Origin of the sequence: Haloarcula taiwanensis (genome assembly GCA_002844335.1) — an archaeon.
Classification (GTDB): domain Archaea; phylum Halobacteriota; class Halobacteria; order Halobacteriales; family Haloarculaceae; genus Haloarcula; species Haloarcula taiwanensis.
In genome coordinates this window covers 1-115,343 of record CP019156.1, presented here as the reverse complement: position 1 = coordinate 115,343, position 115,343 = coordinate 1, and the positions used below count along the sequence as shown (strand labels likewise).

Below are 115,343 nucleotides of genomic sequence, written 5' to 3'. Positions count from 1 at the left end.
GATTGACCGTCAGCTCACCGGACGGGGAATACACCTTCACGCGCTCCTTTTCAGCGTCAACACCGACGACGGCGAGTGCAGACGTGTCCTCGGTCGTTTTCAGTCCATCACCGATATCCACGGCATCAGGGTCGATATCGAGGTCGTCGCACTGCTGTACAGCCGTCTCGTCCGTCTTGTTCTTACTCATGATCGGTATGCGGCACGCCCTCTGTGGGACGCCCCTCGTCCCGCTGGGGCACAGAAATCACACGATGGCTTGCTCCTCGGTATCCGATTCATCGCGACGGATCTCGCGTGCCCGCTCTCGAAGGCGAGACTGCACTGGCGTCCGGTTCTGGTGCTGGTTTTCGTAGGCGAGATACTGCTGGATCGTCTCGATTGAGTGCATACAGTTGATCCCAGCGACGATTGGCTGGAGGTGGTCGGCGTCCAACAGCCGCTCGGGAGGGAGTATATCAAGAATTGGGTCACGAGAGTCGCTCATGTGTCCCCTCCCCGAAAATCGTCAAGTGTCGTCCTGCGTTTGTACCGACAGTCGGGGTAGTGAGCCAGAAGCGTCTCGTCGACGGCGTCCCAGAAGCCGATTTTATGCGGCGCAACTGACTGCCAGAACCGGGCGCGTGCCAGTGCTGCTGTAACTCGCTGGCGTTCCTCGCGACGCCACTGCTCGCGCTCGATCATCGCCATGCCGACGCTCCCTCCGGTCGATCCGCCATGTACGAGCTGGCAAGCTCCAGCCCGGCGTCGAGTGACCGGCCCGTCCCGACCAGTTTGGTCGCCCGTTCGAGCGTCCAGCCAGCATCGCTTCGTTTCAGCAGGACTGTCGCTCCGGTGTCGGGAATGTGCCACCCGATCGTGTCGTTGCCAGCGGCGAGAAATTCCCACTCACCCACAGCGGCCTCCTGTGCCGCGCTCTGCGTGTCAATCAGCACATCCGAGCGTGGGCCACCAGCGCCGAAATCGCCCAACGTGGCCGTTCCTACTACGTTCATGCAGCGACCTCCCGGCGGTCCCAACCGGCGAGGTCGACTTCGATGGCGCTGATGATGGTTGTGACCTGTTCCTCTAGCGTATCTGCCTGCTCGCCGTCGACGTCCAGGAGCGAGCGAAGTTCGAGTACGTCCGGGAGGTCGATACTGTCTGATCGCCGGGCCACCATACGGAGGACAACCGCTTCAACATCAGCGCTGTCGGGCTGCCCCCGAACAGTCGTCGCGATGGACTCGACGAACTTTGGGACGGTTCGCTGCGACAGGTCTTCCGAACGACGGTAGGACATATTTCGAGACATCCTCTCACCCGCCAGAGGCACACAAAATGAGGGCTCGCTGCCGCTGTGAGTGAAGTTTTTATTTACTGTGCTGGCTGAAATACCTGCTCAATAAGACTGCATACATAGTGCTGGCGTCCAATTCCTTCGGATGACACTTGGTTTAATTTTGAATTAAAGATTATCTAGAATAACCAAACAGACAACCGGAACAAAATTTGCGGTGATGATAGCTAAATCACCCTTTCGAATGGTAAGTCCTTGGAAGGTGAATAACAAGTCCTTCCGTGCGTATTCTGTCGGAGTTTTTGACTCGAAGTATCTGCGCATCCAAACGCGGAGAACGACGATAGAACAGATCGAAACGACACCTGCAGAGACAACCAACCCAGTTATTTCTTCTGCTGTGTAAAGTTTGGTAAGGAAGATAACAAACGCTGCGATTGTAGCAATATCGAAGTATCTCATCGATTGTTCATAATGATAGCTTAGTAGCGCCGTATACTTGATATTCTCAGCACTAGCAGGTGAATCGCCAATCACGTCGAATTCTGGTTGTTTCTGGAATTCTCCTTCGAACTTTCCTTCTCCACCAGCGGTAGCCATCTCAACCACAATAGTAGACACGAATGGTGTTATTTCAAGAATTAGGCCGGGACTTGGGAAATTCATATAAATTTGATTTCAGAGTGCAATGTTGGTCCCTTCCTACTATCTTCAGCTGCCTGTTCCGTATCAACGGTCATCGACAACTGAATAAGCCCCATTGTTGAGGAGCCACCTGCCTCTCTCTTAGCAGGAACCTGAAACTGATACTCGGTTATGTTGTTCCCCTTTGACGGGGCAACATGTGCTTTTTCGACATATTCGTAGGATTCGCCGTCGCCCTCGTTCTTAGATATTAGAGTAATGTTCTCATTCAGACTACGAATCCGCACTTCGACAGTAGATACATGGCTCCGCCAATTTATTATCCCCGTTCGTTGAGTGCCTGTTTCTCCCTTCGAAAGACAACAAACTTGCTCCGTTTCGCCCATACATGTCCTCACTTCGATCATACCATATTTGCCCTTGTCACATTCGTAACAAGAGTTCCCCTCTAATTCCTGTATTTGCATTACTTTGATGAATTTAGCTTATTGCGAGCTTCGCGGTTTGGCGGAACGATTCGCTTATCAGATCATCGGTAGTGTCTATTCTGCTTATCGGGTCTATGTCCACATCTAATGCGGTTGCGGTAGCATACTGAACCAAGGCTGCCCGAAGCTGTCCATAATCAGCTTGACTTTCAGTCATATATATTGTGATCTCATCACCCCTGTCCCCACTACCAGCCTCCCAAGTGACGGTATATTGGCTATTATTGGCTTCCGTTCTGAAGAACAGGCACGTATCAGAGTTGGCTATTTCCAGTAATTCACTACACTTTCCCCGAATCCACTCATCCGATTCACGGGTTCGCATTTCACTCAATGCATCTTCTGGAACTGCTGTATCGCTCTGCACAACCTCTTTGAATGAGTCGAATGAAGGCGCTGACGACCTCCAGTATATAGATAGAGACTCACCACTAATTCTCTCAAGGACCGCACGAAATTTTGATCCAATCTCTAATGACTGTCTAGTAAAATCCTTCTCAATTCCTGCTACTTTGCCCTCCTCTTCACTTATCTTCTTAATCTGATCGAAGGGGCCTACTTGGGATTCATTCGGTTCAGCAAATTGTGAAGTGGTGGATTCGTCAAATATCCGTTCTATATCCAGAGTGGATTCGTCCGTATACTCTGGATAATTCCCATATACGTATCTAATTAGATCTGAAAGTGATTTGTCTCCGTGTTCCGAGGTGATTTCATCTGCTTCTTCGAATACCCTATTAAAACCCTCTTTGTTTAGAAGGGCTTTTGCAAGTTTGATTCCGTCTGGCGTAAGTGAATAATCGATTCTGTAATTTCCTACCCTATTTATTGTTCTACTTCTGCGGATACGGCCCTTATTAATCCAATTTTCAATATCCCGCTCCAACTGATATGAATATGGGCCAAATTTGTAGGGAACGAATTGATATTTCTCTGGGAGACCTGATTCTTGCTGACCAAGGAAAACCAATTTCTGGAATCTTATTGAACCGCTGATACCCCCCGATTCAGACGTGTATAGATACACGATCGGCAGGGGTGAAGACATAATCTGTAGTCTGAATCAATTCGGACCATACTAAAGTATTGCCAAAATATCGGAAACCTATTGCATAGTAGTTCACCTGTACTGCTCATTAGCAGATAAACAGATTCACCGATTTCGGGGGACTGTCGTCAGCTACCCAATCCACCCGCCGATCTCGACCTGTGTACTGTCTGCCGGAGCATCGCCTGCTGTCTTCGCAACTGAGTCAAACGGGGGCTCGACGAGACGCGGCACTTCATCGTCGTATCTCCGGTCAAGGCGTTTCACACAGTCGACCGGCAGGATAGGACTGCACTCACTGCAAGAGTGCGTTGCCCCGTCGAAGCCGTTGATACTCACTGACCAGGAGATAACGCTCGCGAGTCGATACGTCTCCGCTGCTGGACGACGAGAACTGGCAGACCGGCAGCCAACAGCCCCGCAGACATCGCAGGTAAGCAGATGGTCTCGATCTGCCTCGTGGAAGAGCGAAGCGGCCTGCTCGACGTTGTCGCGGCCCTGAAGCGCACACTCCCGACAAATGGTGAACCGGAACACGCCGTCTTCTCGGTCGACCTCGTCGGGCCACCGGACATAGGTGTACGCTTCGCCGGAGATATCAGCCTTGTCTCCACAGAACCGACAGCACTCAGCCGTTGCCTCGGGCTGGACGTCGGTCACTGAGACCACCGTGCAAGTGTTGACTGCTCGCGAGCAGTTTCGACAGGACAGAGAAAGCGCCACTTGTAGCGCTCACGAATCGGCTTGTCCTCGCGGTTGCTTGCCTGTCCCGGTTCTCGGTAGCCCGTACAGGTCCAGCCCTTGTCTTGCAGCGCCCGAACCATCGCGCCGTCGTAGTCCGAGCGCACCCACGTCAACAAGAAGCGAGTGTCACGGTCGTCAGCCTGCAAGAAGTGCTCTTGTGAGCGGGCTAGCGCTGCCGACGCGAGGTTTGGCATTCGAACGCCCATGCAAATCCGCGCGGCCTCGACGAGCGAATCGCCGGATACCACTTCGCTGTCAACGACTGGTGTGTCCGTCAACGGAAGCACCTGCCGGGCAGTCGCCCGAATCTCCGCTGGAAGACTGTCGATCTCGACGGGCTCGGGACAGAGCTGGCCGTCGACGCCGTACCGGATTCGCTTCTTTGAGATGAGCGGGTAGCGGTACGTGATGGCCCCGACTAGCGAGTCCTGAAAGTACAGCCCGTGATGAGCGAGATTGACCGACGGCAGCGACTCCATGTATGAGTGATGCGCCTCGTAGACAGCGGCTGCGGTCTCTCTGTCGATTGGCTCGACGGCGACATGATCGGCAAATCGAATCCCGAGGGGTGCCGTGAACGGGTCACCGTTGGCGTGAATCGGACAGGAACACTCCCCTGTGTCTGCTGGCGGGCGATGCTGGAACGACTGTGCTTGCGTCGACACTGAGTGTGTGGACATCCTCTCACCCGCCAGAGGACCACAAAACTGCTATCGAGTTACCAGGGGGTGATCACAATGCCGGCGTCTGGACCTTCGATATACACTGGTTCGCACCCTCGGTAGAAGATCGTGAACCGCTCAGGCTGGTACGCAGGATGCTTCGCAAGCGTTGCGATTGCACGGCTCACGTCGGCTGGTGGGAACTGTGGGTCGCCTGACCGGAGGGCAAGACGACCAGACTGGAGTACGTCCCACGACTGGAACTGATAGTCAGCTGGGGGAGTGAACGTTTCTCGGGCTGTTGCGACAAGATACTCCGCACCGTCGACGACCTTTGCAGCTATCGGATACCGGGCAGACTCTGGACACACAGTGAGAGACCCATCGAGCGCGGGGACCACTTCATCTTGCCAGACAAATGGCGATGGTGGCTTGGCGACTGGAATTGGTTGCTCGTCGACGGGCAATTCGCTGCTGTTCGTGGCTGATCCATCACGGGCTTTGGAGGTTGGTTCTGTCATCCTCGCACCCGCCAGAGGAACAGAAAATCGTCAGGCTCAGCGTGTTAACCAACAAAAGCGATGAGTGTTGGTTAACAAGGTCGATATCGTGTGTTTGCGTGCTACTCAACCCCGCCGTCGGTCGCAAGACTCGTTTGTCTCGTGGCAAGGAACCGTTCGGGGACGTTCTCGAATGCATCCAGCCCAACCTGCTCAGTCCCCTCGACGTCGACGCCACTGTGGCCTGTTTGCCACGTAGCAGAGTCGCGCTCGAGGCCCCCGTCAAAGGCCGAGAGTTCTGATCGTCGGGCTGGAGCCGCTGCTGACGAGAGTTCTTCGGCCCGGTCTGAAAGCCAGCCCATCTGGTCGAACATCCCGTCGAAGTCCCGCTCCTGGAAGGGGAAGCGAACTGTCGCTTTCGGGGGAAGAGCAGTGTAGGTCTCTCGCCCAGTCCGAATCGCAGTTGGTCGGCCGTCGAAGATGTCGCGCTCACGCAGCGCGTCGACGTAGTCGCTGCCGGCCAGAACGACCAACTCCCGGCAGGGGGACTCCTGCTGATCGGCAGCATAAGGCCGCCGGAGCCAATCACCGAGAGACGAGTGGACACGGAGCGCCCAGCGGTCAAGGCGGGTTTCGACCTGTTCCCCTGACGGCAGCCGATAATTGGCTTCTCCCTCGATGGGTTCGCCGCGCAGGTCCTCAATGGGCGTATCGTACGGAGCGACCGTCTGCCGGGGCATCAAGATCCCGTGTTCTGCAGAGAGAACCGCCCAGGTGTTCGCTCGTCGGTCAGCGGTTCGAGCCCACTGGACAGCCGCCTCAGCATATGATCGCTTGACCGCGAAGTACGACGAAGTGTAGAGGTCGCGAACTGCAACTGGCTGGTCGGTTTTCGCATCGCCGCATCCAATCAGTACGAAGCGGCCACGAGTCCGCTCAGTCTGTGTGGTCGTCATCTGTATCTCCCTCACCCAGAAAGGGAGTCACAAAACTCTCTGTGACGACACGTTCGGCTCTAGCCGTAGACCTCACTGGGAGTGAGTCCTGCCCGGTATTCCACTCTGTCTCGCTCGTGTTGGCTCCGGTACGCGAGCGTCTGTCCGTTCTCGTACTCGACGACAATCGCATCCTCAAGGCCACTCACAGTCGCTCTCGACCCGTCAGCAGCCCAGACAGGGTCCATCGGTTCCGCTGTTAGCGGGGACCGGTCTTTCTCCACGGTGGGCCACACCCCCCGCGATTTCCAGTATGACCGGATGTGTCGCAAGCTCTCTCGAACCGTCTCCCGGATCGAGAGGTGGTCCGCACTCCCGTAGCCGTGTGGTGAGAAATACTCGCCGTGAAGCGCCGCCAGATGAACCCCGTTCCAGTCGACACCAACGATATCGGCTGGTTCTTCACCGGTCACACGCGGCTGTGTTAGCTCCTCGATCACCGGATACTGCTTCGTCGGACTTGCCCCCAGCAGATGCACTCGCCGTCCCCGCCAGTCCACAATATTCGTGTACTCGTCGGCGGTCTGGTCGGAGTAGCCCATCGGATAGCCCAAGATGATGTCGTCGTCGATCACGTCGATCGCGTCGCGGCACTTCGGGACGATGATAGCCTCCATGCCCGGAAACTTCCGTTTCAGCTCCCGTGCGGCTTGGTTGTACCGACGCGCCTCCTGTCGGTCGTATGCGTCGCCAAGCATCCCGACCGATGGCTCGTACTGCTCGAAGCGCTCAATGTACCGGTCCAAATCTGGATTCCGAAAGTCGTTGTCTAGAATCTCAATCGGGACGTCGACGTTCCGCAGTTTGGATTGATACGAGTAGTCCTCGCGAACGCCGACGGCGAATCCAAGCCGGTAAGCATCGATTACGAACGGTTCTCGGTGAAGGAACCCGATGTACTCAGCCTGCTGTGCATCGCCGACAGCCGCCGCTGACCAAGAGTGTCGCGCCTCAGAAGACATGAATAACACCGAGCGCACCGACCGGCGTGCCCAGCTGGCAGGCGCGGCACAAAACGACCCGGCGGCTTAAATACGGAGACGGGAAGAAGTGTCGAGCAGAATGAAGGAAGGTATCGAATCGCAGTACGACGACCCTGACAGCTACCGGGGCGACTACCCACCAGACTGGGCGTACCGGATCGTCTTCCGGAAGCAGTTGGACAACAACACTTGCACCAACTGCGGGACGCGGTTCCCTGCGGAGGATTTGGAAGTCGTGCGACGAATCCCCGCCGAGAACGGCGGGACAAATAAAACCACGAATCTCCTGACAGTGTGTTCGGCCTGCGAAGAAGACATCACGCAGACGGGACGCCTGAACCTGCCAGAGTCAGCGAAACAAGAGCCAGCAAGCAGTCCCGAAACGGACTCCCACAGAGTGCTTGCATTGCAGAGCGAGGTCCCGATCACCGAGGAAGTCGAGGGCGAAACGGAGGGCAACGGGCAGTCTCGTGGTGTCTCCCGGCTGGAAGCCAGCCACGTCGAGACACAGTCGAGGAGCCCTCTTGCAGTCACCACGACGACCGAGGAAAGCGACGAGCAGTCCGTCCAGGACGACACCGACGAGCGTGCTGGATGGCGACGGCTATTCGTCGCGTCCATAGGAGGCACAGCGATGTTCCTGACATATCTCTGTGCGATTGCTGTCGCCATTCCCTTGCCCTCGCTTGCGGGTGATGTAGCGTTCTATGGCCTCCCACTGGCCGGGCTCGTGGCGGGAGTCCGATGGCGACTGTCGACAGCTGCTGCATCCGTTTACATGATTTTGATGTACGCTGGAATCTGGCAGGCCTCCTCGGTGGAGCCGTTCATCTCAGTACTGGCGTGGATTCCCGTGGTTGCGCCGCTGGCTGGGATTGCCTACGGACTCCTAGCCGAGCGTACTGAGTTCTCGCTGCGGAACCACCTGCCCTCAGATCCGCGACTGGTGGTCCAGCGCTTCCGTTGACGAAATATACTCTGATAACTGGTCCACGACCGACGGATCGAACGAGTCGGAGACGTGTCGCACGTTCCACAGTCCAGACTGATACACCTCAGACTTCGGCGAGTGGTATCCAAGCCAATCGAGGTCCGATGGCCCTGCGGATCGACGATACCTCGACACCATTGCGATGGTATTTGACTCAATCTCGGCTCTGTCACACTCGGGTCCGGGGTCGCCCGGAACGTCAACCCACAGAAACGGCAGATCCCGGATGTACTCCGACACGCGCTGTTCGAGTTCATGTTCCTGCTCGCGAACAGCGGTCGTCTCAGCGTCGGGATTCGGTTCGCCCCAGTGGGGAAACTCGTCGTGCCAGCCGTGCTTCTCGATCAGTGCCCGTCCGACGTGGAGACGGAAGATTGAGCCACGATGGTTGCCACCGCCGGCGTACTTCCCTCGAACATTGCCTCGGTGCTGCCGGAGTCGGTTCCAGAGCGTGTTCGACGAACCGGTACTGATGCCGACGGTGCCGATCCGCGAGAGTCGCCAGTCGACCGCTGTCGTTGCCCGAAGGTCGCTTGCTGGCGAGAAGAAAAAGTACACTCCTCGGTCGGGCCAGTCCAACCGGCCGTTGACATCCCCGAGGTAGTACGGCCCTCCGATCTGGTCACGCAAATCTCCTAAGACACTCAAGAACTGTCCGACAGGACTACCACCTGACGCTGCTGTGGAACGCATATTCGACTCCCTCGACCACCAGGGGAGTCACAAAACACTGCTCTCAAGCACGGCTGGAAAAGCACGACTGACTGCTCAGCTGTCGCCTTCGACGGCGTCGATCAAATCCGCAGCCGTCTTCGAGATTCGGTCCAGCCGGTCCCGTAACGTCTCTGGTGCGTCGCCGTCCCACGCCGCGAGATAGAACGCCGAGTTGTCGGGGTCCAGCCCGAAGTGACGACTGACCACGTAAGCAACTGCCTCGGCTTCGACCTCGCGTTTCGAGCGCTCTGTCTCATCCTCAACATCGAAGTGAAGATCCGCATGGGCAAACTCGTGAATAAGTGTACTCGCGAGGGCGGCCCGATTCTCCCGGTCAACCGCTTCGACCATCGGATTCGTGGTCGTTACACTTCGGCGCTGGCAGACGCCCCGTGCAGACCCATGCTCCCATTCCTCCGAGGCGACGATTCGCGCATCGACGCCGATTTCGTCGGTCGCGTCAATCAGGTCCTCGACAAGTCCATCCGGATCACCGTGAGCTTCTGTCTCTAACTCTGGAAGCGGCTCGCCCTCAGTCTGGGAGATATCGAACACCGATGTTGGCCGGAACCCGACTAGCCCTCGACGCCATTGTTCGGGGTCCGTTTCATCGTACTCACAGTCTGTGTTCTCGTGATACGACGGTGAGTTGCCGCATTCGGGGCACTTCTTCGTGATGATGGGAGCCCAGATCCAGATAGCGTCTTCGCCTTTCTGGACGTAACGGTCGAACTCGTCTTGCCACGTATTGTAGCCGGCGACTCGCGTTGCCTCGGGACACTGGAGCTTGATGAGTAGTGTGTTCCGAGCCGAGTAATCGTGGAACTTGCTCTGCACATCGAGCCACTGCTGGAACCTCTCACTGGCCTGCGCTTCATCGGTGAGGTCGGCAAGGTCCTCGACCCACGCATCGAGTTGGTCGCGCATCTCCTCGTCCCGGGAGTCCGAATCGTCGAAGGTGCAAGTGGTCTGCTGGCTGGACGACTGCTCTGGAGTCTCTGACTGTATCGTTGACATTGGTCTATCTTCGGGACGCGCTCCCGGGCACGCCCCCGCACCTCCACTGGGGGACAGAAAATCGACTTGCTGGCTGAGCAAGAGCGAAGTGAGCTGGCTATCTGTATCGCTCCGGCGGGTAGAAGATGACGTGGATAGCCGAGCCAAGGTTATACCACGACTTTGGGAGAATTGAGACCTCTAGTCCCCACTCGGCAGCGAACTCGAAGACGTCGAACCAGAGATTGTGGGGCGGCTCTGTAGAATCCAATCGCTCGATATTTCCCGGATAGACATGCATCGAGTACAACGCCGGCTCGCCATCATCAAGCCAGAGCGTCGAGTGGTCGTCTGCTGGCGGGCCGTGAGGCGGCCCCTTCGGGTCGCTGTCGGCGTCAAGCGGTGAGTGTGGGCACTCGTCGTCGCCCGTAATGAGACGCCGTATGCAGGCTGTCTCAGCAGGCTCATCGAGGTCGAAGGCTTGGGCAAACGCATCGCGCTGGTATTCCCCCATGATTGCTGCGAGCGCTCGCCAGATGTCATCCCATCTTGGGTCGTCCGGGTCGTGGTCAAGATAATCGTGGACGGCCTCGCGCAGCTGCCGGTACTCGTCCCATGCCGGGACAGGCTCGTTCGAGCCGGGTGTGGGCCAGTCAGTGCGGTCCATACGCTTGGGAAAATTCCGATGGGGTATCAACTCTCGGGACGCGCCCATACGCCGCGTCAGAGCAGGATCGTTGCCGCTAACCAACACTGAGTGGAATATAGGGCACTGTGTTGGTTAGCCTGTGAGCTGGCTACTCCTCGCCTCTAGCCTCCCAGCCTTTGTAGAAGTACACCAGCGCCATGTCGGAGTCAAAACACTGCCCGGACGGAACGTGCTGCAAGACGTTTTGTTCTGGAATCGGTTCAACTACACCCTCATTGAGTAGACTGGTGACCACCTCACGGCCTCGTGGCTCGTCGATCTCGACGGTATCGGGACGCTGCCGGTCACGGTCCTGGGCGATCTGTTCACGCTCGAAGCGCTCGTAGTCTGGAACTGTTTCAGTCGGGTCCATAGAGGAAATACCTCACCTGACCGGGAGACACAAAATTAGCGCTAACCAACAACTGCGAAGTATGGCGGTCGCTGTTGGTTAAGACACACCACCGTTTCCGCAAAACCACGGGGATCCGAGTCAGTTCGGGAGCTTCGGTGCGATCACGAATTGCATCGCTCCATTGGCGTCAGGGAACTCGGATTTCAGCACGAGCGGTACTGAGTCTCCGATATGGAGAACCCGACTCGTGCCGTCTGGAAGGCCAGCATTCGCCGATTTGACGAGCGACGAGTCAAGTTTTACTTCGATATCTGCAGGCTCGAAGGCGATGAGATCAGTGTCTTCCCACGTATAAACCATACTGTCAGTGTCACCGTCTGCGGCGAACTGCATTTCTCCGGCATCGGAGTCAACGGTAAGGTCAAACCGGTCGGAAAGCATATCTGCTGCGTCGAGACCGAGCGAGATGTCGTCTGGACTCAGATGGACGGTTGCCGGGATGTCGATATCCGGCATTTCGACAGGGTAGCGGAGCGATTCAAGCGGGTCAAGCTCGATGGTGCGCGTTATACCGTCGATATTGACTTCTAGTGTGCTATTCGCTGCATCAACTTTGAACTGTGCAAGGTCGCCTGCATCGCCGATCGAGAGTGCATCTCGAACTCGTCCGACGTCCACTCCCAACGTTCCCCTCCCTGCATCGAAGGTGCTGAAAGAACTCCCAGAGACACGCAAGTCGACCATCGCGTGTCCCTGCTGATCGGCTGCCCTGATGGCGATTCCTGACTCTGCAATCCCGAGTCGTGTCTTGTCTGTGACCGTGCCAGCCGCCGAGAAGATCCGCTCAAACAACTGGACCTCGCCGCTGATTCGGAGATACTGTGGAGCACCAAGCGTTAGCAAGTCTGCAGTGTCAGCTTCCGTTGGTGTCTCCCCATCCATCGGTGTCTCTGACGCGTTCTCCTCAGCGTCTGTGGTTGCTGTCTCGTTGCTACTGGCCGTTGTAGACTGTGACATCCTGATTTCCCTCCGCTTCCCGGAGGGCGCATAAAATGGGGCAGCATCGATGTCACATTTGCTGTGAATACGGTTTTTGTATCTATTGGGGAGGATGAAACACTGCTCTGTAAGTTTGCTTGTTAACCATCAGTAGTCTTGACAATTTCAATAGGTTCTCTAAGCACCGTGCAAGATGGAGGGCACATATCTTGCACAGAATTATCCCCCCGATTCAATCAGATTGGGCCGGTCAATACAGATACTATATTCGTAACCCACTTTATCAAAATTCAGATTATAGTTAAAATCAGAACACGTACCACAGGAGAGGTTTTTGATACTCGTATGCCATTTATTACTGTAGATTCGGCGAGTCATCATTGTCTAAATCATCCCCGTTGTCCTACGTATAGGGGCGGCTGATGGACAACTCACTGCCGGATAGGGGGTCACAACAGCACTCGGAGAGTGACGACAATACAGTCTCGGAGCGACTGATTGAGGGGCTTTCCTCGCATGCAGTCTTCATGCTCAATACTGAGGGAAACATCACGACGTGGCCCGATCCGGCCCAGTCGATGTACGGCTACGAAGCTGATGAGATACTCGGAAGCAGTGTCGATACGTTATTTGCCGACCCCGAAGAGATGGAGACGACCATCGACTCTTTACTGGCGGAAGCAGCGAACGGATCTGTTGAAACACAGCACTGGCATCGAAAAGCCGATGACTCAGTATTTTGGGCCACGCTGTCGATTTCACCACTCCGGAATGGGGAATTGAACGGGTTCGTTGCGGTCTGTCAGAACACGACCGAGAAACACCAGTACGAGAAGATGCTGGAACGCCAGAACGATCGGCTCAAGGAGTTCACTGATATCCTTGCTCACGACCTGCGGAGTCCGCTCAGCGTCATCTCCTCGCGAGTACATCTGGCCCGTGAGACTGGTGACGAAGAGCATCTCGACGCGATGGAAGAGACCACCGATAGAATGGCCCGGCTTGTTGACGACCTGCTCTCGGTTGCCAAGCAAGGAAACGTCGTCACTGACCCGGAAACGACCGATGTGGAAACAGTTGTTGACACTGCTTGGAAAGGAACAGGCGAGACTGTTGACCGGGCAGTGCTTCAGTACGAACACGTCGGGTCGGTGAGTTCTGACAGTGACCGCCTCATCCAACTATTCGAGAACCTGTTCCAGAACGCTATCAGACATAGCGATGGTGCCGTTATCGTTCGAGTCGGTCCGCTGGAGCACGGCTTCTACGTTGAAGACGATGGTCCTGGAATCCCATCTGACATTCAGGACGAAGTGTTTGACCACGGGTTCACCACGAATGAGGATGGAAGTGGCTACGGACTTTCAGTTGTTCGGACCATCGCTGGAGCACACGGCTGGGATATCATTGTCACTGACAGCAACACCGGTGGTGCACGCTTCGAAATCACTGGGGTAGAGTTTCTAGACTGATAGCCCGAATATATCTACCTCCTGAAACTACTAATGAAAGGCTCTCGATGCGGTAGAGAGGTTATCTGTAAGTTTTCTTGTCATCTAATATTTTCAGTGACTCCTGAACTTCGAGGTATCCATTCTTGTCGATAGTGACAACGGACTCGCTATATTGGAATGTGATTCGCCCACTACGGTCGGGTGCGTCCCTCTTAGTAACCGTGAACACCCTCTCAAGGGCTTCAGGATTAACCGCGTTATACAACGGTGGAAGCGAGGTTGAAGGACAGCCTTCAACTGTACTTACAGCCTTCACAACCGCTTCACTCACAGATTCAGAAGATTGCACTTGTCGGATCATTAGTTATCCCTAATAATTCAGGATATCTAATATGTAGGGGTTTTAATACTAATTGAAAAATTGATTATCTGAGTAACATTTCACTCTGTACAAATACTGCAAACAGCGCGCATATTTAACACACTCGTTCGGGTAGGTAGAGATAGCACAATCGGCCATTATAGTTCTTTTATCAAAACCCCATCATATACACACCATTTATTGATATGTCTCTCAGATACTCAAAAATAAATTCTGTGTGAAAATGTCTATCATTAAAAAAGATTCTAATCAAAAATTGCTCATGGATTATGAGCAATACCCGGCAAGAAGAAGTAAACGGAATCTTGAACGAGACGAGAATGACGATTCATAAACACGAGATGGGAGCAGAGGACTTCCAAACGTTGTGTGGGCTGACGTACCACCTCGAGCACGGACAACTCCGGATGATCCAAATCAAGCGGGCCATCGGAGAGTTAGACGCGAATAAATGTGGTCGGTGTTTCGAGGACGGTCGCGGGTATTAATTCTTGCAGGTGAAGTGTCAGCGTGTCGTTGATGTCGTCCTCGCACATCATGGACTAGCCGACGAACCCTGTATTCACACAACAACGTTGGACAGGGCCTATATGAGCACCTCTGTGCGGGCGTTCCCTGCGGTCTATATAAAAACAATGCGACTGGAATCCCCGCCGTGCTGAACTCACCCTCTAAGCTTGCACACCGATTGTAACAGAAATCGGATAGAAAGGTGGTCAGCGCGACATAATGTTCCTCTGTACTGACCGAAGTTACTCACCACAGCGAGGTCACATTAGCGGATTTGGAGTGAAACACCCGTTCAGTGGGCGTGCTTACTGAGTGTATGTAGTACATAAATGATGAATAATTGAGGTTACCCTTCTCAGTGAAAACTATGCACGTTTATTGAGGTCGTGGGAGTATATAAAGGATAATGCGAAAGAGTCCCACACCAGCAGTATCTGTCAGAGCAGATTTTCCTTCTGCCAACGAAGATGTGGCGAAACTTCGACTTGAGCTATCCCACCGCTCTCTCGGAGCTTTAGAAGAAGCAGGGTTAGTGAGAGTAGATAGCGAAGAAGAGACTATCAAGAAAGGGCTTAACTTCAATGACAAGAAAGCAAGAATTAGTCTCTCTTGAGCGTTCATCCTGATCGACAGTCTGGGGTGCTGACTATACGTACTGTACTGACCACTGCCCTGATGAATGGATTCGGGGTATTCACAACAACCGGTTAGGGGACGACCGACGCGAGGCGATGGGTGTGGTAGTCAACTGTCCACCGCGAGTAGCTCTGTGTTATCCGATACTCTCGTACCACCGCAACGTCTTCCAGCGACTCCTCGTGCTGTTCCCACGTAAACTCGTAGCCGGCGACTACATCACCCTCGTCGAGATATCCAACCGGATGATCCGGCCCGTCCCACTCAACCGAGATTGGATCGCCACCGTTGGGGGGTTGGACTCCACGGCTGACTGTCCCCTGGATGACGGATGGATCATTCGTCAACCCATGCAGTTGTGCCAAGTCGCTCGCCGCGATTTTGAATTCATCTTCTGCCCCGACGAACGAGTGATGTGTTTTCCCTCGCACTGTTGTGTACTCTACTCTCTCGATATCGACACCGAGAGCGTCGGATAGCAGGTGGGCAAACTCAGCGGCTCCCGTACGAACTGTTTGGTTTTGCTCCTCGATCTGCAGGGTCGTCTCTGGCGTCCGAAGCTCCCTCGTGTATGGGTTCTCCGGTCGTTCGACGGGCATACAGCTGCACAGGAGCGTCCCTTCTGGTCCCGTCAGAATCCACGGCTGTTTCCCACACGGAATCGCCGTGTATCTCGACGCATTATATCGTCCGCCGCCAGTGAGGACCCGCAATGCCTTTTCGAGAGCCTGGGCGTCAATGCCGTACCCGTAGCTGTCAGCGAGTCCGTCGATGAATGTGACCCGGGTGTCGACTGAACTGAACTCGCCGTACGTAGCTGGAATTTGTAGGACACCAGTCGCGTACTGCTCAACATATGCCCCGACATCTCCGTCCATGACCCAGCGCGTTTGCTGTTTGGTTGCTCGACCAGCCGACGTGTTGATCGACGACTCTGGCCGCTGCGTTGTCAGCCCCCAGTCCTCGTCCAGAGCTGCCCAACTGCTGTCGTCGCGGTCAGGAGCGCGACACGTCGTCGCGCATCGGGCGATGCTTGCAGCATCGGGACCGAGGTCGTTGTCGGCGCTGTCTCCGTCTCCGAACGTACCGAGTGTGAGGTCTGTCATCCTCTCACCCGCCAGAGGAACACAAAATTTTGGACTGGCTCACGGTCAATACAGAGGGAAATCCAGCTGATACTCCAACGTGTCGTAGAAGTGTTCGTAACCTCCGTTGCGGTTTTGATGTATGGTCGCCTTCGTTTTCAGCAAGAGGATAGACATCTTGGAATGTACAGGGGGCTTTCCCTCCATACACTCCTACCTGAACCCATCCGGTGAGGAGGCCACAAGCAAGGTGTTCACCGAGGCCGAACTCTATCCGAAGCGGAACTACAGCAATAGACTACGGTGCAACAGTACCAGTGTTCCCGTTCGACCCTGTGAATGGAATGTCGATTTCGAGACCGTCGTAGGCCAACATCGGCTTCTTTGCTTCGCCCGGTCCACCGCCCTGAAATTCGATAACGTCGATATCTGCAAGTTCAGAGAGGTTCCGGTGTACCTGCTTGTAGTCTCGGTCAACCAGTTCAGCAGCCTCGCGGATGCTCGCCGGTTCATGTTCGGAGATCGCCTCCAACAGTTCCAGATTCTTCGGACTGAGGAGACGACTGAGTTCGGCGTACGAGTCGAAGTTCAGTGTCGGTTGGGCGTCGTCAAGATCTTCGCCCTCCTGGGCGGCCTTGATTCGACTACGCGTGCGCTGGTCGAGATGGTCGCTATTTCCGACGGTGACTTTGAGTGTGGGCATTGTGTTCCTCCCGGCGGCGTCCTACGGTGACCAGTTCCACGAGACGGGCGATAGTTCGGTAGCCTCCTCCTTGAAGCGGTCGTAAAGCGTCAGCATCCCCGGAAACTCGATGTATTCAACATCGCCGTGAATGTGGCGCTCGTGCCCTTTCGTCCGTTCGTGGGCATTGTCGTATCGGAGGATCGTGTCTCCGCCGACCTCCCCAAGATGGAGACTGTAATCCCAACCACACGGGTACTTTTCATCGTCCGTCTGTCGGATGGTCACAGCAACGACGTAGCCATCTTTGACATCCCGCCAGTCTTCGATGGTAGTGTAGGACGCCATCCGCTATCCTATGTTATTGCCTCCATAGACATAAGCCTATGGAGATAACTCCATAAAAGGGTCAAAATACCACAGTCGAGACTTTGTGTGGCGCCGGTCAAGTATATAAACGACCAATCTTTTTGCGGGACCGTAGAAAGCACTACCTTTCTGCTTTTTTATTTTCTGGCCTGAGAGTTTACAAGATACAGTTGAGACGACCACACAAACGACTACAAGGCTTCCTCGACACAGAACGCGGCTGCCCACTAATGGCTCTCATTTTACATATACTCTCCAATCGTGTGTAGTTTTATGAGGCCCTAGTAAAAGATAATCCCATGGATACACTCCAGCAGATTACAGCGAAGGACATCGCTGGCTGGGATTCACTATCTGATGTCGCTTCTACCTTCGAAAAGCGGGGTTTGAAAGTCCGTGACAACTTTGGAGACGACAACGAGCTCGTCCTCCAGCTCACCGACCGTGAGTTCATCGTCCTTGTCGAAGCTGGCCCAGGAGAATCGGCCTCCGATTTCAAACCTGATGACCGACGACGACGAACTAACCTCGTCGCCACCAACGATTACGAGGAGTTCACCTTCCTCACCCGAATTCGGGCGCTCGATGGACAACAACACGGGCGTATCAAGCACCAGAAGCTCTCGTTCACGAAGGAGCAGATGACCAGCGAGACTGGTGAGAAGAATACCATCCTCCAGAAACTCAACAGCCTTGAGTTCGGCTCGGCAGCAGCGATCTACGACGACCTCTACGACACTAAGCAAGTCGTCAAAGAGTTCTACCAGCAGTTCGAGACCCTTCGAACCGATCTCGTGCAGGAAGTCGCCGGTATCCCCGACGACCGCGGGGATGCCAAGCAGCGCTACGTGCAAGTCACGCTTGACCGAATGATCTTCCTTTATTTCATCCAAGAGAAACGCCTGCTTGACCGCGACCCGAACTACCTCCACGACCACCACAAACAACGCGTAGACGAGGGCGAAAACGTCTACGAGGAGTTCTACGAGCCGCTATTCTTCGACTACCTCGCCGAGAACAAGAAAAGCACTGAGTTCGGCGCACTTCCGTACCTCAACGGCGGTTTGTTCTCGAAGAACCCAATTGAGGAGGAGTTTGAGGACGCTCGTCTCGGGGATACGACCAAGCGCACTAACGAACTGTTCGGTGATATCCTTGACTTCCTCTCGGATTGGAACTGGAACGTCGACGAGCGGCTCGACATCGTCGATCCAAAGAACCTTTCGCCAGCCATCCTCGGCCACATTTTCGAGCAGACAGTCAACCAGAAGGAGATGGGGGCGTACTACACTCCCGAGGAGATGACCGGGTTCATGTCTCGGCGGACGATTCATCCGTACCTCCTTGACCAGCTCAACGAGGAAGTTGGTGCCGGGTACGAGAAAATTGACGATATCTTTGGGTTCCCAGCTTTGGATGCTGATAGCGGCGTGGAGGCACTAGCCGATGGAGGAGCGGTCACGACGCAGGTTCCGACCGAAAACGTCGAGACACGGCACGTGGAGGCGCTATATCATGATTTCCTAAAAGAAGCTCGAGTCCTCGATCCAGCGGTTGGGAGTGGGGCCTTCCTCCTCGCCGCTCAGGAAGTACTTTTGGACATCTATATGCAGTGCATTGAGTTCTTCCAACAACTCAGAGACGAAGGCAAAGCTTGGGAACTGGAGGAACGTACGATAGAGGAACTAGAACGAATTGAAGGAGGTCAAGGAAATACCTCGCTGTACGCTAAGCAATCAATCATATTGAATAACCTGTACGGAGTGGATATCGACGAAGGGGCTGTTGAAATCTGCAAACTTCGGCTGTGGTTGTCGATGGTGGCAGACATAGAAGATGAGCCTAATGAGGTCGAACCCCTACCAAATATTGACTTCAATATTCGAGAAGGTAACACTTTGATGGGATTCACCGACCTCGTAGAAATCAATGATGATGGAGACGCTTCCCTCTCCAACTGGGGTGGTGGCGCTGGTGAAGGCGTCCGGGATATGTATGAAGATGTTATTGAGGCTGTGAACGCCCATCGTCGTGCGTCTTCATCCAGTGAAGCAGCAAATGCCCGGAGACGGGCAGAGAAGCTTATAGAAGAACATAAGCAAAAGCTGAACGAGAAAATCCTCGATAGGTTTCAGGACGCAGATATTAGTGAGATAAACTTGGACAATCTGGAACAATTCAAGCCATTCCATTGGGTACTTGAATTTGCGGTTGTGTATGAGTCTGGAGGATTTGACATTCTTATTGGAAATCCGCCATGGCGAGCTTTAACACCAGACCGGAATCGATACTTCACCCAGTTTGATCCAGGATTCCGGACACTCCCTGCAAATGAAAAAGAAACCCGGATAGAAGAGCTGTGCGAGGATGAGGAGATTGCTCAGGGATGGCAGGAACATGAGGAAGATATCGACCGTCTCAGAGCTTACTACAGTGAAAATCAGGATTATGTACTCCAAAGTCCGGAAGTTGGAGGACAAGGGACTACAGATCTCTCAATGCTCTTTTTGGAGAGGGCATTCCAATTGAACTCTGACGAAGGCTATACCACGTTTGTACTCCCTGGGAAGCTATTTACTGGAATGTCCTCTGGAGACATTCGAGAGCACTTGCTGTCAGAAACACGGCTGGATTATATTATAGGGTTCGAAAATAAAGGCATCTTTGACATAGACGATAGGTACAAGTTCGGTATTGTCTCATTCAAGAACTCGGGCACTACAGACCAACTGCGAGCAAAGTTCCTACAACGAGACTTGTCCGTTCTTGAAGATACAGATAGCCTGTTGAGTATCCCAGCAGAAGTTCTGAGAAACTACTCTCCCCGAGCGACGATTTTCCCCCAGATCTCGAGTAGCCGTGAACTATCGGTCATGAATACACTTGTAAACCATCCTCCTATCAGTCAAGAAATATCTAACAGGTGGGACATTGACATATATGGTGAGGAACTCCATAGAACGCGTGACTCGGAATACTTTGTAGAATCTCCTGAGGAAGGCGACTACCCAGTTTATGGCGGTGGGAATTTTTGGCTATTCGAATATGACAATACATTCTTAGACGATCTATCAGACATCGAATACTGGGGGGTTGATGAGACACGAAACGACACACCTAGTGCTAAATCCAGAGTTCGAGGAAAGAACGAAAAGCGGCTTAAGAAAGCTATCTATGAGGCCTTCGATGGAACTGGTTCCCAGATTGGGTTTGTAAATGATTTACTGGAGCGACACAGGGGTGAGGGACTTAAAGAAGATGATGTCCTCCTAGACTGTACTGCTCATCGAATAGCGTTCCGAGACGTTTCTAACAACACCAACGAGAGGAGCATGGTCGCCGCAATCCTTCCAAGGGGAGCTGTTTGCCACAACAAAGCACCTACTATCCGTCCATACAAGATAGACCCAGAAGAAGAGCATCTGTCCGAAGAAAACCTACATGATATGTATGTCCGGAAGTTCACAGATCAGGAACTCTTTGCTGTGCTGGGACTTCTGAATAGCATTCCATTTGACTACATTGTTCGGACAAAGCTGGATACGACCATGAGTGTCAATGCAATTGAAGAGTCCCAAGCCCCTCGATTGTCCGAGGAGGATAACTGGTTCAATTACATAGCAGAACGGTCGGCTAGACTGAATGCATATGGCGACGAGTTTGCCGATGTTAGAAAAGAGATGGGAGATATTGACCCAGCAACTCAAGAGAGCGCTCGAGATGAAATTCAAGCAGAAATTGATGCTGCTGCTTTCCACGCTTACGGTTTCGAAAGGCGAGATGTAGAATTCGTTCTTGAGAACTTCCACAGAGTGTCGAGTCCCCGAATCATGACCGAGGAGTACTTTGATATGGTCTTTGAGAAGTTTGACCTATTAGCGGAGGAAGGCCCCTTCAAGTAAGACTGGTAGCAACCGATCGACAACCTATGGTCTACCATGTTAACGGCAAGGGTATCACCGCACTCAATCCCACCAGTTTTGATGCTCTCGATCTAACCGAGTCAGACATTGAGGAGTGGATTATCGATACACCTTCGATACTCGGCGAAGACCTACTCGTAGTCGCGTCACAGTACGCTAAGTTCGACCGAACAGCTGAACGTCCCGACGTGTTGGCACTCGATCCCGACGGGAAGCTCGTGATAATCGAACTGAAGCGAGACAGCGCGGACAAGACGACAGATCTCCAGGCAATCAAATACGCGAGCTACTGCTCAACCATCAGTGCCGAAGAGCTTCAGCAGGATTACCGAGCATTTTGGAACAAGCGCCGTGACGAAGATAACCTTCTCACGCCTGAAGAGGTGGGCGGTCGGTTCGCTGAGTTCCTTGGCGAGGACATCGCCACTACAGAGGACGGGTACGCAGATTTCGTTCTGGATGACCGGCCACGGATTTTGCTCGCCGCGGGCAGTTTCGGCCCAGAGATCACAACCCCAGTCGTATGGCTCGAACGTGAGTACGGGATGGATATCACCTGCATCGAACTGGACGTCCACCAACGTGACAAGGAGGTGTTCGTGAGTGCTCGGCAAGTTCTCCCCATCCCGGAGGCCGAGGAGTACATGGCCAAGCGACGGCAGAAGGAACGTCAGCAGAGTCGGTCGTCGAGTCGCGCTGAAAGGGCGATCACTGTTCTACTTGAGGCAGGGCTCGTCAAAGAGGGGGACATCGTCCTGTTCGACGAGGAAAGCCTACCAGACGATGCTGAGCGTGAGTACGACCCAGAGGACGACTTCTGGCGAGGTCGGATTACTGGGAAGACGGGACGGAGTGACAACGTGGAGTGGCTGGAAAACGGCGCAGAGTACTCGTTCACTGCTCTGGCTCAGGAGGTACTCGAACAAGCGACCGGTCGTGAGTTCAACGTCAATGGATACCCGTACTGGCTACACCCAGAACACGACATAAGCCTTTCCGAGCTCCGGCGATCGAAAGTTGGCGATATTGACTGGTAAATTTTGGTATTCAGATTGTTGATCTAGAAGATTAGCTCTAATCGCCTTCCTGCTCAGAGGGTAGTTTCTGCCTTGAGTTGTGGTTCGCCAGTCTCCGAAGGGTCGGGAACTGACAGCAGCTCGTTGATGACGGAGGGTCGATATTGACTCATTAACTGATAGGTTTCTTCGATTGATCGTCGTCTGACTGTCGGCCGCTCATTGGAAGTTTGAAGTTCTTCGTCGGTACGTGCATGAGATCCGAAATACCAGAGATCGAAGCCATCTCGATTACTCTCTTCAGCATATGTGCGGAGATCATCAACTTTGGATGTTGACCCGTTCCGGAAAGTAATTTGAGATAGTATCGGCGTCTCTGTTCCAGCATCACGTGCAATAATATCAACCGCGATTTGTGATCCGCCCATCGGTTGGAGATGAAAGTAATCTTGATACGCAGATTCTTTTGCGTCCTCTTGATCAATGTGTTTATCAAGACCGTTTCGGAGGTATTCATCGCACAGAATCTCTAATTGACCATCCGACAATAACTCAATTTCTTCTGCATTCTCTATTTTGTTTTTTGCGTTGTCCCACAGCCGTTCCGTGAACTCTGGATAAGAACGAACATCACCGAGATTCGTTACCCCTAGATATGCTGCGATAAGTTGTTGGTTCCCATCTTTCCAACGGGCTGTGGCTTGTTGATGACGGATAGATCCGAACATCGGGTAGTGACGGTACCAGACCCACTGAGGATTCTTGATTTGGATTGCTTTCAGAGCTTTTAGACCGTCGCTCCCCTCACCACCGCTGGCCAATGTTTTGAATTCTTCCAACAGATGACCTTCACATCGAGACTGGATATCTGCCTCCCGCTCTCCCAATTCTGCTTCAATATGACCGACAACTCGGTTCTCCGGGTCTATATCTTCAGGATGTATTTCAGATCCTTTTCCACGACAAATGATAATATGAATAGTTGCGTCAAGCGCGTCCGCATCCTCAACAGCAGGCCCCACATGGCCGACTTTCAAGCCACCTTTTAGCTCCGGAGCTTTATGATATCGAACACCCAAAATAGCTCCCTGTGTGAGGTAATCCTTTAGCTTATTTAGTTTCTTGATTTCGTCTGGGTGTGCCGAGATTGGAGTGTCGTTATAGTGAATCGCTGCTAAATCGTTGTGGTAGAGATAGCGGGTCACAGATTTGTGGAATGAAGCGCTGTCCGTGTGATTGACAAAGGCAGTTAGTACAGAGGACATTATATATGATTCAATATTAGAGGATTAATAAACTAATGTCTCTACGGATTAATAAGCAGATATTCAACTGAAGCGTTATGAGCCAATCACACCCCAGCAGATGAGCCGAGCCTGAACGGCGCTCTCACCTACAAGAGTAGTCTGATACTCCGCAGATGCTTCGATATTGTCCTCGAGGAATGCCTCTAGTTCGACGAGGAACTCCTTGACCGGCCAGTCGCCGAGCGAGGTGTAGTCCGGATGTTCCCGGAAGGTTTCTCGCAACACTCGGTCTTCATCTGTGTGTTTGAGCTTCACCTGATCCAGTCGATCGAACAAGGCATTCGTCCACTCCACGACCGTGTCATGTCCGTCTACAGGTGCGGGCTGGTCACCGTACTGTGGGAGGATACGCATCTGCATCATGTCGAGTAGCATCTCCTGCGTGGCCGACTGTCCACCGCCACTGAACACCTCCTCAACCTGGCCTTCACGTATCTCCTCTAACCGCTCGGAGAGATGCTCCTCGATCGACTCCCTGTTCGCGATTACCCTGTCAGTGTTCCCGGAAAGTTGTTCACCCTGCGTTTCCGGTGCGATGGCGAGTGAACCAACGGGTCGCTCTTTCAGATCGCCACTGAACGGTTTGTAGTACAAGGCTCGCCGTACACGCCCAAGCGGTGCATCCTCGGGTTCTCCGGTCTCATCGTTCTCGAACCAGAGATGGACAAGACCAAACACACCCGGACGCGGGCCGGTATCGTGGCCAATAGCGTTCGTATAGAGGTACTCTCGTTCGTCGGTGGGTTCCTCGAAATAGTCCTCTGCGAACTCGAAGTCCTCCGAACAGAGTCCATAGTCTTCGTTCAGCTCCTCCTTGAGGAGCACGCGCTCGAATGCCGCGTTCTCGTCACTTCCAGCGTTCCGTAGCAGTGGATTCTTCGAGGTGTCGTCCAGCTCGTTATAGTCGGTCACATCACGGGACTCTCGAATCGACGACTCAATCTCCTCAATCTCCAATTCCCCGATAGTCTTCTCCGTCTCGACTCCCGCTCTCTCCAGTACCGCATCTTCGTTTGGATCGAGGATGTTATTCTCCTTGCCGACGATGAGTGCGATGTCGTTGATTTTTGCCTGCAAGCGCTCTAGGAGTTTGATTGCAGCCTCTATGTCGCCGTCAGGGTAGAAATTATGTACGTACTTGTCCGCCGTCGAACCAATTCGGTCAATACGACCAACCCGCTGGACGATACGCATTGGATTCCAAGGCAAGTCGTAATTTACGACCACTGAAATGTCCTGAAGGTTAACCCCTTCACTAAGAGTGTCTGTCGCGACCACGTACTGCAACTCTGTCTCGTCACTTTCGGCCAGTGTCTGCTGGTACCCTGACGCCTCTGGGGCGAACCGTTTGATGATGTCTTGTTTGTTCTCGTCTCCACCCTTTACGACCGCACTGTTCTCCATCGTCATGGGTGACGACTCGTTGTCGACGAGTGTCCGGTGGACGTAGTCTGCGGTCGCGCGGTACTGAGTGAAGATGAGTACTTTCTGGTCGTACCCGTTCAGAACTTCGGCCAGCCGGTCAATCTTGGGATCACGGAACTCGCGGAGCGCGAATACGGCTTCGTAGAAGTCCAGCGTAGCAGTGTCGGCTTCGCTTAAGTCGTGCTGAGGGTAGAGGATAGGACTCGGGTCATCTTCCGGTACGTCTGGAAGAACTGCTGCACCGTGGTCAGCGAGCCACTGTTCCAGTTCAACTTCCATGTCCGCGATAGAACCGGAGTCTCGAGCTACACGACCGATGAACCGGGAGAGGAAGTAGGCAAGGAGCGTCAGGTCTTCGCGGATGTACGTTTTCACCTCTCCAACCGTGGCATCGGCTAGTTCGTCGTCCGAATCGCCCCCATCTGCTTGAAGGGCACCACTGTCGAATCCGAACTCTTCGAGCGTTTGCTCAAGATCTTCAGCTGCGTCCGCTCCCTCAACGAAATCCTCTAATGTCGTTTCTGCTGCATCATCACCCACTGTACGCAGTACATCAATATCTTCGTCCTCGGGGAGTCCATCAAGGAATCCAAGAAGTGACCGCTCACTCTCGTGTAGCGTCTGAACTGACTGGACAAAGGCATATGTGGAGGACTCGAGACGTTTCAGCAGGTTTAGTTTGTAGAGTGCTTTCAGTGTTCCCCCTGCCTGTGGATTCTTGATGGTGATATGTGGGAGGTGGAGCGCATCCATCACGTCCGGGAGCATACGATAAATGGGCTGGTAGGCGGGGGGGAGGGAATACTGCTCCTTGTTGAGTTCGGGAGGCTTGAAACTCATATCGAAGTCGTCTTGATCGGTTAGCGTCTCTTTGACGTGCTTTCGAGTCCGGAGCACCATCACCTCGTTTAGTATCTCGGAGATCTCGTCCGAGTGGCGCTTGAGCTGCTCTGTCATCTGGCGCTGCTCCTTCTCAGAGGCTTTGTCTTTACCGGCAGCAATTCGCTTACGCTCCGCTGCGAGGTCGATGTACTCGTCGAAGGCGCTGAATTTCAAGGATGCCTTGTTCATCAGTTCGTTTTCGTCGGTGAACAACCCGATGAGGTTCTTGAGATCGGTAGCTGAGTTATTGATTGGCGTCGCAGTCAGCATGATCATCGTGTTGTTCCGGAGGAGGCGAGCGTTCGCATGTCGACGAGTCCCCGTGTAATCGTCGTCGTCAACCGGATTTGGATTCCACTTCCCGTGATTTCGGAATCGGTGCGCCTCGTCGATGAGCACCACATCAAATTGGTCGTCCAGAGCGTTCACCTCCTCGTATGTGAGGTTCTGGAATTTGCTGATGCTCATGACCTGCAAGTGTTTTCCATCAACCTCGAGGCCGAAGAACGGGTCTCCGTCTTCGTCTGTCGCGTTTTGGAGGAGATCACGCCACTGGTCGGTTAGGTTGGCTGGGACGATGAGGAGACAACGGTCACCTTGTTCTCGGTAGTCGTAGAGGAGTTCGCTTCCAATGAACGACTTGCCTAGACCGACCGAATCGGAGATTATGCAGCCATCATATTGTGACAGCTTCGTCTTTGCACTCTCGTAGCCGAGTGTCTGGAAATAGTACAGAGGGCTATCACGAACACTGACGTTGCCGTTCAGCTCATCATACGCCAGCAGTTTATACATCTCGAACGGTTCGAGATATGTTCCAATATCTGCCTCATCTTCGACTTCATCATCGTCCTCGTCCTGCTGTTCCTTCCACTGCTTGTAGCGATCGGTCTCCTCGATGATGTTGATGATTTCCTCAGAGAACTTCTCGCCGTTGGCCCATTGGTTGTCGTACCATTCTTCAAACGCTTCTGCGTCACTTCCGTTCTGACTGGTCAGGTTCAGTTCAACGTTGTGACGGTGCCCTGACTGTGAGAAATTCGAGGATCCAACGATAGTGACCGCACCTCGCTGATCGCGGTCACCATTCCGTAGACTCGGGTTGTCCGTCGCACCGCGAAAGCAGGCGCCTTTCGCATGAAAATACCCTGAATCGGGATTTCGAACCCTAACATCAACGAGTCCCTCTGCAATGAAATCGCGCAGTCGGTCAAGACGTTCAATCTGTGCGTTGTTCAGTTCCTCAACATCTTCCTTAACCTCCTGCTCGAACTGCTCACGTAGCGTTTGGCCTTCACTGACTTCGTCTACGGTACGTTGGTCGGTCTTTCGCCCCATTAGGATGCGAAAAGGGGCGTGTTCGAGTTCCTCCGGGCCGCGGAGGTTCTCAAGATCTTCTTTGAAGAGGTTAAAGCCAGATAAATAGAAGTAGCCGGTTGCAATGCGAATTTCTTCGCATTCAGGAACGACGGTCTTGTAAACGTCTTCGAGAGTGTTGTTCGAGTTATCTACAAGCGCGTCAAGCGAGGGTAACATCAGATATAAAACTACACTGATTATGGCATATTCATACTTTCCCCATCTCACCACTCAGGATAAGAATTGTCCCGAAAGACTAGCCCCAACTTCCATTTTGTTGGAACCTGTCATGCAATAGTTCTCAACAGATATAATTCATGCAACCTGTCCTGAACAGAATTAATGAGTGGCAAAGTTACGAGCTTCAGCGCGAATTGAGGGCTGTACAATCGCCAAGCAGAGGGCGTGGGACACATTTTATGACACGCTACTCGCTTGTTGGGAAACACAAACTGGAACAACTGTTGGTCGTGATTATCTCTGTAATCAAAGCTGTCTATAGAAGGGAACAGAAACTTCGATGAAATTTCAGCTAGCTCGTGAAAAAGTGAGTAGAACAATTACTTGATTGCTCCCTATTATATATCAATCCCGCTCATGATTTGCTTCGAGGATAGTTCTGAAAGGTCGATGAATGTAGAAAGTTCTTTGACCACTTCTTGAACGACGGATTGCAGTTCAATTTCGGGTACAATAAGCTGATAGCTATTTTCGACGAACGCATGAAACTCCTCTACCTCTTGTCGTACAGTCTCAATGAGGTCATCTACTCCGTCGTCAGAATATTCCTGCAAGATCTTTACACTCTTGATGGTTACCTGTGCAAGGTACGAAGCGAACTGATCTGCGTTACGAAGTGCTTCTTTGGTGAATCCTCGAATCGCATAATGTACTTCGCTCAGTGTGAGTCGATAGAGAAGTTTCGACGTAGATCGCAACCGATAGAGGTAGTGATTGTTGAGATACCGCGTTCCTTTCCAAGCGGTCTTGTAATTGAGTGGGGTAGTGAACAAGAAACACTCTACGACGAATAGACCGATTGCTCTGTAGAAAGTACCGAACCGGTCCTCTTTCACCGCTTGTAGTGACTCTGCCCGCTTCGAAGCGTCCCGCAAGGTATCCGCAGCTTCCACTAGATTCCACCCAGCAATCGCCACAGCTACAACCGAACTGGCTGTCGCCGCAGTACTCGCCATCCGGGCAAACTTCCCATGCCCGAGATTAATCCCAAGGTCGTCCTCAAGTACCTCAGTGAGCTTCCGAAGCCGGCGTAGTGTTGTGGTATCGATCTCTTGCTCTGCTCGAATTAATATACGATCACCTTCTGCGAGGCTTAACTCCAAGCTGCTATCGTGTACCTCAGACAGGGCACCGGCCAAATCAAGCGCTGGTTTTCGCGTTTCTACTCTCGCATGGCGGTACAGTCCGCCATCGAGATGGCTTGCCGCTAAATTAACACGGTCAGTATCCAATTCGCCCACAGTCTGCTAGATAGTGGAAATGTATTTAATACTTGTCGGTGAAAATAAATGCAATGTCTGGTGACGAAGATACCGACGAAATACTTCTTTCTCGTCGTAACCTTTTCCGATTGTTAGGTGGGACTATCGTCCTCGGCACCCTCATGAGTACGATCGATGAGGAGCCTCCCGATTTCTCCAGTGAAGAGTCTGAACTACAGAATTTGGCCCAGACTATTGACTCAACTGATCTTAGAGATCCCCAGAAAAACTCTATGCTGCAGTCGTCAATAGCTACAACGATAGAGTCGGTAAATAGCTCACTCTCTGAGAAGGAGATAGACCCGACTGGAAAAACTCCATCTTCGACACCTTCGGTTGGTGCTGGCAATATCAACCAGGCTTTAGACTACTATCAAGAACTGCAGCAAACTTTGGACGAGGGGGAGTCTCTTAGTGGGAAAATTGAAAGTCGTGAGATTGCTACTTTGAATGGTGAGTACTTCAACGGTCAATCAAACCAAGAGAGACACCTTCCTAATGTGGAGTCATCCATTTCTAAATTTAGCAAAACGGTAGCGACACACACTCCCAGTGAGCAGCCGCCCTCGACACAAAAACTCTTACCTGATCGTGATAGAGTCAGTTCGCGGCTGAGCAGACAGAGAACCGTATATAAGAAACACGCTGATATGCAAGAGCTGTTCCTGAAAGTGATTTTTTCGCTTAACAGTGGTATCGACGCTTTCGAACATTCGTCTTTCGACTCTGCGGGCCGCAGCTTCCAGCGGGCGAACAATAAGGCAAGTGTGCAGATCGATGATTCTCTGAAGGACTACAGGGTAACGTCATATTCGCTGTCACTGGGAAACTACAGTCAGATATTTAGGCTGTATCGGCGGGCTGCCGGCAATATGGCCGCTGGTTGTGCTGAAGGAATGAGCCGCGAAGAACGGAATCAGAAGATCGATCTCGGCATTAGAAGGCAGCTCAAAGCAAGAAGTGTGTTTGCTGATCGCGGGCCATTTTAATTGCTGGACTGCTTTGGCAAGGGCGGTTTACTGACAGGAGGTACCGAGCTATATGATGAAGGAATCCTCGTAACTCTGTGCATTCTGCTTCAACATCTTGTACTTGTCCGGCGTTAGCCAGCAGTCATACGAGTGGTAGTTCTCATTACGCTTGATGTGCAAAGATGGTTCTCGATGATAAGTCAATCATAATAACCACAGTTTAGAACGAATGAGTCAGCTATAGCCCGATATACTGGGTTCCGTGTCGCATTTCTTGGTCAACTCAGACATCACCTACATATGGTGAACCGTTGTGTATTGAATATAAGATGGTAAACGAGTCTGCTATCTATAACTTGGATTGGTTGGGCTTCGACTGGTCTCCGTGGTTGTCTCTTGATCCAGACAGTGAAGAACTGGCAGCTCTCTCGACCGATGCCGGGCTCTATCGAGTCCGTCATGAGACATATGGCGGACTGATTTATATTGGAGAAACAGGGAGAAGCCTGCGCGGTCGCATCCGGTCATTAATTCGCGGTGTGTTTGATGACGAGATGCCATTCAGCGATCCACACACTGCATCACCGAGTCTCTGGGCTATTGCAGATCGCCATGGATCTGGGTTCGAGGTATCAGGAACAACGCCACCAGAAGCTGAAGACAAGCAGCAACGAAAGGCAATTGAGGATGCTCTTATTGCGCTGCATCGGAGAGAAACCGAAACGAATCTCATCGGAAATTTCGGACGGATGCCACCGGGATACAGTAAATCGAAGAAGCGTAGCTCAGGAGTCCGTGGGGGACACAGTGACGACGATACGCTTCGAAGTTTTCTGCGAGGTATTGACCCACTCCCCTGGAGCAACCCTACCGGGATCACTGATCAGGATTGGATGGGTCTCTCTTGGTCATCACCCAGGCCCCTGAGCGAGTCCGCTGGCAGCGTTCCTGTAGATGGTGGACTGTATCGGATCTGGAACCCTGATAACGTTCCACCGCTTGAATATATTGGAGAATCTGTTACCCTCAGTGATCGGCTCAATCGTCATCGGCGCAACCGTGATAAGGGCCTGTACTTTTCTTACGTCACTCGTCCGGAGTTTGAAGAAAAATTCCAGCTAAGCCAAGCTGAATCAGAACTCCTCGGGGCACACTGGCTTGCTTGTAGGAAGGCTCCTCGCGATCAGTATTAGACAAGATGGTGTTGGTCTGAATTCTTCAACAACTTATACGGGTGAACTGAATCTTAGTTATACCACTGGTGATAATAGGTGTATCAGTCGTCATTATTATACGGTTTAAATAATCCCACATACCGATAGGCATCGCCACCGGTGTCTGTATCAGGCTAATCTTCTCTCAGGGTATCTTTGCAAGAGACAGTACATCGTCTACTTATAAACAAAAGCAATATCCGAAGAAGTCATGTGCTTTGTCTGGTTAATACTCTCGATGAGCTATACAATTGTACTAGCTACTGCCTGACATCTCTGGCCTGAATTGACACGTGTAAGGTCCGCACCGGCAAAAATATATTTTGCCCGTTATATTATACTCTGTATGGTTGATATTAATAAAATAGAGTCGTTTCTATCTCTGGTTATAAATCTGCTTGAACTGTTGTGGTCATATCTGACATCCAGTCTTGTGGCTAGTCTTCTTTCATTATTTGCCGGCGCAACCCTCTCTGCACTGGTAGGATACTTTCTTAACAGTAAGAGAAATCAGCTCGTAGCGCTCTCTTCCCTACAAGATGAGGTTGTTGATAACAAACAAAAGACGACGGATGTAGTTGTAAACCTCTGCCATGACCTACAGTCTCGTGCATATAAAGATAGCCGGTACACATGGCCCTCAAATGAATTTTCAATCACTGCTTACAAGCATATCTGTACGCACGGGATATCCGACAAGTTCCCCACAGGTTTATTTGACAGAATCGAATTACATTATAGCGAGTTAGAGAAAAACAATCAGGCGCTTCGAGAACGAGAGAGAGAAAAAATCAGCAAGGAACCTATCGGCTGGGGAGAGGCCATACAAGGAGTCGATGCTGGTCTCGTGGCAGACATACTCATTATGTGTTCAAGAGAGCATGCGGATACAATCATAGCGAAGGAGACAAATGATGGAGACCGGCTCTCTAACGATATCCACATAGCTGCGATCTTCGGTCAGGCTTTCGGTCAGGAAGAGGCGATTTCGAAATTGAAATGCGCAAAAGGACAGCCATTACTAGAAAAAGTATTCGAGTATGAAATAAACCAGAGCAGATACTGGGAATATAGTGAGGATAAGACAATTGATGAACTGATTGAAAACTTAGAAAATCAGACACAAAGAAGAGAAAAAACCAATTTTGACGATTTATCTGAATCTATTGAGAATGAAATTATGGAGTATAATTGGATCTTGAGAAGGTTATTTCTATAAGATTAGAATCTTATTTTAACTGAAAGAGACCAAGTTCTTAAGCTGATACCAGAGGCCAAATTGTCCATCATGTCCTCCGGAATTCTCCGTCTATTGAATATACCCTTCCGCTCTCTCTTAGCCTCTCAATGTCGTATTTAACCAATTCAGTATCAAATTCTGTCTTACAAACAACATCTTGTACTGTTGACCCATTGGACTCACCGATCAAAGTCAGAATCTTACTACGGCGTTCACGCTGATTCTTCGACTGCCCTGTCTGGATAATATCTACATCGAACTCTTCACTCTCAGGATCATAACCGACCTGCTTCATCGACTTCGTCACCAGTTTAATCGCCCGTTCCACATCCTCCAGCTCCACAGTACCCGACAGCCGAACCCGGGCACTTGACTCCGCGAGTCGCTGTATCGCTTCGACTTTCCGGAACGTCAGAGGAATCGGTGAGTCGTCGTCTTGCTCGCCAGCCCCAGCCCGGAACTCAACGAAGAACTGTTTCAATCGCTCCGCTACTTCATCGTCCTCAATAACCGGACGACAGGTCTGTTTGGCATGAGCGACATAGGCCCGCATCACCGACCGGTCTATCGCGGGCTCGACCCGCTGCTGTTCCTCTTCACCCAGCTGTTCTCCTCGGGTGTGACGACCTGCAGCCTGCCGGCTCTGGACCATGTGCTCGACGACATCCGCATCGTCCTCTCGGTCTGGTTCGTCGGACACCATGAACATCAAGTCAAACCGAGAGAGAAGCGTCGGGCCCATGTCGATTTGCTCCCCTCTCGGACGGTAGCGGTCGAAGCGCCCCTCCTTCGGATTCCCCGCCGCCAGCAGCGAAGTCCGAGCGTTCAGCGTGGCGTTGATACCCGCCTTGTTGACGTGGACTTGCTGACTCTCCAGAGCGTCGTGCATCGAGGACACCGCGTCGGACTGCATCTTATCGATCTCGTCGACACAGGCGATACCACTGTCGGCCAGTACCAGTGCGCCAGCCTCCAGCCCCCACTCGGTATCTCCAAAATCGTCCGAGACAGCCGCCGCAGTCATGCCTGCCGCCGTCGCGCCCTTCCCTGAGGCGTACGTCGACCGGGGGGCTATCTGGTCAACGTAGCGGAGGAACGTGGACTTCCCACAGCCGGGATCACCGAGAAGGAGCATGTGCCAGTCGCCGCGGTCGCGGCTGCCGTCCGGGTACTCGTGTGCCCAGCCGCCGAAAAGCTGCAGCGCGACGGCCAGCTTGACGTGTTCATCGCCCCGGTGCTTCGGGTTGATTGAGTCGACGAGTAGCTGGTACGGGTCACCGTGTTCCCCGCTGGCTATGGCTTCGATCTTGTCGATGTGATCGTCGACGTTGACATCGTCGTAGTCGCTTTCCTCTTTCACCACGGAACGAGCGTCGAGGTTCGTGTCGAAGTCGAGTCCCTGGTCGGCTTCCGGCTCTTCAATGTCGAGAATACCGGTGAGAACCACCCTGTCACCGGCGTCGAAGCCTTCGATAAGGTCATCTTCGAGGTGTGCGTCGACGCTCTGTGCTTCCCCGCCGTTCGTTTTCTCGGGCGGTTGCTGGATACGGGCATACTGGTGATCTATCCAGCTACTAGCGCTCACATCGAGCGAGAACGGCCCCTGTCGTTCGCACCCTTGGCACTCGTGCGGTTCCTGTAGACTCTCGCCGTGCTGTGGAATCTCGGTCTGGATCCCACACCGTTGGCATTCCCACACCGCTTCTGTGAGGCGCGGCTTCACGTCGGACACCTTCTGGACCTGTCTGCGGATATCGAGCAACTGCCCGATGTTCTCGTGGCGAGACACACCAGAGGGGTCGAAGACGTGTATCTCCGGGAGATTGTAGATGCGTACATGGGCGTCGTTGAGTTCGACTGCTATCGGCAAGTCGTACAGGCGGAGTGCTTCCTCTAGGTGCTCCTGCAGTTCCTTCGGATGGTTCCGCACGTCGTCGGCAAGACCCGGGTCGAACCGGTACAGGTCGCCGTAGTCGACGTGGAGTGATTTCTGCTCTCGGGGGTAACGTTGTGCGAGCTGTGCGATCTCTTCCGAGTAGTAGTCCCGGAAGAATTGTATCAGTTCTTCGGGGAGTTCGTGATTTTCAGGCATCGTGGATTTCTGTGAAGTCTTCACAACAGCCGCGACGGCTGTTGATTCGTCTTGACTGCGAGCGGGGCGAGCGGTTTGCGAGCGTACTGACAGCTAATCGACAGTTGTTTACACAACCGTCCTACCCTGCAAACTCTAAGGTTTCAGACGGTTTCGCTCAGAGTGGACCAATCCGGAGGGGGCTTCCCCCATCGCATCTGTTGTGAGGACTTCACAGATTCTCGCCCTCCTGGTCAGCCGTGTACTTGCGGGGGAGACTTCCGGCGTCAAGATCGAGCCGTAGCTCTCCGTTCGTGTACTGGAGCGCGTCACCATCGATTAGCCGAGCCGCGCGCTCCATGTCCCGGTAGATCGTCGTCCGGTCGATGTTCGGATAGTGCAGCGCTTCCTCGGCTTCGTCTCGGTCGACAGTCGCTGCAGGCGGCTCGTCACGCCGTTCACGCGCTTTCGCCGCGCGGTGTAGGTGCTGGACCAGCGTGACTGCGCGCTGCTTGCCAGACATCTTGTCAGCGTTCTCGACGACTTCCAGAATGTCGGTGCGCGCATCGAGCTGCGCAACCTCTGCCTCCAGTTCGTCGATGCGTTCATCACGCGCAGCCAGCTTGTCTTCTAACTCTTCACGTTCGTCGCGCTCGTCGTGGAGTTCCTCCCGGAGCCTGGAGACCTGTGTCAAAGGGCGTCAAGCCGTGCTCCTAGAGCTTGAACGGTGGTTTCGATGCTCTCATCGATAGGGTTTGCGTCGGGAAAAGTACCCTCGCTGTCGGGGTCCGTATCGGTCACGCCGACCACCTCCTGACAGACCCCCCGCTAAGGGGGGTTGTCTTTTAGGCATCTAAACCGAGAAGGGTATGCCGCCTCTCGGATTTGAACCGGTGAGTGGGCGATACTGATTCCCGTCCGTGATCAGGGTACACAATTTGCTACTGTAATATTGGTCGTGATCATCGCCCTATGACGAACCAATTCATCCAAATTGGCCAGTACAGGAGACATACCTATCTGCTGGGAAGCAGACTGTCAGGGCCTTATCGATCGCCCCGTGTGAATTACGGAGGGTGTGTTCAGCAGAATCAGCCGATAAATGAACGTACTCCCGGAGAGTATATTTGGCTCAGAGACGAGACGATACCTAATGGGACACGAGAGCTGGATTGCGGTTGAACCCGCGGTGGATGGCGACCAAGCAACTGTCGTCGAAACGTTCTCGGAGTGGCAAGGAGCGATAGACGGGCGCGACACGACCGACGGCACGCTACAGTTCGCGGGGTTCGGCCCACCGGCGTCGAACATCGAACGCCTGATCGAATCGGTCGGCGACCACCTCCAGCGGGCTGTATTCGTGGTCGAACACGATGGCGGGATTGGTTCGACAGTCGGTCGCTACTACGAGCGCGAGGATGGCAAACTCCGGCGTATCGAAGAGTTGCGTCACGAGTTCCGCCACGATCCGGCCGAGCACTTCGACTACTTCGCGGCTAGGTACGGGATCCACGGTGTCGTCTGAGGACTCGCTGGAAGCGCTCGCAGCCCAACTCGACGCTGTAGACAGTCCCGCCGACCGACGTGACCTCGCAACGCGAATCGTCAAACGGCATCAAGAAGGACTCATCGAGGGGCACACGCTGCCGGGCACAGTTATCGACCGGATGGTCGCGCTACTCGACGACCCCGATCCTGGCGTCAGAGTCGCAGCCGCGATGGTCGTCCGGTTCGCGGCCGCCTACCCCGAGGACATGGAGGCTGATGTCGATTCGGACACACTGTACCGGCACCTCTTCGACCGGATCGACGACAAGGACTGGTGTGTCCGCCAGGCCGCCATCAACCCCGATTATCTCGGTGGACAGATTGCTGCTTCGTTTGGCAACGAGGAGCGCTCGCCCGCCAGACCAGCGCCATGGCTGGCTGAGCGCCTTCTTGAACGCTTCACCGATCCGGAACCGGCCATCCGCAAACGAGTAGCGGGGCTACTGCTCCACCGACAGATCGAAGATCCGGTCGGTGTCGAACTGGTCAAGACTCACCCCGACCCACCGCATGCTGTCGAGCAGCTTGCCGATGGCTTGGCCGATCCGGCGACAGTAATCGGCAACGCACGCCACGCACAGCGTCCTGCAACCGCCGCTATCGAAGTGTTGACGCAACTCGTCGATGACCGGCCACATCTCGTCACCGAGCATCTCGATTCGATACTTGGAGGGTTCGACCGCGAAAGAGGGTGGTTTCGGGAACAAGTGATCAACCTGCTGGCTGCGCTGCTGGAGGCAGGTGCGATCAGCCTCGATGACATCGATGACGACGTAGTCGATGCCCTCCACGACGGGCAGTATCCGGTGACAGGCAACCAGTCGATGAGGTTGCTGGTCGATGTGGCACTGTCGAGACCGGCAACAGCTGGGTCGGCGGCCAAGACGCTACTGTCGACTCTCGGTACGGCGACAGGGCCGCGGCCTGCCTCGACGTATACCCCAGCCGCGGACGCACTGGCACGCCTCGAACGTAATGGCAGCGGGTCCTTTGATCCGGTCGTCGAGAAAGTCGCTGAACTGGCCGCCGAGCGACCGTTTGAGGAACGCGATACCGACCCGTTGGTCGTACTGGCGGCTGACCATCCCGGGTTCGTCGCCGACCAGCTTCAGGAATTGTTCGAACTCGCGGCCGCCGACGAACTGCCGAACAACAACCGACTTGGCGACGGCCTCGTCGCCGACGTCGCGGCGGCCAACCCGCGAGCAGTCAAACCGGCGCTACCGGCGCTCACCGGCGGTCTTGACCTTCGGACCGTTCAGCATGTCCTCGACGACCTCGCGGCCGATCATCCAGAACTGGTCGCCGATATCGTCCCGAACCTGACGGTCCACTCCTGTCACCGGTACTACCTCGGACGGGCGTTGGCACGGGCTGCTGACGCCGGGGCCGAGTTCTCCGCGGCTGATGTCACGGCGCTGGTCGAGAGTGTAGACACCGACTATAGGAACACGCAAAAAACCCGCTACTGGGCAGCCAAAACGCTCGTTACTTTGGCCAAGCACGATCACGACGGACTCCCGGGCCGGACCGAAGCGCTCCTCGGGGCCGCCCGAGCCGGTGACCTGGACGACCCTAATGTTGATCCGTTGGACCTGCCTGACGTGCGATCAGCCGGGTGGGGGCCCGGAGAGAACTGATACTGGCGAGCCAAATATTACCGGACGCAGATGCCGCCCGGTCGTCACTCGGCGCTCGTGTCTCAGGCTAATTAGAGGAGGAATATCTTAATAAAGAAGAATAATTGGTCGTGATTATCGCGCTAATCACAACCGCGTAGAGGGAATCATCCAGATCGGCAGATTGCTCTCTAGTTTGCAGAATTGACGAGCGAAGTCTGCGTCGTCATCGGGTCGGGATCAAGCCCCAACACGACCGATTTGGGGGGTTGGTAACGCACTGATTCGGTCCCAGTAGTCAGTTTTTCGAGCGTCGTCCCCTGCAGGTGAGCGACCAGCGACAGCACCGGCCTGACATCTGGATGCAACTCCAGCCACTCGTCGAACCGATCACCGTGTCCTGTCACGGCCAGCGTCAGTTCACCGCCGTAGTTGATTTCCCGGTGACCCAACCATAGAGAACTTCGGCGATAACAGCTATCTCGTCAGTAAACTGCGGGTTCTGTAGGCGTCAGTGTCCACCTCAGGGTGGGGTTGTAGCCTGCGACCCGCTGTCCTCGCTGCCGAATGGCAAGCAAATCCATCCTTATGATTTGGGACCCCCGCCCCCGGGTGTTTCCGCGTAAACCCTAGATAGGCAAGACAGGCTAAATGAGAATAAACAAGATACACATATAAATGCAGGAAAATACTAGAAGATATATTTAATTCTAGAGAGAGCAGATAGCTGATACAGAGGTTTGAAACGGATAGCAGACCATTTCTCTCTTTCTTCTACTCTAGGCAATAACTAGCTAGAAAGAAAGAGATATGATAAACGTAAGAAACAGGAACTGATTCAGTTTATGCCGATAGGAAAATCCGCGTTAGGGGCATTCTTAATCGCAGTATCGCCAATAAGACCCCTTATCGAGACTCATTATGCTCTTCCACACCTCACACCATCTATAGAGTTACGCGGAAACACCCGGGCCCCCGGGGGAATATTTTACCTTCGTATTCCAGTCGTGGTTGATCTGCTTCAGATCTACGCGGAAACACCCGGGGGTCGCAGAAATACCCGTACCGACCGTAGTAAGCGAACCAGCCGATACGTCCGAACACTTAGTCTTATGTGCTTGGGGTGAAAGAAGCACCGTATGTCACGGACGTTTGAGCGCGGTTCTCCGATATTCGAGGATGAACGTCCTCTCACAGATGATTGGGATCCAGAGGAACTGCCCGAGCGTGATGAAGAATTAGGGCAGATCCATAATGCGCTCGCACCTGCGATTCGCAATACTGGTGTCGGTCCACACAATATGTTTCTCTTCGGAAAAACGGGACAAGGGAAAACAGCAGGTGTTGAGTACAAACTTGAGGATCTCGTTGCAGCTGCCGATGACGCAGGACTAAATATCACGACAAGTCAATACAACTGCGCCGGCGACTCATCCTCATACCATGTATTGATCAATCTTGTTGAGCGTCTCACTGGTGAGAATCTGAACGGGCATCCAATGAGTAAAATCACCGATGCATTCTTCGATGCCGTGACTGACATTGGTGGAACGGTTATCATCGTATTGGACGAAATCGACAATATCGGGACGTCAGATGAAATATTGTACTCAATCCCTCGCGCTAAGTCCAACGGTAATATCCCCGATGATATGCATCTGAGTGTTATCGGCATTTCGAATAATTTTAAATTCCGTGACAATCTCTCCCCAAAAGTCAAGGATACCCTGTTTGACGAGGAAATTCACTTCGCACCGTATGACGCGAATCAACTGCGATCTATCTTAGAGCGGCGCGCCGATCAGGCATTCAAAGAGGGTGTTTTAGAGGGTGACGTCATTCCGCTCTGTGCCGCGCATGCAGCACAAGATAAGGGTTCGGCGAGGCAGGCACTGCGATACCTGTACAAAGCCGGTGAACTGGCGTCGAACACCGGGAGTGATGTCGTCACCGAAGAGCATGTGAGGACGGCACAGGAACGCATTGATCGAAAAAACATCGAAAAGGGAATTCGCGAGATGACGATGCAGGACCAACTGTCGCTAACAGCTGTCGTCGCACTAGAGGTAGAGAGCCAGAACCCAGCGAAGACGACCGAACTCTACGCTCGATACAAGGATATCGCTACGGAGATCAAGGCGGACATTCGAACCCAACGGAGCGTCCGCGACCACCTGCTTGAACTTGATCTGATGGGGGTTGTCAACGCGACAAAGAAACAAACCGGCAATCGTGGTGGCCCTCACTATGTTTTCGAACTTGGCTCCGACCTCGGGATGACACTGGATATCCTCTCCGAAGACTCTCGACTTGGCGACGCTATTGATCTCATCACGACGAACCGGTCAATCGAAGAATATCTTGACTGATAAGACTACGCGGAAACACCCGGGGGTGTAGTTTGCGGAGTCGTTAGTCTGGAAGGCGAATTACGCTATTAACGCCCAACATTCGGCCCTATTTGCCCATCTTTCAATTTACGCGGAAACACCCGGGGGCGGGCCGACCAATACTGAATACTCTATCCAGACAGGTAGTAGTTTTCCGGATTGGCCGGCACATCATACTTCGACTTCATTTCTTGCCCCCAGTTCCCAGTAGCAGCGTCTGCCGTTGATCTGCTTCGTGATCGTTGCTTTCGACGAGACATTGTCCGTGAGGTCATTCGACTGCTCGTCAGCTTCCCACCTGGATTCTATTCAACTTCGGCTTCGTGGGCTTTGCCCTCCCCAGCTGTCGACGGGGAGAGGCCCCCGTCTCGTAGGGCCCCGTTGAGCTGTTGCACCTATTCCAAAGACAAAATCTAGGTCTACCTTATATATCTTATCATGTAAGCAAAGTGGTACTACTTTCGATTTAGTTACCAGCTATATAGACTATATTGTCTAGATTTGTATGGTATAAGAAATCCTATATTATCTCCGATTTGCCGTCCTTATTCTATCCTGAGGATGCATTAAAAATCAAGCAACAGCGAAGGTACGAGGCACCCGATATAATACGAAAGTATTATATAGAGATAGAGTTTGTTTGTCTCACAAGTTTTTAGTTAACTCCAATGTCATAATCTGCTGCCAAATCCAAGATAGGGTTCAACAATAGTATTAGAAATCTAACACAGAATCGGTAGCGGATTACCGGTGGGGCATCGGTGGGCAAGCAAGAAACCAGAACCAGAGACATCCATGTCAACTCAAACCAACGCATCGAACGCATCGAACACACAACCAACACTCTACACCCACGCGAAGCGGCGGTTTGCTGACGCGTGGCTCACGCCCGGCGTGCGACAGACAACGCAGTTACTGCTGATCCTCACGCTATTTGCTGGCTCGGCGATGGGCCAGACCGACGTCGGGAACATCTACTGTGACACTGCTGTCGAGGACGGCGTTGACGTCGTCTTCGGCGCACTGGCTGGTCTTGGCCTGCCAGCAACGATGGTGTTCGTCGGTCGCAGTGGCCTGTCGTATATGCGGGCCTCTGGCAACCCGAACCAGCAAAACGAGGCCCGCCGGGACCTTATCCTCTCGCTGGTCGGCCTCGGTGTCGTCGTCCTGGCAATCGTGGCTCCGGAACTCATCACGAAGTTCGGGGACAACGTCGGCTTCGGCTTCTCGGACTGCGTGACCCCATTCTAAGCACACGATGGGACTCCGCTCACTGCTGATGATCGCGGCCCTTTGCTCGCTGCTCTCGACAGCCGCAGCTGCGGGGCCGGCGTCCGCTGGTGGCAACCCAGCTCAGATTGAGCGGGGGACGGCACACTCCTACACCGACGCGAGCCACGGTGGCGTGGGGATACTCCAACAGAACGCCACCGCGCCGAGTGGCTCCAACAGCGAGGGAACACAGACGAATCGCACTGACAACAACGAGTCTATTGATCGAAGGCCAGCAGACAACGGGACGGCAGCCAACGGAACCGAGGGCAACGAGTCCGTTGATCGAGGGCCAGCAGCGAACCAAACAGAAGCAAACAGATCCGCCGAGGTGGGATCGAGACGGCAGAACCTCAGCGCGAAAGTCTCGTGCTACGAGAACGCCTCGGACCCGCCGGCCAATGCCTCTGTCGGGGACAACGCGACAGCAGGCGTTGTGCCCCCGAACCGGTCCTACAACCACAACCACACGTTCTTCCGTGCGCTGTGGTCTGGCGACCCTGACCATCCGAACCTCACACGAGCTGACCGGGCCGGGGCTGAGAACGGCACGCTGGCCGTCCTCCCCTCTTGCACGGGAGATATGGTTTCTCGCGAGCCATCGAACACAACGCTGTGGAACCGGCCCGAACACGACTCGTTCCGGACTGGAATCGAGGACGCCTCCTACCCAGTGAACGTCACGGATACTCGCTCTGGCATCTGGATTCGTGACGCCTACGTCGCGTTCTTCAGCGTCGAGCCGTCGACGGTCGTCCATCGAGAGGGAGGTACGGAGCGTCTGGTCCGTCCGAACGGAACCGTTCGTGCCATCCACGACTACCGGGTGTACATCTCGGAGTTCTTCGAGGACGACTTCCGAGTAGTGAACACGTCGACGAACACGACGCTGTACGCCAACGGCACTGCGATGGACAACAGCACTGCCGCCCAGCCCACCCTCAACTACACGGAGATCAACGGGACCACGGAACTCCGGTTGGTCACGACAATCTCGACGAATCTCTCGGAGATTGGCGATGACGAGATTGACGAGTACGAACTGACGGTCACGGACTCGCGGACGGTCCAGGTGCAAAACCTCTCCGAGCGGGAGATGGTCGTCGAACCCGGTGTCGTCCCCAACGGCAGAGGGGCCACGACCGACGACTATCGCATCGGGACTGTAATCCCCGGCAGCTGGCAGAGCGTCCAGTTCGATGGGGGATACGAAGTCCAGAGCAAGTGGCGGTTCTACACTCGCTCACCGCCCGGCTGGGAAAACTGGTCGGAGAACACGACGACGCCAGTACGACCGCTCGAAACCCACGCTGTCCGAACCACGGAAGGCCCAGCAGTCACGGTCAACCGCGTCCAAAACGAGAGTGCCGACGGCTGGCGGTTCGTGCCCTCACTCGAAGCGACGTATCCGACAAATGCGACTGTGAACACGACGGGGAACACGACGGCGAACGCGACCACCAAGACGACGCTCCCGCCGGAGATTCGGATCAACCGTTCGGAGACGTTCACGACGGCAGATCGGTTCACGATTCGGAGTGCGGAACAACTCCGGACGGAGAACTTCGAGATCAACGGACTCGTCCGTGGGAACAGCATCGAACAGCCAGCGGACTCGACGAACCCGACGCCAATTCGCGAGGTCAATATCACCTCCGAGGTCGTCAACTCGACTGACAACTCGACGGACCTGCTGGTCCGGGTCGAACCGACGGCTGGCTTCCCGATTGTGGCAGGGAACGTCACTGTCGCAACGGGGCAGTCCCGGGTCGAACGGTCACTCGCTGGCGATGATGAGATTACGGTCACCGTCGACCAGGGCGAAGTCTCCTCGGCGATAGTCACGTATCGCCCGGCTCAGATCTGGTGGGAGCAAGGGCGTGCTGTCCCGGTACGAGACACCCAAGAGCGGGTCGCGTATGAACTCGATCTCCCAGACCTTGCGGAGTTCATCGACCTCGCTGTAGTGACGCTCCTGACGGTGTTGCCGGCTGTGCTGGCGCTGTATGGCTACGACGTCTGGACGAGAGGCAAATTCGTTGGTTGGTATAATCCATGACAAAGCAAGATATACCACGAAACAGCAGTATCGACCGCAGAACAGTGCTTGGACTCCTTAGCGGGAGTCTTGCCGCGCTTGCAGGATGCAGTGGCGGGCTGTCTGATAGCAGTGACGGAGGCGACGGAGGCGGCGGCCCGCCAGAAGAACAGTCCGACTACATCGAAGAGACGTCGATTGAGATTGTCGAGAACGGCCGCCAATTGGCTCTGGAAGTGGCTGTGACTGATGAGATCGAGCCGTCATCGGTTAGCATCATCACAGAGTCCGGTCGGGAGTTCTCCAGTGACTACTTCAGTCCTGGCGAGACCCGGACACGCCTCTCGCTAACAGAGGGAGAGGACTCGTACGAACCGCTGCCTCGGGGCCAGCACACGCTCTATCTCCGTGGGGATGACGTCGAAACTGAACTCCCACTCGAACTGGGCACCACGTTTGAGTTTGAGGAGGTTATCCCTGGGACTGAACATCCAGACTTCGTCGATGGTAGCTTGGCGATGGTTGTGCGGAACGTGGGCCAACGCACAGACGCAGCATCACAGACGCTTCTAGATGGTGAAACGAGAAGTGAGCGCTTTGTACCAGTGGAGCCCGGTGAATCTGCTGCCGTTAAATTTGATTTTCTCCTCAAGGATGGCCCAGGAATATGTGCAAGAGCTGATGAAGCTGGTGAGATAGCTGAGATCAACCACCATCTGACAGTTAACTTCCTCTGGAGTGATACAGTTACAGTCGCTCAGACTATCAAATATAACAATACTGATGGGTGCAAAAAGTCGCTAGTTGGTGAGCCAGAGGAAGTCACCACAACCCCGACGAAGACGGAGACGGAGACGGAGACGTAGCAATGCAGTCGGGAATTGCTGGGGAAATCGTGAAGGAGGTTGTCGAGAGGGTGGTTGGAGAACTCTCGTCGGCAATTACAGCTGGCATCAGTGGCTTCCTTGATCAACTCAGAACAGACATAATTGGGTATTTTGAGGGGTTCTTTGAGTGGCTTATTGACCCGATGGTAGGCACACCTTCTCCGGAAGGGCCGAATTCAGCAGCCCCTGTCGACATTGCATTTGAGTCTGCGAGTAATGCTCCGTGGGACGCGTTAATCTCGAATATATACTTCGATGGAATCGTTGGGTTAGCGCTCGGCATCCAGTTTTCTGTTCTGGCGATGATCGGGCTTAGATACGGGTCGATGAACCCGGTTATCCGGAAGAAGCTCCTTCGCCGACTCGGAGTTGCCTTCCTTTCGCTGTTCTTCTGGCTCCCGGTAGCCTCGCTGGGGACGCAGTTCTTCGATGCGATTGGCCGAACAATATACAAGGGATCACACACCCCCAAGGAGGCAGCCGCACTAATCAGTTCAGCCCAGCAGATTGCGGATCTCAGTCTGGGGATATTCCTCGTCCTCATCGTTGTCGGACTGTATGTCTACCTCAAGGCGGCGTTCATTTTCATCACCAGATGGCTGCTGGTCTTCCTGCTGACGCTGTCGATGCCACTGGTCGCGACGTTCTGGGCAGTAGAAGTCTGGCCGCTGAACCGCTTCTCGGGACTGGCGAAACAGGTCGCCGGCGCGTACCCCGGAGTCCTCGCTGCGGGTATCCCGCCTGCAATCCTGATACGCATGAGCTTTGAAGCGACAAACTGGGGACTGGCTTCTGAGCTGTCCCTGTTCATCAGCCTCGTGACGCTGTACTTGGCGGCAAAGTCCCAGAAGGTCCTCATCCAGCGGAGTAGCCGCGTGGCAATCCAAGTCAGCGAGCAGGCGCTCGCCGGCGGCAAAAAGCCACTCAAGATCGGTGCGGCGGCTGGTGGTGCAGCGGCGACAGCCGGCGCTGGCGCGGTCGGTGGCCCCGGGGCAGCAATGGCGACGGGTGGCACGATTCGAGCTGCCTCAGGCGCTGCAAAAGGGCGTGTCGGCAGTGCTGCCACGGGTGCCCAGATGGTCCACCGCCAGATGGCAGCTAACCCCGCTGGCATGAAGAGGAGTTCTAGCGGCGGCCCCACCGGCTCCGGTGGCGGCAGTAGTCCCAACGGCTCCGGAGGTGGCGGCAACAGTGGCTCCGGCGGCGGTGGCTCCGGTGGCTCAGGCGGTTCCGCTCCGCCTTCTGGCGGCGGCAGTGGTAGCAACGGCTCTGGTGGCTCACCGCCCTCTGGCGGCGGGAGCGGGTCCAGTGGAAGTCCCCTCAACAGCCGATTCACCAACGGTAGTTCATCCGGTTCGTCCGGTTCGTCCGGCGATTCTGAGAGCGACGACAACCCGGTTAGCGAACGCCAGACGAAGATCAACTCCGGCGATACCAGAGTGTTCGAGTCTGACTCAGACCCGCCGTTCTCGGATGGGAAGCCCGACGAAAACGGGACCGATACCGACTCTGGTGGGTCCGAGTCGTATGACTCGCTGCAGGACGTGTTTGCAACTGATGACGATGTATTAGGACCAGATGTGTACCGCGACGGCCTGCCGCATAAGGAGGATGGCGACTAATGGTTGACTCAGAAGAAGAATACGACACGAATATCATCCACGAATCCCTCGGAGACTCGACCAACTTCTGGGGCGACTACACGCTGGGGGAACTCATCCTGTTCCTCATCCCGCCGTTTGGCTTCCTCGTCGCGATGGGGATGCCGTTCGTGCCAGCGGCGCTGTTCTTCCCAACGTTGGCTCTCACAGCGGTCGTGGAAGTCTTCCTCTACATCCTGCACAAAGTCCGGCCAGATCACTATCGGCTCACTGAGTGGCTGCGGGTCAAACTGTTCTGGCTCGTCAAAAAGAAGCAGTACACTCACGGCCAGGGGAATCAGGATTCCCGGCAGGTCACGCGACTAGAGCGGGTCATGCCTCACGGCATTGAGCGCGTCGACGGAGCGTACGTCGGCGCGGTCGAGGTCGAGCCCGCCAATATGTCGCTGCAGGACGACGAGAAATGGGAGAAAGCCGTCACATCGCTCACACGCCTGTCTGAATCGCTGACTGGCCGGGCGAAACTCCACGTCACGACGGCCGAGGTCGACAACGAGTCCCACATTCAGGCACACGTCGACCGGCTCGACGACCCCGACGCGGAGAGCCATTCGATCTTCCGGGGCGTCCTCATGGAGTTCGTCAACCGCTACACCGACGACAGCGGCAACGTTGAAACTGAGACCGAACTCCAGCGCAAGTACTACATCGTCGTTTGGGTGACTGACGATGATATCCATGATCTCCAAATGAACAGTGACTCTATCGCGGATTACCTGACCGGGATACCGGTCATTGGGCGGCTGTTCACTCGATTCGACAGTGACACGCTCACTGACGCCGAGCGAGAGGAGTTCAAAGCCAAGAAGCTCCACGACCGGCTCGAAACCGTCGACAGAGCAGTCAACAATATGTTCCGGTGCCGTAGTCGGTCGGTCAGCCCGCATGAGCTGGCGCACTTGACCGAGGACTACTGGGCCTGTGAAACCCGGACCGAGCGGGAGTACGAAGAGGCGGCCTCCGTCTCTCCGGTGACGTATTCGGCACGGGAACTCATCAAGCACGGCGAGGGTGCCGCAGCCCACGACGCTGCGGAGGGCATGGACACCGACGACGTCGGTGGGACCGACTACGAGGTCGACGAGACCGCCTTCGTCTCCCAGTTGCATAGACCGGGAGAGAACCATCGGTCACTGGTCGCGCCGACGGATATCGAATGGGAAGCCGACCACGCTCTCATCGACCAAGAGACGTACACACGGTGCTTCTGGATCGAGACGTATCCCGAGCATCCGACCAGTGGAATGCTAGAGCAACTACTGCTGGATACGGACCTTGCCGTCGACGTCTCAATCCACATCGACCCATACGACGCTGATACAGCAGTGTCGGTCATGAAAGAGTGGATCTCCTCGCTGAAGATGCTGCAAAACGACAAAGGAGAGTTGGAAGCGGAGGATATCGAACAGGAGGTCAACCAAGCGAAGTACATCCGGCAGATGGTTCGGCGGAACCACACGTCGCTGTTCCGTGTCGGGGCGTTCATCCGCCTCACTGCGGAGACCGAAGAAGACCTCCGGAAGCAAACGAATCGGCTCGAAACGCTGCTGCGCGACTCGCCCTCGAACTGCGGCGTCAAGCGAACGACCCGCCGGCAGGAAGCAGGACTGGTGACTGTCTCGCCCATCGGGGCCAACGAACTCGGGCAAAACCGGCTTTCTTCGATGACCGGGGAAGCACTCGGGTCGCTGTTCCCGTTCTCGTCGAACTACCTCCGGATGGAGGACGGCATCGAGTACGGACTGCACGGGCACAACGACTCCTCGCTGTTGATCGACCCGTGGGCGCTGGAAACCGGCCACTCGGAGCTTGTAACCGGGATGCCCGGCGGCGGGAAGACCCACGGCACGCAGGCTCGGGCGATGCGGATGCTGAAAAAACGGTCGGACGTCAAGCAGATCTACATCGACCCGGTCGGGGATATGCACGGCAGCGCGAAGATGTTGGATGCAAAGACGATCACGATCAGCGGCGAGACGCCGCTGAACCCGTGTGAGATGCATCCGACGCCTCAGCATGTCCTCGAACAGTCCCCGGATATGCAGCCGGTCTCAGCGAAGAAAGACGAAGTCTACGGGGTCATCGAGAACTTCCTGCAGTCGCGGGATGTCGATCTGGAGATGCACAGCGGCCTGATCACGTTCCTGATCGACAAGATATTCTCCGAGTCCGATATCGACCCAGCGGAGCCGTCGACACACACGCCGGAGAACTCGCCGGACCTGAGCGACTTCTTGGAGGTAGTCGACCGCCTCCAGGAAGAGCCGGAAATGTTCCCGGGAGCGACAACAGAGTCCTCCCAGCAGAAAATCCAGCAGTACGCAAACGAACTCTCGATTGCGCTGCATCCGTTCCGGCCGGGGAGTACGTTTGGCAACCTCTCGAAAGAGTCGGACCTGCGGCTGATCGACGACAGCAGCAAGGCCGTCTATCTGGACCTCCAGCAGGTCGAAGGCTCGGGTAGTGGCCTCGGCAAGCAGTCGTTCATTATGCAGTTGCTGTTGTCGACGCTGTACCAGCAGGCCAAAAATATGCAGCAGAAGGTCGAGATCATCATCGACGAAGCTCACTACCTGTTCAACGACGACGCAAATCTGGAGTCGCTGAACCAGATTGCTCGCCACCAGCGCCACGCCGGACTGCGGCTAGTGATGCTGTCCCAGACGCTCTCCGAGTTCGAGGACAAGGGCGCAGCCGAGGAAATCGCGGGAATGTGCCCGATCAAGGTGCATCACCGCGAGCCGGAACTGGGCGATGAAACCGCAACAAGCGCTGGACTGACGGATGAACAGCAGTCCTACATCCAGCACGCCGAAGCCGGCAAGGAGTCACTGGGCGACGGACAGGGCTACTCGCAAGCGCTGGTTCGCGTCGACGAACATGGCGATTACCCGCTGACGATCAAGACGTCGTGGGAAGAGAAGCAGATCATTGACCTCGACGCTGACGCGGAAGATACGCTCGACGTTGTTGCTCACGGGGCGGACTCTCGCGCTGCTGACTTCGAAGAGTTCGTCCATTCACAAGCAGTCGAGCAAGAGCTAGCGAATCGTGGATTGTCCCCGGAGAAGGCTGAACACGTCCTCAACGGACTCAGCGAAGACGAGTTGGTGGACGTGGTGTCTGTGGCTCTTGACCAGACACAGCCAGAAGCAGTTGTCGCTGATGGTAGTATCGAGGAACAGAGCGACCCAACACCAGTTGACTACATGGACTGATTCACATGAATGAAAGTATCACATTTTCGATGAGCGCAGAGAGAAAGAAACAGATTGTAACACAGGCTGAGAAGAACGACGAAACGGTCACCCAGTTCTTGCTCAAGGCGGCAGAACAGCGTATATCTCGTGAACTGCAGGAGCAACGTGCTAACGAACTGGGGGTTGCAGATGAACTGCAAGACCTTGCTGATAGTGTCACTGGCGAAGTGAGCGCTGCAACGGATATCGACACAGATCAAGAACTGTGTCACACTGTAGCATTGTGGGAGTTGATTTCGAGTAAGTATGATGCTGATACTCGGGCTGCCGCAATGGAGGAAGCACCAGAGAAACTGCAGGAGCAGGTAGAGAAAGTTGGCGGAGGTGATGACTGATGACAGAGCGAGATGAAGTTCTTCAGATATACACGACCAGCGAAAACAAGGAATGGATCAAAGAGCGGGCTGAAATAGAAGGCAAGACGATCTCGGATATCGGCCATAGTCTCGTTGAAGAGTATATTGACCGCGAGACTGGTGAAACCCAGTTTGAGCGGTACGGGACTGATACACAACTCGAACTCGTCATGGAGAATATTCGGAGTGATATCACGGCTGAGCTGGACGAGTTCAAATCCGAGACGCTGGAGGAACTGAAGACAGTCCAGAAAGTCCGGACAGCATACACCATCGCTATCTGGAAACTACTGCAGGAGGACCACGATGATGCACACCTCAGATTAGCGATGAAATTTGCGACCGACCGCATTGGACGGGAGCCAGCTACAGAGACAACAAACGGGAGTGATACAGACTCAGGAGAGCAGGGTCGTGAGTCCTCGGTGGCGACTAATGCTGGGGGTGACGGTGCATGATACTGCCAACGGATTATCAGCGGAATGGAGCAGGGAATCTCGTTGATTACATCCGGCGCGACCGGGACCAGGACGCCGGCGCGACAGTTGGCCTACGGAATCCGGCCGGGCGAGAACTGTCCGACCCAGAGGTAAATCGGTTCGTCGACAAGAGCCGAGAATTCGGATTTCAGCGGCATCTGATCGTCTCGCCAGATCCCACTGGAGAATACTCACCAGAAGAGGTGAATGCCAACACTCGGGAACTTATGAACCGCGAGTTCGCCCGGCAGCCGACAACTGACTACGTATACGGTGTCCACCAGAATACGGAGTTCCCACACGCACACGTTGCGGCGACTGGCGAGCGTGCGGAGTTGGAGATGGATCGGGAAGATATTCGACAGATGCGCGAACAAGCAGCGACCGTATTTGAGGAACCCACTCGAACGAGAGACCCAACGGCTGCCCCTCGCGATGCCCCGGAGAATCCCGGTCGGGTCGTGGATCAAGAAGCACGGGCGCAGTACCACGAAGCAGAGCTGTCGCTGAACCCCGAAGCGGAAAAAGCGCTCAAACGGGCGACTGAGAAGAGCCAGCAGAAAGACGTCGGACAACCCACGGCTGAGAAAGCGAGCGAGGAGCGCCAACCTGAGCCACTCTCAGAACGTGCTGCAGAGAAGGCCGAAGAACAGGCGGCAACTGAACGCGAACCCGAAGTTGATCTTGAACGCGAGCAGGAACCCGAGCGCGAAGTTGGGTGGTGGCAGTGAGTTCTAGTTCCTCTGCGCCACCAGGACAACGCTCCGGAGAGGTTCCGAATAGTCTCAAGTACGACAACGTCGTCGGGTTCGTCTGGGCCGGATTCATGCTGTTGTTCCCGCCGATGATCGTCGACAGCGACAAGGTTCTCCCGAAGCGGTTCTGGGCGTGGCGCTACATTTACCTCGGCTTTGGACTCATCAGCACGGCGTTCTTCTACGACGTGCTTGTCCAGACTCCCAGCGCAGTGCTGTTGTTCCCGTTCGCACACGTTCTAGCTGCCGTCTCAGTCGGGACACTGTTTGCTGACTTCACCGTGCCCGGGCTATCGCTGCCGATGGTCTCGTACTCGACCACGGTGATCCTATATGCCATCTCAATCGGTATCGTGTTCTCCGGGGAACTACTCCGCCGGACATCGCCGGAAATACTCGCGATGAACCAGTGGGACCACGACGACGGGGAGTCTGTCGTCCCGCTCGAAGAAGTCTCTCACGAACACGAAGAGGCCGAGATGCCGTTCACGCTCGACCAAGATGTCTCTACAGCCGTCGTGGGCGAGACTGGGTCGGGCAAGACGTCGATGATGAAACTACTGGCCTACCAGTTCCCGTATTACAGCGATACTGCGGTCATCGCTCACGATACTGGCGAGGACTTCCAAGAGTTCTATTCGGAGCTGGGCTTTGAGGTTCAGCGCATCCGCCACGAAGACAGCGATGTGGTCTGGAATCTGTTCAAGGACGCCGATTCAGAGTCGGACTTCCGTGAGGTCGCCGGCGCGATCTTCGGCGAGGCCGACGGCCACGACCCATTCCATCGGCCCGCCAAACAGACTTTCGCAGAGATGCTGATGTACCTCCATCTCAGCGCACAAAAGAACAATCGCCGCCATGCTCTCTGTCACGCCGATATCGTCTCGCTGCTCAACGAGGGCCACATCGCGCTCAAGAAAGCCCTTGACGAATTCGACCGGCTGGACTCGGGTCACATCGACCCTGACAAGGGGAAAGGCGCACAGAACGTTTACCAGACGATCAAGGAGAACGTCGATCCCGTCTTCACTGGTGACTTCGGAGACTACGGGGAGTTCTCCCTGCAAGAGTACATCGAGAACCCGGAAGGCCGGGTCCTAATTATCGACTCCAATCCGACGGAACTGGAGACGCTCGGGCCGATGTACCAACTGCTCGTAGACTGGTCGATCCGCTACGCGATGAACGCCTCGAACCCGACAGTCCATATCCTCGACGAGATTGATGCGCTGCCGGCGCTCACTCAAGTAACGAACCTGACGGCCCGAGGCCGAAAGCACAAGGCTCGGGCACTAGTCGGCGTGCAAACAATCGGCCAGCTCAAAAACACGTACAGTACGATCTCTGGGATTGTCGGCAACTGCCCGCAAGGCGTTTACTTCGGTCCGGGTGACACTGAGTCGACGGACTTCATCCTCGACGAACTCGGCGAGAGCCGGCAGTATGACCGGTCCGAGATGGTGTCGATGAGCCATCAAGGGCGCGGCGAAAACCCACGGACGCAGGCTCGGGACACGTACAAAGAGAAGGACAAAACGCCGGTCACCTCTGGTCTGCTCCGAGACTTCCAGCCCGGTGAGTGCGTTGCCGTCTCTCGGACAACGTGGGTTCATGGACAGTCCTACGAACTGGCTGATGTTCGCGACAGTCTCCCAGCCCAGGGTGCGGAGTCGCCGGGCAGTTCAGAACCGGAATCCTCTGAGGATGACACCGACATAGAGAGTGACAGCTGGTTCTCGTTCACTCGGGCCCGACTCGATGATGTGCTCTATGGGTCACTTGGTGAGACCGAAGATGATGAGTCCAGAGAGAGTGGCCCGGATCGTGACCCTGAAGTCGAGCCGACTGCCGACGCGACAGATGGGGTGGGCGACGACGAGTCGAGCGACCCACTCGACCAGACAACAGCAAACACTGCCGTCACGTCACCGGATACAGACCACCCAGATGTATCAGATGAAGAATGTGAGTACGACGGTGGCGATCACGACCAGCAGTCCGACGACAACAGCGGTGACTTCTCCTCTGACGAGTCACCGAACCCCACCACTGATGAGACGGAAGCCGCTGAGAAAGGAGATGCTGAATCGGCCTCAGAATCAGACGCTACTGAGACTGATGAGCAAGACAAAACAGAGTCAGAAGAGAGGGGGCACGACCCGGCTGGGTTCATGTGACTGCTTCTCTACAGAGTAACGATAGCATCTAAGAAATTCTACACTTTTGCGGATAATCTCTTGATCTCCCTTTGGTTGTTGACTGATAGAGTCCTCTGGCTGTAGCCCCTCAATAGAGCCATTGTCAGATATCCAGTAAAATCTCTCCAGCTAACTAATTCTGGGTGAAATCGCCAGACGGAACCGGTTTTGCTCCTATCTGAATCTATTAGCCAAGTGACTGATTCGTACAAAATCGCAATACGTGGCGGGTGTGATTCACAGAATAATTGGTCCTTTAACTTGCCGTGCTTTGCGGGGCGTTCTGAGAGCGATTTTTGCGAGAAATGCATAGGCAACCTAACATTGGGAGAGCGGGTCGATAGACCCAACACAAACAGGGGTACGAATCCGTTCAGCCCACCTGCACTCAAACCTATTGGAGAACAGATAGGTATTGTCTCATCTCTTGGAGTCCGATCAGGACTGCACACGACGAACCAGCCTCACCGAACATCATGTGAGTCCACTGCCCAAGCACGTCGGCGGCCACCGCCGTCCAGGGCCACGCCGATCACGACCACACTCGAGTTGAGCCAGTGCTGGCAGACCCACGCCCGACCCTCGCTCGCTTCGGCCCCTCGTGGCGCACACCTTGTCGCTCACCGGTCGGCGAGCACACCATCATGTCCGGAGCTTTGTGTCTGAAACCCAATAGGTACAATGTGCCTTGTTTTCCCATCATAGTGTAGTCGCAAATTAGTGTGCCACTCAGCTGGGAACTGTCCGATTCCCGTCGGGGATCGCGCCCGCTACTGCAGGCACGATTGGACCGGCGTGAGGCGCGCGACCGCGCCGAGCGCAGCGCCTCGTCGTCCGAGTGAGCGAGGACACGACAGACGAGCATCGCGAGTCTGTCAGTGGCGTCGCGCGCTGGGACGGTCCACTGGTTCAGGTTTGATTCTCACGGACAGTTCGGTGGTTCATCAACTCTTCAGAAGGGTTCAACAGACAGAACTGAACTGCGTTTGGCAACGCATTTGATAGTTGCAATGTACTATTCATATAATTCGGGATGGCTATACTGGATGATCTCTCGGGATTCGAGTTCGAAGACCTGATGGAAGACGTGTTCCGCAACCTCGGCTACGAGAACGTCCGCCAAGCCAAGCGCACAGCCGATGAGGGACGGGACATCATCATGGAGGAAGTGATCGACGAAACGCGGCGTGCGATTATCGTCGAATGCAAGCATACGGGAACGGTCGGTCGCCCGGTCGTCCAGAAGTTGCACTCGGCCATCGCGACGTTTGACTTCGACGGCCCCAAGCGGGGGATAGTCGTCACCACTGGCCGATTCACGAGCCCTGCTCAGGAGTACGCAGATCGGCTCCAGCAAAACGACGACCCGTACCCCATCGAGTTGCTCGACGGCGAGGACCTCCGAGAGATCGCTGACGAGATCGGCCTCGACCTCTACAACGGTCGTATCGAGATTCTCTGCGACGAGACCCTGCGCCCGTACGACCCGGCGGCCAACGTCGACGCGCCGGTCCAAGAAGCGTTCCGCGATATCGAGAATATCGAGGCCGCTGACCTTCCAGAACCACACTCGCGGGTGACGTTCCGCCCGGTGGTTGAGGTCACCGCGGACACGAACGCAGTCTTCGAGACGTCGGTGGGAGTCATCCACCGGATCAACGACCGCACACAGTTTGTTGTCCACGCCGCACGCGGCCATCCGAAGGTGGCCGACGACGATGTCGCGACGCTGGTCGCCGAGAATTTCCACGCGACGATCGACCTCGATACCGAGCAGTTTACCGAGGTATTCGACGACGTTGAGGAGCGACGGTTCGGGCAGACCCAAACGGAGTACAAGGAGTGGGCCGTCGAGCGGCTTCAGGACTACCACACGACGACAGTGACCTACACGGGCGACAACAACGTCACGTACAACAAGACGTGTGAGCCGAACCGCTCGGACATTTCCGTCCAGTTGATCGAGCCAGTGTACCTTCCTAAAGTCCGGCACAAAACCGATCTGCAGGAGTACATCTACCCCTACGAGTACTACGCGGCGGGCCCGTCAAGAGTGACCGCCGAGGACGGCATCCATCAGTGCGTCCACTGTGACACGACCGGCGGTGACGAGACGTACACCTACTGCCCGAACTGCGGAGCCATTGCCTGCTCCAGTCACATCAAAACGGAGCGGCTGGAAGGTGAGCCGATCTGTACGGGCTGTGCGGTGACGGAGCGGTTCGCGCTGAAGACGAAGTACTTCTACGACGACCAGAACCTCGAGACGTTCCGCCAGGAGTACGCCGAGATGCCGCTTCATGAGAAGGCGATGGAGAACAAGTTACTAGCCGGGGGTAGCGTGGTCGCGACGCTGCTGCTCGTCGTTGGACTACTCGTCATCGGCGGCATCATCTGAGCGGGCTCGGTGTTCACCGTGGCAGTCTTCGCAGAACTGATCAAAAACTGCTGTTTCTCATCGGTACAGTCACCTGCCCGTAGCAAACGCTTATGGTTTCTAGTTTCGTAACACTATACAAGATGAGCTACGATACAGAACACGTTCGAAACTCGGGAGATACCCCGGGAATGATCACCGGGATTCCGACGTTCACAGAATTGCTCGAGAACCCGTCCCTTGCTGCCCTCTATACATCGATTAAACGTTCAGAGAGCACAACAGGCCCCGAACTCATCGAAGCAATGAATGTCTCGAAAAAGACGGTGTACGACTACCTACATAAACTGGAACAGGCAGGTCTCGTCAGCAAGGTCGCAGAGGAGGCTGGTACCGCTGTGTACACTGCTGAAGAATTCGAACTGACCTTAACAGTCCGCGAGGCTGAGGTCTCTATCACCCCAGAACTTATCGAAGTGATCGCACACAAAGACGAGTATCCAGCAATCGAGCGAGTTCTTGAAGACCACGGTATTGTCACATTCGCGCTAGCACACGATCTTGTGAAGGAGCACAGTGAGGGGGATGTCACAATCCGTCAAATCGCGAGTCTCACGGATCTTTCGCCTGGAATTGCGTATGACCTTGTTGAAGCGCTCTATTCGATTCTTGACCTCGGTGACAGCGAATCGGCTCCGACGACGTACACACCGGGAGATTTCGATGAGGACGACGGCGATCTACTTGAAGAACTGACCGACAAGTAGACCGAATGACGAGGATATACACGGCGAACATTGCGGACACGGTGATGTTTCGGAATCTAGGAAAGTATCCTAGTCCGCGACTACAATCGCTCAAGAGTGCTGTTGAAGAAGCTGGAACCGAAATCTGGGTGCCAGCAGCAGTCTACCACGAGCTGGCGGATACTGGGGGTGGTGACCAACCGACGAATCCATACCTTGACACGGCTATCGAAGAGGGGTGGGTTCGGGTAGCCACCCCGCTGTCAGGTGACCGAACAGACGACTTTGATAGTATCGCTGGGGCGGTTGAGAAAGCCCGGTTCGTTGCAGATGCCTTTCTCAACCAGCAAAGCAAATATCCAGAGACGAACAACTGGCGGGATGCGGCGTTGGTCGCGTTGGCAGTTCGCTTATTCGACCAGAATGCCCGGATTCGCGTAATAACCCACACAGCGGATAAAAACCTGGCAACAGCGTGTGCCCGTATCCCTCCCGAATTCGGCTACTATGATGTCCAGTCCAGATATTATAACCCACCACAGACAGCGAAAGCTGAGTTCCCAACTGTTGACCGGCTTACGTGGGATGGGCCAGAGTAGGTTACGAGATGTATACGAAATCAGCTAACAGATCTGTTAGGTTTGTATGCTTGGCCGGGATCGCGCCCGCTACCGCAGGCACGACTGGACCGCCGCGAGGCGCGCGATAGCGCCGAGCGCAGCGCCCCGTCGTCCGAGTGAGTGCCAGCGAACGAGGACACGACAGACGAGCATCGCGAGTCTGTCAGTGGCGTCGCGCGCTGGGACGGTCCACCAGCCATCCAGCCCAGTTGCGCCCCGGCCGGCAGACCCACGCTTGCGATCTATCCGACACTCCGTGGAATCAGGACCTCGACGTGTGCCAGCTGGAACCACCCCGACCCGGAGCTTTTTGAGCGATGACGGACAAGTCTGAATCGCACCGTTCTCATGTCACAGCCACACCTTTCTCCAGAGCAACAGCCATCCAACCAGCGACCGGACGATGTGTACGTCGTTGGGTTGACCGACCGACAGGATGTCCCGGTGACGATAGCTAAAGTCGCAAACGTAGCGAGAGGATCCACAGATTGAGCCGGTATCGTTTTTGAGCATGTACAGGCCCAACGAGATTCAGTGAAAAACTTCTGGGACCACTGAATAGCTGTTCCGATCTGGGCCATGACAGAGTATGATTCAAAAAGTAATTTAGGCCTGCCTAAAAAGAAATGTCGTATGACAGTGAAGGACTTGGGAAAGAAAATGAAGTGGAAGGGGAAAGACCGGCTGACTGAGAGCACAATTGAATACATAGCGTTCCTCACTCGCTCGGAACACCGATTTCGCGTGCTCAATTTATTAGCGGATGGTTCCAGTTCCCGCGATGAACTGCGCGACCAGCTGGACGCGACGCGAGTAACCCTGAGCCGAATTCTTGGAGACCTCGAGGATCGGGAACTCATTCAACAAAGAACCCCCGATAGGGTGTACGAACTATCCTCTTTCGGTGAAGCTGTTCATCGAGATCTCGCTAGGCTTCAGGGAACTGTAACAGTTGGACAGACCTATCCCAACCTGATTTCGCGACTCCCGACCGACTGGTTCGACTTTGATCTTCGTTGCCTCGCCGATGGCGAGCACGTCCACGGCAAGTCCGAGGATCCACTCGCAGCCGCTCGCGTTGTAGCGAACGCAATCAAAGATGGATCTTCGTGTGAGTCACTTGTTGGGACGTTTACTTCCCTCCCGATGTATGGGTACGAACAGTCTATCCGGAACGGGAACCAACCTGAAGTCCACGTCGTTTTCGATTCGAATGTTACTGAAACGATGGTAGGGGACTCATCTCTACGCACGAAGTGGCGAAAAATCGAGTCCCAGGTCGATACAACAGTATATCTTAGTCTTGATGAATCTGTCCCCTGTACCATCGACCTCATCGACGGCGAAACAGTGTTTTTCACCATCGACCGGGATCAGGAGACTGGATTCGATATTATCTCATGTTCTCACCCTGATGTGATAGCGTGGGCTGAGCAGGTCATCGCTGAGTATCGTGATCGTGCGGTGCCGCTCGCTGAGCGGACAACTGACGTCGCCCGATAGAGCGACAGCGGAGTGTTACTCGTAACACGCTGTGAACATCGTACGCGCTGGATTAAATCGGACAGCGGGAATCAATAAGTTGTTTTAGGCCACCCTAATCAATATGGTACGTCGACGTCAGTTGCTTGTGAGTAGTGCTAGTCTCATTGCTGCCGGCTTCTCCGGCTGTGTTGGAAGTTCTACCGACGGAACGGACAGCACGGATCAGTCACGGAGTACAGAGACAGACAGTAATATCGCCAGTGAGACGGCAGCTTCCGAAACAGCAGCGTCGGACCCGACACCGTATACGGTCCGAATGGAACCTAACGACCCCTACACATTTGAAGAGGTGCCCGAGACGTATGGCGTCGGTACCAGTCCCTTCATCGACATGGGCATGGCGCTTGGGATCCACCCGACGGCGACCACTGGTCTCGAGCGCGCCCCGTTGAAATTCTACGACCTCCTTGATCTTGGATTCGACGAGAGACAGCCCGTCAAGATCGCCAGCGATGCCGAGTCCGGCTACGATAAGGAGAACTTCTATGCCGCTGATGCAGATGTCTGGCTCATCTCCCGAAACAACATCAGCCGTTACGTCAACTGGGACGACTCCGACTTCGTAGATGTCGAGTCCCAGACTGGCCCCTTTCTTGGGACGACGCTTCGCTTTGCCCCCCAATCCGCTGTTCAGAACGAACCGAATCCGTACACGATGTACGAGGCCTTCGAGAAGGTGGCGGACATTTTCCAGCGCCAACGGCGGTTCCAAGGCTGGCAGTCGCTCCACAACGACCTCATGGGTACCATTGAGGACGCGCTCCCGCCGGAGGACGAACGTCCCACGGTCGCCGCTATTTGGCGCGGTGTTAGTCCTGACTCCGGCCGGTTCCGAATCGCGCCCCTCCACCGCCTCGGCAACAATACTAAGTCCTACTATCGCCTCGGTATGCAGGACGCCTTCGAGGGACAGTACCCAGACGGACCTGTTGGCTACGAAGAACTGGCCCGCGCTGACCCTGACTATATCGGCGCTGTCGGCGCACTCACATCAGCGACCCACGAGGAGTTCGTGAATACCGTCATTGAGCCCTTCGAGAACAACGAGAACGGCCAACGACTCCGCGCCGTCCAGAACGGCAATGTCATCCGAAGTGGCGGTCAGTATATGGGCCCCATCGTCGATATGTTTTCCACCGAAGCTGTCGCGAAGCAGGTTTACCCCGACGAATTCGGCGAATGGCCCGGCGCTGTCGGTGCCATCCCGGAGAGCGAGCAACTCTTCGACCGCCAGCGTCTCATCGACATCGTCAACGGGGATCTGTAGAACCGATGGCGGAACTGTTTGATCGACTCGCAGATCGAAAAGCGGCGGCCAAGCGCTGGTATGCCGACTCGGCTCTGGCGGGTGTCGTGCTCGGAAGTATCACCGTGTTGGTTGGAGCAACGTTGCTACAGGTAAGCTTCGGCGCGTTCCCGCTGACACTCTCTGAAGCGTGGGGTGCAGTCCTCGACCCCAGAATCCTGTTCAGTCTGGAAGCGTGGCACGCATTCCTGTTTGGCGCTGATATCCCCGAGTGGTTCACTCAGCAACAGCACATCGTCTGGAATATCCGCCTGCCGCGTATTCTGGTCGGCGTGCTCGTCGGTGCAAACCTCGCGGTTTCGGGCGCCATCTTCCAGATTATCACTCGGAACGAGCTCGCAAGTCCCTACATTCTCGGTATCAGCGACGGTGCCGGACTCGTCGTGTTGGTCGTACTGACGGCGTTTTCTGAATTCCTTCCGCTTGTACCCGTTCTCGCAGCACTCGGTGGTGGAGGGGCGTTCCTGCTAGTGTATGTTATCGCGTGGAAGAGCGGTACGAGTCCTGTTCGACTGGTACTGGCAGGTGTTATCGTCGGAACTGTCTTCGGGTCCATCCAGCGGGCATTGTTCTTCTTCATCGACGACCTCAACACCGTGATGTCTGCACAGGCGTGGCTCTCCGGATCGCTGCTGAACACCGACTGGGCGGAGGTCCGCATCGCGCTCCCGTTCACGGTGCTGGCGCTCGTACTCGCGTTCATGATGACCGCGGAACTGGACGTGCTCGCACTCGGCGAGGAAACCGCAAACTCTCTCGGTATGCCTGTCGAGAAAATGCGATTCGCGGTTGCCGGTATCGCCGTGTTGTCAACGGCGGCGGCGATCGCGGTCGCGGGTCTCATCGGCTTCGTCGGACTCATCGTCCCACATATGGCCCGGAACGTCGTTGGTGCTGACTCGCGGCGGCTCTTGCTCGGGTGTTTGTTTCTTGGGCCGGCGCTACTGGTCGGTGCTGATGTCGGTGCCCGCCTCGCGCTCAACCCCATCCAGCTCCCGGTGGGTATCATTACGGGACTTGTCGGTGGTCCGTACTTCCTCTATCTGATGCGGAAGACCGAGAATCTGGGTGAAGTGTGATGTGGGGATATGAGATCTCACGTGAGCATGGAACGGACCGAGAATTGTCGGATGATGTCACAGACGATCTGCCCTCCCTCCCGCAAAGCTCTCGTCGAGTCGTTTAGCAGTCGGTACTCCCTGCTGGATCCTACCTAGTCTGAAACAGGCCCGAGCAGTAGCACGCATCGTCTCCTGATCAGTGTCGAGCCAACGACGCTGGAACCGACAGCGGGCTTGAATTACTCGCATAGGATACTGCCTTATTACTTGACGCCGCCACCTATTTATATGCTGTTGCACAAAATCAGATAGTGTCTGAAATGGCGAAACGTGATATAACGGTGTGCATCAATGCGTATCCTGACTCGGATACCGATGTCTTTCGTATCAGTGCCGCAGACGACATCCTACGACTGCTCGTCGACGCCCACGATACGGAGTTTACGATCCCCGAACTCGTCGACGCCACGGGTGTCACCCGCTCGACAGTGTGGCGGGCTGTCGACCTCCTCGACAATATCGGTGCCATACAAATTCGAGAGACGCCACAACGAAACTACATCACGATCAACCCAGATCGACTCCAGAAAGACGACCCGATCCTCGCCATTCCGCAGTCTGAGTTCCATGCGCCGATCCGGGCCTTCATCGATCGTGTGCAAGCCGCGATTACCGACGCCGACGACGTCGACGAACTACTCGGTATCGTTGTCTTTGGAAGCGTTGCTCGGGGTGAGGCTGACCGGCAAAGCGACATCGATTGTTTCGTCGTCGTCGATGGCGACCGGACGACAGCCCGCCGACGGATTACCGACGTTGTTGGTGGGCTCCAGTCCGACCGCTTCGACGGTGACCGGTTCGCGTTCGAACCGTATGTTGAGTCTGCGGAAAGCGCATACAGAGCTGGGTCAAAACTCCGTGAAATCTTCGCTGAGGGTATCACGGTGTACGGCAGCGACCAACTCGACTCAGTCCGAAAGGAGGCCGTCGCCGATGAGTAGCACGCGAATCGAGCAACTCATCGACAACGTGCAAGCCGCGTTCGACCGACGTCCAACAGAAATCGAGACCGGGCTAGATGTCGAGGGCGCTGCCATCCTCCAATTGCGGAAGGCCTGTCGCTTGCTTGCCGGCGCTGAGGCACTCCAAAACGCTAATTACTACACGCTCGTCATCGAAGCGTCGTTCGTCGCCATCGAACGAACTGTGGAATTTCGGCTCCTCGAACGCGGAACGATGCAGCCGGATGACCTCCCCGGGACGCATCCCGGGGTCTACCGGGAGGCAGCAGCGGCCGGTGTATTTGAAGAATCGATGGCCACGGACCTCGCAGATCTCTGGCGCGATCATCGAGCAAAAACCTACTATCAGGATGGGCTTGCCTCAGCAGCGCGTGCCGAAGCGATGTACGAACTCGCAACTGAGATTCATAGATACGTTACTGGGCGATCTCGACAGGGACATGAGTGTATCTGCGGGAAAACAACGCAGTAATTCATCTCTGCCAAGAAATGCGGCTTCTTTGTTTCCTCTTCTTTGCCGGCCGGGATCGCGCCCGCTACTGCAGGCACGAGTGGACCGGCGTGAGGCGCGCGAATGCGCCGAGCGGAGCGCTCCGCTGGCGTCGCGCGCTGTCGCGACCCACCAGCCACTCAGCCCCAGTTGCTCCCGGGCCGGCTGGCCCACGGTCACGTACACACCAGAACATCGGCTCTCTCACAGCCCCCACCAGACTGACCCACGTTGACGCGCTGGTGCGGTGGCGTGCCAGTCCGTGCGCGCGCTTGTCTCGCCGCCGTCCGCTGTGCCGGAGGCGGCGGCGAGGCCGCGTGCGCGAGCACCGTCGCACCGCCCGAGGAAGCCCCCCGCTCAGTGGGGACGCCCCTCGCTATCGGGCGTCAGTCTGCGGAGTGGACGATACCGCGATGAGTGGCGGCCCCATGCTCAGTGTCGAACAGGTCCGAACACCCGGACTCGGGACAGCGGGCCTTCCCGAGCGTCACGGCGACCGCGTGGTCAGTGTCCCGCTCGTTGGCCCACTGATGGGTGTCTGATTCGGCCTCCCACGACGCCACCGCCGGGCTATCACCCGAGGAGCCGAACATACTACTCCCGTGTCCGGTGGGCGCGGGACCGTCGCCGCGCTCGATGATGCACATGAGCGTGTCGCTCGTGACCGCCACCGTCTTGATACCGTTGTAGTCGTCGGGCTTGCCCCCGGAAATCCGAACTCTGTCGCCTTCGTGGAGCGTGCGCACCATCTCGCCGCCATGCATGGACTTGCCCCAGACCGTGACCTTCGCGCTCGTTCCCTTGTCGTCCTCGATATAGAGGACTTGGTACTGGTTCCGAGCGTCTGGCTCCGCGATGATGTGGGTCACTTCGCCCTCGACCGTACACTCGTAGCCGTAGGGCGAGACATCCGCGATAGGCGTGGGTACTTGCAGGTCGTTCTGGGCCTCGTCCAAGACGGTAAAGGAAGCCTCATACAGGCTGTTACAGTCGCCCATCTGCCCGGACACAAGGGCGGCGAGTCGGCGGCTTGCCGCCGCCTGCGACAGACTGGTCTTGTCTGCCAGCGTCGCGGCTTGCTGGTTGACTCGCGCCAGCGTGTCGCGGTCCATCCACTGCCGGGGGTCAGCCGGGGAGCGGAACCCGTCAGCCCGTTCGGTTTCCGCGTCGGTGAGCTGGCGAGCCGAGGCTTCGCGGTCAGCACCGTCGACGTGGGCGCGTGCGACCTCGGAGTGTCGGGCTTGCTCGGCTTCGCGTCCGTGGCGTTCTTCCTGCTGTTCTAGCGTTTCGCCAAACCGCCGGTCCGGACCAACCTCGGTCGAGCGGGTCCAGTCGTATGCCTCCTCCTGCCGGGCGTAGAAGTTGCCACGGCTATCGCTCCCCCGATTCATCCTGAAATCGAGTTCGTCGCCGTTTTCGGTCTCTGCGACCGCCTCTAGAAGTTGCTCGGGACCACCCTCGACGTGGGCCGAAAGGGAAACCGTCTGGTTGCTTGCCGATGCTTTCTTACCGCTGGAATTGGTAGCGTACATTGTCTTTCTCGCACATACGGAAAGACACTTGTCGGGTGCTCCTACACCCGATTTCTGCGGCGTGAAACTGCCCTGCCAGCGCCGCGTGCGTCGTGTCTTTCCGTACTTAATGGCATGGGTGCCGACTACTTAAAGATACCGGACCATTTGGATTGTTTCAAGTGCAATATTCGGGTGTTTGAGTGGTTTCTAAGCGGCGTCTTGTGTTTCGAGTTTCGAGGGAGAATAGTATATAAAGACCGTAGGTGGTTGACACCCCGGCGGGCGGTCCCATCGTGTGTGGTTGCGGTGAGCCAGCATCCCGCGCGGCCAAGCGAGTGCCGGATGGGTGAAAGCCCGGCAGCGCAACGAAGTGAGCAGCCCGGAACACAGGGCACGCAGTGCCCGTCCTCGTTCCGGCGAGGGAGCGCCGGCCGCGAGGGTTCCTCAGCCGGATCGCGCGCGACTCCGACGCGTGCGTTCGATTCTGCTGTGCTGTGCCGTAGCAGTCGGGTGGGACTGAAAGGGGCACGCCGCTGGCGCTTGCTGTGGTCGCGTCAGCGGCCCCTATCCGCGTGCGGTTTGCGCGGATATGTCGCTGAGCGACCGCCAGCGGCGTGGGGCTTTCAAGGTGTGCTAGTCCGACACCGAGTTCGTCGTCGCGATACCGTTCGGAGTAGTGCCGTCGAAGCTAGCAGTCCCGTCGTAGTCAGTCGTACCGCCGAGGTCAGTGCCACGAGTCCCGCCACCAGCTGTCCCATGAGTCCCGCCATCAGCAGGGCCGCCTCCCTCGACACCGTCACGAGTGCCACAGGACTCGACTCTAGGGCCAGCAATACCAGAACTTCCTGCCCGCCACACACGAGACGAATCCCACCCGAACCCTCTCCGCCGGCCATCGGTCCACGCACCGGCTCCGGCAAGAGCGAGCGTGCCGCCCAGCGGCGGCTGCCCGGCGGTCAGACGACACACCAGCCAACCACCTGTATCTGCCCGGCCGTCAGTCCCACGCCGACACACACTCGTCTCTCGCGCTCTCAGCCCGCCTGCCAGCCCCACGCTGCTATCCACCAGGTATCCGTCTGCTTCGCCCGGCCGTCTGCCCCACGCTGAGAGGGACCGACTGCCAGCGTGAGTGCAGTCGTGTCCCTCTCGTCTCCAACCGCGCGCGACCCCGAGGTGCACGTCGTCACTCCTCGGAAACGCAGACCAGCGATTCTACATGACTCGCTGGTGGCCCTCCGCGCAGGTGACGACAGGCTCGGTACGCGGGTCACGAGCGCGTGGGTCTGCCTCGACGTCGACAGTCTCTAAGCCCATGTGAGTACTGCTGTTCCCTCTTGATTTACTCGGCTTCGCTGAAATCCTAGTTTAGGAATATCACATTGTGTGAATTGTACCTACAGAACTCACCCTTTGAGGCAACCCCTTACAATAACTGTCTGCGAGACACAGGTAACCCTTCTGAAGCACTTAATTGTCCTAGTCCCCCACCAGATCTTTTGGCTAAGATAGCAAACTTAATAACTTAGTTCCAATTTATATATCTGGTAAGAATAAATGAAAATAATATCGGAAACGTTTGTGCTCTTCACCATCAGTCTGTTACTCATGACTGCTGGCTGTTCAACGCTCGCCGGATCCAGCCCGGAATCAACCCCGACGCCCGAACCGACTGTAACAGAAATACCAACACCAGAACCAGTTGTCACAGAAACACCAACGCCAACACCCACAGAAACCGAGACACAAACTCCTGAACACACTCCCATGGAGACAGAGTCTGATCTTCTCGCTGAACGACGACAAAGATACGCAGCCTTCAATGAGACGTATCGCTTCCTGCTCCGGGACACTGGTACGGAAGTTATGATACTGGACTCACAGGCATATCCCAAAAACGAGACGTATCATCTCACCTACCAGCTGAACGCGTCAATGAACCACTCCGAAAAGGTGGCCATCCGTCGGGATGTTGCTATCTCGTATATCGTCGTCGCGGACAGCTGGAACACAGATGAGTATCCGGACAAGGACCACACATGGCTCCCGGATACGGTTTGCCTTACGGGTGTTACTGCGGACGGGACGGTGTACGGCCACAATTACATCAGGTATAACTGGGCTTTCAAGTACAACGAAGGACTCTGGAGTAGTCTGGTTTATATGGGTCACTATGGTGGGACCCTCGAAAAGGGACCAGCCGATCCGGACTACGGAAGCAATGAAACCGGTGCAGATCCTGATTATCCAGAACCGTACGATAGCGTCTGCCGTGGAACCTGACGCTACTCTCAGTCTTGACGATATCTGCGTCACACTCCTCTCTCGGGCATGAATCAGGAGTCTCCGACATTCGTGTTCCTCACCCGCCAGGGACACACAAAATCCGGTTCGACGAAAACTGACTGCCGCAGCTCTCCCTCAGAAGTGGACGTCGGCGGGGACGATCCAGAGGGTATCACTCTCGTCCAGAAGCCGGTCAAGCTGCGTCCGATCGCGAATCCCGCATCCGTGTTCCTCGTACAGTGCAATCTCTGGGCCTTTGGCGGCTCCGACTCTCTGGAACGCACATCGAGCGAGGTCTTTGTCGCGCATAATCTCCTCGTCTGAAAGCTCGTCGAGGGCGTCTTTGACCGTCTGGAGATTACGCTCGAACGCTGACTTCGTTGTCTCCCAGCCATCGCCAAGGAGTTCTTGGCCGACCTCGGAGTCGACCGGAGCCGCGGTCGGACGCTCGCCCCACCGGGATTTGCCTGCGACGGTGGAACTCTCGTCGAACGTGACGTAGTAGTCGAACACTGCGTTTGAGTGCCTGTCGACGCCGACTAGGTTGTCGAAAACACCTTTGCCAGCGGCGAGTGCTGCGTCTGCTGTCGATGCCTCAACGAGCGCGTAGGTGAGCATATGCATTGGTAGATCGTGACCTGCCGGCGCTCCACGCACTGCAGTCAGTGTGACGCCAGCACCCTCGTCGGCGCACACAAAAGTACGCCACACGAAGCCGGTCTGACATCGAGCCCCGCTCTCGAAGCTGGCGTCTTGCTTACAGGAGACGAGCGAGGGACTGCTTGAGACGACCCTTCACGCCGGATGTTGTGAGGACTTCAATCTCGACGACACAAGAACACAGTAGCAACAGCTCGCCACACGCGGGGCACTCCTCGTAGTCACAGAGCCGATGATGTATCTCGCCGTGCTCGACACCACACGCAGGACATGACTGGTCGCGCCACCGTTCGAGGTCGACGGTAACGACTGGTTCGTTGCTCTGGAGGACTTGTAGCTTGTACGCGAGATACTGGCTGCCCTCGCCCCACGGGATCGGGTCATGGGCTTGCCCGTCGACGTAGTACCGCTTGTCGACACACGCCGACGCTGACCGTGGCCGCCGGCAGTCGGGACAACACATCTATCTCTCACCTCGAGGACGCCCCTGAAACACCTCGCCACTCGTCTGTGCTCGTTGGTGCTGGGCACGAATGTCTGGTTGGTCGTCGGCTTCGGTGCTTGGAGACTGTTCGTCGACGGACTGCTGTTCGGTGCTCATGTTCGGGTAACCCCTCACCCCATCGGGGGGACACAAAATACGGGCGAGTATGCGACCGACAGCACTCAGGCCTCAGCGACGTCCCAGACAGAGAGATGACCGGTAGAACAGACGCCGGCGTGACGCCCGACGGCCATGCAGGGCCCGTACGCTCCGTCGACAGACGCGATGCGCTCGGCGTCGACGATCGGCGCGTCGCACTCGTCGGTTCTGCAGGTCATATACTGGGACGAGTCACTGGACATCACGCATCGCCCGCCATCGCTTGGTGACGGAGCTCGCTTTCGTCTGGTAGATCCCAGCCGTGGTACTCGCGAGCGATGTGGCGTGCTCGCTTGACGTTGCCTACGACGCCGGCCGCTGGAGACTGCTGTGCCTCAACGCGCTCTTTCAGGTACGCAGGATGGGTGCGTGTGTACGTGCCAAAGCCGAGGCCGTCTGGCCCGTTCTGAGCTCTATGAACACTGAGTCGATATATACAAAAGTCCGTATTTGATACTAAAATGTAGCATTTCATGCAGTGATTCATTTATGTCGAAACCTAATGTCAAATCTGTAGCTAAAGACGTCGCGATACTCGCAGTAGGCACATTCATCACCGGCGTTATTCTGGAGTTTCGAAATATCTCAACCCTTGACCTTGGAGTATATACTGTGGGGTGTCTAGTGATTCTCGCGTCCTCTTGGTTGATCTATCCCGGATCCGGTGAGGACCACACACTATACGATGGGCAACGGTTAAAATCGTATATTTTGACTGTTGTTGGAGTGTTTTTACTCACTCTTGCGATCCCTAAAGGGTGACAGCGCGGACACCGATCAGTATCAAGAGTGGCTGCAACAGGCCGGTTGGAACCCCGGAGATGCGCGGAACTGCTATGAAATCAGTATCAAAATATATGCCTCGGTTTTAGATATAGCGGCAACATAGGCTGGTACATACCCTGAATTAGTTCAGACATCCTCTTAAGTGCCGTGTTGAATAGCGGTCTCTGAACCGTGGTGAAGCTATGCTGGTCTTGAATCCACCACTGTCAGCAGCTCACAAGACGAATCAAATTGCGACCGAACACGAAGATCCCGCTATTCAACACAGCAGATTCCTCGGCTTCGTCCTTCTAACCCGTGATAACCACCGATTAGATCGCTATTCAACGCAGCAGGTTAATCGGTGATGGGGTCGATTATAATACCGTACACATATGCGAATATCGCTACCCCACCGATGAGATACTGGTGAGCGAATGGATATGCCACTGGCGCTTGATATGTGGGCCACATAGCCCAGATGATGACACCGACTCCAGCGCCAGTAAGTGCGCTCCAGACAGTATATGGAATCTGTTGTTTAGATGGGATTTTGTGCCAGCCGACATCCCATCCCATGAATAGTACTTCGACAATTGCTGCGAAGAGGAAGTGCCAGCTCAGTGCTAAGATAGTTAGTAGGATACCACGGGGTCTGATCCCGTTTGAAACGGAATAGTAACCTCCCTCAGACAGTAGATAGCCAGGCATGATAGGCTCGAACCATGGGAAGTGAACAACTAGACCGATAACCATCATCGAGACTAACGTAGTTCCTGTTGGGACCTCTCTGCCCCCTATGAGTCTTGTGTATGTGTAGGCCAGAGCGAGAGATGGACCAATCAAGACGAAATAGAATTTGAATGATCCATAGTATAGTAGATGGAAGGACTGGGAAGCCATGTAAACCGGCGTGTGCAGTGCTAGTAGAAAGAAGACACCGCCGGGGAGCCACGTCAGGGTCGGTGAGATATTCAGCCATTCGTCAACAGTTGGGATATCTTGGTCCTTATTTGGATATCGACTCACTGCAAGAACACTCATCAGCCCCCCTGACCCAGCGGCTGCAACTAGAGTGGCTGTTGGTACTGAAAGGTCTGTCACTACACTTTGGACAGTAATCGGTGCTGCGACTCCTCCTAGAATAGATAAAAAGACTCGGGGGAGACGGAGAAATCGCCAGAGGACTTTTATTTTCCGAAACGTCCCTGTGATAGCTAGTACCGATGGGATAGTGAACGACAAACGTAGCGATATGTCCGGTTCAATGACTCTTGATGCAGCAGTTGAATCACTCAGCGCGTTGTACTGCCCCCTACTGAGAAACGCAGTAGCGATACAGCCAACTATAACTGCAAAGAGGTGGAAAATCCTTGACCGACTAGGGGGTCGTTTTGGAAACGCTTTGACGCCAAGGTAGCCCCCTCCCCTGAAGCCATAAAATGGCTCCCAGCTTGTGAACTCTTCCCAAGCCTGTTGATGTATCTTTGTCCTGTCGTCAACAGTCTTCTCACCAGATTCTGTTTCTGCTTTCGTCTCAGAGCTGGTTTGCTTTCGTTGATGCTGTTCTTTGTCACTCGCAGACTCTTGATTACCCGTTGAGCTACCTGCTCTGTTAGTACGCCAGTCGTTACTGACTTCCCGATTACGTGTCTGGCCGTGGGTTTCGTTTTGCCAGCTTGACTGGGTGGCTTGCGATTTACTCTCCGTCCTTGACTCCGATCGAGAGTTTGGTGACGAGTTGTGAGCGTCCGTAGCGTTACCGGTGGGGCTGGTTGACTGGGTATTGCCACCCTGAGTTGTGGATGAGTTGGATTGTGATGATTTGGATGTTTCAGCGGCGAGAAGAACCTTGCGTGCTTTTTTCACTTCCAGAAACTTCTTGCGAGCGTTTGGCAGATCTGACGTATCCGGGTGGTATTCTTTTGATTTCTCCCTGAATGCCTTTTGGATATCGTCGTCATCGAGATACCTATTCTGCGGGAGGTCAAGTACGTTACGCGCTGTATTACTGTCCATCGATAGCTATCGGTGAAGAGCGGGAAGGTCAGGATTCGTGCCCCCGAGCGTCTCTTCTTCTCTATTAAATCGAGTTTCGATTTCGGTCGTGTCCGATACATCTGCATCAAGTGAAACGGCAGTGAAAGTGATAATTCCGTCAGAATCGATCTCCATAGTGGCACGCTGGCTGTACTCGTCTAATTCTTTCGGCGGGTACGGGCCAAGAACGAGTTCGCCGATTTCGTCGTTTCCTTCGAGTGTCCCTTCGTCCCCCTGGTAGATTGTGAACCTCGTTTTAGTTTGGTGTGCTCGAACAGGGGTGACGTTGATTTCAGCACGTGCTGGGATTGACTCCCCGCTTTGTATGAGCGGTTGGAAGTAGGTATCGTTCGTTCTTGGCTCCTGAAGCTCAACGCCAAGTGTCCGGGGCAGTGCATCAATAAGGATTGGGTTTGAACCCTCGTTGATAGCGGCTTCCCCTTGGGATGCTTCGGTAGATGGAACAATATTTGTGGTAGAAACTGCTGGAACTTCGATGTCATTCAAGATGGCTGCCTGTGTAGCGGCCCCTAACGCAACGATCTGGTCTGGGTTGAGGTCTGTCCGAGGCTCCTGCCCGAAGAACTGCTCGACGGCAGACCTGATGGCGGGTATCCGAGTAGCTCCGCCAACCAAGAGGACGTCGTCGAATTGACTGGGGGTGAGTCCAAGGTCGTTGAGGAATCCGTTCATGATGTCGATTGTTTCTTGAGTTGGGCCGGCAGTGATCTCAGCAAATTCTCCCCGGGTTATGTTCAACTCATAATCAATGGTGTCCCCATTCTGAAGTTCAAGGAAGGGGAGTTGATGAATTGCCGATGTTCGGCTCGATAACTCGTGTTTGACTTCTTTCGCTGCTCCGAATAGTCGCTGATTAACCTTCGGATTATTAAGAGCAGGAGGACTCCCGTATTCGTCTGCAATGGTATCAGCAACCCAATTAACTATGAGACTATCGTAGTCGTCGCCCCCAAGATCAGTCGCTCCGTCGACGCCTAAAGTTTCAATGACACCGTCATCGATCTTCACGGCCGAGCAGTCGAAGGTGCCACCGCCAAGGTCGTAAACGAGGACCCGCTTTCCGGCTGTAGATTGGAGCCCATAGGCGAGACAGGCGGCTGTCGGCTCTGGAAGCACGCGGTCGACATCGATCCCAGCAATTTCCCCGGCTCGTTTGGTAGCGCGGCGCTGTGCATCTGAAAAATATGCTGGGACGGTAATGACGGCGTTAGAGAGGGGTCGATTCAGTTCATTTCCGGCGTCTTCAATGAGTTTCTTGAGGATGAGGCCACTGATTTCTTCGGGATGATATTGATCTGGTCCAAGTGAGAACGTTTCGTCTGTCCCCATGTGGCGCTTGACTGATTTGACCGTCTTCTCAGGATGGTGAATGGCTCGATTATCGGCCTGCCTGCCGGCAAACACACTCTGGGAGTCTTGATCGTAGCTGACGACTGAGGGCGTTTTCTTGTCTCCACGCGCATTTGGGACAACCTCAAATCCGCCGTCGGAGACGGTTGCGACGACACTGTTGGTAGTGCCGAGGTCAATCCCGATTGGAAGATTGGATAGTGTCATTATAACAAGAATGCTACATTAACACTGCATTATCTTGAGTGGTTTTCATGTATATGTCGTATTATCATTTTATACGAAAAATATTTTGCTCTACTTCTTACGTCTGCTATCAATTATAAGATCTAGATTGTAGATCCGGATTTATTACGAGTAGTGTCCGCTATATCTTATTTTAACGTTTCCATCTTATTTCAGTTAGGAAAACTGGTAGCTGCGATCTATAAATTTATCACTTAGAAATCGTGAGTGTAGTGTTAATAACGGCCGCGCCAAGATTATCATATTAGATATTATCTCGGAACATGGCAAACATTTATTGTAACTACAGTTGTATAAATAGCAAGTATAAATATGAGTGAGCAAGTCGATCCCGTCTCATTCAGCTATCAAAAGAACACGTTGGAAGCGAAGCCCCAATTCTCTAAAGTTCTTAATTACATAACCGAAGGTGAGCAGTTCAGTCAGACAATAATCCAACTGGGTATACTTACCGAACAGCTGTATACTTTAGAGAAATATATAGTTCTTGAAACAAATAATCGCACGACTACAAACAATGATTTCAGGCTTGAAACGAAGCGGGATGATGAGCTAATAAAAAGAGAAGCAACAAAGATAGAAAGAACAGTATTGGGGGAAGCTCGTCATGTTGAGATCAATATGAGTGAGTATTCTGAGCGCACGTTGCACGCGGTACAGTGGCTCCTATCGAAACTAAGCCAGGATTTTGATGATAGGAGAAAAGAGGCAATTGGAACGTTTTGTGCGGAGACCGGTCTCAACGGAATCTTTGAAGAGCCTGAGCGGAACGAACAATCGCGATCTACAAACAGTGAGCCCCTCCAATCGCATCTCTACAATAATCAAAAGATGCCACACGTAGGGCAGCTATAGATGGCGATGAGGAAGATAGATATCGTCTCACGAGTTCCACAGATCGACTCAATCATATGTTTTTGCGAACCCCACAGTACCGAGTACGGTAATAAAGTCTATGTCACCTGCCCATACAGAGCTAAAGGCGCACTCAAAGATTTGGACTGGAGTGAGACTCACAGACAATGGGATTCCGAAGATGAAATGTGGCAGATTGATCTGAGCGGACTTGCATATGCAGCCGAAACCCTCGCAAAAAAGGGGTACAACTTGGCTGTTACAGAGGATGTAGCAGCAGAAGTCTTGGATGAGCCAGACCCGGAGATTGAATTCGGATAGGTGCTAAGATAAGAGAACGATCGCGGAGTAGCGCCTATTTTCCCACACCACACCTTTTATCGACGGAATTTGCTGAAATCCAGTAGAGTAGCGACTGGCCCACGATATAAACCGGCTCCGGCAAGAGATCCACTTGCATTGATTTGAACTCAACCAGATCTAACCGCTGATTCTCGGATCAATTCACCAGTCAAGAAGGATACTGAGTTTGTGAAGCATTTCACAGCCTGTTAGTCGCTTGGAGGTAATCAAGCGTAACTCACCACACTACCAGTGCTCTCCTGTACTCACTGTAGTCATATCTAGTCTTACTGGAATTCGTACGGTAATGAAATAGCATTTTTTATACATTTCATGGCAACTTTTTACCGTGTATATATAGACGTATTACTGTGGATTTCATACCGACCGAAGTCGATACAGGGCAGAGAGGTAGTGAGGCTGAGTTGCCGGTCTGGGACGCAATCAAAAGCGCGTTCGGAGCGGACGATCTGGGTATAGCCTACTACAAGTATCCAGTCATCGACAAGAGCGGTGAGGACTATGATCGAGAACCTGATTTTGTGGTTCTGCATCAAGAGCTGGGGCTCATTGTTATCGAGTGTAAAGGCTACCAGATCGACCACATTGATACAATCCAGGGACAGGTATGGAATCTCCAGGGACTAACCCAGTCGAAGGCGAAACCTCATCCACAAGCCCGGGATCAGGCGTTTAAGATTCGGTCGTATTTCGCTCGGGAAAGCGAACTCACTGACGAGATGGGCCGGTGTAAGATTCCAGTGAACGTGTTCATTGCGCTCCCCAACATCTCGCGTGAGGAGTGGACCGAATGCGGGTATGATGAACTCCCGTCGACACCTCGGGTACTCACCTCAGACGACCTTTCGCCCCAGTCACTTCGTGACCAGTTAAACAAGACACCGAAGATGGAGGCACTCTCCAGTGAGGAATTCCGTGCTGCTCGGTCAGTCCTCGGTGGTGGAACCGTCATCGGCAACGAGGGAACTGCTGCACCACCAGATCCAACCACCAAAGGAGAGCTCTATGATACAGTCGAACAGCGCCTCCCGAAGCTTGATCAAAAACAAGAGGAAATCGGGATTCAGATTCCCCCCGGCCCTCAGCGAATTCGGGGTATTGCAGGCTCTGGCAAAACCATTCTGATGGCGATGAAGGCAGCCCGGATGCACGCAAAACATCCAGAGTGGGATATTGCGGTCACGTTTATGACCAAGAGTCTCTATCCCCAGATCCAGAGTCTTATTTCTCGCTTCTACTGGCATTTCGCAGAGGAAGAGCCAAACTGGAACAAATTGCGACTGCTCCACGGCTGGGGTGGCCACACAGTGCTTGATGGGATGTACTATGTTCTTTCACAGAACACGCAAACACACGAATTCCTCAACGTCGGCGACGCTCGTGCTCGGTTTGGCCGATTCGAAAAAACACCGGACTTGCTTGATTCCTGCTGTGGCTCTCTTATCGAATCGGGAGAAGTCCCCACGATGTTCGATGCGGTCTTGATCGACGAGGCCCAAGATTTCCTCCCGAATTTCTTCAAAATGTGTCGCGAAGCACTTCGCGAGCCCAAACGACTTGTCTGGGCGTATGATGAGGCCCAGAGCCTGAACTCACTCACGGCACCTCGATCCGAGAATATCTTCGGGACTAACGATGATGGCGAGTTGCTTGTTGATCTGAGCGGGTCATATGAGGGTGGTATCCAGAAGTCCCAGATAATGCGGAAAGCGTACCGCTCACCGCGAGAGGTTCTCATGGCGGCCCACTACTTTGGAATGGGGCTGAAACGAGAGCAGGGTGCCGTGCAAGCGATCACAACAAAGCCCGGCTGGGAAAATCTCGGATACGAGGTCGTTGATGGTGACTTCCGCCGCACAGGCGAGGATGTCCGAATTCGTCGCCCTGAAGAGAATTCGCCACATCCGCTGAGCGAACACGAAGAGGCTCGTCCATTCGTCCGCTTCTCCGCTGCTGAGACGAAACGCGAGGAAATAGAACTGATTGCTGAGAGTATCTCACAGGATATTACGGCTCACGGGCTTGACCCAGAGCAGATCATGGTCATTCTCTTGGATCGAGAAACACAGGAGAATGCGGATGAGCCGACGGATCGTCTCGATGAAGCCACGGCTGATGATATCGTCTTCAACCGAGTGTGGGACGGTGAATCGAGCGTGTTCGCGGTCGACGATGAAGTAACCGTTACTCGGATCAACCGTGCGAAAGGGAACGAAGCGGCAATGGTCTATATTTCTGGGTTAGAGCACGTTGACAATGTCTCTAGTGGGCAATCACTGGTCCGGCGACGCAATCAGGCCTTTGTCGCGATGACTCGGACTCGTGGGTGGTGTCACGTTACTGGGACTGGTTCGTGCGACGCGTTCGATGAGATGCGATCAGTGCTTGATGGGGTCACGGCAGATGAGCCTGAAATGGTTTTCCCCGCTCCTGATCCACAGTCACTTGAAAACGAAATGGAAGCAGAACCCGAACCAACGACACTCACTGATTTCCTCCCAGAGGAGGAGTAGTCCGTGTTGGTCATCTCGGGTGGGTTCAATTGACCGATGGGGAAACCGAGACTGTAGGAGCGGCGGCTGAGGAGTGGCGAGGTAGATCTGCTATCATCTATATGGGTTCTTTTCAATGTCCCAGCGTCGCTCAGACATATCTGCTCGCGGGTTAGGATAGCTGCGATACGTTCGATATCATCTGGTAGAGCCACTTGCGGACCTCCGGTGATTCAGGGCAAGTGGAAATCGATGATTTGTACATAGCTGAAGATGCTGACGAGCAACACTACGCAATCGTTGGCGAGGGTAAAGGAGAGGGTGAGAAATTTTCCCGTAATCAGATCTTCAGAAATGTGCAGGCCGTCCGAGGGAAAGAGGAATATCCTGCAGCGGTGAAAGCGCTCGGTATCAAAGCAAACGACAACGAGACGTTCTCGATAGTGGAATTTGCAGTTCCGCATAATCCAGATGAGACTGTGGAGATTGAGCGGGTCTGGGAATACTCATTGCCGGATTCAGACCACGAAAGACTCGATAACTTCTAATTGAACGGTGAGCTGAAAGAGTTCTTCGACCCTTTTAATTCGAATAGGAGGTTTTGACCCCTCTATCTCATCTTCGTCATGGCTGGACCTTCGCTCCTGATGGCGTCGGCTGCAGTGTCAATCCAGCCAGCGCTAACTCCCGCAACACCTCGGGCGGCACACTCTCAGCATCACGCAACACAGCATCGAGCGTTCACACATTGTACTAACTGGCGTTCGGCGCGAGCATATCTACGGACTCAGTCCCCACTCCGTCACGAATCGCCCTTGTAGTTCGATGAACGCACTACCGCTCCACTACAGTATCTCGCATACTTCCGGGTGGCATTTTCATCCTTGCTACAGCTGGATAGCTCGGCCTCCCTTAGCCTGTATCGACTCCAGATTAATTGCCGTTCAGCTAGATACGTGTTTAGCTTTACAAATAATGCTGAAAGATTATTTATTTCCGTGCTGCATGAATACTGTGTCTCGTTCAACAGACCTACTTGGCGTTACGGTGGCGGTTATCCTCATAATTGGGTTTACTCCAGCAACGGCGACTGCACAGCCGTCGGCATATAGCTCAGACAGCTGTGACGAAAGTGAGATACCAGGACCGACCGAAGCATGTCCCGAGACTACTGATTTCAGCGATAGTGGCGTTACTGCTGACGGCCAGGTAGTTGTGTCAACCGATACCTCGGAACTTTCTGAGGAATGTCTGGCTGCACAGCGTCGGTCCGCCGACCGAATTCAGGGTGGGCCGGGTGGTGCAAGTTGGCTCCTCATTATTTCTCAAGGGCTGGCGTGGTACGACATCTCCTCAAGCTGTCCCTGAATCAGTACGGACTCTGCTTCATCCAGTGTTTTCATCTAGTCTAACAATTACTGTGCTTATCGCACCCTATGGCGTACTAACTGACGGTGCCGAGTGGCTTGACCTTGGTTCACTGGACAATTGCGGCCGAACCTCGAATCGGGTTATCCGTAAGCATTGTTCGCTGGCTTCCGTGAGATGGCGACGAAGACAAACTCGCTGGTAGATCGCCTTCGGACGCTGACGTTGCCAACCGTCGACGACGTTCGCGATGGACTGGCGAGTTACATGGAGACAGTCGGGCGAGCTGACGAGTTGGAGGCAAGATTGAGCGGACTGACGACTTGATTGATGAGATCGTCTACGAGCTGTATGGGTTGACCGACGAGGAAATCGAGATTATCGAAGACGCGGTTGGGGAGTGAACGGTCCGCTGGATTGTAGCTAACCAACACAGAGCCATAACTGCCCCAGTTGTTGGTTAGCCGTGCTGCATATCGAGACAAACCAGTTCTCAGAGGGTGGGCTATGGCGCGTATCCCGACGACATGCCGGTCGTTAGATGAGATGCTCTATGGACTCGCCGTCCCGGGCTAACTCGGACTGCTCAGGCGAGACATCTGTATTACGCTCGGAGAATGACTCCGGTGAGACGGCCTCTTGCATCGCGTTGAGCTTTGACCGCAGTTGGCCGCTCGTCGAGCGCACCAGTTCATCGTCTGGCCAGGAGTGCACTTCGAGCCCGTCGAAGCGCGTTGCGACCTGCTGGACCGTGTTCAGTTGCTCAAGAGCATACTCGACCCAGTACTGATGGCTGTCTTGCATCTGTTGGAGTTCGGTGACAACGTCGCCGTAGCCGGCTTGCTCGGCGGCGTCGAGACACTGCTGGAAGTTCTGGCCCCTCGGGTTGATTGGTTCGTGGAAGACGACAACCTCACCGAGCGCTCTGAAGTAGCTGAGTAGCTCGTGAAAGTCGTCTTCGCCCATCGTCGGGTATGTCGGCGACATTGAGACGAACACCGACACACCGGCCTGCTGGAGTTCGTCTAACGCCTGCCAGCGAGTCATCGGAGGTGGGGCGTTCGGTTCCATCGCCCTGACGAGTGTGGCATCGAACGAGGGAATCGACGAGCCAACGGTAATGTGGTCACCGGCGGCTTGGAAGAGGTCGATATCCCGAGTCACGGCAGGGCTTCGCGTGAGAATTCGGATGGGAATATCGTGTGTGATGAGTTCGGCGACAGCGCCACGTGTGATCTGAGCCGTCCGTCGGTCCTGGTAACAGTCAGTGCCGCTGGACAGCATCACAACGCCCCGACCGCGCTCAGTCTGCTTGCGCTCACTGGGATCACGTTCGTCGAGGATGTTCTCCAGTCGCTCTGGGAGGTCGTCCCGGTACAGCAGATAGCTCCCCCAGTCGGTCTGTGGATCGTCGACATTAGCCTGCTCAGCGAGCATCTCATCGCGACTGTCGATAGCCGGCGTGGTTGGCACGTAGCAGAACTCACAGCCGTGCCGGCATCCGGTGGCGACGTTGATAACGTGGTCACAGAGACTCTTGGTGTGGAGATGGGATTCGCTCATCACCGACTTCGTTGGGTCAGTGTTGACCGTAATCCCATGCTCGTCGTGGCTTTCGGTGTCAGTGGCACAGTCCCAACATAGCAGGTCACCCTGTGGATTGGCGGCAAAGCGGTCGTTGATTTCGTCGTTGCACTGTGTACACAGCAGCCCGGCTTGCCAGAGGTCGAGCCGTTCAGTTGGGACACCGTGTTGTCGTGAGAGTTCGCGAAGCGTGTCGAGTGTCGGATGGTCGTCGAACGTGGCGACCGTCTCCCCGGCGTGTTCGACGGCGTATGTCCGTTCGAACCAGCTATCGCCGGTGTCCCAAGTGAGTTCCATTCGTCTTTCTCCTACCTGTCTTTTTATACTGGACCCCATTAGAAGTCAGCCACGCGGAGTGAAAGTGAAACTGGAAGTTGAACTGTGTTGCACACATTTATATCTAGTAGTAGACGAGAAAGACAAGATAACATATGACAGACGACCACGAAGACGTTCGGACGGGAGAAGACCCTACGAAGGCGATTCTCAGCGAATCGGGGCTCAACAGCAAGCATCTGTGTGACTACGTTGTCAACGTAGCGACAGGCTGTCGGCATGGCTGCAAGTTCTGCTATGTTCCCTCGACGCCGAACATTCGAGCGCGGCCGGATATGCTCGAAGAAGAGGCTGACGTTGATAACGGGCAGAAAGAGTGGGGAAGCTACGTGCTCTATCGCGACGGACTGGGTGAACGGCTTGACGAGCATCTAGACCGGAAGCGTTCTTGGAATCCAACCAAGCGAGGACAGGGCGTTGTTGGAGTCTCTTTTTCTACTGATTGCTATATGGATGGTCGTGCGGGGAAGATTACCCGCAATGTCGTGGATGCATTAACCAGTCATGAAAAACACACACGGGTCCTAACGCGGAATCCGATTCTGGCGTTGCAGGATCTGGATGTATTTCAGGATGGGGGCGAGCACGTCACCATCGGCTCATCGATTCCGTGTATGGATGCCGATCAAGTCGGAGCAATTGAGCCAAGTGCGCCAGCGCCGGAGTTGCGGTTGAAGGGCCTGAAAGAATTCAACGAACATGGCGTTCAGACGTTCGTCAGCATGAGTCCGACTTATCCCACGCAAGACAAAGCTGACCTTCGGGAGCAGTTGGAGCGGGTTGCTGAGTGTGATCCGGCTGTAGTATTTCACGAGCCGATTAATCCCCGTGGCGGGAACTTCGAGATGACTGTCGAGGCAGCGCGGGACGCTGGTGAAACGGAGTTAGCTGAAGAGTTGGATACGTTGCGATCTCGTGAGCGGTGGGTCAAGTATGCGACGAATCACCTACGATGGGTTCAGGAGATTGGGCGTGAGCTCGACCTACCGGTCCATCTGTGGCCCGATAAGCAACTGATCAAGCACGTCGATGAAGAGACAGCGGCTTGGATGCAGCATTGGCGGGAGCGCCAGTCGCCTGAAGAGTTTGCGGGACGGGATGTGCCGCAGGAGCCTGCGCCTGCCACTCCTGTCGGAGTAGAGTAGTGGTTTGTTACTCGCAGAACTCTCCTAAACTGGACTGGTTTTCGTCAGTATCGGTATCGTCTTCAGCGACAATTTCGTCGTCAATGTTCCCTGCTGGTAGGTACTGCTCAAGCGAGGATTGGTCATCATACAGAACGCTATGGATATTGTCAATGTCCCCTGCATCAACGTCTTCAATAAATTCCTTAACATGGTCAATGACCTTGATATACCCATTTCCTCCTGAGATATCACGGGTTGCGTAAACGAGGTCATATTCATAACTTCCTACGTCAGCGTCGACGTTCACAGTCCGCTGGACAGCCCGATTCCTTTGTGCTAAACAGTCCTCGTATAGACCGCGCATTACTGGTCTGATATCACTGTCTGGTAGATTTTGTTCATTCAGATCGCAACAATAGAATTTATTCAATTTCTCGGGAACGGGTGTAGTAGTGGCATTACGTCCTATAGCCGATGCTATTGGAAGGTTAATGAGCAGGTCGCCCCATGGCTTAGGAGTTAGTTCCTCTATAGCATCCCACCTAACATTCAATTCTTGATTGTCAATGAAACAGTAATAGTTGAATTGCCCCTCGCTGCTCTGCCAAATATCGCTGACAACCTCCGGAATTTTCTGATTTGCATCGCCCCTCTTTATTACTAATTCCTCTGGCTTTTCGGCGTCATCATGAGTCGAAAAAATATACTCCATCCTTGCTTTCAATGCATCTGCTTTGTCATCGTCATTCTCAATAAGATACATTTTTTTGAACGGCTCTTGCGCAACTTTAGCTGCGATTACCGGGGAGCCAAGGAAACACGACTCGCCGCTATTGTACGTTGAAATCCCCGAACCAGCGAGCGCATCAATATAGTAGAGGTCATCAAAATCGTTGTTGGAGAGGACCTTTGTGTACATATTAACCGCAGCAGAGTGGAGTATCAGTTTCAGGACAGACCAGCTATCAAAATCATTTGTGACTGGAGATATATTACGGATATCCTCTGAATCCTGCTTGAGAGATTGAATTCTTTTCTTAATATATTCAGACGAATCCATCGTATAACCTGATGATGTAATGCAGGATATTAATTATTACTTGATGATTTGTTTACGTGACTATTCAGGTCAATAGAGATAATGCATACAGGTTCTAAGGTGAATTTAGGTTACAGGAATAGACACGACCTTCTCTGCTTCACCGTCGGCTTCGACAGCAGCCACGGCGAACTCATAGCTATCCCAGTAGTGGGCTGCACCGTCGCCGTCGACACCGAGAAACAGCGGGCGGTCTTGGGTGAGTAGTTCGCGGCCGAGACGGTCAGTACCATTCGTCTTTAGCTAACACTAGTAGTAATTCTTGGAGATTCAATTATAACTGTGGGTGTTAGGAGAGCCAATTCCGTCGGTCGAGGTGCTGTTCCTTGTGAAATCCTGCGATAGTCAATAATAACATCGGTGGTTTTCGGCGTTTTGGTGTGGTGTATGGGCGAAATTCGACCGAAAATCACGGTGTAATATTATTACTGTGAGTATTAGCTAAAGACGAATGCGGTCAGTACAAACGAGCTATCCGTTAAAAAGATTAGACATATATCATGTGAAATTTTAGATGCTGTCGAGCGTTTTTTGACGCTGATGAGTTTCGACCAGTACAACTGTCCAAACTGCGGCGCGGGATTGAGCTATCAGACGACGAAGCACAACGGCTGTTCGAACTGCGGTTTCGTTCCTCCACACAGCGCTGAGTGACGAATTTGATCGGGGTTGCAGGCGCAATATGCATATCCTCTGGGCGGGTATTTCTGGTGAGATGGTGAGCAACAACCGACGGTCAGAAATCAACCGATAGTCGGCTAACCAACAGTCACAGGTATTGGTAAGCTATTGTTGGTTAGCGCTTTTCGCTACACTGTCGCCGCCACGTGCTGATACTCCGCCTGCGACGGCGTCGGCTGCACCGTCAGCCCGGCCAGCGCAAGGTCCCAGAGCACTTCGGGCGGCACACCCTCGGTCTCGCGAAGGACAGCATCAAGAAACTGCGAACACTGAGTTAATCGCTCGTGGCGATCTGATCAGTATAGTAGAAAGACGGAACACACTATGAAAGTGGTTCTACTGGTTTTAAATCGGAAACCGTAGTGTAGATTCATACGAGGGTAGTTCAGATGGGTCTACGAACTACAATCGGTGTGGCGTTCATTATACTGTCATATGTGGGTATTTTCGTGGCCCTCCCTCCGCACTGGATGCCGTGGTTAAGCCCAGTGGGGCTGTTTGAAAATGTATTCGTCATACTTGTTGGGGTTCTTTCAATGGTGTTCGGAGCGACGCAGGCCACATTTGAGCAGGCTCTGAGTCGCCCGACGAAACGAGAGCGATTCACTCTCCCGGTGGGAGGAACACTCGCTGTAGTGGTTCCAATTCACCTGTATCTCATTTTTGCTGGAGCCGGCCCGCTTGCCCCGATGTTTCTCGCTATGTACCTCCTTGCGGGTATTGCAGGTATCATCACAGCTTGGTTTGCCAGCAAACGGCCATACTGAATATAAGTAGGCATATTGACCAGCCGATTCACCAGCAATCGATTTGGGATCAGTCGCCCAGAGAACTGTTCTACAACACTCCTAACTAACCAACACTGGGCCACTGTCTCCACCGAGTGTTGGTTAGTGAACTACCACCCCGGAAGTCCAAGAGGGGGTACATACCGGTCACCCGTCACTTACAGGTACATACTCACGCCACCATGGGACCTGTCTCTAACAGGTCCCGGCGCGGGGTCGCGAGCTGTCAGGAGTAGTCTCGGAAACCATCGCAACCCATGCAAAACAGGTACGCAAGTCATCGAAAAGATAGAGGTATCGCTGTCTCGCTCAGGCCGTCGCCACAACGTGTTGGTGCTTAGCTTGGGTGGGCGTCGGCTGCAACGTCAAGCCCGCGAGTGCCAGCTCCCGAAGCACCTCGGGCGGGATACCCTCAGTCTCCCGAAGCACGGCATCGAGCGTCCAGGCGTCGTGTTCTGAACGGACCGGTGGCGTCGTCTCGACCAGCACAGTTGGGACAGTCTCCCGAAGCGCTCGGGCGGCGCGCCGGACACGCTGGCGGTTCTCGACCGTGCAGCGAACGGTCTTGCTCATGTGTTCAGCCTCCGAGCGATATCGCCGACGAGTGAGCCGCCGACGTGTGGGCCGACAGCCCAGCCACGTTCATCCTGCGTGTACTCGCACCACTCGCCGAGCGTGTCGTACGGCGTCTCAGCAAGTTGGAGTTTCTCGGCGTGGTCTTCGCTGGCAACAACGGCCACGGCGAATTCATACGAGTCCCAGTAGTGGGCCGCACCTTCGCCGTCGACACCGAGGAAAAGCGGGCGGCTCTGGGTAAGCAGTTCGCGAGCGATACGTTCCTGTGGATGTGCGTCGGTCGTGCCGACAGATTTACTAGTCGGCGAAGCAGACTTACTCATGGTTCATTCCGGAACCGACGCGCCTACGCTGCTGATGACAGCGTGGGCAACTCGTGTTCTCGAAGGCACGAAATCGCCCAGCGGCGCGTCTGTTCCTATCTAATTATACGTGTACCGCACCACTTAGTATTTGCGGAGTACCGTGCAAAATACGGGTTCTAATCGAAGTCCAAGTAATAACTTCGCCCTTTGTCAGTCGCCTTGTTATACCCTTTAGACTCATCTGTCCTCTCAACCAGCCCTTCCTCGCGAAGTTCCTCAAGATAATTGTCGACGCTACGCCGTTCAAAAGTAGCACCACGCTCTTTCAGATTGTCAAAAATCACCGCAGGAGGAAGCTCAAGACCGGACTCAACGAGGAGCCCCAGAACCATTCGTTTACGCTCCTCTTTACCCATGCCACTACCGTCTGCTCGGAGGGTCAAATTAACTCCGACTCCACCAGTGATGCAACGTTCCTTACTATTTTTACTTGTTTCAGCCATATTTGCAACGTACTACGCAAACCACTAAGTACTTCTGGTGATATACCACCGAATATGCGCGACTCACCGGGTCAGATAGGTTCGACGAAAATGGACCACCGGAGCCATACCTCCGCTGGCCCGGTCGCGCACGGCATCATGACTGAAGCAATCAGACCACAAAACGATACCGCACAGGACCGGCAGGAGCGTAGACTCTCGACAGCCAAGCGCCTCTTATCAAACGCCGACATTGACGCTGCTGTCATCGAGTACTGCCAGACCGTCCTCGATCCACCGGGCTACGAGCGCAGCCAGACCCAAGCACGCCTCGACGCCTGCGCAGCCCGACTTGCACTGGCCCAGACTGAGCACACCACTAGACGGACACGCGGAGCCAGACAGATACTACTCGCCGTCAGCAGAGGCCCACAATGAGTACGCACCAATCAAACCGCCCGGCCTACCTCCAGGGCACCCGCACCTGGCCGCCCATCCACACGAGGACTCCACGGAACCAGCCACGACTGTACCACTGCCACCAGCGGAGCGCGACCGGTGAACCCAGTGCCACGCTGGTCCGGACGGCGACAACGAATACGCACTGCTAGTCACCGGCGCGGTGCCACGACACAAATCCACTAGACGGAGCGGGGTTGCCACGAGCCAACCACCGCGTCTAGAGAGCGCCAGCTACGTCACCGAGAGCCCGTGCTGTGGTCAGCACTGCTCGGTTCGATTCCGAGCACGGGTCCTGTGGTCACAATGCCACGACAAACAAACCCCAACGACGACAACGAGACCGACCAAGCCCTCGCCGACCACCTCGACATGGACATCGGACAGGATGAGATGGATACCGACGAACTCCAGGCGCTCGTCAGCGACCTCGACGGCGATGTGTCACCCCTCGTTTCGAGTGTTCTTGAGACGCTGGTCGCGACTATCGATGACCTCCACGAACGCGTCACCGAACTAGAGGCCGACCTCGAACAGACCCACGAGGTTGCCACCACCGCCGTCGGTGACGCCGCCACGAACGACCACCGCCTCGACGATCTCGAATCACAACAGGAGACCACCCGCGATGTCGCCAAGAGTGCCATCGCCAAAGCCCAGCAACTCGAAGCCGATACCGACCACCAGGAGGACGCCGAACAGCTCCCCGAAGGAATCGAACCCAGCAGTTCACCGCTGGATTTCTTCGCGAACTGCCGCCAATCGAAAGTCAAGACCATGTTCGTCGAGCGCTCGAACCGCCAGAACACCTATCGCGCCATCAGCATCGCCAAGCGCTGGCCGGAATTTGCCACGAAGCGAACTGACGGCAGCGGCGTGTTCATGACCAAGAGCGATATAGAGACAGCCCTCACCGCGGAACTCGGGAAGGAGCCCCATCGCCAGACGATCAAGCGCGTCTGGGAGAAGCTCATCGAGATCGGCGGCGGCGACATCGTCGAGAAAACTCGGCAGGTCGGACGGGACCAGACACAGACAGAGATCCTCGCGATGGATATCGAGACCGCTGAGGGACTGCTTGAAAAACGCTACGTCGGTCTCGATCTGTTGGAGAACAGCGACCACAAAGCCGCGACAGGTGGCGTCACACCCGTTGTGGTGGAGTCCACGCCCTGACCCTGTGACACACACCGGATAGGACACGAACCGACACTGAACCAACGCTACTGGACGCGGTGGTACGTGCCCTGCCGACGTCGACGCCGCTGTTTGCTAGCTGCAGCAACCGGGAGCGACCCCCTGTTTTCAGGAGTATAGTGAGTGGTCGTAACACGAACGGAGCGACCACGGCGATTCCAGTGGTCACAACAGGTGTGACAGGGTAATCTCACCACTGACCTACGGTTCTGAGAGTGGCCCCGTGACTGGTCGCCAACTCTCTCGGCCTGCCCCTCCTCATTCACAGACGACTGTCCAGTGCCTACGGTCGGAAGCCCTCCAATTGGGTAGTCGCGAAATCGGCACTGTGAGTAAGCGGTTGGCGATGTCAGTATCTGCATAAAGCGTGTACAGTCAGTCCCAGCAGGCTAAGACGACTCTGCAAGTACTTCCTCCGGTCGTACTGCCCCCTGTTCGACAAGTTCCCTATCAAACGAAACCAACGTTCCCTCGATTGCGTCAGCTGCTGTCAGAACAAGTGCGTCCATTGGGTACAGGAGGGTGTCAGACTGGAGTTGGTTTGCAGCTAGCATATCCGATGCGTCGGGAAACGTGACTGTCGTCCGTGAGGTGATTCGGGCTTCAATCTGGTCAACCCGATCGCGCTCGAATTGCTTTTTCTTACTGAGAACACTACGCAGTTCCATCAAATTGAGAACGGAGACATGGAGGTTCTCAGTGGTATTCAGTAGCTCGCGGGCTGCTGCTGATTGCTCACTGTCCTGTGTGACAACTGCAATGAGAATTGGAGTTCTACTACACGTTATGCTCTGTCTGAAACCGGGTTATATCATGCTGAAGTAGAGCCGACCTTCTTCTAAAAGCCAACAGCCCCCAGTGTGGCTTCAGATGTATGCTTGGTAGTGGGCTTCTTGGAACTAAGCTGTCGAACTCATACTGATGGCTAAGAATCTGGACCACCAGTGCGCCCCGACTGTTGCACACAACTGCGAGCAGGTAGCGACGAGAATTGGTACACATATCCTCATAATGGGCCAAAATATCTCTATATCCAGCATTTATAGGTAAATAGCGGATAATTGCTATATCTAACCCTAATATTGGATAAGATGGAATTGTTTTGCCGATTTATGCATTTATTGTTGACGATAGCGAGACATTTGGAAGCCACTCGCAATTTCTAAGCCCAGTATAGATGTCGCCTGATACCCGCATGGCTTTCTGAATGATTAGTTCTTCTCTAAAGAACATGATATGATCTACAGCAATAACACCCCAGAACAGTGCTTTATTTCGAAGTAGCGAGGCAGACGAGCAAGCTGTCCTGCCACTACGGTGTGGGAGGTTGCTTCCGATCTGGGTAAACACTACTCACGGTTGTGAACACATGGAAACTGAACGTCTCTGCTGCTGGGGCCCAATCGGTAGACCTGATATGCAGATATCCCACAGCCGTGCGCCATCTTTCCCGTCAATTCGGTGTCTGCTCTTGCAATCGTTATAATATAATAATCATGATCACTATTGGTGATATTAGTTTGATAACATTTGAAATAAAATCTCCCGTACTGTTCAAATGGTTCTGGAGAGAGGTGGTAGGATTAAACGGCGCATTGGACACAGTACTCAATTGCACCAATTGAATAGTTGTCGTTGAACACACAATATAACAGTAGTACGTCTGTTATTTCTATGACCTTCAGTTTGGTGTGAGGTCGATCTGAATGGATTTCGTCGTGCTGAGGACTTGCCCAGTGATATCTTCTCTCAGGTATCGGCCGTTCAGGCGTTCAACAGGGCCAGCGATCCCCAGCGCAGCGATCCGGTTGGCACCGACATCAGGGAGCGGGGCAGCAACACCGACGATTCCCTCATACTGTTCTCCCCTGCAGAACGCGATTCCGTCGTCGCGGATTCGTCGCAGTTCCTTGGTGAGTTCATCTGGATCCACGATAGTTGCGTCAGTCGGTGCAACAAGATCCGTTTCATCGAGAACCGATTCGACGCGATCACTCGGGAGCGACGCCAGCAATGCTTTACCCATGGCGTTGACGTGAAGTGGTAATCGTTCGCCCGGGCGAAACGGGACTGACCAACCGCCCTCAGGTTCGGAGATTGACACCGGGACACCGGCCGTTTCTTCGAGGACGAACAGCATGGTTGTTTCCCCTGTTGCCGCTGCGAGATTGTCCAGTTGTTGCTTCGCCGCCTGATAGAAACGAAGTCCCTCACGCGTTCGCTCACCGAGAGCCAGTGGACGGAGCGACGCCTCATACTTCGCCCCGCGCTTGACCACGTATCCGGCCGCACGTAACGTAGAAAGATGGTTGTGGGCGACGCTCTTGGAAACCCCGACGGTATTGCCAAGCTCTGTGACGCCGACAGGTTCTGTCGCGTCGACAAGTGCTTCGAGAATCGCCACGGATGTCTGGGTTGCTTCAACCGCATACTGTGGTTCGTCAGTCATTGGACATCATTTCGACTCACGGTGTAAAAAGCCTGTTCACTAGAGCAGAACAAGTTTAATCATGTGAGCCAGTACCGCAGAGAATTCTGCATTATTTATTAGAATTGATTAGATTGCTACGATGCCAAAATGCCGAAATTTATACGTTCTTCTCTACAGAACGGATATGTTCAGATCGCAGCTACTTCACCAGCGTGTAGAAAACGCCTGCTTCAGGCCGGCCAGACCATTTCAGGAGCATCAACGTCGTGAACGATTCAGCGAAGCACCCAGCGACCGATATCCTCGCCAGGCCGACTCGAGGGGGACAGGAAATCCGCAGTCACGAGGCTCTCTGTCGACGAAGCGGCAAGCGTGTTGGCGAACTGCTCGGCGAAGTACGGCCCGACGAGCACGCCGTCCGGTTCGCCTGCAAGCACCGCATCAAGCGTGGCCTGAGAGTCTTCGAACCGTCGATCGCTCCAATACCGATACGGTTGTCAAGCGCCACTACGACCGCGTTTCCAGACGCAGTATCGAGGAGGTCGTACTCGCTCACTCGGAGTCCCCTGGAATGACTACTTTCTTCAACCCCTCGGCGTTGCCCATCCGTTCAAACGCTGTCGGGAGGTCGTCAAGCCCGATACGTTCAGTGATGAGAGTCTCGGCGTCGATGCGGTTGTGTCTGAGCAGTGTTATCGCTCGCTCGAAGTCCTCGGTCGTCAGGGAGAACGAGCCGCGGTAGTCGACTTCGTCGAAGAAGACATCGAACGGACTGATTTCCATCGTCTCCTCCTGATCAGGGACGCCGAAGATGAGTGTCGAGCCACCGGACGCAGTCACGGCGTTGGCCTGCTTGATTGTCGGAACGAGCCCGATAGCCTCGGCGCCGACGTCGACCGGTCCGCCGGCCGCCGCAGGGATCGCTTCCTCGGGATCCTCTTCGTTGGGGTCGACGACGGCATCTGCGCCGAGGTCGGCAGCCAGCTCTCGTCGTTCGTCATCGAGTTCGGAGACCACAATCGGGGCAGCGCCAGCGTTGCGGAACGCTTGTAGGAGCAGCAGGCCAATCGGGCCAGCGCCGATAATACCGACACTGTCTCCAGGTTTGATGTCTGTCTGCTCGACGCCGTGGACACAGCAGGCGAGCGGTTCGGCGAGTGCGGCCCGTTCGAATGACATGTCGCCGATGTCTTCGACGTTGATCGCCGGGACACGGACGTATTCAGCGAAGGCACCGTCGAGGATGGTGTCACCGGCACCGCCGATGCTCGTGTTGTTCTTACAGAGGTGCGTCTCCCCCTTCTTGCAGTACGAACAGGCGTTACAGGGGACAGTGGGGTTGATTGCGACGCGATCTCCGACCTCGAAGCCCTCAACGTCGGCACCGACTTCCGCAACAGTCCCGGCACCTTCGTGCCCCAAGACCAGCGGAGTCTCGGCGGCGAAGGTACCGTGGTACATGTGATAGTCGGTCATGCAGACGCTACAGGCGCCGACCTGAACGAGAACCTCGTCATCCGCAGGGTCCGGTCGGTCACGCTCTTCGACCGTAATTTCGCCGACATTGGTCAACGTGCTGGCCCGCATCAGTTCCCCTCCATCGGTCGAGTCGCGGTCGTCACTACAGCAGTACCTCGGTCGTGAGTTGGTGTTGGTCGGGTCATGAGTCGTCTGGGCCGTAGCCCGTTGTCACTGGTCCAGCTAAGCTGGACGCACACAGCGGACTTAGCCTCAATCCGTACTATCGTAGTTTTCGGACCGCGTATTAAAATCTTGCCACGGTCTCCCCTAATCGGGCGACGGATGAATTCGTAGATAGTGGCGTCCCAGTACTGCATACCGTCGGATCTCCCCCAGTGAGAGGGGTATTATACCTTACAGATGATTACCTTTATTATGGATCGGTAATTCGATAGTGACGAGGCAAACTGGCATGACCAATTCCAACAGGCGGACGTTTCTGAAAGCGACAGGTGTCGGACTACTCAGCGGTCTCGCTGGCTGTACACGGGGCGGCGATGGCTCAGATGGGAGTGGAAGTGACGGGTCAAGTGGGGGTAGTGATGGCAGCGATGGCGGAACCAACACCGACGGAAGCGACGGTGATCTCGCGATTCCGCTCAGCGAGTACGAGGACGCCGATATCGACTGGCGACAGTTCGAGGGGTCCTCGATCAACATCGGGGCCGTCCAGCACCCCTGGGTTTCGGCCATCAAACCCGCGGTCCCGGTCTTCGAGGAACTGACTGGAATCGATGTCGTCTGGAACGTCTTACCGGAGCAGCAGTTCCGGACCAAGCGCCAGACTGACGTCAGTACCGGTGCCGGGCAGTTCGACGTTTTCTACATGGACCAGGTCGTCAACCAGTTTCGTGAAGAAGGCTGGATCCAGCCGCTCGACCCGTTCTTTGACGACGGCAGCCTCTTCGACGAGGACTGGTACGAGCCTGACGACCTCTTCGAGGCGTCGCGGTGGCAGGCCCATGGTGGTGGCTACAGCGACACATGGACTGGAATGCCGATTACCGTCGAAGTCCAGACGCAGTTCTACCGCAAAGACCTCTACGACAAGCACGACTTGGAGGTCGCGGAGACGCTCGAACAGTTCCGACAGAACGCCCAGACCATCCACGAAAACGAGTCGGACGTCGTCGGCACCGTCGGCCGCGGCGACAAGGGCTACGGGATGAACATCTACATCCTGAACACGTTCCTGCGAGAGTTCGGCACCTCGCTGTGGACCGAGTTCCCGACAGACTCCGGCCTCGACTCCGACGGCGTCATCGACGCCGCCGAGTGGTACGTCAGCCTGCTCCAAGACTACGGCCCGGAGGGCGCGTCGACACAGACGTGGTCGGACGTGCTCTCGACGATGCAGGAGGGCCGCGCCGGCCACATCGTCGCCGACGCAAACCTGTTCTGGCCCGGACTCACCGGCTCTGACTCCTCGGTCGCTGACAGCATCGGTATCGCGAAGGCTCCCAGCCCGGCTGACGGCCAGTTCTCGCCCAACGCATTCAACTGGCAGATCTCCACGTCCAAGAACGCACAGAACTCCGAGCAGGCGTTCCTGTTCATGGTGTGGGCGTCCTCACAGCCGACCAACACCTGGATGCACGTCGAGGGCGACGCCGCGTTCTCCGTCCGACAATCCGTCTGGGAGAACGACGAGTTCCGCTCGCGCGTGGGCGAGAACTTCGCGCAGGTCACGCTCGAATCCCTGCAGGAAGCGGCGCCGGACCCCTTCGACCGGAAGTACCCGCAGTGGGGCCAGCGCTACTCCGAGGAACTGCAGCGCGCAATAGCCGGCCAGAAGTCCGCTGAGGAAGCGATGACTCAGGCGGCGTCCATCGCGGAAGACATCTACAGCAATTAACTCTAAGCCACACCTGCGCCAAAATAAACCCCACAAATGAGTACACCAACGCAAACGGAAACGACACCACAATCGACCTTCGCCAGGCTACGGGACCTGTGGAACGACTACCTCCCGTACTGGTTCATGGCACCGATGGTCGTGGTGATGGTGATGATCACCTTCTTCCCCGGTGCCTACGACCTGTATCTCAGCCTCATCGCGGAGCCGGCACTCGACGTGTTTTCGGCCGAGTTCGTCGGACTGCGAAACTTCGAGACGGCGTTTACCCGCGGCGGCGCGATTCACTCGTTCGTCATCACGATTACCGTCGTCACCTGTGCACTGCTCCTTGAAACCGCGCTCGGGTTCCTCCTCGCCGCGCTCGTCGCCGGTGTCGGTTCCAACCGGGCGAAGTCGTTCTATCGGGTGTTGTTCATCATTCCGATGGCCGTCGCCCCCGTCTCGCTTGCGACCATCGGCCGGATCATGCTGAACAGCGAAATCGGCATCATTCCATACGTGATAAACACCGGAACCCCGTTCGCAGCACCGAACTTCCTCTCTGATGTCCCGCTGCTAACGGTGATCCTTCTTGACGCGTGGAACTGGACGCCGTTCATGTTCATCATCTTCTACGCCGGCCTCTCGTCGGTGCCGAAGACGCTCATCGAGGCCTCGCGGGTCGACGGCGCGCCGATGTGGCGGCGCTACGTCCACGTCATAATCCCCTACATGAAGCCCGTCGTCTTCGTCGCGACGCTCATCCGGCTTATCGACCTGTTCCGTACCTTCGGCGTGGTGTACGGCCTCACGGGCGGCGGCCCGGGGACGGCGACCCAACTCGTAAGCATCAACATCTACGAGCAGATGTTCATCAACAACCAGATTAACGTGGCCGCGGCGATAGCCATCGTCTACCTCGTCCTCGTCGTCGCGCTGTGTAACGTCATCATCGCGAAGGTCGGCTTCGAGGGGGTGTGGGACTGATGGCGACGACTGACGGCGATTCCCCCACCGCTTCACAGCGACTCGACAAGGACACCCGGGAGACGCTGGTCACGGTCGTTCGACACACGATTCTGCTGATGTGGTCGTTCATCGTGCTGTTCCCACTGTACTGGCTCGCCTCGATGTCGCTGAAGCCGCCGGGCACAGCGAACTCGCTGCCGCCTGACTGGATATTCCTGCCGACGGTGTACAACTACATCCAGCTGATTCAGGACTCGGGGTTCGTCGCGGCCTTTGCCAACAGCCTCGTGATGGTGTCGGCGTCGGTCGTCCTCGTCTTGCTTATCGGCGTGCCCGCCGCGTACGTCCTCTCGCGGTACGACATCCCGATGGAGCGGGACGTGCTCGTGTGGATACTCTCTTCGCGGATGCTCCCGCCCATCGCCGTCGTGCTCCCGTTCTTCATCATCTTCCGGGAGCTCAATCTGTTCGACACGCGCATCGGGATGGTGCTGATGTACGTCAGCATCAACCTCTCGCTGGTCGTCTGGGTGATGAAGGCGTTCTTCGACGGCATCCCCGAGACCTTGGAGGAGGCGGCCCGAGTTGACGGCGCGACCCAGTTCCAGGGTTTCAGGAAGGTCGTCCTGCCGGCGGCCAAGCCGGGCATCTTCTCGGTGGCCATCATCAGCTTCATCTTCGCGTGGATTGAGCTGCTGTTCGGGCTCGTGCTGACGAGCTTCGAGGCCGTGCCAGTGACGCTGTTCGTCTACTCGTTCATCGGCTCCCGCTCCATCGAGTGGGGGATGCTCGCGGCCGCCTCGACGGCGATGATCGTCCCGGTCGTCATCTTCCTTATCGCGGTCAACAAGTACCTCGCAGCCGGCCTCAGCTTCGGTGTGGTGATCAAAGAATGACCACGCTGTCCACACCACGAAAGGCATCGCCCGCAAACGACGCCCCTGCGGCGGCGGTAGCTTCAACTAGCCGCACATCGGAGGCAAAATAATGGCAAAGATCACAATCGACGACGTTACGAAGCGATTCGGTGAAGGAGATGAGTCAATCGTCGCCGTCGACGACGTCTCGCTGGACATCCGCGATGGCGAGTTCATCGTCTTCGTCGGTCCGTCCGGGAGCGGGAAGTCAACACTAATGCGCATCGTCGCAGGGCTGGAGACGCAAACGGAAGGCGACATTCACATCGGCGACGACCTCGTCAATCAGCTCGGCCCGCGCGCCCGGGACATCGCGATGGTGTTCCAGAACTACGCGTTGTACCCCAACATGACCGTCGAGGAGAACATGTCCTTCGGGCTGAAGATGTCGACGGATATGTCCGCCGACGAGATCGAGGAAGCCGTCACGTCCGCCGCCGAGATGATGGATATCGATATGCTGTTGGACGATAGGCCCGGCGAACTCTCCGGGGGACAACAACAGCGTGTCGCGCTCGGTCGCGCAATCGTCCGCGACCCGAACGTGTTCCTGATGGACGAGCCGCTGTCGAACTTGGACGCGAAGCTCCGGGCGGAGATGCGCACCGAGATCAACCGACTCCAGAACGACCTCGACGTGACGACGCTGTACGTCACCCACGACCAGACGGAAGCGATGACGATGGGCGACCGACTCGTCGTCCTCAACTACGGTGAACTCCAGCAGGTCGGGACGCCGCTGGAGTGTTTCTACCGCCCAGCCAACCAGTTCGTCGCCGGCTTCCTCGGCTCGCCGTCGATGAACTTCTTCGAAGGCACGGTCGAAGGCGGAACGCTCCGCGCGGACGGCTTCGACTTCGACCTGACCGAGAGGATGCAGTCCTCGGTCGGGAGCCGCAACAACCTCGTCCTCGGAATCCGGCCAGAAGACATGGCGCTTCACGACCGGGCGAACTCGGGCCACGAGTTCGAGGCCGTCGTCGACGTCGTCGAACCGATGGGGAGCATCTCCTACGTCTACCTACAGGCGCGGGCACAGAGTCATGAACAGACGTTCATCGTCGAGACGGACGGTCAGCGGCCAATCAGCGAGGGCCAGCACGTCTACGTCGAGATTCCCGACGGAGATGTCCACCTGTTCGACGCCGCCAGCGGCGAGACGATCCACCAGCGCCAACTCGGTGACGACGCGGAGATGGCGCTCGAAGAGCAGATGAAACCCGCCGAGTGACGGCAATACCCGCCGTCATCATCCCACTCGCCCCAACCGACCGACAGTTATCGACACACGACACATGACAGCTCAAGACATTTCACACTACGAGACGCGTAACGCTATCTGCGAGTACGGCCGGAGCCTGCTCGACGACGACCTGACAACCGGGACTGGCGGAAATCTCAGCGCCCGGCTCGACGAGAATCACATCGCGATCAGCCCGTCGGGAATCCCCTATGGAGAGATCGAACCGGAAGACGTTCCGATCGTACACACGGACGGCACTGTCGTCGAGGGCGACGTCGACCCGTCGACGGAGCTACCGATGCACCTGGCCGTCTACCGCGAGCGACCGGCGGTCGGCGGCGTCGTCCACACCCACTCGCCGTACGCGACGACGTTCGCCTCGCTGGGCGAGCCGATACCGGCCTCGCACTACCTCCTCTCGTTTACCGGGACAGAGGTCCCCGTCGCCGAATACCGGACACACGCGACCGAAGAACTCGGCGAAGCGGCCGTCGACGCGCTGGGCGAGTCGTTCAACGCCACGCTGTTGCGCAACCACGGCGTGCTGACCGCCGGCGAGTCGCTGGACGACGCCTACACGGTCGCGCTGATGGTCGAATACTGCGCCCGCATCCACCATCAGGCCCGGGCCATCGGCGAGCCGGAGATCCTCCCGGACGAGGAGATCGACCGGCTGGCCGACAAGCTCGACAGCTACGGACAGTGACCACCCGTGCGAACCACACCTGAAAGCATCCCATGAACCACGTCGCAATCGACATCGGCGCGAGCGGCGGGACGGTGTTCCTCGGCGAGGTGACCGAGTCCTCGTTCGCGGTACAGGAGGTCCACCGGTTCGACAACCGACCCGTCGAGCGGGACGGCCGCTACGTCTGGGACGTCGACACGCTGGTCGACCACATCGGCGACGGGCTCCGGGCTGCCGACGACCGCGCCGACGGCCTCGACACGGTCGGTATCGACACCTGGGGGCTCGACTTCGGACTCCTTGCCGACGGCGAACTGCTCCGGGACCCGGTATCATACCGCGACCCCGAGTCAACGGCCACGCGCGAGCAAGTGTTCGAGGCCGTCGGCAAGCGGCGGCTGTTCGACGCGACCGGCATCACGAACTGGAACACGCCGAACACGCTGTGGCAGCTCCATACCATCGCCAAGCGGGAGCCCGAACGCCTCGAAGAAAGCGACGGCCTGCTCATGATGCCACAGCTTCTGTCAACACGGATTGGAGGGGTGCCGGTGGGCGAGGTGACGATTGCCTCGACCACGCAGATGGTCGACCCCGAGGAACGAACGTGGGCCATCGACCTGCTCGACGAGTTGTCGGTTCCAACGGACCTGCTCCCGGACCTGTCCGAACCCGGACAATGTCTCGGGGCGGTCGATGACGACGTCGTCTCGGGGTTGTCTTCCACACCGGAGATCGTGACTCCGGCGAGCCACGACACGGCGGCGGCTGTCGGCGGCCTCCCGCTCGTCGAGGACGCCGCGTTCCTCAACACCGGGTCGTGGTTCGTCCTCGGCGTCGAGCGCGACGGCCCGGTGCGGACGGACGCCGCCTTCGAACAGGCCGTCTCGAACGAACTCGGCGTCGACGGGTCCGTCCGGCTCCTGAAGAACATCAACGGCTTCTTTATGCTCGAAGAGTGCCGCGAAGCGTGGCGCGAGGCCGGGAAGTCAGTCGACTACGGCGACCTGCTGTCGGCCGCCGAGAAGGCCCCGCCACGGACCGCACTCGTCGACACGGACGCCGACGCGTTCGGCATCGACGAGCCGATGCCCGACCAGATTCGGGCCTACTGTCGCCGAACGGACCAGCCCGTTCCGACAGGGCAGGGCGGTATCGTCCGCTGTCTCCTCGACAGCCTGGCGGCGAAAACGGCGCTGGAACTCGACGCGCTCGCGGCAGTCATCGATGATCCACCATCGCGCATTGTTCTCGGTGGCGGCGGCGTCCGGAACGAACTGTTCTGTCAGTTACTGGCCGACGCCACCGACCGCCCAGTGTCGACTGGGCCAGTCGAGGCGACGGCTGTCGGAAACGTCCTCACACAGGCCGTCGCCGCCGGAACGGTTTCTGACATCGAAACCGGGCGGCAGTTGGTCGAGTCGGCGTTCGAGACGACGACATACGAACCGGGTACCACTGGCGAGTGGGCCGACGCAAAAGATCGGTTGGCTGCACTGACCGACGACTCGCTGTCCGAAGTCTGACGCTTTCACCGCGAGGTGTAGCCACCGTCCATCACGACGGTCGACCCCGTCATGTACGACGACGCGTCCGACGCGAGGTAGACGACGAGTTCTTTCAGTTCCTCAGGCCGGCCGAGTCGGCCCATCGGCGTGTTTTCGAGCCATGTCTCCTCCATCTCGGGGCTCTCTTCGAGCACTTCGTCGACGAGTTCGGTCCGCATGTAGCCGGGCGCAATAGCGTTGACGCGGACGCCCTGCTCGCCCCACTCGACCGCCAGTGACTGGGTCAGCATCCTGACGCCGGCTTTCGTCGTGTTGTAGCTGGCCTGTTTCTGTGGGACGTTCACGTCGAAGCCTGACATCGAGGAGACGTTGACGATACTCCCCTCGCCCCGTTCGAGCATCTGCTGGCCGACGTGTTTGGCACAGAGGAAGACGCCGTCGAGGTTGACCGACACGACCCGCCGCCATGACTCGATGCTCGTCTCCTCCGCAGGGGAGTTCTCGACGATTCCGGCGTTGTTGACCAGTACGTCGATCGGTCCGAGGCGGTCAGTCACGTCTTCGACCATCGCCTCGACCGAGGCCTCGTCCGTCACGTCGACCTCCCTCGCGATGACGTCTGTTTGACCGTCGAGTTCTGAGGCCGTCCGTTCCGCCTTCTCGATGTTCACGTCCGCGATAGCCACGTCGGCCCCCATCTCGGTGAGACCGGTCGCCATCTGTTTCCCGAGGCCCTGCGCGGCACCGGTGACGATAGCTGTCTCTCCGTCGAGGGAGAAACTGTCAAGTACACTCATGCGTACGCTTGGTGCTCCGGCAGCCTCCAGCATAAATGTACGCCTAGCTCTGTCATACGCCCTGGCGGCTGGTATCGGCAGCCAGTCATTACAAGTACTCCCTCGCAGATAACATAGCTATGCAAATCACCGACTTCGAACTGTTCGCCGTGCCGCCGCGGTGGTTGCTTCTAAAACTGGAGACTGACGAGGGGATCGTCGGCTGGGGCGAGCCCATCGTTCAGGGCCGGTTGGAGACAGTCCGTGCCGCTGTTACCGAGCTTATCGAGGCGTATCTCCTTGGGGCCGACCCGCTTCGAACCGAGTATCACTGGCGGAAGCTCTATCAGAGCGGGTACTTCCGCGGCGGGCCGATACTCATGAGCGCGCTCGCGGGCATCGACCACGCGCTCTGGGACATCAAGGGGCGGCACTACGGTGCACCAGTGCACGAACTACTCGGCGGGCACGTCCGTGATAAGCTACTCGTCTACCAGTGGCTCGGTGGCGACGACCCCGAAGACGTGGCTGTCGCCGCAAGAGAGGACAGGGAACGCGGCTACAGGGCGTTCAAGTTCAATTTCGCCCGCGAGTTTCGGCCGATTGAGACGCCGAATGCCGTCGATCATGCGGTCGAGCGCGTGGCCGCAATCCGTGACGCCGTCGGTGGCGATGCCCTCGTCGGCGTCGACTTCCACGGCCGCGTCTCGAAACCGATGGCTGCGGATCTTGTCGAGCGACTCGAACAGTTCGATCTGATGTTTATCGACCAGCCGCTGCTCCCCGAACACGACGAATCGTTTGCCAGTATCGCCGAGCGGACGACTGTCCCGATAGCGACTGGCGAACGGTTCTATTCGCGCTACGACTTCAAGCGCCTCCTCGTCGATGACGCGGTGTCGATACTCCAGCCCGACGTGACCCATGTCGGTGGTATCAGCGAAATGCGAAAGGTCGCGTCGATGGCGGAAGCGTTCGATGTGTCCGTCGTTCCACACTGCCCGCTCGGCCCCATCGCGTTCGCGGCGAGCCTGCAGGTCGGGTTTTGCGCCCAGAATGTCGTGTTGCATGAACAGGACCTCGACTTGCACGACCCGACGTCGAGCCAGCGACTCAAGATTCTGGAGGACCCGGAGACGTTCCAGTTCGAAGATGGGTACGTCAAACGACCGACCGGCCCCGGACTCGGTATCGACATCGACGAGGCCCACATCCGCGAGCTGGCACAGACAGAGGTCAACTGGTACAACCCGGTCTGGCATCATGAGGACGGGAGTGTCGCGGAGTGGTAACTGGACACGGCAACCGCACGTGGCGGCCCACCCTGTGTATTTTTATGGCTCTGTTCCGTGCCAACAGGTATGCGAACTGCTGTACTGGTAGAACCGACTGAGTTCGAGCTGGAGGACCGTCCCAGACCGTCGCCCGGGCCCGATGACGTACTCGTTGCCGTGCGCGACGTGGGCATCTGTGGCTCCGACGTCCACTACTACGAACACGGTCGTATTGGCGACTACGTCGTCGAGGACCCGCTCGTCCTCGGACACGAGAGCGCTGGCGAAGTCGTCGAGGTCGGCGAGAACGTAACCGACCACGAACCGGGCGACCGCGTCGCGCTCGAACCCGGCGTTCCATGCCGGCGCTGTGCCCACTGCAAGCGCGGCGACTATCACCTCTGTGAATCCGTTCGGTTCATGGCGACACCGCCACACGACGGCGCGTTCACGGAGTACGTCTCGTGGCCGGCCGACTTCGCCTACACGCTACCGGAGTCCGTCTCCACCGCAGAGGGGGCGCTGTGCGAGCCGCTTTCGGTCGGAATCCACGCCTGCCGCCGCGGCAGCGTCGGAACCGGCGATACGGTGCTGATAACCGGAGCCGGTCCTATCGGGCTGATGGTGCTAGAGGCCGCGCGCGCCGCGGGCGCGACGGACGTAATACTAACCGATGTTGTCGACGAAAAGCTGGCGTTCGCCGAAAAGCGTGGCGCGGACTTGGCAGTCAACGTTGCCGAAACGGACCTCGATGCGGCGGTCGCCGAGTACACGGACGGCGTCGGTGCTGATGTGGTCGTCGAAGCCTCCGGCGCGGAGCCGTCGATCAAGTCGACGATTGACGTGGTCCGTCGGGGCGGCACTGTCGTCCTGGTTGGCCTGGCCAGCGAAGCGGAGGTCCCCATCGACGTGCTGGAACTCATCGACAACGAAGTCGATGTCCACGGCTCGTTCCGGTACAAGAACACCTACGACGCGGCTGTCGACCTGTTGGCCGACGGCGAAGCCGACGTCGAGGGCATAATCGACTTCCAATCCGAACTCGAAGACATCGACGCTGCGTTCCGCCGAGCGATGGAACCAACTGTCGTCAAAGGTATGATATCACTTGATTCGTAACCAGCACTGCATTGAGAAGATTGTCACAAAGCAAGTATAGTATGATGGATAGCAGACCATCACTGAATACTGGGAGTGATTTTGGCAGACCCGGTGTATGAACGACATCTGACGAAACTCTGAAGCAACCGCTGAGACGGTTAACTATATCGAAGTATGGCCAGAGGCCGCTTGAGTGCGATCAATTTGGGTTTTGGAGGGCTTTGGTAGGTGCCTGAACAGGTACGTTCCAAGCTACGCACTGTACTAAGACCGTCACCATCTCAAAATAAGGTATCCTGAATATAGTACAATTCTACAGTTGTTGTGACTGGAAATGGATCTCTCAATTTATCTCTCCGTTCCCGGATTACGGAACTGCGACTGGTGCGCATGCGAACACCATCGATGCTGCCTATCAGGCCGAACGCCTCGACTATTTCTAGTTCTGAATGGCATAACACCATAGCATGGGGAATAAGATCGCAGAACAACCCCCGAGGTACTGCTTGGCAACCTCACCGATGAAACCGACTCGATTCGTCTCGGTTCGGGGGCGGCTCTGCTCAATCACTACAGTCCGTTCAAAATCGCGGAGCTATTCGGCTCCCTCGATGGCCTTGCCCCCTGACGGATCGATGCGGAACTCGGGCGGGCCAACGGCTCTCCGGCCGTCGACCGGGCACTCGGGACAGACCGTCGCGCCCAGAACCCCGACGAGGACCACGCCGAAAAAATCGAGGCTGTCGTTTCGCACCTTTACGATAGCTACCCGAACAGTCATGCCTACAGTGACCTCGAGATCCACCAGTCAAATTCAGACATACACGTTCCGTGAGGTCTTGGGCCAAGTCAGTTGAGCGCCGCATTGTCTTGCGAACTCGGCCTGCGCTACTGTTTCGCCACGTACATTCAACCGGATCTGGCTCCCGTTTGTTCAAGAAGTACCGGGATCACTTCGAATCGTCGGAGTTGTACGGCGGTATCAACAAGCTATCAAGAATGTCGCAGTGAATGCGGTTTGTGGTGAAACCGACGACGAATCGGCGCGGCTCCGAGCCGTGACCAACGCGTCGTTCGAGCGGATGGAGCGAGTGGTCGTTGGCACGCCTCCATCGGTTGAGGAGGCTACCGACGAGCTTGGGGCCGTGCCCGAACCGACGCCCGCCACACTAGATGCCGGAGAGTGGCCGCAGGCGATTTCCGACAGTCCGGACACACTCAATGACTTTCCTGAACAACTGTCTGATCGTGTCGGAATCGATGAAGTGATCATCCGGCACGTCGTCTGCAACCACGCTGACGCGCTCCAATCAAACGAGTTGTTCGCAGACCGTGTCGATCTCACACCGCGTTAGTCCCTTCTATCAGAGAGATTAACCGAGCGTCGAGATTCAGTACCAGAAAGTCGGCATATGGTAATAAATCTATGAGAAAGCGGGTCGTCTATGCGTTCTTATTTTTACTACGGCATATATGTGCGTGTATTTTCGTGTTTTGTACTTTTCCTGAAATACGGAATCTATATTTGCCCCTCTCAATTTTGTATCCCAGTATCTAACTGCACAGAGTGTAACCGTAATGGCATCTGGAAAAGGGCTAATCTACGGCGGTTCCAGATGCCACCTGTTCGGACCTGCTTAGTCATCGTCGGCCGTAGGAGCAATCGGCTCCGTCAAGTCGGTCCCGGATAGCGCGGACGGGTACGCCGAGTGGGTACAGATCGCGTTGATTGTACCGTGTCGAACTGGAGAAGAGTCTCCGTGAGACGGAAGCCAATCTCAACGAGATGCCCGGTATTCCCGCTGTGTTCGGCTCTGAGGAGACACCGCACTATAGCTCGCTGTGCCGGTGGAAACAAGAGTACCGGATGCGTGAGCGCCGCCGCCTGACTCCCTTCTCCGGACGTATCTAGGAGAGGAATCGACGTCGCCACCGAAACAATGGAGTCAAATGAAATATTTTTGACTTTTCAGCAGATATTGTGAGTGGCGGCTGCTGTATCTTCTGAGGTCGAAAAAGCCGTCTTTAGCGGCGTGAAATTGTGGATTAGTAACCCTACGCCGACGCTATCTTGCGTGCAACAAGATATGTTCGCGATTCATGTTCGGGAAACCCCTCACCCGGCGGAGGCTCACAAAATAGGGATGAGTTCCCTTGCTGTCAGACTAGGATTGCTCTAGTGGCTCGACCCACTCGGGAGCGCAATCATGGGTCCCGCCGTAGATCGAGCGGTCGGGATACTGGTCGTCGTCAGCCTCGACAGAGACGATCACGTTGCCGCCGGAATCTGAGATATCTGTAACGGTTCCGACGACTGCATCGAGTGGGCCGTCTCCGTCTGTCCAGTCGGCTCGGACGTGGTCACCGCGGTCGAAGTCATACTCCTCGAAGGAAGGCACTGTCGTACTCATGATCTCCTCCGGCTCCGAGGGAGACACAAATCCCCCTCTACGCCAGCCAGAGCGCTGATGAGTTTCGCCGTGAGAAGAAGAACTGATGACCGAATTGCGGGTCCGGAAACCCGATGGCTGGACGACCGTCTCGTTTCCCGACGAAGTCGGTACAATCTCGGTTGTCGGAGGGAAGGTCAACGGCCAGCTGTGCCTGACCCTCACCGGCGAACGGGAGGACGGTCCCCGTCTCGTCGAACCCGGTATTCTCGACGTCGACGAACGTGACGAGCACTTGCTGGAGACTACAGTGCCCCGGACCGAAGACGGGACGAGTGTCGTTTTAGATCGACTACTGCCGGATTGACTGCGATTTCAACTGAGGACTACCGCTCCCACGGGAAGAAGCCATTCCGCTCGCGATAGGCACTGATCTGGTCCTGAAACTCTTGTTCCTGGAAGTCTGGCTCGTCGCCGTGGATATCCTCCGGTGAGACGCCGTCGGGAAGATGCTCATAGCCTGTGACTTCCTCCGTGTTATCTTCCTGTTCGGGCTCGTGTCGGTGCTGCCCACACTCCCTGCAGGTCCAGATCAGCCGGTCAAGATGTGGGTGACACTCGAAGCCATCGAGTCCGTGCGATTCGTGTCCCGTCACGGCGCCACACTGCCGACAGTGGAACCCGATACCGATTATCTCCGGTTCGGCTCTTGCCTGATGGCGCTGCACGACGCCGGGAACAAGCCAGTACATCCCATCATCCTCTCGGAACTCGGTCAGAATCTGCTGGAACTCTGAGCGGTCGGTGACTGGCGACCCGTCCTCGAGATAGATCCGTGGCTGGACGTCGTCTCCATCTCCGTCCCAGTTGGTCTGTTCGTCGGCTGTCTCCAAGAGCGCCTGTGCGGGTTCCTCGTCGATCGTGGTTTCGGTCGGCAGATCGGGCCAGCCCTGCGTGAGAGTGGCGGCTGGCTCGGTGCCGAACGCTGCTCGGCACTTCACCGTTCCATGGGAGGTGTCTTCGCCGCTCGCGATGCTGTCGGAAACGGAGAAGGCCGCAGCGCCGAGCGCTCGTGCATGGAAGTCAGTGTTCGCTTCAACGAGCGCCAGAACAACCCGCCCGAACGTCCACTCTCCAAGTGGGCTGCTATCCTGATCGTCGGACGAAGTCTCGGAGACGCCGGTTTGAGCGCAGAACGGACACTGGCGCTCGTCCCGTGGAATGTCCTGTCCGCAGGTTCTACAGGTGCGAGCATCATCCTCTGTACGGTCGGGATACTTGGTGGATTCGAGGACTCGTTCCCGTCCGTTCCCCCTCGTTTCAGGATCGGAACTCGCTGCGCCGCGGATATCAGCGGGATCGTACTCAGGATTTCGGTCAGTCACACGCTTGGTTGCGTTCGTCATCGTATTTAAACTCCAGCCCCGAGGGAAGCACAAACCAACAGAGAGCGAGAGTCTTGCCTGATACAGTGAAACAGTTGTCGACCTGATGATGTTGTCACTGGTTGCCGTGCAAAATGTAGAGTATGAAGACAGCAACGACACATTTGCACTGGTGGTTCCGACGATGAAACCGTGGCCCGATTGTTTTAAGAATCGGGTCCCTTCCTGACACATAATGTCCCTGACTGACTCTCTGCTGGGCACCAGCCCCGTCCGCCGTGCCGCCTACGCCGTGGGGCTGATTGCGCTGTTCGGTCTCGTGTTCGGTTTCACTTGGTCGCAGGCTATCATCGTCGCAGCTGTCGTGCTCGTGGGCGAATCCGCCGAACTCGCGCGTCCGTTGCCCGGACTGGATGAACGCCATTTCCGACTCGTACTCGGTCTCGTTGCCGTAGCTGCCGGTGGGGTCGCCTATTGGGCGCAAGGAGACGCGACAGTCGCCGCGGTCGGAGTCGGCGGCGGTGGCTGGCTTCTGCTGGACGCACTCTATAGCCTCCGGGAAGGCATTCTGTCGGGCGACGACGGGATGGCTGAAGCCGATTCCAGCGAAGTGTTTCTGTCGATGCAGGTCGGCCACCTCGTCGCCGAGGAACTGAAGGACGGTCCGAAGACGGTCCCGGAACTCGCTGATGCCTGTGATATGACCGAGTCACGTGTCCGCGAGGCACTGGACTACCACGAGCAGGCGGACACCGCCTACAGGGACGGCGGTCAGTGGCACCTCGACGAGTCGAAAATCGGGGCGTGGGCGTTCGTCAGGGACAACACCCGGCGCGCTCTGGCCCGGTTTTTTCGTCCGTTCCGGCTATTCGTACCGTCGTGACTACTTCTCATCAGTTCCCTCGACTGTGCGGGCTGCGGTGTGACTTCCGTTGCGGGATACGCGCCTTCTATTCAGCAGTCTCTCAACGGACTCCTGCCATTTCTGTCATAAACGCGGTGACCGACTCAGAGGGTACAGTCAGCACGACGATGGCAGCCATACTATTCCTAATCTGCTGAATTAGCCCGGCTATCCGAGGTGTGGTTTGAGTATACAAAAACAATATTACGATTGGAAATTGCAGAAACTGTTGAAACGTGCTCCGAATATTGGCAAAAATCCACCATTACCGACTCCCAATTCTTGGTGTATGCGGGGCAATAATGACTATCGTACTCTCTAACCCGGGCAGTAGTCCGGCCACTGTAGGCCCGCTCAGTGTAGATATGTTCTGGGGTTTCTCTGGCTGTGTGTGGAACACTGATACTATCTGTTCCCGTTCTTGGTGAGTATGATCCAGGGGAATATGGATTAGAACCCTAGAAACGCAAGAAGTAGCACTTCTGTGCCGCTGATTCGGATTCTCTGTAATCCAGAGCGGGGTTGGTGTAAGACTCGCGCTGTGCATCTTGCACAGCCCAATCTACCAACCCCGAGACAGATACCAGTGTTTCACTGTCTTTGGTAAGAGCCGAGACCAAGACACGACGAGTTGGCTACTCGCCGTCCGTGCTGTCCGTCACTTCTGCGATGAACGTGTCCGTTGATCTGTCCAGATCGTACTGGTTGATGAGTTCGAGGGCAGCCAGCGCTGCGCCTGTGTCTACGAGGTCTGCGGCGAGCAACCGTTTGAGACGAAGGGTGCCTTTGTGGGCACGGTCGGAATCTGAACCTCGCATCTGGGAAAATTCCATCAAGAGTCGTCGCCAAGCAGTCGCCGAGCCGGTCACCGTGAGATTCCAGTCCGGGGCTTCATACCTAGAGGACGACTGCCGGCGGTAGTGGCCTTCAAGTCTGTCAAGCAGGTCGTCGATAATCGTGCCCTTCTCAACGGTCCGTCCGTGTATGGCGTAGTCTGGGTCGACGAGACTGCGCCACTCGTCGTAGGAGGCGATATCGTACTCGACAGCTAGCTCGACCTCGACTGTTTCGAGACAATCGGCCTTCCCGGGTTCATTCACACGCCGAAGTCGATCTGCGGTCCCCTCGGCGTGGACTGTGAGGTCTGGGAACTGCGCTTCGCTGGATGCTGATTGCTGTTCTCCGGTCTGATCGCTGTTTGTGGTCTTCGATGCCATGGGTACTGTCGGGACGCTCTCACTGGACCGCCCCGCACCCGACTGGGGGCCAAAAAATAGAGTTTTGATGAGAACAGCTGGGGTAGCTGGGCACGTAGCGAGTTCTGGTTACGTCTCACGAAATGAGCGCAACCCCAAGGAATTCGCCTTGCCGGAGAAAGAGACTGTAATTCAGGTTTCAAGTGTGAGGACGATATCTGCGTCCCACAGGAGAGTGTACTGGCTATAGTGCCCTTTCCCCTCTCCAGTCCCTCGTCGACTCCCTGCGATCTCTAAGAAGCAGAGTTCGTTGAGTAGCTGTCGGGTCCGTTCTGTTGAAAGCGGGTCTGCCCCACTCTGATCACAAATATTGAGATACATCTCGCGTATTCGCATCGTCCGGAACCATTCTCGGTCTGGGTGGTTCTGACTGAGGTTCGCTAGCGCGACTAGAACATGCTTGCTATGGGGCGGAAGCCCAGAAATCAATTCAAGCAACCGGTCAGACTCTGCTGAGGCGCGTGCATCCGAAAGGTGTGACTCTTTTACTCGCTCAGCGTTCTCCTTGTTCGCTTGGTCACCAGCATATCGGAGGAGGCGCATAGCCTTTCGTGCGTCTCCATGTTCCTTGGCGCTCAGTGCCGCAGCACGAGGAATGACTCCCTCCTCAAGGACGCCGTCAACGAAGGCATCGGTCCGATTTTGAAGTATCTCTCGAATTTGCTCCGCATCATAGGGTTCAAAAATAAACTCGTTATGGCCGAATGAACTCTTTGTCCGTTCGCTCATTTTGTCCCGATAGTTGATTTTGTTTGATACCGCTATCACTCCAATTGGAACGTCAACACTCCCGTCTTCCCCGGCTCTTGACAAGGCCATCAAAAGATCGTCGTTATTGAGTTTGTCAACCTCGTCTAAGACAATGATTGCAGCGTCATAAAATTCGTTCAGGACCGACCACACCCGTTCAAAGTACTCGTTCTCTGAAATCCCGCGTGCCGGAAACTTTACACCGCTTTCTGGTGGGTTGATTGCACGACCGTATTTGCTCAGAGCGTCAGAGTTACCCTTTGCCTGCTGACAATTAATATATCCTGTAGCAAGCTTCACATCCCGGTTTTCAGCTTCTTCCCGAGCAATCTTGGAGACGTGCTTTGCGACGAGTGACTTCCCACATCCGGTTTTCCCGTAGATGATGATCGAATTCGGCGGCTTCCCGACGACAATTGGCCCAATCTCCTCAGCAACTTTCTCTATCTGTTCATCCCGCCCGACGATTCGTTTTTCACTGGGTACGTAGTCAATTTGAAGGATCTCACGTTGCTCAAAGATTCTTCCTCCGCTCTTATCGACACTATCAAATACGCTATGGAGTGTCTCTGACCCGTCCTCGCTATCCATTATTAGAGTTAGACAGCAGTCAGCGAAATAAAACTTAGGTACCTGATTATGAGTAAGACGCCCAGGAAACCAAGTGAAAAGACAGATATCAGGATTTCCTTCTTACACAAAACTTAGCTGGCCCACACCAGATTTTGAGTAAGATGGAGGGGGACACACACCTAGTTTGGAGTAAGAAGGACAAGTAGGCCGGGGCAGAGAGAAGCGACATAGAAGGTTGTGGCGACACGTTCGTTGTCTCTACGCGGACTACACTACTACTTACTAGAACAACTAGACTAGAGGAACACACCTAGTTTGGAGTAAAGAACTTACTCCAGATCAAGTTATCTCGTCTTCTACGACACTAATCGTATAATCCTTACTCAAAATCTGGTGTGTGTGTCTGAGCCTGAGTTTTTGTTGCTGACAGTTCAAACCGATAGAACAGCTACACCTAGTGTGATTTGCTCACCTGAGGCGACAACAGACTACTACAAGCAGACAGCCGATGAGCGCTCATTCGGTCGCTGAAGAAGTGTGATACGAAGCTCCGGATTCAAAGGAGGTCAGCTCCTCGATGCGGTCTTCGAGTTCTGCAATCTCGTCTTGGAGCTGCTGAACTTCCTCATTATCAGCATCGCTGGCGACAAGGCGATCTTTCAGTCCCTGAAGCCGGGTCTCTTTGGTCTCCTCGTCAACATCGGCTTTGCGGACGTACTCGGTACTCTCAATGTCGTACAGATCCGTCTCGGACAGCTCGGTCACGTCGAGTGCGTCGTCCACCTTGTCCCGATCAACACTCGTCACGCGCTCCCGGTTGATACCGGCGGCTTCCAGCGCGTTCAGCACAGTCTCATCGTCTTTGAGTGAGCGTTGGCGACGTGCGGTCCGCTGGACGGAGCCAAACTGTCCGCTGACTGGCTGGTCGTGATGGAGCCGACTCAGGATGACGTCAGCGACCTCTTTCCGAAGGTCGTTGGCACTCCGCTGGACATCCGACAGCATCGTGTACAGGTCCACGAGCGTATCCGTCTCGATATCCCCAAACGTGTCGACGTCGTGGCGCTCAAGGGCGTCGGTCAATAGAAGTGCGTCGCTGTACACTTGCAGATCCGGCTCAGTCCGCTCGGTTCCTTCATCCTCATCGCCGGTCGTGGCGATCTGTGTCGTGGTTTCGAGGTCGCTTTGTCGGATGATACCGGCGTCTTCGTCAATCTCTATTCGTGGATGAAGCGACCAGACCGTAGCGAACGGCTCGGCATCGGGTGGCAATCGGTCAAGAGCGAACTCCTGATTTGGTTCGTCATGCACCCGCCGAAACAGCGTCTCGAACTGCTCGCGTTGGAGTGGTCGTGTCTCATCCTTTTCCACGTAGTCGACGATGATTCGGTGTTCCTGTGTCTCACTGATCCGGAACGGCGTATGTGAGAGTGGCGTCACCAGCACTGCATCAGATGGGAGTTCATCAGCCTCCTCCAACAGCGTATGCCAGTTGACACTGAACGACATATTCGATCCAGTACTGCCACCATCAAATGACTACTGCTCACGCGTGCACACACCACCGTTTCCGGTGAAAAACCACCAGACGGAAGTAGTGTTTACACTCGAAACACGGTGTGGTGAACCTGAGATGTGACCATACTCAGCGCAGAAATGACCTACACTTCGAGTAGCTCCATCGGCTCGACCTCGAAGGACAGCAGATGCGACCGGAGTTGGGCGTAGGCCCCGTCACCGTCAGTGGTGACGCAGTACCGGTTCAGCCGGGCCTCGCGAGGATTGCCGTCGTTCTCTTGCCACTCTTCCAGCGTGAACTCAAGCGCCTCCAACTCGCTGTCAGCGCCTTCAAAGACGGCCGCGACCGACGGCGTCCCATGGTTGTCAGCAACGTATGCGACCTTGACAGCGTCGTGGTTGGCGTCAAGTTTCGTCCACCCGTCGAGTTTGTCTGGCGGGACCTCGGCGAACTGCTCGATCTCACGTTGGATCAGTTCGGCTTCTGCGGCGTCGCGCCACGCTTGCTTGATATCCTCGGCTTGGGACCGCTCGATCTCCTGAAGGACGTCACTGTCGATACAGTCGGCGGCCCACGCAAGCACGGTCTTGGCCTTCTTGTGCTTTTGTTCGGGTTCGCCGTCCAGCTGTCCGAAGTTCATCCCTTGGGGAGACATCAAGAGAACTGACGACCGCCAGTAGCCGGGGTCAGCGTCGCGTTCCTCGTCGGCATTGGGAGCCCACGACTCCATCGAGGTTCGGACTTCTTCGTGGTGCCCGAAGCCGGTTCGGACGCCGCCGGCGCGCAGGATTCGTTCTGCGAGGTCGATGGTTCGCTCGCGCTCATCAGCGGGCACTTCATCGGGGCGGTCAACGTCGGCGTAGAACGGTAAGCCGACTTTGCTGATGATCGTCTCTTTGTAGTTTGGGATCAGCAGCGGTTCATCGACGAAGATCGGGTCAAACGGTGGTTCGTCTGTCGGCAACATACTGGAAAGCCTCCAGCCACTGAGGCAGCACAAAATCGCCCTGCGGCGGAGTCTGGTCTAGAGGTACTGGTCGGCGGTGTCGCCGTGGTTCGCTTCCAGGGCTTCCCAGTCCGCCATCGCGTCGTACTCTGGCCGGACCTTTCCGTCAGAGAGCATATCGTCGACGAAGGCTTGGACTTGCTCGTCGATAGAAGCGTCCTGCAAGTCACGCTCCCGAGCGATAAACTGGATACCACAGAACGAGCGTCCGTCTGCTGCGAGCTGCCAGAGTAGGAGCTTCCGGTTCTGATAAATCAATCTGTCAAAACAGAGGCCAGTATAACTGCACACCCGGCGACGATACTCAGTTGTGGCAGCGCCGCCACGGCCCTGATTGCGCCTGAAAACGGTCCGGAGGTAACTTCGATACTGGTGCTCAAAATTGTCTGTTCGACAATTACGCCGATTGTCCCAACGAACACGAAGCCAGCGCCGGCTTTGATCGTCCTGTACATACTGCCGCAACTGAGAGACCGGTGTATATTTTTCCAAGATATCCCTTGGTTACTCTGCGTCGTAGCCCCACTCCCGTAACTGGCCGGCGACGGCGTCTAAATTGGCAAGACCCACTAAATACGCTGCTTCGCGGAGGTCGGCTTTATTAACTGATTCAGTGATATCGACGTCTCGCAGCGCGGCTTGCTCCTTATCGAGAGTCGATTGCTGCAGGTGGAGCTGCACGGTCCGGGCGCGGCCATCGGTAATTCCATTGCGCGCGTAGATCCACGGCAGGCTTGACGTAGACGGCTCTTCCGTGACATCGGTGTCTGACTCTATAGATATCTCCGCGTCGGTCATCGCCGGCGTATCGTTGTCGTCTCCGTCGCTATCATCATCGTTGCCGAGCGGGTCGTCATTACTCGCACCGCTCTTGAAGCCCGTCATGCTGTTTCCTCCAGTGCGCCGGGCTCGGGCGGACTCGGTGCATCGACGCCGGCTTCGGCCTCAAAGAACCGGGCGAGACGGTCAAACTGAGCAAGCGTCTCGACCTCGTAGTCGCGGCGGCGGTCGCGATGCTCTTGGACATATCGGAATGCAGAGCACTGCTGCTTCCAGCAGCCTTCCATGAGCGATGTCCTGTCGCCGATGGTCTCTGGCGTGGCGAACTCGATGTCATCGAGCATCTCGCGCTGGTCGCTCGTGTTTTTGACACCGTTCGGGACGGCGCCGAGGACGCCGACATCGATATTGAGCTGGTCAGCGAAGTTACTAGCGAGTTCGGCAAGCCCCTCGACACTGGCCTGCCCCTTCCAGGAAGGTTCGACGGGGATGACGAGATTCCGCGTCGCGTAGATTGCGTTGTAGAGGTGGTCCGACTCAGTTGCCGGTGGGTCACAGATGAGGATGTCGTACTTGTCGGCAACGCCGGCATCACGAAGTACACGCTGCAACTGCGCGTAGATGTTGTACGCGTCGCCGAGATCCTCAGCTTTGTCTTGCTCACGGGACAGGTGGTCCGAGAGGTCCGAAAGCATATTGTGCTCTGGGACGACGTCAACGCCGTCGGCGGTACAAATGAGATCCTCGAACGGTCCTCGGGGGCTGTTTACCATATGCCGGACGAGGTTGTCGGCGCTACTGTCGGCGCGGTCGTCGTCGACACCCAGCAGTCTGGAGAGGTCACCATCCTGTGGATCGAGTGGGATGGTCAGGACATCGAGACCGGCCCGGGCGTGTGCGACGGCGAGGTTCGCGGTCAGCGATGTCTTGCCGACGCCCCCAGCTTCAGAGTACACTGTGTAGCTCAGCATATGTTCTTCTGTGTCTCTCTAAGATAAGTAACTTCGTCAGACAACTAATCTAAGAGTCTTATCTAAGATAGTTAGCTAAGACAGTTATCTAAGATGCTTGTCTAAGACTCATATATGTAGTCCAGAATGACGCTCCTAATGCGTGTGATTCGACGGATAACTGAACGAACGCACTGTTGTAACCGTCAATTTCCATGAATGGCTGAGTGGCGTGTGGGTCATCAGCTATCACGATGACCCACACAGCCGCGACCTGTGCAAGAGCATTCGAACCGCTTCACGAGAAAACCAAAGAAGTCCTCTCAACAGTTCGGAAGGTAACCAAGCTGGATAAATGTGCGATCATGAAGTTGATCACTTTGGGAAGGTCAGATCGGAAGTCAAGAAAATCTAAATTCCTCGGTATGTGACGAACGCGAATATAATTCCTACTATCAGAGATAGAACTAAACCAAATACATTCTTGATGAACATCTCCACTATCAGGGTAGCAGCAACTGTAACAAATGCCCATACTACAAGGGCCAACTTGATACGCAGATATTCGCCCCCTAGCTTATCAAAACTATTAGTCACATATTTGTTATTTATTCGCAGGTATTAAAGTATAACCTATCATGAACCAATCTTACTTCATTCTCAGCCCACTGTAACCGCTGAGACGTCTAAATCCTCACGCATCAGAGTCCATCTTGGTCTCCTGCACGATCTATGCTAATATGTTGTTTCTTAGAGGTCAGAATTTGGGGCAGATTGATATAGCTATATAGACTTTATCAGACACAGAAATCCCGAATATTCACGCACAGAGTGCCTGAGACGGCGATATTCTGGCTTTGTAGATAGGTTTGTATTATGTCAGTAAGCAACACCAGTTTTACCCGGACCGCCGCTGTACGGGAAGCATGGATCGGCTTCCGCCTGCATACGACGCTACTCCCGGGGGTGATGCCCTCGAAGTAGCCATCGAGAAACGACTCGTCGATATCGACTCCGGGCGCTACCAAACGAACGTCGCCAGCGTGCTGCGGAAGTTCGCAGCTTGGTCCCGGGACCAGCACGGTATCTCCAGTCCCAAAGACATCGACGACGACCTTTGTCGGCAGTACGCTCGTGACCTGGCCCGGGCCGACGACAGAGACGATATCTCACCAGAAACCGCCCGACGCTACTTCGCCTACGTCCGCTCGTTCCTCACGTGGGCCGTCTACGAGGGCCTAATTCCGACGAACCCGGCCAAGACCAACCACGCCGAAGGCCCACTCCCGACTGACGAGACTGAAACAGACCAGCAATACTGGACCGCACGAGACCGCGACGCTATCTGTGCGACAGCCACCGCCCGTGTCGATGAGGCCGGCGAAAGCGACGACATCGACCGCACGGCGGCCTACCGTGACCAGGCACTCGTCTTCCTGCTCGCCTACTCCGGTGCTCGCAGCGCGGAGCTCGTCGCTGTTTCTGATGACGAGGAACGGAACGGCCTCCGGTGGCGTCATGTCGATCTAGAGGCTGGCACAATGCAGGTGTTCGGCAAGAATCGCACCCGCGAGTCTGCACCGATCCTTGACGACGCGCTTCGCCCGCTCCGGCGCTGGAAGCAACTTCGAGAACCTGACGAGAATGAGGCCGTCTTCCCCAGACTCGACAACGCTGCGAAAGCGCTTGATCCCACGCCGTCGATCACCACACAGTCGGCTCGAAATATCCTCGCCGATCTCTGTGAGTGGGCCGACTATGAGTTCGAGGAACCACTAAAGCCACACGGCGCCCGTCGTGGCCTCGGGCGGGAGATTTATCGCGAGAATCCACAGCTGGCACAGGACGTACTCCGGCACAAGTCTATCGAGACAACCCACGAAGGCTACGCTCAGGAGGCCGCAAAACGCACGCGTGACGAAGCGAACGATATCATCTCAGACACAGAACGGCTGTTATAGATACAGCAACTCTATTTATCGCTGCAACAGCCAGTACAGGTGGTCCATGTACGCCGGGATTCGTACGGACAGGGAGACTGCAAAAACGTTACCCGCCACACAAACACAGCTTCCTCATATGCCCTCCAGAGACCCTCCGAGTCAGTGGACAGACCCAGAATACGTATCAACTGTTGTCGGGGTGCTTGCTACTGGCGCTTTGATATTCTACAGTTCGCTCACGCAGTCCGGTCCGACTGTCGATGAGATCGCATTCGTGATTCTCGCAATCACTGTTCCTACTACCGTCGCTTATGAACTCGCTCGTCGCTTCGGATGAGGGATACACAGGCCACAGCGTAGCCGTTTCACACTCTCTGAAAAAGCCCCATGCCCACAGTAATCGATAGTGGCTGTCATGAACTCTTATACTTGCTAACTTATCCATCACTCAATCAATGTTTCTGCAGCGTAACTATCATTACTTAGTCACGACTGGACCATTCATGGGGGCAATAGTTCAGCGTGGCTAACGCGGAAATTCCGGGGCAATGTCCACAGTGTGGCTCCATCGACATCCGGGTAGTCAAGGTTGCACCGGTTGATCACGAGCACGGGGACGAGTGGCGTACCCGTGCCGAGTGTACCCACTGTGGCGAGTACACTGAATGGTTCTGACATCGCAGCGGTGAGCATGATACTCCGGGCCTGCGTTGACACCGCACGCAGGCACCGTGACGGGCCCCTATTGTAATACTCAGTCAACCGTCGGTATGGACGCCAGTACGCTACTATCAACGGCTACAATTGTTGTTTCGGCTTCTGGATCTTCTCAAAACCTGCTACGCTGGGGCTAACCAACACTGGCGTACAATCCACTCTGAATGTTGGTTAGTCACTTCTCGAAGCCTCTCAGACTGAAGAACGCGAGTCTGGGAGTTCGGAACTACTCTGGTGCAACGACATCTTCACACATTGGACACTCGGCCCAGATACTCTCCGTACCATCGTCTTTCTCGTATTCAACCAGCAGCCACGGAGTTGTGATACGCTCGTCGCAGTTTGGGCAGCGACCGAGACTTCGCGTGTCATCAGGCATGGAAAGGGGATGGAAGGAGCGTGTGACAGTGTTCCTTCCACGCAAAAATTGCCTGTCTTCGGAAATAAGTGTTAGCCAGGGTCTCGACCTCCCGACACAACGCTGGGGCACGGGCTCGCCGTACTGTCCCGGGTGCGAACAGCGCTGGCACTGTATTGGCGATTGGTCCGAGGCAACCGAGGACGGGGAGCTGCCAGAACCGACGACCTCACCGAGCGCTCTAAAGTAGCTGAGTAGCTCGTGAAAGTCGTCTTCGCCCATCGGCGGGTATGTGGTCGACATCGAGACGAACACTGACACACCGGCCTGCTGGAGTTCGTCTACCGCCTGCCAGCGAGTCATCGGTGGCGGGGCGTTCGGTTCCATCGCCCTGACGAGTGTGGCGTCGAAGGACGGAATCGACGAGCCGATGGTAACCGAACGAGATCATCGACGGTGGGGAAGTTGCCAGTGCCTCTTCACATGGAGGCTATAGACGCCATCCAATTGAGCCGGTCAGCGAGGTGAGAACGTGTCGTGTGTCTTGGAATCGCTTCTACAACCGACGATAGATGATGATCCCACCGAGAACAGCGACGATCATGCTCCCGGCAATAAGCAGATTCGTGGGTGAGCCGCCAGACGGCTCGACAGTGTCTGTGGCCGCGGTCTGAGACGGTGTGTCCGTCACGTTCGGCGTGATTGCTGGCCCACCACTACTGGTCTGGGTCGGGGTTGACTGCTTGGTGTCTGTCCCAGTCGAGTGTTCAGTTTCCGTAGTCATTGTAGGGGTGTCACCGGGCGTCGGTTCCGTTACTGTCGGTGTGGCCGTCGCTGTTACTGTGTCACCAGAGTCACTGCCGCTGGAGTCGCTATCATCGTCATCGTCATCACCGCCATCATTATCACCGTCATCATTACTACCGCCGGAACTCGACGAGTCTTCCTCTGCAGGCGTTTCTGTTGGTGTCTCTGTTGCAGTCGGAGTCGGTGTTGGCGCCTCCGTTGCGTTCTCTCCGGACTCGACTGTCAGTGTTCCATCGCGGACGCTGGTGACATTGTATGCGGTCCCGGATTCGTCACCGACGGCTGCAACGGTCAGGTCCACATCGCTTGTCCCGGCAGCCTTGCCGGTGAGCGTGACTGAGACAACAGACGTCGAGCCACTGTCGGCGGTATCCATTCCAGTCGCCGCAATGCGGACGCCGTTCGCCTCCTCAGAGGACTGGACTGTTTCTGGATTTCCAGCAACAGACGTGTTCGAGACTGTTGCAACCGAATCGTTGGTGCTTGCGATATCGAGATCCAGTGAGCCGACCCCGCCTGTGGTCGACGTGACTACGATATCAACAGTGGTTGTGTTTCCAACCGTAACAGTGTCAGTCGAAGGCTGGACCACGACACTGGTCGTTCCCGCACCCATCGCGATCCCCGCCCAGAGGGATACTGCTATACAAAGGCCGAATACTGTCGCAAGCTTCCTCATTAAATATACTGTCTCAATAAGTAGGATTAAGTATTCTGGTTACTGATTTAAAATCACAATACTACCTCTGGTGGGGGTT

General features: G+C 55.4%; 102 protein-coding genes and 6 pseudogenes (1 of these 108 running past the window's edge). 53 read left to right on the top strand and 55 right to left on the bottom strand.

Annotated elements, in window-relative coordinates:
* The 12 genes from BVU17_18045 to BVU17_17990 form a co-directional block, all read right to left on the bottom strand.
* Positions 1 to 190 carry the 5' portion of a hypothetical protein gene (locus BVU17_18045; protein ID AUG49478.1) on the bottom strand. The gene continues 176 nt to the left of window position 1, outside the view, so only the first 190 of its 366 coding nucleotides appear in the window; the start codon lies at positions 188 to 190; the stop codon falls past the left edge of the window.
* 57 nt (positions 191 to 247) lie between these two features.
* A complete protein-coding gene (locus BVU17_18040) occupies positions 248 to 487 on the bottom strand; it encodes a hypothetical protein (GenBank protein AUG49477.1) in 240 nt (79 codons plus the stop codon).
* Positions 484 to 690 (bottom strand): hypothetical protein, encoded by a 207-nt coding sequence (locus BVU17_18035; GenBank protein ID AUG49476.1) that lies wholly within the window; start codon positions 688 to 690, stop codon positions 484 to 486. Before BVU17_18035 ends, BVU17_18040 begins: the two co-directional genes overlap by 4 nt.
* Positions 681 to 995, bottom strand: a complete 315-nt coding sequence (locus BVU17_18030) for a hypothetical protein (protein AUG49475.1) — start codon at positions 993 to 995, stop codon at positions 681 to 683. The genes BVU17_18035 and BVU17_18030 overlap by 10 nt, the downstream gene beginning before the upstream one ends.
* Positions 992 to 1,282: a hypothetical protein gene (locus BVU17_18025; protein ID AUG49474.1), complete on the bottom strand. Its 291-nt coding sequence runs from the start codon at positions 1,280 to 1,282 to the stop codon at positions 992 to 994. Before BVU17_18025 ends, BVU17_18030 begins: the two co-directional genes overlap by 4 nt.
* 165 nt (positions 1,283 to 1,447) lie before the next feature.
* Positions 1,448 to 1,888: a hypothetical protein gene (locus BVU17_18020; GenBank protein AUG49473.1), complete on the bottom strand. Its 441-nt coding sequence runs from the start codon at positions 1,886 to 1,888 to the stop codon at positions 1,448 to 1,450.
* Between the two features lie 516 nt (positions 1,889 to 2,404).
* Positions 2,405 to 2,737 (bottom strand): hypothetical protein, encoded by a 333-nt coding sequence (locus tag BVU17_18015; GenBank protein ID AUG49472.1) that lies wholly within the window; start codon positions 2,735 to 2,737, stop codon positions 2,405 to 2,407.
* A gap of 855 nt (positions 2,738 to 3,592) precedes the next feature.
* The gene (locus BVU17_18010; protein AUG49471.1) at positions 3,593 to 4,129 is read right to left on the bottom strand and encodes a hypothetical protein; all 537 of its coding nucleotides are present in this window, start codon (positions 4,127 to 4,129) and stop codon (positions 3,593 to 3,595) included.
* On the bottom strand, positions 4,117 to 4,884 hold the full coding sequence (locus BVU17_18005) for a hypothetical protein (protein ID AUG49470.1): 768 nt from the start codon (positions 4,882 to 4,884) through the stop codon (positions 4,117 to 4,119). Before BVU17_18005 ends, BVU17_18010 begins: the two co-directional genes overlap by 13 nt.
* Positions 4,885 to 4,922: 38 nt before the next feature.
* Positions 4,923 to 5,387 carry a hypothetical protein gene (locus BVU17_18000; protein AUG49469.1) on the bottom strand — a complete coding sequence of 155 codons (465 nt, stop codon included), beginning with the start codon at positions 5,385 to 5,387 and terminating at the stop codon, positions 4,923 to 4,925.
* Positions 5,388 to 5,488: 101 nt separating this feature from the next.
* Positions 5,489 to 6,322, bottom strand: a complete 834-nt coding sequence (locus BVU17_17995; GenBank protein ID AUG49468.1) for a hypothetical protein — start codon at positions 6,320 to 6,322, stop codon at positions 5,489 to 5,491.
* 59 nt (positions 6,323 to 6,381) lie between these two features.
* A complete protein-coding gene (locus BVU17_17990; GenBank protein ID AUG49467.1) occupies positions 6,382 to 7,323 on the bottom strand; it encodes a hypothetical protein in 942 nt (313 codons plus the stop codon).
* A gap of 100 nt (positions 7,324 to 7,423) precedes the next feature.
* Between BVU17_17990 and BVU17_17985 the strand changes: the two genes are divergently transcribed.
* Positions 7,424 to 8,311, top strand: coding sequence for an HNH endonuclease (locus BVU17_17985; GenBank protein AUG49466.1), 888 nt, complete (start codon positions 7,424 to 7,426; stop codon positions 8,309 to 8,311).
* Here the strand turns inward: BVU17_17985 and BVU17_17980 are convergent.
* The 5 genes from BVU17_17980 to BVU17_17960 all read right to left on the bottom strand — a co-directional run bounded on the left by BVU17_17980 (position 8,276) and on the right by BVU17_17960 (position 12,105).
* Positions 8,276 to 8,893 (bottom strand): hypothetical protein, encoded by a 618-nt coding sequence (locus tag BVU17_17980; GenBank protein ID AUG49503.1) that lies wholly within the window; start codon positions 8,891 to 8,893, stop codon positions 8,276 to 8,278. The two genes, BVU17_17985 and BVU17_17980, sit on opposite strands and share 36 nt — an antisense overlap.
* Positions 8,894 to 9,103: 210 nt before the next feature.
* Positions 9,104 to 10,066: a DUF955 domain-containing protein gene (locus BVU17_17975; protein AUG49465.1), complete on the bottom strand. Its 963-nt coding sequence runs from the start codon at positions 10,064 to 10,066 to the stop codon at positions 9,104 to 9,106.
* Positions 10,067 to 10,163: 97 nt separating this feature from the next.
* Complete coding sequence (locus tag BVU17_17970) at positions 10,164 to 10,712, bottom strand: hypothetical protein (GenBank protein AUG49464.1); 549 nt, start codon at positions 10,710 to 10,712, stop codon at positions 10,164 to 10,166.
* A 130-nt stretch (positions 10,713 to 10,842) separates the two neighbouring features.
* The gene (locus tag BVU17_17965; protein ID AUG49463.1) at positions 10,843 to 11,106 is read right to left on the bottom strand and encodes a hypothetical protein; all 264 of its coding nucleotides are present in this window, start codon (positions 11,104 to 11,106) and stop codon (positions 10,843 to 10,845) included.
* A 120-nt stretch (positions 11,107 to 11,226) separates the two neighbouring features.
* Positions 11,227 to 12,105 carry a hypothetical protein gene (locus tag BVU17_17960; protein ID AUG49462.1) on the bottom strand — a complete coding sequence of 293 codons (879 nt, stop codon included), beginning with the start codon at positions 12,103 to 12,105 and terminating at the stop codon, positions 11,227 to 11,229.
* A 404-nt stretch (positions 12,106 to 12,509) separates the two neighbouring features.
* On the opposite strand from BVU17_17960, the gene BVU17_17955 reads away from it, so the two are divergent.
* Complete coding sequence (locus BVU17_17955) at positions 12,510 to 13,559, top strand: PAS domain-containing sensor histidine kinase (protein AUG49461.1); 1,050 nt, start codon at positions 12,510 to 12,512, stop codon at positions 13,557 to 13,559.
* Positions 13,560 to 13,620: 61 nt separating this feature from the next.
* Here BVU17_17955 and BVU17_17950 read toward each other — a convergent pair whose 3' ends face one another.
* Positions 13,621 to 13,899, bottom strand: a complete 279-nt coding sequence (locus tag BVU17_17950) for a hypothetical protein (GenBank protein AUG49502.1) — start codon at positions 13,897 to 13,899, stop codon at positions 13,621 to 13,623.
* Between the two features lie 293 nt (positions 13,900 to 14,192).
* On the opposite strand from BVU17_17950, the gene BVU17_17945 reads away from it, so the two are divergent.
* On the top strand, positions 14,193 to 14,411 hold the full coding sequence (locus BVU17_17945) for a hypothetical protein (GenBank protein ID AUG49460.1): 219 nt from the start codon (positions 14,193 to 14,195) through the stop codon (positions 14,409 to 14,411).
* Positions 14,412 to 15,140: 729 nt separating this feature from the next.
* Here BVU17_17945 and BVU17_17940 read toward each other — a convergent pair.
* The 3 genes from BVU17_17940 to BVU17_17930 all read right to left on the bottom strand — a co-directional run bounded on the left by BVU17_17940 (position 15,141) and on the right by BVU17_17930 (position 17,184).
* Positions 15,141 to 16,175 carry a hypothetical protein gene (locus BVU17_17940; protein ID AUG49459.1) on the bottom strand — a complete coding sequence of 345 codons (1,035 nt, stop codon included), beginning with the start codon at positions 16,173 to 16,175 and terminating at the stop codon, positions 15,141 to 15,143.
* Between the two features lie 277 nt (positions 16,176 to 16,452).
* Positions 16,453 to 16,857 carry a transcriptional regulator gene (locus BVU17_17935; GenBank protein ID AUG49458.1) on the bottom strand — a complete coding sequence of 135 codons (405 nt, stop codon included), beginning with the start codon at positions 16,855 to 16,857 and terminating at the stop codon, positions 16,453 to 16,455.
* 21 nt (positions 16,858 to 16,878) lie between these two features.
* Positions 16,879 to 17,184 (bottom strand): hypothetical protein, encoded by a 306-nt coding sequence (locus BVU17_17930; GenBank protein AUG49457.1) that lies wholly within the window; start codon positions 17,182 to 17,184, stop codon positions 16,879 to 16,881.
* A 320-nt stretch (positions 17,185 to 17,504) separates the two neighbouring features.
* Here BVU17_17930 and BVU17_17925 point away from each other — a divergent pair, with 320 nt between their 5' ends.
* On the top strand, positions 17,505 to 21,107 hold the full coding sequence (locus BVU17_17925) for a type II restriction endonuclease subunit M (GenBank protein AUG49456.1): 3,603 nt from the start codon (positions 17,505 to 17,507) through the stop codon (positions 21,105 to 21,107).
* 26 nt (positions 21,108 to 21,133) lie between these two features.
* A complete protein-coding gene (locus BVU17_17920; protein AUG49455.1) occupies positions 21,134 to 22,165 on the top strand; it encodes a hypothetical protein in 1,032 nt (343 codons plus the stop codon).
* Between the two features lie 151 nt (positions 22,166 to 22,316).
* Here BVU17_17920 and BVU17_17915 read toward each other — a convergent pair whose 3' ends face one another.
* Complete coding sequence (locus tag BVU17_17915; protein ID AUG49454.1) at positions 22,317 to 22,661, bottom strand: hypothetical protein; 345 nt, start codon at positions 22,659 to 22,661, stop codon at positions 22,317 to 22,319.
* A 325-nt stretch (positions 22,662 to 22,986) separates the two neighbouring features.
* Between BVU17_17915 and BVU17_17910 the strand changes: the two genes are divergently transcribed.
* Positions 22,987 to 23,193 carry a hypothetical protein gene (locus tag BVU17_17910; GenBank protein AUG49453.1) on the top strand — a complete coding sequence of 69 codons (207 nt, stop codon included), beginning with the start codon at positions 22,987 to 22,989 and terminating at the stop codon, positions 23,191 to 23,193.
* Between the two features lie 291 nt (positions 23,194 to 23,484).
* On the opposite strand, the gene BVU17_17905 is transcribed toward BVU17_17910, so the two are convergent.
* Together BVU17_17905 and BVU17_17900 are read right to left on the bottom strand one after the other, a co-directional pair.
* A complete protein-coding gene (locus BVU17_17905; protein ID AUG49452.1) occupies positions 23,485 to 27,294 on the bottom strand; it encodes a helicase SNF2 in 3,810 nt (1,269 codons plus the stop codon).
* 401 nt (positions 27,295 to 27,695) lie between these two features.
* Entirely contained in the window at positions 27,696 to 28,496 is an 801-nt protein-coding gene (locus BVU17_17900) for a hypothetical protein (GenBank protein AUG49501.1), read from the bottom strand.
* A gap of 155 nt (positions 28,497 to 28,651) precedes the next feature.
* Between BVU17_17900 and BVU17_17895 the strand changes: the two genes are divergently transcribed.
* On the top strand, positions 28,652 to 29,608 hold the full coding sequence (locus tag BVU17_17895) for a hypothetical protein (protein AUG49451.1): 957 nt from the start codon (positions 28,652 to 28,654) through the stop codon (positions 29,606 to 29,608).
* A gap of 51 nt (positions 29,609 to 29,659) precedes the next feature.
* On the opposite strand, the pseudogene BVU17_17890 reads toward BVU17_17895, so the two are convergent.
* Positions 29,660 to 29,770 (bottom strand): annotated as a pseudogene (locus BVU17_17890) (transcriptional regulator).
* Positions 29,771 to 29,919: 149 nt separating this feature from the next.
* On the opposite strand from BVU17_17890, the gene BVU17_17885 reads away from it, so the two are divergent.
* Positions 29,920 to 30,783, top strand: a complete 864-nt coding sequence (locus BVU17_17885) for a hypothetical protein (GenBank protein AUG49450.1) — start codon at positions 29,920 to 29,922, stop codon at positions 30,781 to 30,783.
* Between the two features lie 367 nt (positions 30,784 to 31,150).
* Positions 31,151 to 32,023, top strand: coding sequence for a hypothetical protein (locus BVU17_17880; protein ID AUG49449.1), 873 nt, complete (start codon positions 31,151 to 31,153; stop codon positions 32,021 to 32,023).
* Between the two features lie 67 nt (positions 32,024 to 32,090).
* Here BVU17_17880 and BVU17_17875 read toward each other — a convergent pair whose 3' ends face one another.
* Together BVU17_17875 and BVU17_17870 are read right to left on the bottom strand one after the other, a co-directional pair.
* Positions 32,091 to 34,136, bottom strand: coding sequence for an ATP-dependent DNA helicase (locus BVU17_17875; GenBank protein ID AUG49448.1), 2,046 nt, complete (start codon positions 34,134 to 34,136; stop codon positions 32,091 to 32,093).
* 211 nt (positions 34,137 to 34,347) lie between these two features.
* A pseudogene (locus BVU17_17870) lies at positions 34,348 to 34,925 on the bottom strand (hypothetical protein).
* Between the two features lie 343 nt (positions 34,926 to 35,268).
* On the opposite strand from BVU17_17870, the gene BVU17_17865 reads away from it, so the two are divergent.
* Both BVU17_17865 and BVU17_17860 read left to right on the top strand, forming a co-directional pair.
* Entirely contained in the window at positions 35,269 to 35,640 is a 372-nt protein-coding gene (locus BVU17_17865) for a hypothetical protein (GenBank protein AUG49447.1), read from the top strand.
* The gene (locus tag BVU17_17860) at positions 35,630 to 37,303 is read left to right on the top strand and encodes a hypothetical protein (protein AUG49446.1); all 1,674 of its coding nucleotides are present in this window, start codon (positions 35,630 to 35,632) and stop codon (positions 37,301 to 37,303) included. Before BVU17_17865 ends, BVU17_17860 begins: the two co-directional genes overlap by 11 nt.
* 170 nt (positions 37,304 to 37,473) lie before the next feature.
* Here BVU17_17860 and BVU17_17855 read toward each other — a convergent pair whose 3' ends face one another.
* Positions 37,474 to 37,734, bottom strand: a complete 261-nt coding sequence (locus tag BVU17_17855) for a hypothetical protein (GenBank protein AUG49445.1) — start codon at positions 37,732 to 37,734, stop codon at positions 37,474 to 37,476.
* A 687-nt stretch (positions 37,735 to 38,421) separates the two neighbouring features.
* On the opposite strand from BVU17_17855, the gene BVU17_17850 reads away from it, so the two are divergent.
* From BVU17_17850 to BVU17_17765, 18 genes are all read left to right on the top strand, one after another.
* On the top strand, positions 38,422 to 39,651 hold the full coding sequence (locus tag BVU17_17850) for a cell division control protein Cdc6 (GenBank protein AUG49444.1): 1,230 nt from the start codon (positions 38,422 to 38,424) through the stop codon (positions 39,649 to 39,651).
* Positions 39,652 to 40,467: 816 nt separating this feature from the next.
* Positions 40,468 to 40,923, top strand: coding sequence for a hypothetical protein (locus BVU17_17845; GenBank protein ID AUG49443.1), 456 nt, complete (start codon positions 40,468 to 40,470; stop codon positions 40,921 to 40,923).
* Positions 40,924 to 40,930: 7 nt separating this feature from the next.
* Positions 40,931 to 43,003, top strand: coding sequence for a hypothetical protein (locus BVU17_17840; protein AUG49442.1), 2,073 nt, complete (start codon positions 40,931 to 40,933; stop codon positions 43,001 to 43,003).
* Positions 43,000 to 43,848 carry a hypothetical protein gene (locus BVU17_17835; protein AUG49441.1) on the top strand — a complete coding sequence of 283 codons (849 nt, stop codon included), beginning with the start codon at positions 43,000 to 43,002 and terminating at the stop codon, positions 43,846 to 43,848. Before BVU17_17840 ends, BVU17_17835 begins: the two co-directional genes overlap by 4 nt.
* 2 nt (positions 43,849 to 43,850) lie before the next feature.
* The gene (locus BVU17_17830) at positions 43,851 to 45,491 is read left to right on the top strand and encodes a hypothetical protein (GenBank protein AUG49440.1); all 1,641 of its coding nucleotides are present in this window, start codon (positions 43,851 to 43,853) and stop codon (positions 45,489 to 45,491) included.
* Positions 45,491 to 48,748: a conjugal transfer protein gene (locus tag BVU17_17825; protein ID AUG49439.1), complete on the top strand. Its 3,258-nt coding sequence runs from the start codon at positions 45,491 to 45,493 to the stop codon at positions 48,746 to 48,748. Before BVU17_17830 ends, BVU17_17825 begins: the two co-directional genes overlap by 1 nt.
* Before the next feature lie 5 nt (positions 48,749 to 48,753).
* The gene (locus tag BVU17_17820; GenBank protein AUG49438.1) at positions 48,754 to 49,125 is read left to right on the top strand and encodes a hypothetical protein; all 372 of its coding nucleotides are present in this window, start codon (positions 48,754 to 48,756) and stop codon (positions 49,123 to 49,125) included.
* The gene (locus BVU17_17815; GenBank protein AUG49437.1) at positions 49,125 to 49,604 is read left to right on the top strand and encodes a hypothetical protein; all 480 of its coding nucleotides are present in this window, start codon (positions 49,125 to 49,127) and stop codon (positions 49,602 to 49,604) included. The genes BVU17_17820 and BVU17_17815 overlap by 1 nt, the downstream gene beginning before the upstream one ends.
* The gene (locus BVU17_17810) at positions 49,601 to 50,356 is read left to right on the top strand and encodes a relaxase (protein AUG49436.1); all 756 of its coding nucleotides are present in this window, start codon (positions 49,601 to 49,603) and stop codon (positions 50,354 to 50,356) included. Before BVU17_17815 ends, BVU17_17810 begins: the two co-directional genes overlap by 4 nt.
* Positions 50,353 to 52,557, top strand: coding sequence for a conjugal transfer protein TraD (locus BVU17_17805; GenBank protein AUG49500.1), 2,205 nt, complete (start codon positions 50,353 to 50,355; stop codon positions 52,555 to 52,557). Before BVU17_17810 ends, BVU17_17805 begins: the two co-directional genes overlap by 4 nt.
* Positions 52,558 to 53,611: 1,054 nt before the next feature.
* Positions 53,612 to 54,976 carry a restriction endonuclease gene (locus tag BVU17_17800; GenBank protein ID AUG49435.1) on the top strand — a complete coding sequence of 455 codons (1,365 nt, stop codon included), beginning with the start codon at positions 53,612 to 53,614 and terminating at the stop codon, positions 54,974 to 54,976.
* A 92-nt stretch (positions 54,977 to 55,068) separates the two neighbouring features.
* Positions 55,069 to 55,722, top strand: coding sequence for a transcriptional regulator (locus BVU17_17795; protein ID AUG49434.1), 654 nt, complete (start codon positions 55,069 to 55,071; stop codon positions 55,720 to 55,722).
* Positions 55,723 to 55,736: 14 nt separating this feature from the next.
* Complete coding sequence (locus tag BVU17_17790; protein AUG49499.1) at positions 55,737 to 56,300, top strand: hypothetical protein; 564 nt, start codon at positions 55,737 to 55,739, stop codon at positions 56,298 to 56,300.
* A 681-nt stretch (positions 56,301 to 56,981) separates the two neighbouring features.
* On the top strand, positions 56,982 to 57,824 hold the full coding sequence (locus BVU17_17785) for a transcriptional regulator (GenBank protein ID AUG49498.1): 843 nt from the start codon (positions 56,982 to 56,984) through the stop codon (positions 57,822 to 57,824).
* Positions 57,825 to 57,927: 103 nt separating this feature from the next.
* Positions 57,928 to 59,133, top strand: a complete 1,206-nt coding sequence (locus BVU17_17780) for a ferrichrome ABC transporter substrate-binding protein (GenBank protein ID AUG49433.1) — start codon at positions 57,928 to 57,930, stop codon at positions 59,131 to 59,133.
* Between the two features lie 5 nt (positions 59,134 to 59,138).
* Complete coding sequence (locus BVU17_17775; protein AUG49432.1) at positions 59,139 to 60,251, top strand: ABC transporter permease; 1,113 nt, start codon at positions 59,139 to 59,141, stop codon at positions 60,249 to 60,251.
* 302 nt (positions 60,252 to 60,553) lie between these two features.
* Complete coding sequence (locus BVU17_17770; GenBank protein AUG49431.1) at positions 60,554 to 61,234, top strand: DNA polymerase subunit beta; 681 nt, start codon at positions 60,554 to 60,556, stop codon at positions 61,232 to 61,234.
* Entirely contained in the window at positions 61,227 to 61,727 is a 501-nt protein-coding gene (locus tag BVU17_17765) for a hypothetical protein (GenBank protein AUG49430.1), read from the top strand. Before BVU17_17770 ends, BVU17_17765 begins: the two co-directional genes overlap by 8 nt.
* A 404-nt stretch (positions 61,728 to 62,131) precedes the next feature.
* Here BVU17_17765 and BVU17_17760 read toward each other — a convergent pair whose 3' ends face one another.
* On the bottom strand, positions 62,132 to 63,277 hold the full coding sequence (locus BVU17_17760) for a hypothetical protein (GenBank protein AUG49429.1): 1,146 nt from the start codon (positions 63,275 to 63,277) through the stop codon (positions 62,132 to 62,134).
* A 1,539-nt stretch (positions 63,278 to 64,816) separates the two neighbouring features.
* Between BVU17_17760 and BVU17_17755 the strand changes: the two genes are divergently transcribed.
* A complete protein-coding gene (locus BVU17_17755; protein AUG49428.1) occupies positions 64,817 to 65,542 on the top strand; it encodes a hypothetical protein in 726 nt (241 codons plus the stop codon).
* Positions 65,543 to 65,680: 138 nt separating this feature from the next.
* Here the strand turns inward: BVU17_17755 and BVU17_17750 are convergent, their stop codons facing one another.
* The 6 genes from BVU17_17750 to BVU17_17725 form a co-directional block, all read right to left on the bottom strand.
* Positions 65,681 to 66,169, bottom strand: a complete 489-nt coding sequence (locus BVU17_17750; GenBank protein ID AUG49427.1) for a hypothetical protein — start codon at positions 66,167 to 66,169, stop codon at positions 65,681 to 65,683.
* Positions 66,170 to 66,302: 133 nt separating this feature from the next.
* Positions 66,303 to 66,668: a hypothetical protein gene (locus BVU17_17745; GenBank protein ID AUG49426.1), complete on the bottom strand. Its 366-nt coding sequence runs from the start codon at positions 66,666 to 66,668 to the stop codon at positions 66,303 to 66,305.
* Between the two features lie 203 nt (positions 66,669 to 66,871).
* Positions 66,872 to 67,051, bottom strand: a complete 180-nt coding sequence (locus tag BVU17_17740) for a hypothetical protein (protein AUG49425.1) — start codon at positions 67,049 to 67,051, stop codon at positions 66,872 to 66,874.
* Positions 67,051 to 67,311 carry a hypothetical protein gene (locus BVU17_17735; protein AUG49497.1) on the bottom strand — a complete coding sequence of 87 codons (261 nt, stop codon included), beginning with the start codon at positions 67,309 to 67,311 and terminating at the stop codon, positions 67,051 to 67,053. The genes BVU17_17740 and BVU17_17735 overlap by 1 nt, the downstream gene beginning before the upstream one ends.
* Before the next feature lie 659 nt (positions 67,312 to 67,970).
* A complete protein-coding gene (locus BVU17_17730; GenBank protein ID AUG49424.1) occupies positions 67,971 to 69,632 on the bottom strand; it encodes a hypothetical protein in 1,662 nt (553 codons plus the stop codon).
* A 6-nt stretch (positions 69,633 to 69,638) separates the two neighbouring features.
* Entirely contained in the window at positions 69,639 to 71,231 is a 1,593-nt protein-coding gene (locus BVU17_17725; protein AUG49423.1) for a molecular chaperone DnaK, read from the bottom strand.
* Between the two features lie 351 nt (positions 71,232 to 71,582).
* On the opposite strand from BVU17_17725, the gene BVU17_17720 reads away from it, so the two are divergent.
* The 5 genes and pseudogenes from BVU17_17720 (at position 71,583) to BVU17_17700 (ending at position 76,752) form a co-directional block, all read left to right on the top strand.
* The gene (locus BVU17_17720; protein ID AUG49422.1) at positions 71,583 to 72,125 is read left to right on the top strand and encodes a hypothetical protein; all 543 of its coding nucleotides are present in this window, start codon (positions 71,583 to 71,585) and stop codon (positions 72,123 to 72,125) included.
* Positions 72,126 to 72,446 carry a hypothetical protein gene (locus BVU17_17715; GenBank protein ID AUG49421.1) on the top strand — a complete coding sequence of 107 codons (321 nt, stop codon included), beginning with the start codon at positions 72,126 to 72,128 and terminating at the stop codon, positions 72,444 to 72,446.
* A 392-nt stretch (positions 72,447 to 72,838) separates the two neighbouring features.
* Complete coding sequence (locus BVU17_17710) at positions 72,839 to 75,001, top strand: hypothetical protein (protein AUG49420.1); 2,163 nt, start codon at positions 72,839 to 72,841, stop codon at positions 74,999 to 75,001.
* Between the two features lie 221 nt (positions 75,002 to 75,222).
* The gene (locus BVU17_17705) at positions 75,223 to 75,528 is read left to right on the top strand and encodes a hypothetical protein (GenBank protein AUG49419.1); all 306 of its coding nucleotides are present in this window, start codon (positions 75,223 to 75,225) and stop codon (positions 75,526 to 75,528) included.
* Positions 75,529 to 76,615: 1,087 nt separating this feature from the next.
* Positions 76,616 to 76,752, top strand: a pseudogene (locus BVU17_17700) (restriction endonuclease).
* A 133-nt stretch (positions 76,753 to 76,885) separates the two neighbouring features.
* On the opposite strand, the gene BVU17_17695 reads toward BVU17_17700, so the two are convergent.
* The gene (locus tag BVU17_17695; protein ID AUG49418.1) at positions 76,886 to 78,229 is read right to left on the bottom strand and encodes a radical SAM protein; all 1,344 of its coding nucleotides are present in this window, start codon (positions 78,227 to 78,229) and stop codon (positions 76,886 to 76,888) included.
* 134 nt (positions 78,230 to 78,363) lie between these two features.
* Here BVU17_17695 and BVU17_17690 point away from each other — a divergent pair, with 134 nt between their 5' ends.
* The gene (locus BVU17_17690) at positions 78,364 to 79,413 is read left to right on the top strand and encodes a radical SAM protein (protein AUG49417.1); all 1,050 of its coding nucleotides are present in this window, start codon (positions 78,364 to 78,366) and stop codon (positions 79,411 to 79,413) included.
* Between the two features lie 7 nt (positions 79,414 to 79,420).
* On the opposite strand, the gene BVU17_17685 is transcribed toward BVU17_17690, so the two are convergent.
* Positions 79,421 to 80,455 carry a hypothetical protein gene (locus BVU17_17685; GenBank protein AUG49416.1) on the bottom strand — a complete coding sequence of 345 codons (1,035 nt, stop codon included), beginning with the start codon at positions 80,453 to 80,455 and terminating at the stop codon, positions 79,421 to 79,423.
* Between the two features lie 1,190 nt (positions 80,456 to 81,645).
* Between BVU17_17685 and BVU17_17680 the strand changes: the two genes are divergently transcribed.
* Positions 81,646 to 81,942: a hypothetical protein gene (locus tag BVU17_17680; GenBank protein ID AUG49415.1), complete on the top strand. Its 297-nt coding sequence runs from the start codon at positions 81,646 to 81,648 to the stop codon at positions 81,940 to 81,942.
* A gap of 330 nt (positions 81,943 to 82,272) precedes the next feature.
* Here BVU17_17680 and BVU17_17675 read toward each other — a convergent pair whose 3' ends face one another.
* From BVU17_17675 to BVU17_17665, 3 genes are all read right to left on the bottom strand, one after another.
* Positions 82,273 to 82,536: a hypothetical protein gene (locus BVU17_17675; GenBank protein AUG49414.1), complete on the bottom strand. Its 264-nt coding sequence runs from the start codon at positions 82,534 to 82,536 to the stop codon at positions 82,273 to 82,275.
* Positions 82,533 to 82,862, bottom strand: a complete 330-nt coding sequence (locus BVU17_17670; GenBank protein AUG49413.1) for a hypothetical protein — start codon at positions 82,860 to 82,862, stop codon at positions 82,533 to 82,535. Before BVU17_17670 ends, BVU17_17675 begins: the two co-directional genes overlap by 4 nt.
* Positions 82,863 to 83,020: 158 nt before the next feature.
* Positions 83,021 to 83,260, bottom strand: coding sequence for a hypothetical protein (locus BVU17_17665; GenBank protein AUG49412.1), 240 nt, complete (start codon positions 83,258 to 83,260; stop codon positions 83,021 to 83,023).
* A gap of 225 nt (positions 83,261 to 83,485) precedes the next feature.
* Here BVU17_17665 and BVU17_17660 point away from each other — a divergent pair, with 225 nt between their 5' ends.
* Positions 83,486 to 83,764: a hypothetical protein gene (locus BVU17_17660; protein AUG49496.1), complete on the top strand. Its 279-nt coding sequence runs from the start codon at positions 83,486 to 83,488 to the stop codon at positions 83,762 to 83,764.
* A gap of 327 nt (positions 83,765 to 84,091) precedes the next feature.
* Positions 84,092 to 84,961 carry a hypothetical protein gene (locus BVU17_17655; GenBank protein AUG49411.1) on the top strand — a complete coding sequence of 290 codons (870 nt, stop codon included), beginning with the start codon at positions 84,092 to 84,094 and terminating at the stop codon, positions 84,959 to 84,961.
* Positions 84,962 to 85,371: 410 nt separating this feature from the next.
* Here the strand turns inward: BVU17_17655 and BVU17_17650 are convergent, their stop codons facing one another.
* The 3 genes from BVU17_17650 to BVU17_17640 form a co-directional block, all read right to left on the bottom strand.
* The gene (locus tag BVU17_17650; GenBank protein AUG49410.1) at positions 85,372 to 85,743 is read right to left on the bottom strand and encodes a VapC toxin family PIN domain ribonuclease; all 372 of its coding nucleotides are present in this window, start codon (positions 85,741 to 85,743) and stop codon (positions 85,372 to 85,374) included.
* Between the two features lie 920 nt (positions 85,744 to 86,663).
* On the bottom strand, positions 86,664 to 87,431 hold the full coding sequence (locus BVU17_17645; GenBank protein AUG49409.1) for a transcriptional regulator: 768 nt from the start codon (positions 87,429 to 87,431) through the stop codon (positions 86,664 to 86,666).
* Between the two features lie 534 nt (positions 87,432 to 87,965).
* Positions 87,966 to 89,000 carry a galactitol-1-phosphate 5-dehydrogenase gene (locus BVU17_17640; protein ID AUG49408.1) on the bottom strand — a complete coding sequence of 345 codons (1,035 nt, stop codon included), beginning with the start codon at positions 88,998 to 89,000 and terminating at the stop codon, positions 87,966 to 87,968.
* A 346-nt stretch (positions 89,001 to 89,346) separates the two neighbouring features.
* On the opposite strand from BVU17_17640, the gene BVU17_17635 reads away from it, so the two are divergent.
* The 6 genes from BVU17_17635 to BVU17_17610 all read left to right on the top strand — a co-directional run bounded on the left by BVU17_17635 (position 89,347) and on the right by BVU17_17610 (position 96,114).
* Entirely contained in the window at positions 89,347 to 90,789 is a 1,443-nt protein-coding gene (locus BVU17_17635) for an ABC transporter substrate-binding protein (GenBank protein AUG49407.1), read from the top strand.
* A 36-nt stretch (positions 90,790 to 90,825) separates the two neighbouring features.
* A complete protein-coding gene (locus BVU17_17630; GenBank protein ID AUG49406.1) occupies positions 90,826 to 91,758 on the top strand; it encodes a sugar ABC transporter permease in 933 nt (310 codons plus the stop codon).
* Complete coding sequence (locus BVU17_17625) at positions 91,758 to 92,636, top strand: sugar ABC transporter permease (protein ID AUG49495.1); 879 nt, start codon at positions 91,758 to 91,760, stop codon at positions 92,634 to 92,636. The genes BVU17_17630 and BVU17_17625 overlap by 1 nt, the downstream gene beginning before the upstream one ends.
* A 91-nt stretch (positions 92,637 to 92,727) precedes the next feature.
* Entirely contained in the window at positions 92,728 to 93,888 is a 1,161-nt protein-coding gene (locus tag BVU17_17620; protein ID AUG49405.1) for a sugar ABC transporter ATP-binding protein, read from the top strand.
* A gap of 64 nt (positions 93,889 to 93,952) precedes the next feature.
* Positions 93,953 to 94,606, top strand: coding sequence for a fuculose phosphate aldolase (locus BVU17_17615; protein AUG49404.1), 654 nt, complete (start codon positions 93,953 to 93,955; stop codon positions 94,604 to 94,606).
* A gap of 32 nt (positions 94,607 to 94,638) precedes the next feature.
* Positions 94,639 to 96,114 (top strand): rhamnulokinase, encoded by a 1,476-nt coding sequence (locus BVU17_17610; GenBank protein AUG49403.1) that lies wholly within the window; start codon positions 94,639 to 94,641, stop codon positions 96,112 to 96,114.
* 5 nt (positions 96,115 to 96,119) lie between these two features.
* Here the strand turns inward: BVU17_17610 and BVU17_17605 are convergent, their stop codons facing one another.
* Complete coding sequence (locus BVU17_17605; GenBank protein ID AUG49402.1) at positions 96,120 to 96,893, bottom strand: short-chain dehydrogenase; 774 nt, start codon at positions 96,891 to 96,893, stop codon at positions 96,120 to 96,122.
* 119 nt (positions 96,894 to 97,012) lie between these two features.
* Between BVU17_17605 and BVU17_17600 the strand changes: the two genes are divergently transcribed.
* From BVU17_17600 to BVU17_17585, 4 genes and pseudogenes are all read left to right on the top strand, one after another.
* A complete protein-coding gene (locus BVU17_17600) occupies positions 97,013 to 98,164 on the top strand; it encodes a galactonate dehydratase (protein ID AUG49401.1) in 1,152 nt (383 codons plus the stop codon).
* Positions 98,165 to 98,233: 69 nt separating this feature from the next.
* Positions 98,234 to 99,265, top strand: coding sequence for an alcohol dehydrogenase (locus BVU17_17595; protein AUG49400.1), 1,032 nt, complete (start codon positions 98,234 to 98,236; stop codon positions 99,263 to 99,265).
* Between the two features lie 320 nt (positions 99,266 to 99,585).
* Positions 99,586 to 100,602, top strand: a pseudogene (locus BVU17_17590) (alkane 1-monooxygenase).
* A 307-nt stretch (positions 100,603 to 100,909) separates the two neighbouring features.
* Positions 100,910 to 101,135 (top strand): annotated as a pseudogene (locus BVU17_17585) (IS5 family transposase).
* Between the two features lie 277 nt (positions 101,136 to 101,412).
* Here BVU17_17585 and BVU17_17580 read toward each other — a convergent pair.
* On the bottom strand, positions 101,413 to 101,658 hold the full coding sequence (locus BVU17_17580; protein AUG49399.1) for a hypothetical protein: 246 nt from the start codon (positions 101,656 to 101,658) through the stop codon (positions 101,413 to 101,415).
* Positions 101,659 to 101,743: 85 nt separating this feature from the next.
* Between BVU17_17580 and BVU17_17575 the strand changes: the two genes are divergently transcribed.
* Positions 101,744 to 102,004 carry a hypothetical protein gene (locus tag BVU17_17575; protein ID AUG49398.1) on the top strand — a complete coding sequence of 87 codons (261 nt, stop codon included), beginning with the start codon at positions 101,744 to 101,746 and terminating at the stop codon, positions 102,002 to 102,004.
* A gap of 19 nt (positions 102,005 to 102,023) precedes the next feature.
* On the opposite strand, the gene BVU17_17570 is transcribed toward BVU17_17575, so the two are convergent.
* Positions 102,024 to 103,043: a hypothetical protein gene (locus BVU17_17570; protein ID AUG49397.1), complete on the bottom strand. Its 1,020-nt coding sequence runs from the start codon at positions 103,041 to 103,043 to the stop codon at positions 102,024 to 102,026.
* A 214-nt stretch (positions 103,044 to 103,257) separates the two neighbouring features.
* Here BVU17_17570 and BVU17_17565 point away from each other — a divergent pair, with 214 nt between their 5' ends.
* Positions 103,258 to 103,905 carry a hypothetical protein gene (locus tag BVU17_17565; protein AUG49396.1) on the top strand — a complete coding sequence of 216 codons (648 nt, stop codon included), beginning with the start codon at positions 103,258 to 103,260 and terminating at the stop codon, positions 103,903 to 103,905.
* A gap of 656 nt (positions 103,906 to 104,561) precedes the next feature.
* Here BVU17_17565 and BVU17_17560 read toward each other — a convergent pair.
* From BVU17_17560 to BVU17_17530, 7 genes are all read right to left on the bottom strand, one after another.
* Positions 104,562 to 105,143 (bottom strand): hypothetical protein, encoded by a 582-nt coding sequence (locus BVU17_17560; GenBank protein AUG49395.1) that lies wholly within the window; start codon positions 105,141 to 105,143, stop codon positions 104,562 to 104,564.
* A gap of 171 nt (positions 105,144 to 105,314) precedes the next feature.
* Entirely contained in the window at positions 105,315 to 106,454 is a 1,140-nt protein-coding gene (locus tag BVU17_17555; protein ID AUG49494.1) for a cell division control protein Cdc6, read from the bottom strand.
* Between the two features lie 567 nt (positions 106,455 to 107,021).
* Positions 107,022 to 108,014, bottom strand: coding sequence for a hypothetical protein (locus BVU17_17550; GenBank protein AUG49394.1), 993 nt, complete (start codon positions 108,012 to 108,014; stop codon positions 107,022 to 107,024).
* 152 nt (positions 108,015 to 108,166) lie between these two features.
* A complete protein-coding gene (locus BVU17_17545; protein ID AUG49393.1) occupies positions 108,167 to 108,991 on the bottom strand; it encodes a hypothetical protein in 825 nt (274 codons plus the stop codon).
* A 57-nt stretch (positions 108,992 to 109,048) separates the two neighbouring features.
* Positions 109,049 to 109,321: a hypothetical protein gene (locus BVU17_17540; protein AUG49392.1), complete on the bottom strand. Its 273-nt coding sequence runs from the start codon at positions 109,319 to 109,321 to the stop codon at positions 109,049 to 109,051.
* 213 nt (positions 109,322 to 109,534) lie between these two features.
* On the bottom strand, positions 109,535 to 109,915 hold the full coding sequence (locus tag BVU17_17535; GenBank protein ID AUG49391.1) for a hypothetical protein: 381 nt from the start codon (positions 109,913 to 109,915) through the stop codon (positions 109,535 to 109,537).
* Positions 109,912 to 110,781, bottom strand: a complete 870-nt coding sequence (locus BVU17_17530; GenBank protein AUG49390.1) for a chromosome partitioning protein ParA — start codon at positions 110,779 to 110,781, stop codon at positions 109,912 to 109,914. Before BVU17_17530 ends, BVU17_17535 begins: the two co-directional genes overlap by 4 nt.
* 905 nt (positions 110,782 to 111,686) lie before the next feature.
* Between BVU17_17530 and BVU17_17525 the strand changes: the two genes are divergently transcribed.
* On the top strand, positions 111,687 to 112,721 hold the full coding sequence (locus tag BVU17_17525) for an integrase (protein AUG49389.1): 1,035 nt from the start codon (positions 111,687 to 111,689) through the stop codon (positions 112,719 to 112,721).
* A 118-nt stretch (positions 112,722 to 112,839) separates the two neighbouring features.
* Positions 112,840 to 113,040, top strand: coding sequence for a hypothetical protein (locus tag BVU17_17520; protein AUG49493.1), 201 nt, complete (start codon positions 112,840 to 112,842; stop codon positions 113,038 to 113,040).
* Positions 113,041 to 114,000: 960 nt separating this feature from the next.
* Here the strand turns inward: BVU17_17520 and BVU17_17515 are convergent.
* Positions 114,001 to 114,165 (bottom strand): annotated as a pseudogene (locus tag BVU17_17515) (radical SAM domain-containing protein).
* 169 nt (positions 114,166 to 114,334) lie between these two features.
* Positions 114,335 to 115,201: a hypothetical protein gene (locus tag BVU17_17510; protein ID AUG49388.1), complete on the bottom strand. Its 867-nt coding sequence runs from the start codon at positions 115,199 to 115,201 to the stop codon at positions 114,335 to 114,337.
* Positions 115,202 to 115,343: the final 142 nt, after the last annotated feature.

Excerpts from the sequence above, each read along its gene's own strand:
- BVU17_17565 (AUG49396.1), top strand. The coding sequence starts at position 103,258 with ATGTCCCTGACTGACTCTCTGCTGGGCACCAGCCCCGTCCGCCGTGCC.
- BVU17_17725 (AUG49423.1), bottom strand. The coding sequence starts at position 71,231 with ATGACACTATCCAATCTTCCAATCGGGATTGACCTCGGCACTACCAAC.
- BVU17_17560 (AUG49395.1), bottom strand. The coding sequence starts at position 105,143 with ATGGCATCGAAGACCACAAACAGCGATCAGACCGGAGAACAGCAATCA.
- BVU17_17545 (AUG49393.1), bottom strand. The coding sequence starts at position 108,991 with ATGTTGCCGACAGACGAACCACCGTTTGACCCGATCTTCGTCGATGAA.
- BVU17_17775 (AUG49432.1), top strand. The coding sequence starts at position 59,139 with ATGGCGGAACTGTTTGATCGACTCGCAGATCGAAAAGCGGCGGCCAAG.
- BVU17_17640 (AUG49408.1), bottom strand. The coding sequence starts at position 89,000 with ATGCGGGCCAGCACGTTGACCAATGTCGGCGAAATTACGGTCGAAGAG.
- BVU17_17665 (AUG49412.1), bottom strand. The coding sequence starts at position 83,260 with ATGGGTAAAGAGGAGCGTAAACGAATGGTTCTGGGGCTCCTCGTTGAG.
- BVU17_17885 (AUG49450.1), top strand. The coding sequence starts at position 29,920 with ATGGTAAACGAGTCTGCTATCTATAACTTGGATTGGTTGGGCTTCGAC.
- BVU17_17960 (AUG49462.1), bottom strand. The coding sequence starts at position 12,105 with ATGTCACAGTCTACAACGGCCAGTAGCAACGAGACAGCAACCACAGAC.
- BVU17_17975 (AUG49465.1), bottom strand. The coding sequence starts at position 10,066 with ATGTCAACGATACAGTCAGAGACTCCAGAGCAGTCGTCCAGCCAGCAG.
- BVU17_18000 (AUG49469.1), bottom strand. The coding sequence starts at position 5,387 with ATGACAGAACCAACCTCCAAAGCCCGTGATGGATCAGCCACGAACAGC.
- BVU17_17715 (AUG49421.1), top strand. The coding sequence starts at position 72,126 with ATGGCGATGAGGAAGATAGATATCGTCTCACGAGTTCCACAGATCGAC.
- BVU17_17535 (AUG49391.1), bottom strand. The coding sequence starts at position 109,915 with ATGACGGGCTTCAAGAGCGGTGCGAGTAATGACGACCCGCTCGGCAAC.
- BVU17_17880 (AUG49449.1), top strand. The coding sequence starts at position 31,151 with ATGGTTGATATTAATAAAATAGAGTCGTTTCTATCTCTGGTTATAAAT.
- BVU17_17785 (AUG49498.1), top strand. The coding sequence starts at position 56,982 with ATGAAGTGGAAGGGGAAAGACCGGCTGACTGAGAGCACAATTGAATAC.
- BVU17_17660 (AUG49496.1), top strand. The coding sequence starts at position 83,486 with ATGACTGAAGCAATCAGACCACAAAACGATACCGCACAGGACCGGCAG.
- BVU17_17740 (AUG49425.1), bottom strand. The coding sequence starts at position 67,051 with ATGTCCAGTGACTCGTCCCAGTATATGACCTGCAGAACCGACGAGTGC.
- BVU17_17550 (AUG49394.1), bottom strand. The coding sequence starts at position 108,014 with ATGTCGTTCAGTGTCAACTGGCATACGCTGTTGGAGGAGGCTGATGAA.
- BVU17_17970 (AUG49464.1), bottom strand. The coding sequence starts at position 10,712 with ATGGACCGCACTGACTGGCCCACACCCGGCTCGAACGAGCCTGTCCCG.
- BVU17_17915 (AUG49454.1), bottom strand. The coding sequence starts at position 22,661 with ATGAATACCTCCGAAACGGTCTTGATAAACACATTGATCAAGAGGACG.
- BVU17_17835 (AUG49441.1), top strand. The coding sequence starts at position 43,000 with ATGACAAAGCAAGATATACCACGAAACAGCAGTATCGACCGCAGAACA.
- BVU17_17595 (AUG49400.1), top strand. The coding sequence starts at position 98,234 with ATGCGAACTGCTGTACTGGTAGAACCGACTGAGTTCGAGCTGGAGGAC.
- BVU17_18035 (AUG49476.1), bottom strand. The coding sequence starts at position 690 with ATGGCGATGATCGAGCGCGAGCAGTGGCGTCGCGAGGAACGCCAGCGA.
- BVU17_17695 (AUG49418.1), bottom strand. The coding sequence starts at position 78,229 with ATGGAACTCACTTGGGACACCGGCGATAGCTGGTTCGAACGGACATAC.
- BVU17_17655 (AUG49411.1), top strand. The coding sequence starts at position 84,092 with ATGCCACGACAAACAAACCCCAACGACGACAACGAGACCGACCAAGCC.
- BVU17_17905 (AUG49452.1), bottom strand. The coding sequence starts at position 27,294 with ATGTTACCCTCGCTTGACGCGCTTGTAGATAACTCGAACAACACTCTC.
- BVU17_17795 (AUG49434.1), top strand. The coding sequence starts at position 55,069 with ATGGTTTCTAGTTTCGTAACACTATACAAGATGAGCTACGATACAGAA.
- BVU17_17955 (AUG49461.1), top strand. The coding sequence starts at position 12,510 with ATGGACAACTCACTGCCGGATAGGGGGTCACAACAGCACTCGGAGAGT.
- BVU17_17745 (AUG49426.1), bottom strand. The coding sequence starts at position 66,668 with ATGTGTTGTCCCGACTGCCGGCGGCCACGGTCAGCGTCGGCGTGTGTC.
- BVU17_17895 (AUG49451.1), top strand. The coding sequence starts at position 28,652 with ATGTCTGGTGACGAAGATACCGACGAAATACTTCTTTCTCGTCGTAAC.
- BVU17_17580 (AUG49399.1), bottom strand. The coding sequence starts at position 101,658 with ATGAGTACGACAGTGCCTTCCTTCGAGGAGTATGACTTCGACCGCGGT.
- BVU17_17845 (AUG49443.1), top strand. The coding sequence starts at position 40,468 with ATGTCAACTCAAACCAACGCATCGAACGCATCGAACACACAACCAACA.
- BVU17_17625 (AUG49495.1), top strand. The coding sequence starts at position 91,758 with ATGGCGACGACTGACGGCGATTCCCCCACCGCTTCACAGCGACTCGAC.
- BVU17_18005 (AUG49470.1), bottom strand. The coding sequence starts at position 4,884 with ATGTCCACACACTCAGTGTCGACGCAAGCACAGTCGTTCCAGCATCGC.
- BVU17_17675 (AUG49414.1), bottom strand. The coding sequence starts at position 82,536 with ATGAGCAAGACCGTTCGCTGCACGGTCGAGAACCGCCAGCGTGTCCGG.
- BVU17_17840 (AUG49442.1), top strand. The coding sequence starts at position 40,931 with ATGGGACTCCGCTCACTGCTGATGATCGCGGCCCTTTGCTCGCTGCTC.
- BVU17_17765 (AUG49430.1), top strand. The coding sequence starts at position 61,227 with ATGAGTAGCACGCGAATCGAGCAACTCATCGACAACGTGCAAGCCGCG.
- BVU17_17600 (AUG49401.1), top strand. The coding sequence starts at position 97,013 with ATGCAAATCACCGACTTCGAACTGTTCGCCGTGCCGCCGCGGTGGTTG.
- BVU17_17575 (AUG49398.1), top strand. The coding sequence starts at position 101,744 with ATGACCGAATTGCGGGTCCGGAAACCCGATGGCTGGACGACCGTCTCG.
- BVU17_17935 (AUG49458.1), bottom strand. The coding sequence starts at position 16,857 with ATGCCCACACTCAAAGTCACCGTCGGAAATAGCGACCATCTCGACCAG.
- BVU17_17755 (AUG49428.1), top strand. The coding sequence starts at position 64,817 with ATGAAAATAATATCGGAAACGTTTGTGCTCTTCACCATCAGTCTGTTA.
- BVU17_17615 (AUG49404.1), top strand. The coding sequence starts at position 93,953 with ATGACAGCTCAAGACATTTCACACTACGAGACGCGTAACGCTATCTGC.
- BVU17_17610 (AUG49403.1), top strand. The coding sequence starts at position 94,639 with ATGAACCACGTCGCAATCGACATCGGCGCGAGCGGCGGGACGGTGTTC.
- BVU17_17865 (AUG49447.1), top strand. The coding sequence starts at position 35,269 with ATGGGACACGAGAGCTGGATTGCGGTTGAACCCGCGGTGGATGGCGAC.
- BVU17_17730 (AUG49424.1), bottom strand. The coding sequence starts at position 69,632 with ATGGACAGTAATACAGCGCGTAACGTACTTGACCTCCCGCAGAATAGG.
- BVU17_17630 (AUG49406.1), top strand. The coding sequence starts at position 90,826 with ATGAGTACACCAACGCAAACGGAAACGACACCACAATCGACCTTCGCC.
- BVU17_17930 (AUG49457.1), bottom strand. The coding sequence starts at position 17,184 with ATGGCGTCCTACACTACCATCGAAGACTGGCGGGATGTCAAAGATGGC.
- BVU17_17510 (AUG49388.1), bottom strand. The coding sequence starts at position 115,201 with ATGGGTGCGGGAACGACCAGTGTCGTGGTCCAGCCTTCGACTGACACT.
- BVU17_17520 (AUG49493.1), top strand. The coding sequence starts at position 112,840 with ATGCCCTCCAGAGACCCTCCGAGTCAGTGGACAGACCCAGAATACGTA.
- BVU17_17830 (AUG49440.1), top strand. The coding sequence starts at position 43,851 with ATGCAGTCGGGAATTGCTGGGGAAATCGTGAAGGAGGTTGTCGAGAGG.
- BVU17_17820 (AUG49438.1), top strand. The coding sequence starts at position 48,754 with ATGAATGAAAGTATCACATTTTCGATGAGCGCAGAGAGAAAGAAACAG.
- BVU17_18040 (AUG49477.1), bottom strand. The coding sequence starts at position 487 with ATGAGCGACTCTCGTGACCCAATTCTTGATATACTCCCTCCCGAGCGG.
- BVU17_17985 (AUG49466.1), top strand. The coding sequence starts at position 7,424 with ATGAAGGAAGGTATCGAATCGCAGTACGACGACCCTGACAGCTACCGG.
- BVU17_17815 (AUG49437.1), top strand. The coding sequence starts at position 49,125 with ATGACAGAGCGAGATGAAGTTCTTCAGATATACACGACCAGCGAAAAC.
- BVU17_18030 (AUG49475.1), bottom strand. The coding sequence starts at position 995 with ATGAACGTAGTAGGAACGGCCACGTTGGGCGATTTCGGCGCTGGTGGC.
- BVU17_17965 (AUG49463.1), bottom strand. The coding sequence starts at position 11,106 with ATGGACCCGACTGAAACAGTTCCAGACTACGAGCGCTTCGAGCGTGAA.
- BVU17_17750 (AUG49427.1), bottom strand. The coding sequence starts at position 66,169 with ATGCATATGCTCACCTACGCGCTCGTTGAGGCATCGACAGCAGACGCA.
- BVU17_17645 (AUG49409.1), bottom strand. The coding sequence starts at position 87,431 with ATGACTGACGAACCACAGTATGCGGTTGAAGCAACCCAGACATCCGTG.
- BVU17_17760 (AUG49429.1), bottom strand. The coding sequence starts at position 63,277 with ATGTACGCTACCAATTCCAGCGGTAAGAAAGCATCGGCAAGCAACCAG.
- BVU17_17825 (AUG49439.1), top strand. The coding sequence starts at position 45,491 with ATGGTTGACTCAGAAGAAGAATACGACACGAATATCATCCACGAATCC.
- BVU17_17620 (AUG49405.1), top strand. The coding sequence starts at position 92,728 with ATGGCAAAGATCACAATCGACGACGTTACGAAGCGATTCGGTGAAGGA.
- BVU17_17945 (AUG49460.1), top strand. The coding sequence starts at position 14,193 with ATGAGCAATACCCGGCAAGAAGAAGTAAACGGAATCTTGAACGAGACG.
- BVU17_17690 (AUG49417.1), top strand. The coding sequence starts at position 78,364 with ATGACAGACGACCACGAAGACGTTCGGACGGGAGAAGACCCTACGAAG.
- BVU17_17605 (AUG49402.1), bottom strand. The coding sequence starts at position 96,893 with ATGAGTGTACTTGACAGTTTCTCCCTCGACGGAGAGACAGCTATCGTC.
- BVU17_17850 (AUG49444.1), top strand. The coding sequence starts at position 38,422 with ATGTCACGGACGTTTGAGCGCGGTTCTCCGATATTCGAGGATGAACGT.
- BVU17_17920 (AUG49455.1), top strand. The coding sequence starts at position 21,134 with ATGGTCTACCATGTTAACGGCAAGGGTATCACCGCACTCAATCCCACC.
- BVU17_17800 (AUG49435.1), top strand. The coding sequence starts at position 53,612 with ATGGCTATACTGGATGATCTCTCGGGATTCGAGTTCGAAGACCTGATG.
- BVU17_17940 (AUG49459.1), bottom strand. The coding sequence starts at position 16,175 with ATGACAGACCTCACACTCGGTACGTTCGGAGACGGAGACAGCGCCGAC.
- BVU17_17995 (AUG49468.1), bottom strand. The coding sequence starts at position 6,322 with ATGACGACCACACAGACTGAGCGGACTCGTGGCCGCTTCGTACTGATT.
- BVU17_17780 (AUG49433.1), top strand. The coding sequence starts at position 57,928 with ATGGTACGTCGACGTCAGTTGCTTGTGAGTAGTGCTAGTCTCATTGCT.
- BVU17_17990 (AUG49467.1), bottom strand. The coding sequence starts at position 7,323 with ATGTCTTCTGAGGCGCGACACTCTTGGTCAGCGGCGGCTGTCGGCGAT.
- BVU17_17720 (AUG49422.1), top strand. The coding sequence starts at position 71,583 with ATGAGTGAGCAAGTCGATCCCGTCTCATTCAGCTATCAAAAGAACACG.
- BVU17_17570 (AUG49397.1), bottom strand. The coding sequence starts at position 103,043 with ATGACGAACGCAACCAAGCGTGTGACTGACCGAAATCCTGAGTACGAT.
- BVU17_17670 (AUG49413.1), bottom strand. The coding sequence starts at position 82,862 with ATGAGTAAGTCTGCTTCGCCGACTAGTAAATCTGTCGGCACGACCGAC.
- BVU17_17770 (AUG49431.1), top strand. The coding sequence starts at position 60,554 with ATGGCGAAACGTGATATAACGGTGTGCATCAATGCGTATCCTGACTCG.
- BVU17_17685 (AUG49416.1), bottom strand. The coding sequence starts at position 80,455 with ATGGATTCGTCTGAATATATTAAGAAAAGAATTCAATCTCTCAAGCAG.
- BVU17_18015 (AUG49472.1), bottom strand. The coding sequence starts at position 2,737 with ATGCGAACCCGTGAATCGGATGAGTGGATTCGGGGAAAGTGTAGTGAA.
- BVU17_17680 (AUG49415.1), top strand. The coding sequence starts at position 81,646 with ATGCCGTGGTTAAGCCCAGTGGGGCTGTTTGAAAATGTATTCGTCATA.
- BVU17_17635 (AUG49407.1), top strand. The coding sequence starts at position 89,347 with ATGACCAATTCCAACAGGCGGACGTTTCTGAAAGCGACAGGTGTCGGA.
- BVU17_17525 (AUG49389.1), top strand. The coding sequence starts at position 111,687 with ATGGATCGGCTTCCGCCTGCATACGACGCTACTCCCGGGGGTGATGCC.
- BVU17_17875 (AUG49448.1), bottom strand. The coding sequence starts at position 34,136 with ATGCCTGAAAATCACGAACTCCCCGAAGAACTGATACAATTCTTCCGG.
- BVU17_17530 (AUG49390.1), bottom strand. The coding sequence starts at position 110,781 with ATGCTGAGCTACACAGTGTACTCTGAAGCTGGGGGCGTCGGCAAGACA.
- BVU17_17810 (AUG49436.1), top strand. The coding sequence starts at position 49,601 with ATGATACTGCCAACGGATTATCAGCGGAATGGAGCAGGGAATCTCGTT.
- BVU17_17910 (AUG49453.1), top strand. The coding sequence starts at position 22,987 with ATGACCTTCACATCGAGACTGGATATCTGCCTCCCGCTCTCCCAATTC.
- BVU17_18025 (AUG49474.1), bottom strand. The coding sequence starts at position 1,282 with ATGTCCTACCGTCGTTCGGAAGACCTGTCGCAGCGAACCGTCCCAAAG.
- BVU17_17925 (AUG49456.1), top strand. The coding sequence starts at position 17,505 with ATGGATACACTCCAGCAGATTACAGCGAAGGACATCGCTGGCTGGGAT.